This window comes from Pseudomonas putida, from assembly GCF_003228315.1.
In the GTDB taxonomy this organism is placed as follows: Bacteria; Pseudomonadota; Gammaproteobacteria; order Pseudomonadales; family Pseudomonadaceae; genus Aquipseudomonas; species Aquipseudomonas putida_S.
Genome location: NZ_CP029693.1, coordinates 227514 through 342856 on the forward strand (window position 1 = coordinate 227514; position 115343 = coordinate 342856).

Sequence of the window (115343 nt, forward strand, 5' to 3'; positions counted from 1 at the left end):
CGCGCTTCATGGCCAAGTTCTATGACGGCAATCTGCAATACATCGGCCAGGCCGAAGGCTCACGGTCGCAGCAAATGCCTTCGGTGTGGGTGAAAGGCAAGGCCGCGCCGCAGATTGCCGCGCAGATCAATCAGCAGACCGAGTTGCAGGTCAATGCGCTGAAGCAGTTCGATGCGTCGTTGAAAGTGCTGATGACCTCGGGTACGGCCGGCCACGTTGCCAGTAATTGACGCGAATCCTGCCGACGATCAGCTCATTTTCAGCCACAGCGACACACACAACCCGCTGCGTGCCTGTTCATCGCTAAAGCCCAGTTGAACCCGCGCCCCGGTGCGCTCGACGATGGCCTTGACGATCGACAGTCCCAACCCGGAGCCGGACTCCTGCGTACCGAGGCTGCGATAGAACGGGTCGAACACCCGCAACTGCTCCGCCGTGGCAATACCCGGCCCGGTGTCCCTGATCTGCAGCAGCGCCTCGTCCTTGTCCCTGACCAGCGAAAGGTCCACCCGTCCATGGACCGGGGTGTAGCGGATGGCGTTGTCCACCAGGTTTTTCACCACGGCCGTCAGGTCGATTTCACTGATCAAGACCTGCAAGTCCTCCGTGGAGTCGACACCGATGTCCAGGTGCTTGATCTCCGCCAGTGGCAGCAGGTCCTCCAGCACACGACGATAAACACCGAGCACCGAGACCTTCGATACCGCCCGATTTGCCGCCGATTGCGCCCCGGCCAGGGACAGCAACTGGTCAATCAGGTTACGCCCGCGATCGATGCCACGGCGCAGTTGCACCAGGCGCTCGCGGGCAACGGGTGACATGTCGGCGGCGGCCAGGCGCTCGGCTTGCAGGGACAGGGCGGTCAGTGGTGAGCGCAGTTCATGGGCGGCGTCGGCGACGAAGCGGCGCTGGCTTTCCATGGACTGGGCCACGCGCTCGAGCAGGCGGTTGATGGCGACTACGAACGGACGGATCTCCACCGGCAGGTGCTGTTCGTCGACCGGGTGCAGCTCCTGTTGGTCGCGGCGATCGATTTCAGAAGACAGCGTGGCGATCGGACGGAACAGTTTGCGCACCAGATCGCTGACCACCAGCAGCAGCACCGGCAGCAGAATCAGGAACGGCAGCACGCTGCGCAGGGCGCTGGTCCGGGCATCCCTGTCGCGGGCGCCGGTTTCCTGGGCGACAGCAATGCGCTGCCCTTGAGCCGTGGTCTTGACCAAAACGCGAAAGGCTTCGCCGGCAATCGGCACGGTGGACAGGCCGTCGGCCAGGGTGGTGGGGAAGGGCAGAGGTGTGCCGGCGTCATCGTTGCCCTTGGCTTTGCTGCCATCGGCCAGGTACTGAAGAATGATCCGTGATTCGTCATCGTCTTCGGCGGCACTGTCCGGATAGGTGAGGGTCATCTGTTGGCGATCGAACAACTCGGCCATTTGCCGCAGGGTGTCATCCTGCATGTCGTGCGCCTCATCAAAGGCCGACACGTAGGCGAACACCCCGGCTACCACCGCGACGATCAGGATCGCCAGCGACAGCGCCACCGACAACCGAAGCTGGACCGACTCGCTCAGGCGCTTTTTGAAACCATCCATCCCATACCCCTGACGTTCTTGATCACATGGCTACCCAGCTTGCGACGCAGCCCGTGAATCAGGAACTCCACCGCGTTGCTTTCCACTTCATTGCCCCAGCCATAGAGCCGGTCTTCGAGTTCGCTGCGCGAAAGAATCGCCCCCGGCCGGATCAGCAGTGCCTGCAGCAGGGCGAACTCGCGGTGGGAGAGTAGAACACCGGGGTGCTCGTCGGTGCTGGCTTCCTTGGACAGCAAGTCCAGCGAGACGATGCCGTTGTCCAGCCGCGACTGCGCTCTGCCGCCGTGGCGGCGCAGGACGGCGCGGATGCGCGCGAGCAATTCCACGGTCTCGAAGGGTTTGAGCAGGAAATCGTCGGCGCCCCCGTCCAGCCCGCGCAGGCGATCGTCGAGGGTGTCCCGGGCGGTGATGATGAGCAAGGGGACGGGGTTGTTCGCGCCGCGAATGCTGTCGAGCACTTCCAGCCCGTCCTTGCCGGGCAAGCCCAGGTCCAGCAGCACCAGGTCGTAGTGCTGCGCCTGCAAGGCGGCCAGGGCCAGGAGGCCGTTCTTGATCCAGTCGGTGGCGTAGCTCGCATCCTTGAGGGCACCCTCGAGCGCTTCGCCGATCATCGGGTCGTCTTCGACCAGCAGTATCCGCATGTCCTTCTCCGGCAAAAAAAACTGTGGTGAGTATCGCTGCTCATTGAAGATCGAGCAGCTGTACTCACCACAGTTTACGCGTCGCTTGTTCTAACCATGCACTGGCGGCAGGTTACGCCTTGCCTTTCATCGAGTCGAAGGCCTTCAACAGGTCATCCATGGCGGCCTTGCAGTCGGCCTGGACCGGGCTGCCTTTGCGCAGGGCGGACAGGGCATGGTCGATGGCCTTGTCCACCACATGCCAGTCGGCGGCGGCACGGGGCTTGATGCCGGCTTCGGCTTCGTCCCAGGAGGTTTCCAGGTCCTTGATCCGGGTTTTGGCGCCCGCCAGGTCATTCTTGTCGACGAGGCCGGCGACGTCGACAGCGATATTGCGGAACTCGGACAGATCGCCCAGCTTCGATCCCGCGACGTTCTGGCTGGCGGCAGCGCCCGAACCTGCTGCGGCATTGGGTTTGTCCGCAGGTTTCGAGCAGCCGGCGGCGATGCTCAGCAGGGCGATGGAGGTGACGATGGCGACGTGACGCAGGGTGTTCTGGAAGAAACGCATGGTGATGGATTCCCTGAAAATAGAGTTATTGAGCCAAGAGTTACTGTGGGAGCTGTTTGCGGTTGCCGACGCTGATCTGCGCCACGGTGACCAGGATGACGATGACGCACAGGAACAGCGCACTGGTCCAGGTCGCGCCCATGCCGAGCCCGCCGTAGGTCTTGGATTGGGTCAGCAGATCGCCGAGGGAGGCACCGAAAGGCCGGGTGAGGATGTAGGCGATCCAGAAGGTCAGCACCACGTTGGCACCCAGGCGCCAGGCGATCAGGGTCACGGCAAGCAAGGCGGCGAAAATCACCGCGCCCAGGCTGAAGCCCAGACCCAGGGCTTCAGTGGCCAGATCGCCTGCCGCCGTGCCCAGGGCGAAGGTGCAAAGCACGGTGGCCCAATAGAACAGCTCGCGCCGGGGCGTGTTGATCTCGCGGATGGAAAGGTTGTGTTCGATGCGGTACCAGACCAGGAAATTGACCACCAGCAACACCGAAAACACTGCCGTGCTGGTGTAGAGGCTGACGTCCAGTACGTCGGTGAGAATGTCGGTGATCTGCGTGCCGACGATGCTCACCAGCACCACCGTGAGCCAGTATATCCAGGGGGTGTAGGCCCGCGAGCGCAGTTGCATGATCAGGGCGATCGCCAGCAGCACGGCCATGGCGACACTGGTCCCGCCAAGCCCGAGCCCGGCGTCGACCGCGAGAAAGTCCGCACCGGTTTCACCGACGGTGGTGGACATGATCTTGATCACCCAGAAGGACAACGTCACTTCGGGCACTTTATTGAGCCATCCGGCTATGGTCGGGTTCATGTCGGTCGAGTTCCTTTGGCAGCGCGGTTATGTGCGCAATGCAAAGGCTACGGACCGAAACTTAGCTCAGACTGAGGCCGGGAAAATGCAGGGAGATTCGATGCGGCACCGATCAGGTATGCACCAGTGCGATGGTGAACGAGACCACGATCATGCAGGCGAAAGCGAAATTGAGATTCATGAAGTTATCGTCCAGAACAGTTTTGATGGCGCCATTCTGAACAGGGGCAGGGCAAATAAAAAATTCCGCTGCTTGATTTGAAAGATCGAAAGAAATGATACCTGGCGCTCTTTTCCAGCCATGGCGGTTTGTGTTTGGCATGGGCTTTGGCTAACCTCGGCACAAACACGCAGTTACATGCATAAACAGGCATAAAACGGGCGCAACCATGCACGACCAGCATTCCCCGGCGGAGCTACCTCATCTGCGCCGGCAGAAAATCCTCTTGATCCTCGAACGCGACGGCAAGGTCATGGCCTCCGAGTTGAGCCAGCACTTCGCCGTGTCCGAAGACACCATTCGCCGCGACCTCTCGGAGCTGGCCACTGCCGGCCTGGTGCAACGGGTGCACGGCGGGGCACTGCCCAGGCCCAAGGACACCGGCAAGGACTACTTCACCCGCATCAGCGAAACCGACGAGGTGAAGACCCGATTGGCGCAGCTGGCGGCCGGCTGGGTGGAGAACGGCCAGACCGTGATGTTCGACTCCGGCACCACCACATTGCAGATTGCGCGTTCGTTGCCGTCGGACATTTGCATCACGGCGGTCACGGCTTCGCCAATGACCGCGATCACCTTGTCCGAATACAAAGGCATCAAGGTGATCCTGGCGGGCGGGCAACTGAATCCGGCGACCCAGTCCGCTGGCGGTCATGAAACCCTGCGCCTGCTCGAAGGCATCAAGGCCGATCTGCTGTTCACCGGGGTCTGCGCGATCCACCCGCAAGTCGGCATCAGTTCCCTGCACTTTGACGAAGTGCCGGTCAAACAGGCGATGCTCGACAGCGCGTCCCGGGTGATAGCGGTGACCACCGCGGACAAGCTGGGCGCGGTGGAGCCGTTCGTGGTCGCGCCCTGTTCGCGATTGCATGCGCTGATCACCGAACGGCACGTGGCGTCGGGCAATATCGAGGACTACCGTGCGCAGGGGATCGAGGTGGTGCAGATCGATATCTGAGGCAAAAAAAATCCCCCTGTAGGAGCGAGCATGCTCGCGATGCACCCGAGGACACCGCGGGGTATCAGTTGACCCGCGTTATCGTTGACGTGCATCGCGTGCATGCTCGCTCCTACAGGGGGTTGGCGTCGATCACAGGCGACATCGTTATTTGCCCCGCCGCCAGACCTTGACGTAATCGATACTGAACGTCGACGGCAGGTCGGCATCGTCGACCACGCCGAACCAGTCCCACATGGCTTCGCTGTCGAAGACGATCTGCATCGGGAAGAACCAGTGGCTGTTCTTCGCCTCCCTGACCAGCACGCCGTCGACATACCAGCGCAAGGTGTCGGGCTGCCAGTCAAGGCCATAGACGTGAAAGTTGTCGGCAAACCGCCAGGGGCTGATCCAGCTGCTGCCTTCGGCCAGGTGCGCGGTGCTGGTGGGGGTCGCCCAGACATGGGCGTTCATGTTGTACATCCGGTCGAATTTGGCATCTTTGGTTTTCCCGCCGATTTCGAAAACATCGATTTCCGTGGCGTTGTCCGCAAGCCCGGTCCAGGCCAGCCAGAACGCGCTGGACCCCGCCGAATTCATCGGCCTGGCCCGTGCCTCGTAGTAACCGTAGCTGCCGCGTTCAATGGTGCGGACCATGGCGCTGCTGTAGTCCTTGTAGCCCAGGCGCACGTATTTGTCGGGCAGGGTTTGCTTGCGAAAGACGATGTTCAGGTAGCCGTCGCTGACACTGGCGTTCTCGGGCAGGAACAGGGCCGGTTTGCGCCCCAGCGAATCGGTGCCGGTGGCGTCGTTTACATGCCAGCGTCCGGGGTCGAGGGTGTTGCCGTTGAAGTCGTCGCTCAAGCGCGAATCCAGTTGCCATTGGCCGGCATTGGCCTGATCGGACAGCGGAAGGTCGGGATTGGTCCGTTGTGGCAGTGGGCCGAGGGGACCTGTACGGGTCCAGGCATTGGCTTGCGACGGGATGGTGACCTTCCATTTTTGCGCCAGATATTCGAATGCCGCCTGACGCTCGGCCTGGGTGGCAAAGGGGCGGTCGTACACCAGCACTTCGGCGATATCGCCGCGCAGGATTTCCGACGTCCCCACCACGTTGCGGCCCACGGCGAGCGGGCCGATCGGCACGTCGCCGGCTTCAAGGAAGGCCAGGGCCGGCTCGTAGGCAGTGGTCTGTTGCACGCTGATGCCGAAGTTCGGCGCCACGTTGTCGTTATCGGCCAGTTGCGGGCGTGAGCTGAACAGGCGTTGCCAGGCCTTGCCACCGGCCTGTTCCGGCAGTCGCCGCGACACGACCAGCAACGTCACCGGCCCTTTGGCGCTGCGCAGGGCCTTGGCACTGAACGCCGCGGTGCCATTCAAACGCACCACACCATGGCCGTTAATGGCAGCACTCACGTATTCGGGCAAAGCACCTGGCGCGGCATTGTCCGCATTGACGTCATTGCCGTGGCCTGACTTGTCCAGCCAGCTCAGCACACGTCCCTGTTGATTGAGGCTGAGGTTCGAGGCGTCCGCCCCGTCGAGCCACAGCACCAGGCCCTCGGCGGGTGGTCGCGAGGTTGCGGCGGACACCTCGAACATCATGCACATCAGAAAGAAACCCAGTAGACATTCCCTGATCATGGGCAGGCTCCATTTATTTCATGGCCATCGCTAAAGGCACGGGTGGGCGGGATTGGTAACCAAAGGGATTGGCTGACTGCCAGCGCCAGGTATCGATGATCATCTGCTCCAGATTGCGCTGTGCATGCCAGCCCAGGTCGCGCTCGGCCTTGCTCGGGTCGGCCCAGCACTGGGCGATGTCCCCGGCCCGGCGCGGGGCGAAGTGGTAGGGGATGCGGATGCCGGTCACGTCTTCGAAACTGTGGATGATCTGCAACACGCTGTAGCCGGTGCCGGTGCCGAGGTTCCAGATGTTGATGCCCGGGCTGTATTGCAGCATCTGCAATGCCTTCAAATGCCCTTCGGCGACATCGACCACATGGATGTAGTCGCGCACACAGGTGCCATCGACGGTGGGGTAGTCGTTGCCGAACACCGTCAGTTCGGGCAGTCGGCCGATGGCGACTTGGGTCAGGCACGGCAGCAGGTTGTTCGGCAGGCCATGGGGGTCTTCGCCGATCAATCCGCTTTCGTGGGCGCCGATGGGGTTGAAGTAGCGCAGCAGCGCGATGCTCCAGCGCGGTTCGGACTGCGCCAGATCCTGCAGCAGTTCTTCGATCATCAGCTTGCTGCGGCCATAGGGATTAACCGGATGACCGGTGCCCAGGTCTTCGGCGATCGGTATCTGCGCAGGGTCGCCGTAGACCGTGGCCGAGGAACTGAACACCAGTTTGAACACGTGTGCCCGGGCCATGGCCTGGCACAGGTTCAAGGTGCCGGCCACATTGTTGGCGTAGTACTCCAGCGGCTTGCGCACGCTTTCGGCGACGGATTTGAGGCTGGAGAAATGCATCACCGCGTCGATGTCGTAGGTCGCGAAAATTTCGTCGAGCAATGGCGTGTCGCGCACGTCGCCTTCGATGAAATCGACGCTGCTGTGAGTCAGTTGCTCAAGCCGGTGGATGGACTCCCTGCAGCTGTTGCACAGGTTATCGAGCACCACCACCGAGTGGCCGGCGTCCATCAGGGTCAATACGGTATGGGAGCCGATGTAGCCGGCCCCGCCAGTGATCAGCGTGGTTTTGCGCATGGTGGGCATCCTGTCACGAAGATTGCGGGGGAAAGAGATCAGCGGGAGGTGAATACCGATTTGAATTCCTGTGGCCAGCGTGGGTGCAACAGGCTGTAGGCCAGGGCATAAGTCAGCGCACCGATGCCAATGCTGCACGCCAGGTGTACATATCCGTGCACTTGCAGCCGAGGCATCAACCACAGCACTGCTGCGGTCATCACCAGCGAGGCCGCCACGCTGCGGTAGCTGGAGGCGAAAAACGCGTGCCAGTCATAACCGATGGCCGTCTTCAGCCCGCGAATCTGCAGCGGCGTGACCAGCACCATCCGCACCAGCAGCGACAGCGCGGCGGCCATCCCGCCATATAGCGGGCCCAGGGCGTAGACCAGCGCCAGGGCCAGCAGCGTGGTGCCCACTTCCGCCTTGAGGGTCAGGTGCGTGCGGTTGACGGCCACCAGCGCGGTGGTGGCGTACATCGCGGTGTTGCCGATGGCGGCAGTGCAGGCCAGCACCTGGAGCATGGGGATCGCGTCCGCCCACTTGGCGCCGAAAATCAACAGGATGATGTCCTCGGCAGTGACGGCAATGCCGATGAACACCGGTGTCAGCAAAAAACCGCTGACCGCGGTCGAGTCGCAGATAAAACCGATCAGCCGCTCAGGTTCCGCTCTGCGCCGGGCGAACGCCGGCAGGGCGTAGCTCATCAGGCCGTTGTAGAACGCCGTGCGCGGCAGGTCGATGATGCGCATCGCCAGGTTGAACATGCCCACCGCGTGGGTGCCGGCGGTGATGCCCAGCACCACATTGACTCCGCGCTGCAGGGTTTGCGAGCTCAGGGTGTTGATGGCCACCGGCAGGCCGGCCCTGAGCAATTCACGCAAGAACGGCAGGTCGATGATCCATGGGATCCGGCGACGGTCGCCGTTCATCAAGACGATGATGGACACCAACTCCATGACCAGTGCCTGGGCAATCACCGCCCAGGCACCCAAACCCCAGAACGCGACGGCGATGCCGGCGACGCCGCCGAACACCTTGCCCAGCAGCGTGCGCGAAGCCAGCATCCGGAAATTGCTGCTGCGGCGCATTTGCGCGACATACACCCGCGCCATCATGGTGAACAGGATCTTCACCGAGGCCACCGCCGTCATCCATTGCAGGTTGGGGGAGTCCAGCCACAGCACCGCCACGCCGCTGATGAGCGCGATGGACGCGAGGCTCGCCAGTACCGCCGCCCAGAAGGCCGTGGCGATCTGCCGTTCGTCCAGGCGTTCGAGGCGCACCAAAGGATCTTCCAGCACCGAGGAATACAGGATGCCGATCACTTCGACGATGGCGATGATCACCGTACCCACGCCCAGTTCTTCCGGCGACAGCAGCCGCGCGTAGATGACGAAGGTGATCATCGACAGGAAGATCAGGCCGAATTTCTCGGTGAAGATCCAGGTCAATGTGACGAGGCGTTGATTGGCCATGGGGTCATCCGGCGAGTCCTTCGGGAATGAAACGGTCGAATCACGAAGCCTTGAGCAGCGTCCTGAACCGCGCATAGAGGTAGCGCAGGGTCGGTTTGCCATGGAAGAAAATCAGGGTCTGCCAGGAGTGGCCGAGCATCTGCCCGAACACCTTGATCACCTGCGCATGATCGCCACGCCGTGAAAAGGCATTGAGGAATTCGGCATGGTTGGCCAGCACGAAATGAATGCGCTGCTGCCGGGTCAAACGTTCGCCGTAGCGGGCCAGGTACAGCTCGATGAATTTGACTTTGTAGGGGTAGTACTTCTGCGGTTGCGCGGTGATGTTGCCGTCGGCCACGGCGCGCCTGAGCAGAATCTGCGGCACGGTATGGATCTCCCAACTCTCGGCGATCCGGGTCCAGAGCAGACGGTCCTCGGCGAAGCGCAGGGATTGATCGAAACCGCCCAGCGCGCAGACCACCTCGCGCACCACCAGCACGCCGGACGTGCCGTTGATGACGTTCTCGCGGATGAAATCGGCAAAGTGATTGCCATCTTTGCGCCGCTCTTCCAGCTGCTGCCGGCCGTCGCTGAACACACTCATCTGGTAGCAATCGATCAGACCCACCGCGTGGCCCCGGGCGGTCAGGCGGTCATACAGCGCCAGCTGTTTTTCCAGCTTCTGCGGATGCCATTGATCATCGGCATCGAGGAACGCAATGAAGGTTTCCTCGGCGGCAAAGATACCCCGGTTGCGCGCGCAGGCGGGGCCCTGGTTGGCTTGCTGCAACAGGGTCAGTCGAAAGGGCGCGGCAAAGTCCCTGACCCGCTGCGCACAGTCGTCGCTGGAGCCGTCGTCGATCACGATCACCCGATCCGGCTGGCGGGTTTGCAGGGTCAGGGAGGCCAGGGTTTTTTCAATGGTGCTGGCGGCGTTGTACATCGGAATGACCACGCACACCGACGCCGGCGCAGAAGGCTTGTGTCTCAGCATGGGCTTTTCTCCTTGGGTACGACCCTGGCGGTTGCGCCGGTGAAGACATTGCGTTGCGTCGGCGTTTGCGACCCCGCGCGTTGGCTGGCAACACCGACCCTGGCGTGCTGATGCCGGAAGGACAGGGCCAGGATGCAGAACACCAGGAACTCGGCGGAGCGGTAGTTGGGGATCACATACGCCACGTAATTGGTGACGACGAACAGACCGATGATCACCAGGGCACTGGCGCGGTACTGCGCCGACTGGTTCGCCGTCACCGCGCGGTATTGCTTGACCAGCGCTTCGCCCAGCATCAACCCCAGCGCCGTCAGTTGCACCACGCCGCCGTTGAGCAGGGTTTCCATGTAGCCGCTGTGGGCGTTGCCGATGTAGCCCCAACGGGCAATGAACCCGTCGGCATCGGTGCTGGACCAGAAGGCGCCGAAGCCGTAGCCCCGAAGCATCTGGGCATCGATGAAGGGGCTCAGCAGCTCCCAGATCTGCATGCGGTCGGTGAGTGTCGGATCACGCCCCAGCATTTCCAGCAGCAACGTGTAGTTGCCGTAGAGAAACGCGCAGATCAGCCCGTACAGCACCGTGGCGGCAAAGAACGCCAGCACTGAGCGGTTGATGCGCAGGCGGATCATCGTCAGGAAATACCAGTAGCTCGCCGCGCCTGCGCAAATCAGCGCCAGTCCGGTGGCGGACTGCGCCAGCCCGATGGCCACCAGCGAGCACAAGGCGCTGAACATCGCCCAGGGATTGCGCCGGCGGATCATCGGCAGCAACAACACGATGGCGATGGCGTTGATCCGCGCGCCGGCGTTTTTTTCCGGGAAGATGCCCTTGAACGCACCGTCGCGAATGCCCCCGGAAATGAAGGCGATGTCCGGCAGGATCACGGCACAGATCAGCCCGATGAACGCGGCGACGCCGATGGTGCAGCCGAGCACGAAGCTGATTTTTTCCAGGCTGTAGTTGTAGGCGATGTAGCCACCAAAAAACACCACGCTCATCAACGCGACAAAGCGCTTGAGGCTGAGCATCGGGTCCTGGGACCAGCTGATCGACGCGGCGACGCACAGCACGAACAGCAGGAAAAAGGCGTTCTGCCGGTAGAAGGTCTTGCTCAGGAAGACTTTGTGGCGGATGAAGAAAAACAGCGGCACCAGCAAGGTGATCAGCCCGCAGACCTGATTAACCAGGTTGCCCTCCAGGTCACGCTGGGCGTCATCCAGGCTCGATGCGCCGCCCAGTCCGCTGAAAAAAGCGATCACCTGCATGTAAAACAGCACGCCGAACAAGGCGAACAGATCGCGCAGCGTGTTGTACCGGACGGGCAGTGAGTTCATGGCTGCGGACTCCCGAGCAAGGCGTGCAGATAGGTCTTCACTGCCCGCGCATTCATGAAGCGGGCGGCGGCGTCGATGCGTGCCTGGCGCCGTGTATCGATCGGCGCGCCGAGCTGATCACTGATCGCCAGCGCCAGCGCCCCGGGGTCATCCACCGGCACCAGCGGTGCGACTGCGCCATCCTGCAGAATGTCCTGCGGACCATGGGGGCAGCGAGTGGCAACCACCGGGGTGCCGGTGGCCAGGGCTTCGACCAGTGCGTTCGGGCTGCCTTCGAAGCGCGACGAGAGCACAAAACAGTCGGCCGCCGCGACTTGCGCCATAGGATCGCCGGTAAAGCCCGGTAGGTCGACCCGATCGGCGACGGCCAGCGCGCGGGCCTGATCGAGCAAGCGTTCCCTGAGCGTGCCTTCACCGAAGATGATCAAGCGCGTGGTGCGATCCGGCAGCCGGGCGAAGGCATCGATCAGCGTGTCAAAACCCTTCTGCTGGGCCAGGCGTCCCACGGCAACCACCACCGGTGTGGTTTTGTTCTTGAGCCACGGATGCTCGGGCATCGACGGAGGGCGGTCGTGGAAGTCGTTGTCCAGCACCGGGTTGTCGGCCACCGTGACATCGCGCTGGCGGGCGATGGTGGTTTGCACCAGATCCTCGGCCACCCCCCGTGACACGCAGATCACCGGGTTGGGGATCAGCCGGTACAGCAGCGGCGCCAGCTCGTAGGCCAGTCGTACCCGCAGTGACGGGTTGACATGCTTGTCATGGGAAAACGCGTTGCGCTCACTCACATGCAGGCGCGACAGGGTGCCGGACAGCGCGGCGGCGGCAATCGCGATCACGTTGACGTGGGTGAGGGCGGCCAGCTGCGCATCGAAGCGATTGCGCCGCAGAAATCGCGCCAGCGCCGGCACGGCATTCGCGCTGCGCCCGCTTTGCAGTTCGACCTGCCTGACGCGAGGGTCCAGGCTCCCGGCATGCACACCGCCACCGGTGAGCATCAACAGCGTCACCTCGACGCCCGCATCGGCCATGGCACCGGCCAGGCGCGCCATCATCTTCTCGGCACCGCCCGCGCTCAGGTCATGCAGGATGATCAGCAGCTTCTTCATAGGTTCCATACCTGGTAGTAGGCCTGGGCGGCCTGACGACTGCCGTACTGGCGAACCGTTTCTTCGGCGATGCGGCCGGCCGGCATACCCGGACCCTCCGGAGTGAGGCTGTGCAGCAGTCCTTCTGCCAGCGCGGCTACATCATTGACTTTCACCAGCCGCCCGAGCCGGCCGTGGTCGAGCAGCTCCCGGGGGCCGCTGCCACAATCGCAGGCCAGTGTCGGGGTGCCCAGGGCCAGGGCTTCGATCAGCACAGTGGGCAGGCCTTCGTGGAAAGAGCTCAGGATCAGCAGCCGGGCGTGGCGGATCAGCGGGTAGGGATTGCTCAGGAAACCGGTGAAATGCACGCGCCCGGCGATGCCCAGGCGTTGCGCCTGTTCGGTCAGCGCGGCGTGCTCCGGGCCGTCGCCGGCAATCACCAGATCCGGCAACGACTGTTTGCCCGCCAAGGCCATGGCGTAGGCATCGAGCAACAGATGGAAGCCCTTGGGCTGCACCAATCGCCCCACGCCCAGCCAGTAGCTGGCGGGTATCCCTGCGGGCAAGGGCGCCTGGGCGGCACTGAGCATGGCGTCGGTAATCACCGCGTTGGGGCAGTAACGGACACGTTGGCGACCCCAGGGCATCAGTTCGGCCAGGCCCTGACGCAGGCCGTTGGACACCGCCACGACCTTGCCGCTGCCGCACAGGTACAGCGCGTAGAGCAGGCGCAGGCTGGCGGGCCCGGTTTTCTGCTCGGCGCAGTCGAGGGCGGCGTGGCGGGCGTAGATGACCTTGCACTGACAACCCAGGGTGGCGAACCAGGTGCACAGATTGGCCTGTTCCTTGGCGGCGATCAGGTGGGTTACACCTTCGCGACGAATGATCCGGCGCAGCAACAGGATGGACCGCAGCAACCCTGTCAGGCCCTGGCCCGCGCCCCGGTAAACCGTCGCGCCTTCCTGCTGCGGCGTATCGCCGTTCATGACAAAAAAGCCGACCTCGCGACCTTCGCGCAAAAATTGCCCCGCCAGGCGCTGCTGCACGCCTTCGACGCCACCGCCGGGGGTGAAGTCCTTGAGAATGAACAGGATTTTCATGCTCGCTTCCCGGCCCTCGGCGCGCAGCAAGTCAACCGCCACCTTGCGCCGGACGAACAGGGAGCACAGTCGCAAGAAGTTGCTCGGGTAGTTGAACAGGTAGCGCCTGATCGTGTGCGGCTCGCGGTACATGCGGTAGAACGCGCGCAGATGCAGGCGGTTGATGATCTCGGGGTAGTAGTTGAGGGTGGCCGTGGCTTGCTGGCGAATGAAACCGCCGCAGGTGAAGGCCACCCCGGCATATCCCAGATTCATGCCCTGCTCGACGAACTGTTCCTGCAAGCCGGCGCCCAGCCCGGTGATCAGGATGTCCGTCCCGCTGTCGCGGATGTCGGCATGAATATCCCGTGCCTGAACCTCATCGAAGTAGCCGTTGTGCGAGCCGGCGATTTTCAGGTGTGGATAGCGGTGGCGGATCTTCAGCAGGAACAGGTCCAGTTCCACTTGCCGGGCGCCGACGAAGTACACACCCAGGCCCTGTTGTTCGGCGGTGCGCAGCACCGGATCGGCAATCGAGGTGAAGTCGAAACTGACCCGCTGCACCGGCTGCCCGGTCATGCGTGACATGAAGGTCGACAGGAGCATGCCATCGCAGAAGTAGTTGATGCTGTTGTCCTCCGGGGCGTCGAGAAGACTGCCAATCGAGGCGAAATTGATGAAGGAAAACGCCTGGTTGGTCTTGAGCAGGTCGGGGCTGAACTGCTCGACCAGTTTTAGCCTGATCATTGCCTGACTCCTTGATCAAAGTGTCTGTCGGCCTACGGAGTAGTAGGTGAAGCCGCGACTTTTCAGGCGCTGGGGATCGAACAGATTGCGCCCGTCAAAAATCACCGGCTGCTGCAGGCGCTCGGCGAGCAACTCGAAATCCGGGGCGCGGAACGATTGCCATTCGGTGGCGATGATCAGCGCGTCGGCGTTTTTCAAGGCCGCTTCCTTGGTACCGGTCAGCATCAGGTCATCGCGCGCACCGTAGATACGCTGGGCTTCCTCCATGGCCTTGGGGTCAAAGGCCTGGACGCTCGCGCCGGCTTTCCACAGGGCTTCCATCAACACCCGGCTGGGGGCTTCGCGCATGTCGTCGGTATTGGGCTTGAAGCTCAGGCCCCACAGGGCAAAGGTCTTGCCCCGCAGCGCGCCGTCGAAGTGCTCGAACACCTTTTTGAACAGCGTGTGTTTCTGTTCGTTGTTACGCGTCTCGACCGCCTTGAGCACACGGGCATCGAAGTCGACGCCGTCGGCGATGCGGATCAGCGCCTGCACATCCTTGGGAAAGCACGAGCCGCCATAACCGAGCCCCGGATAGATGAACTGGTAGCCGATGCGCGGGTCGGAGCCGATGCCATGGCGCACCATCTCGATGTCGGCCCCGAGTTTTTCCGCGAGGTTGGCCATTTCGTTCATGAAGCTGATCTTGGTCGCCAGCATGCAGTTGGCGGCGTACTTGGTCAGTTCGGCGCTGCGGGCGTCCATGACGACGATTTTTTCCCGGTTGCGATTGAACGGCTCGTACAGCTCGCGCATCACCGCCTCGGCGTCGGGGCTGTCGGTGCCGATGATGATCCGGTCCGGGCGCATGCAGTCTTCGACCGCGCAACCTTCCTTGAGGAATTCCGGGTTGGACACCACATCGAACGTCAGCCCGCTGCGACCGGTATCGGCCAGCACCTGAGAGATATGCGCGCGCACCCGGTCGGCGGTCCCGACCGGCACGGTGGATTTGTCGACGATGATCTGGTGGCGCTGCATGTGCCGGGCGATGGTGTCCGCCACACTCAACACGTATTGCAGGTCAGCCGAGCCGTCTTCATCCGGTGGCGTGCCGACGGCGATCAGCTGCAATTGAGCGTGGTGCACGGCGGCAACCAGGTCGGTGTCGAATTGTAGCCTTCCGCTCTGGTAGTTCTCCCGTACCAGGCTTTTCAGGCCCGGTTCGTAGATCGGCAACGTGCCGTCCCGCAGCGCCTGTACCTTGCCGGCGTCGACATCCACACACAGCACGTTGTGGCCTGCTTCCGCCAGCGCCGCCCCCTGTACCAGGCCGACATAGCCAATTCCGAATACGCTCACATTCATCAGGAAAATCTCCGGGCATCACGGGGTCGATCCACGTCGCCAAGGCGTCAGTAGATGTCTTTGGAAAACAGGGTGAAGGGCGTCTTGACCAGGATCTTGATGTCCAGCCACAGCGACCACTGGTTGATGTAGTTGAGGTCCTGGGCGACGCGCAGCTGCATTTTTTCCACGGTCTCGGTTTCGCCCCGGTGCCCGGTGATTTGCGCCAGGCCCGTGATGCCGGGCTTGAGCCGATGGCGGGCCATGTAGGCGCGGACCTTGCCGGTGTAATAGAGGTTGTGGGTCACCGCGTGAGGGCGCGGTCCGACCAGGGCCATCTGGCCGAAGAGCACGTTGAACAGCTGCGGCAATTCGTCGATCGAGGAGCGGCGCAGGAAGCGCCCGAGCGGGGTGACGCGGTCATCGTCGCGGGTGGCCTGGCGCACCAGCTGGTCGTCGTGCACGCGCATCGAGCGGAATTTCCAGACCTTGATGATCTGCCCGTCGTGACCGTGGCGATTCTGCTTGAACAGCACGGGGCCGGGAGAGGTGACCTTGACGGCAATCGCCACGCCCAGCAGCAGCGGGCTGAGAATCAGCAGGGCCAGCGCCGCCAGGCTGCGTTCGAGCAGGTCCTTGCACAGCAGGCTGCCGGGGTGCGAACTGATCAGGCTTTCGTTGAGGTAGATCGCCGGCATGCGTTCGATTTCGGAGATCGACTGGTTGAGCAGCACCATGCTGCCCAAGTCCGGGATCCACACCACGTCGACGTTCATGTCCAGCAAGTCGATGTACAGGGCTTCGATGAGCTCGGCCTGGGCCATCGGCAGGACGATGTAGACGCGACGCACGTCCTGCTGCGCGATAATGTCGCGGATCTCGGCCACCCGACCGAGCAACGGCAGGACGCTGGGGGCCGGGCCCGTCAGGTCCTGGGTGGCGACAAAACCCAGGACCCGCGCATGTTCCGGCTTGATGAGCTTTCTGGCCAGCTCATCGGCGGTCGGGCAGGTGCCGATGATGATCGAGCGACGCTGGTTGCACAGCTTGCGCGCATGGATTCTGGCCAGATAGTGCAGTGGCAGGAAGCTCGCCGCCTGCACCACGAAACCCATGATTGCCCAGACGATGATCACCTGGCGGGAGAACAGCACGCTGGTCTGGGTGATGAAGGCGATGGCCATCAGTACCGCGAGCAGGATCAGCCAGCCGGCGAGCAAGCGCCCCAGGCCGTTCAACAGGCCATGGCGCTTGTGATAGACCTGCATGGCGCTGTAGATCGGCATTGCACCGAGCACGGTCAGCGTCATCAGCAAGCGATATTCGCTGGTCAGGTTGCCGACCCGCCAATACACCAGCAGCATCAGCAACAGGTTGATCAGCACCATCGCGCACAGCCACTGCCCCCAGAACATCAGCCCTCGGCGGTTTTCCATTTGTTGGGTTATTTGCGGTGTCATGGGCTCAATCTCTAAACAAGAGGGCATGCGCCGGCAGGGGAGTACTGCCGGCGGGTATCGGTTCGAGTGAGGTCAAGCGTTGGCAGACAGTGCCGCTCTCCGGGGATTACCGGGAGGCGAACTCGTAGTTATGGAACGTCTGTGAATGGCTGTAGCCGTATTTGCGCGCCTTGCGCAGGTCGACCTGATTGAGCACCACCCCGAACACCGGCGCGTGGCTTTGTTGCAGCATGGCGAGGTGTTTTTGCACCTGGCCCACCGGCGTGCTGTCGGCCTTGACCACATAGATCACCGCGTCCGAATGCTGGGCCAGCAACAGCGCATCGCTGACCATTTCCGCCGGAGGCGAATCGATGATGATGTGCCGGTAGCGTGCCTTGAGCACGTCGAGCATGCGCGCCAGGCGCGGCGAGCTGAGCAGGTCCTGGGGCGGCGGCTGGCGCAGCGGATCGCTCTGGGCCAGCGGCGATGTCAGGCGCGGTGAGCTGAACAGATCCTGATCGGGGGTAGGGAAGCTGCCGGCGGTCAACATATCGAGGTTGCCCACGGTGCGGATGCAATCTTCCAGGCGCGCGGTGCCGGCAATCACGTTGGCCAGCCCCGGGGTGTCGGGCGGGAAGTCGAAGTTCAGCGAGAGAGTGGGCTGGCGCATGTCGGCATCGATCAGCAGCACGCGCTCCAGCGGCGTGAGCGAACTGGCGAGGTTGTTGGCGATGGTGCTCTTGCCTTCTTCGGGGAGGGTCGAGGTCACCAGCACCACCTGCGACGGTGCCTCGTTTTCCTGCAGCATCAACCAGGTGCGCAGGTTGCGAATGGTCTCGGAGAAGTGCGGGTTGTCGTTGTCGTCGAACAGGCGCGCCAGTTGCCGCCGGCTCTTCTTCGCCACCAGCGGCACCACGCTGAGCAGCGGTATGTTGAGGGTGCTTTCAATGGTTTCGTCGGTCTTGAAGGTGTTGTTCAGGGCGTCGAACAGGAAGGCCAGCGCCACGCCGATCACCGCGGCCACCAGGGCGACAATCGCCACGATCAGGGTTTTGCGCGGCTTGCTCGGATCCACCGGCACGATGGCTGGGTCGACGATCCGCGCCTTGGTCGAGTCCATGTCGGACGTCGCCGCGGTTTCCTTGAGCCGGGTGATCACGGTTTCATACAGCGCCCGGCTGCTGTCGACCTCCCGTTGGTATTCGCGCAGCTGGAATTCCTTGCGCGAGATGTCCTGTATCTGTGCCTTGTTGGTGTTGAAGGATTTGCGCAGCGCGTCTTCGCTGGCCACCGCCAGCTGGTACTGGTGCTCGATCCCGGCAATCACCTGCCGGACCTGAATGCGCAGGCTTTCGGTGGCGGTGCGCAGTTCCGAGCGGGCAGAGATCATGGCCGGGTGCTTGGGACCATAGCGCCCCGAGAGTTCCTCGACCTTGGCCTGGGCCTTGGCCAGTTCGGCCTGGAATTGCTGCACCAGCGGGTTGCTCAACACGGCGGGGACACTGGACAGCCGGCTCAGGTCGCCATTGCCCAAGCCTTGTACCTGACGGTATTGGCTTTCGGCTTCGGCGCGGTCGCGGCGGGCGTCGATCATGCGATTGCCGGTCATTTGCAGTTCGTTGGCGCTGATGGTCGAGACGCCGTCGACGTCCACCAGCCCTTGTTCTTCACGGTAGGCCTGCAGTTTGTCCTCGGCCTTGCGCAGGTTGTCGCGCAGCTCGACCAGGCGGGTGTTCATCCAGCTGGTGGTGGTTTGCGCGGACTTCTGGCTGGTATCGAACTGACTGTCGAGAAAACCCTGGGCCAGCGCATTGGCAGCGGCGGCCGCCAGTTGCGGGTCAGGCAGCTCCACTTCGATCTCGATCAACTGGCTCTTGCCGACGAACTTGACGCTGGTGCGCTTCATGAAGTCCTGGGTGACCAGGTTGAACACGTCCTCTTCCGTGGGCGCGGTCTCGATCGGCGTCAGGAAGCCCAGACCGGGTAACCATTGGCCGGCATTGAGGTCCGCCAGCCACTGGCGCGGTTTGAACCAGGATTGCGGTTGCTGGCGCGGATCGGTCAGCGGGTTGGTGGTCAGCTTGAGCTTGCGCACCGCCCGTTCCGCCAGGTCCCGCGATTGCAGGAGTGCCAGCTGGGTCTGCAGATAGTCGGGCGTTGGCCCGCCCTTGTCGGTCGTCTGCTGAAAGTTCAGCGGCGGCGGGGCGGTGTCCTTGATCAGTATCGTGGTACTGCCGATGTACTGCGGGGTGATGCTCGACACCACGGCTACGGCCAGCGCACTGCACAGCAGCACGCACCAGCCGATGTTCCATTTGGCACGCCAGATCACTCTCCAGAGCTTGAGCAGGTCAATGGTGTCCTTTTCTTCGTTGTGCTGCACGGGTGCAAGCGCTTGAAGCGGACGTTCGACGTAGGTGCTAGGGCTGTTGTCCATGATTAGAAAAAGCCTTGTGCAATGGAAATGGTGTCACCGGGAGAAATCACGGTGCTGCGGGTGACGCTGTCGGTCAGTGTCTGGCCGCCATCGCCGCGCACGATGGTCACGCGCTTGATCGAGGCGCGCTCGGTCAGGCCGCCACCCAGGGCGATGGCCTTGTCCAGGGTGAGCCCCGGCACGAAGGGATAGCTGCCTGGTTTCTGTACTTCGCCGTTGATGTAGAAGGCGCGGTATTCGATCTGGCTCAGGCTGACTTTGGGATCGACCAGGTAACCCTGCTTGAGCCCGTCGACGATGATTTTTTCAACCTGGTTGGGGGTCAGGCCCTTGGCGGAAATTTCCCCGAGAAAGGGATAGGAAAAGGTCCCCGCGTCATTGAGGCGGATCCGTTTCAGACTCAGCTCCGGTTCGCCGAACACGGTGATGCGCAAAACGTCGCCGGCCGCCAGTTTGTATTGGGTACCCGGATCGCCGGCGTGGGAAACAGGGGACAGACACAGCATGAGCAAGAGGCCGGGAATACGCGTATTCATGGAAAATCTCCTCAGAGACTGATGTCGAAGCTGACCTGGAACACGTTGCGTTCGTAGCTTTGGTTATCGGCATCGGAGTTGTTGTCGCGGTAGCGATAACCCACTTCGATGTCCATCCAGCGGCGCATCGCATAAATCACCCCCAGATGGTATTCACGCAGATCGTCAGTGCGGCTCTGGCCCTCGTAGACGTTGCGTCCCGCACCGATTTGCGCAACGGAGGTGATGCGTTCGGTCCAGCCGTGTCGCCAGCCGACCTGGGTAAAGGTGGTCTTGACGGCATCGGAACCATCGTCACCTTCGGCCAGGGCCTGGCGGGCCAGAAAGGTGAAGGTCGAGTAGGTGCGCGGCTTCCATTGCAGGTCCACCTGCCAGGTCGGGTTGTTCAGATCCTTGGATTGGCTTGAATCGAAATTCTTGTGCTCATAACCCACCCGCACCTTGCCGGTGGTGCGCGCGGTGAGGTCCCATTCGGCGCCCGCGAGCACGGCATCGGACTTGCTGCTGCGGGTACTGTTGCTTTGCAGGTAGTCGAAGATCTTGTGGTCGTATTCCACCAGGCCCCGGGTGTTGCTGCCGATGCGGTGGTACCAGGTGGTGTTCAGGGCGGTGGTGTTGCGCTCCTTGTCGTCGTTGACGCCACCGGAGTTGTCGTAGCGAAGTTCCGCATAGTTGGCACCGAACTCAAGCTGGTTGGCGGCACTTCGGGCGCCATAGGTATAGACACCGTTGACCTGACTGTTCTGGATCTTGTCATTCTCGCCGGGAACCGCCGTGTCGGTGGTTCGCTCGTACTTGCGCCATTCCCCTTCGAGTTCCAGACGATGCCGGTCGGTGAACTCCATGATGCTCGCCAGTTGCACACGCTGTGCGGTGTTAGAGGCGTCCGGCTCATCGTGGTAGATGTTTCGGGTCGGTTGCCAGATCAGGCGAGTTGCACTGTTGCGGTCCTCGGCCTTGAGCTCGAAGGAGGGCGCAATACGCGTGACCATCGACGACTGCACATTGTGCTCAAGCTCGCGGAAGTTATCGTCATAGGCTTCCGAGAAAAACAGCGTCGGAGTGAAGTTGAAGCCATAGATATCAATGTTCTGAGGATCAAGGCACCAGGCATATCCAGGGTATAGCGTGGCCATAATAAGCACGAAGGGGTTGCAGGGTTTTATGGCCATATCTTTGCTCCTGGGGAATGGGTGCGCAGGTGCGGCAATCGTCACCTGGTCACGAACAGTGCAAGACTGGAATATAGATATAAGATCGAGTTTTAAGACCTTCGAAAGTCCACGCTTAGAGTGTTCTGGCAGCAAAGTTATTATTGTTTTGTTGAAGCGCAAGATCCCGCAGCGGTACACAGACACACTGTTCCCGGTTCAGGAATTGAAGTAATAACATCACCCGCTCCGCACCCAGTTTGGACAAAAATACCCCTTCCAGAGGCGATAGAGGCCCACGGGTTATTTGCAGAGTCTGGCCCGGTTCAAGCGCCTGGATATCGGTCGACTCGCAGGTGAGACAGCGCAATTGCAGTTGCTCTATCACGTCATCGGCCACGATGGCCGGCCCGCGATTGAATTCAACGAAGCGACTGACTCCGCGGGTCGAGCGTATCGGCCCCCAGTTGTCATCCTGGCTCAAGCGAATGAACAGGTAGCCCGGAAACAGCGATTCGCAAACCCTTTGCGGTTTGCCGCGAATCAGCCGGGTTGTAGCGAGTTGCGGGCGGAAGCTGTCGTAGTTCTGGCGCAACAGGTTGATTTGTGCCCGGTCATCCTGACGCGGTTTGCACTGGAGCAGGTACCAACTAGAGCCATCGGTGCTGTTAGTTAGCATGCTTACAAACTCCGAACTTAGCGAAAGTTAAAGCGCCGTGAACCGCTCTGGTATCCGGACGCCCTCAGGCTTGCTAGGCAGTGTTGGAGATGTGTACCCGGCGTAATTATTTTTATTGGGTAAAGTGTGTATCAATAATGAAGCACTTTACGCCTGGGTCTTGACCGGGACGCCCATCGTCACAAGACGGATTAGTACGCGCCGGCCGTTTTTCAATAAGACTGATATAAGACCTAGGACTGATAGTCGCCGGGCATCTAGCCAAATGAACTAGAGCAGTTGTCGACGTATTTGTTCAGGTCAAAGCTACCGCACGGTCCGTGCATTCGGGCCTTTAACTCGATAGCTACATTAGTGTTTCCCTTGGATCGGCGAACGCCGACTAGTGCTCCGATGGTGACCTGTTTTTGCCAGGCCGGACATAGTTATCTGCCACTCTGCATGGCCTGTCAAACTTTGATAGTCAAATTAGATGCCATTTATCCAGAAGTTACGGCGCGGTCTGGCAAGCGATTGTTTTGATGCATGAAATTTTTTTCATCGATTAAATTAAACTTTTTTCGATCCCAGAAGTCGCCTGGCCAATGTCTGCGAGTAAATGACGTCAATATGCCGTCACTGTATATTTGTACCGATGTAATTAGAATGCAATGTCATTAACTAACAGGATAAGCGGATGTGGCTCTGTTGAATACACAGGGCTATAAGTTATTGCCTCAACCCCAGGCTGAACGATGGAGTTCTCCATGAAGACGACCGTGCAAGGCATCCGAATCACAAGTCGACTGGGTTCAACGGGGGCTGCCCGATGACGGTCCTGGTCACCGGCGCTGCCGGATTCATCGGCTTTCACACCGCCAGACGCTTGTGCGAGGACGGCCATGAAGTGGTCGGCATCGACAACCTCAACGACTACTACGACCCAAGGCTCAAGCAGGCACGGCTTGAGGTGCTGGCGTCCGTGCCCGGCTTTCGCTTCGAGAAAATGGACATCGTCGACAAGCCGGCCTTGATGGACCTGTTCCGCGAGCAGGGCTTCAGTGAGGTAGTTCATTTGGCCGCCCAGGCCGGTGTGCGTTATTCGCTGGACAGCCCCGATGTCTACGGGCAATCGAATCTGGTGGGTTTCCTCAATGTGCTCGAAGCCTGTCGACACTATCGACCCGAACATCTGATCTATGCCTCAAGCAGCTCGGTGTATGGCACCAACAACAAAATGCCATTCAGCACTGAGGATCCAGTCGAGCACCCGGTGTCCCTGTATGCCGCCACCAAGCGCGCCAATGAACTTCTGGCCGACAGCTACTGCCACCTGTACGGCATCAAGGCCAGTGGCTTGCGCTTCTTCACCGTCTACGGGCCCTGGGGCCGACCCGACATGGCGCTGTTCAAATTCACCGACGCGATGCTCAAGGACCTGCCGATCGATCTCTTCAACCAGGGCGAAATGGCGCGGGATTTCACCTACATCGACGACATCGTCGAAAGCATTGCCCGCTTGCGTACACGTGCACCCGATGAAGGTCGCAACCGTCTGTTCAATATCGGTCATGGCCAGCCCGTGGCGCTGATGGATTTCGTCGAGTGCCTGGAGTCGGCATTGGGCCGGCGCGCGCGGCGTAATTTCCTGCCGATGCAGGCGGGGGATGTGGTCAAGACCTGGGCCGACACCCGTGCGTTGCAAGCGTGGATCGACTTCAGCCCCCAGGTCGGTGTCGAGACCGGGGTGAGGCAGTTCGTGGAGTGGTATCGCGGTTTTTATCAGGTCTGAGTTGGTGCTGTGCAGGAGCTGCCGACGACGGCTCCTGCACGGTACTGGCCGCTAACTCAATGCGCTTCCTCCAACTCGTCATGCAGCAGCCCGAAGATGTTGCGCTTCATCTCGATAAACGAACGCTCCATGACCATGTCCAGGCTGCGTGGACGTTCGATCGGCACGTCGAGAATCTGCTTGATCCGGCCCGGCCGCGCACCCATCACGTACACGCGGTCGCCCAGCAGGATGGCCTCGTCGATATCGTGGGTCACGAACAACACGGTCTTCTTGCTGTTGCCCCAGACCCGCAACAGCAACTGTTGCATCTGCAAGCGGGTCTGGCTGTCGAGGGCGCCGAAGGGTTCGTCCATCAACAGGATTTGCGGGTCGTTGGCCAGTGCGCGGGCGATGGCCACGCGCTGCATCATGCCGCCGGACAACTGCTTGGCGTAGTTATCGGCGAAGGCACTGAGGCCGACTTCGTTGACGTAATAGTCGACGATGTCCTTGCGCTGCGGTGCCGACATGCCGCGTCGCTTGAGTCCGAATTCGACGTTCTGGCGCACGGTCAGCCAGGGGAACAGGGTGTAGCTCTGGAACACCATGCCGCGATCCGCGCCCGGCCCTTGCACCTGCTGGCCGCCGACATAGATCTCGCCCGAGGTGGGCTCGGCCAGGCCGGCGGTGAGGTACAAAAGACTCGACTTGCCGCAGCCCGAGGGGCCGACCAGCACCGCGAACTGCTGGTCCGGCACCTCGAAAGACACTTGTTCCAGCGCGGTGAAGGTGCTGCCGTCGGGTTTCTGGTAGCGCAGGCTGACCTTGTCGACTTGCAGCCGTGGCGCAGCCTGTATTGGGGTCACGGCGGCGGTGACGAGTCGATGATTGCTAGCGGTTACTGAGCCCATGCGGTGATCCTCAGGCGTAGGAAGCGGAACAGTTGATCGGTGACCAGGCCCAGCAGGCCGATGATCGCAATGGCCAGGAAAATCACATCCACCTGGAAGCCGCGCATGGCCTTGAGGCTCAGGTAACCCAGGCCGCTGGAGGCTGCCACCAGTTCGGCGACCACCAGGTAAGTCCAGGCCCAGCCCATGGTCACGCGCAGGGTGTCGAGCACACCGGGCAACGAGGCCGGGGCAATCACATGCAGCACCGCGTCGCAACGGCTGGAGCCCAGGGTGTAGGAGGCGTTGACCAGATCCTTGGAAATGCCCTTGGACACGTCGGCGATCATCACCAGTTGCTGGAAGAACACGCCGAAGATAATCACCGACACCCGTTGTTCCAGGCCGATGCCGATCCACAGGATGAACAGTGGCACGAACGAGGTGACCGGCAGGTAGCGGATGAAGTTGACCATCGGTTCGAGGAACGCCTGGACGATGCGGAAGCTGCCCATCAGCAGACCCAGCGGCACCGCCACCAGCGACGACACGACAAAGCCCACCATCACCACTTCCAGGCTGGCCCAAACGTGCGTGCCGAGCGTGCCGTCACGGGCCAGGCGCGCAGCCGCCTCCAGTACGGCACCGGGTGTAGGCAGGAACATCGCCGGTACCAGGCCGCCATAGGACAGGCCGGCCCACAGGCCGACCAACAGGATCCACGCCAGGCCGCTGGCGCTCCAGATCACCGACACCGGCAGCCCGGTCTTGGGCGTGACGCAGCGGCTGACCCACGAATTTCGCTTGAACATGGCGGGTCTCCTAGAGCGGGCTGACGAAGCGGTTGTCGACCAGATCGTCATTGCTGACGTTGTACGGTTTGCCCTGAAGTTCACTGGCGGTCTCGTTGGCCAGTTTGATCAGTTCCGCGCTGTCGCCGGGCTTGCCCACGGAGCCCAGCAACTGCTCGCTCATGGCCTGGTCGTAGAAGCGCACACCCTTGGCCGCGGCCGCCAGCTCCTTGGGATCGGACAGGTATCCGCCCACGCCTTTGGCCATGATTTCGTAGGCCTTTTCCGGATGGTCCTTGGTGTACTGCACCGCCTTGTACAGGCCGGCCACCAGGGCCTTGACGTCCTCTGGCTGTTTTTCGATGACCGTGCAGTTGAGCGCCACCACGTCGACGATCACCGCCGGCGTGCTGCTGCTGTCGATCAGCACCTTGCCTTGTTGCTTGTCGCGCACCATCGACAGATGCGGTTCCCAGGTGACGGCGGCGGGCACGCGACCGGCGATGAACGCGGTGGCGGCGTCGTCGGCCGTCATGTTCTGCACGGTAATGTCGCTCATGCTCATGCCGTTCTTCTTCAGCAGATACGACAGCCAGAACTGCGACGTCGAACCTTCGTTGACCGCAACGGCCTTGCCCTTGAGCTCCTGCAGGCTCTTGACGTCCTTGCCCACCAGCACGCCGTCGCCGCCATGGCTGTCATCCAGTGCCGCGACGGCCTTGAAGCAGAATTGCGGGCGGTATTTGAGCACTTCATCAATGGTCGAGGCCGACCCCGACAGTTGACCCGAAGCCTGGGCCGCCATGTACATCGAGGCCTCTTCGACCACTGGCAATTCGACGGTCAGGCCGTTCTCCTTGAAGTAGCCCAGGTCCTGGGCGAGGTAGAGGGTGCCGTAGCCGACCCACGTGGTATGGCCGATGGACAAGGTGCCGGCCTGGGCACTGCCGGCGACGGTTGCGGCCAGGGCGGTGACCGCCAACGGAAGAGTTAAACGGGTAAGCAAGGACTTGGTCATGTTGCACTCCCAGAACGATGGTTTTTTTTGTTCGTACATGTCGGGGCAGTGGGCAGGGCGCCCGAGAAAGCGGAGGTCGTGGGGTCTCTGCCGGACCCTTTGCCTCTGTCAACGGCAGGGATGTTGGCTGATGTCTCGGGGCAGGAAAACCAGTAAATATGTCGTTACTGACTAGGAAAAAAGTGGCTTGTGCTTTGGCTGGTGGTCCGGGGGCTTTGCAGGAGCTGTCGTGCGCAGCGAGGCTGCGCCTGCAGAGGTGGTGTGGCTTGGTGCTCAACCCTGTAGGAGCGAGCCTGCTCGCGATAGCGGTGTGTCATTCGGCAAAAATGTTGGCTGACATGGCCTCATCGCGAGCAGGCTCGCTCCTACAGTGGGCATAGGGAATCAGCGCAGTCGTTCAAGCATCTGGTAGTACCACATGCCCGCCGCCAGCATCGGGTTGCCGAGCAGGTCGCCCATGGGCACGCGGATGTGCTGGCAGGCGGCGAAGGTGTCGAACTGCTGCAGTTGCCCGGTGATCGCCCGGCCCATGATTTCGCCCATGATGTGGGTGGTGGCGATGCCGTGGCCGGAGTAGCCCTGGCAGTACCAGACGTTGTCCGACAGCTTGCCCAGTTGCGGAATGCGGTTGATGACGATGCCCATCGCGCAGCTCCACTGGTAGTCGATGGCCACGCCCTTGAGTGCCGGGAACGTGCGCTCGATGCACGGGCGCAGTTCGGCGGCGATGTCCCGCGAATCCTTGCCGCTGTAGTTGGCGCCACCGCCGAACAGCAGGCGGCCGTCGGCGGTCAGGCGGTAGTAATCGAGCACGAAGCGGCAGTCATACACCGCCAGGTCTTCGGGGTTGATCTCTTTCGCCAGATCCCCCAGCGGCGCAGTGGTGACGATGCCGCCCATGGCCGGGAAGATCTTGCCCTTGAGCTGGCCGGGTTCGAGCTTGTGGTAGACGTCGCCGGCCAGCAGCACCTGGTTGGCGTCGATGCGGCCGTGGGCAGTGCGCACTCCGGGCGTCGGACCATGAATGATCTCCAGCACTTCGCTGTTTTCAAAAATCAGCGCCCCGAGGCTTTCCGCCGCCCGCGCTTCGCCGATGCACAGGTTCAACGGATGCAGGTGCATGTTGCGGGTGTTCTTGATCGCGCCGTGGTAGAGGTCGCTTTGCAACAGGTCGCGTACCTCACTGCGGTCGAGCAGGCTGACTTCATCGCCCATGCCACGGCGCACCGCTTCCTCGTAATCCTTGCGCAGGCCGTCCATGTGGCTCGGCTTGTAGGCCGCATGCAGATGCCCGTGCTTGAGGTCGCAGGCGATGCCGTATTTTTCCACGCGCTGCTTGATGATCTGGTGCCCGCGCCAGCGCAAGTGCCAGATGAAATCGTCCACCTCATCGCCGAGGGTACGACGCATCTGCTTGCGCATCGCTTCATCGCCCGAGAGGCTGCCGGTGACCTGGCCACCGTTGCGCCCGGTGGCGCCCCAGCCGATCTTGTGGCTTTCGACGATGGCGACCTTCAGGCCTTTTTCCGAAAGCTCCACGGCCGTGGCGACGCCGGTGAAACCGCCGCCGATGATCACCACGTCAACCCGGTGCTGGCCTTGCAGGGTGGGGTAGTCGGTTTCCTGGTTGAGGGTGGCGGTGTAGTAGGAGTTGGTGCGTTGGGTCATGAAAAAATATCCAGGCAAAAAAAGTGGAACCTTGTAGGAGCGAGCCTGCTCGCGATAGCGGTGTGTCATTCACCAAAAATGTTGGCTGATATGACCTCATCGCGAGCAGGCTCGCTCCTACAGGGAATTGCGTGTATCCAACTGGCTTACGCCTCCGTCAGATACCACCGCCAATCCTGCTCACCCACTTCAGCCATGAACTGCCGATACTCGGCGCGCTTGACCGCCAGATACACCCCCAGAAATTCCTGCCCTAACGCATCCCGCGCCCACGCCGAATTCTCCAGCGCCGTCAGCGAAGTCAGCCAGTCGGTTGGCAGCAATTGCTTGGCCTGCGCATAGCCGTTGCCTTGCACCGGTTCACCCGGATCCAGGTCTTCGCGAATGCCGCGATGAATGCCCGCCAGGATCGCCGCTGCCGCCAGATAGGGGTTGGCATCGGCGCCGCAGATGCGGTGTTCGATGTGTCGGGTATGGGCCGGGCCGCCCGGCACGCGCAGGCTGACGGTGCGGTTGTCGACGCCCCAGGTCGGTGCCAGCGGCGCATAGCTGTTGGCCTGGAAGCGCCGGTAGGAGTTGGCATTGGGGCAGAACAGCAGCAGCGAATCGAGCAAGGATTCGAGCATGCCGCCGATGGCCGTGCGCAGCAGCGGGGTGCCCGCCGGGTCCTCGGATGCGAACAGGTTGCGGCCTTCGGCATCGGCGATGCTCACGTGCATGTGCATGCCGGTGCCCGCCAGATGATCGAAAGGTTTGGCCATGAACGTGGCCTGCATGCCGTGCTTGTGAGCGACGGCTTTGACCAGGCGTTTGTAGCGCACCGCCTGGTCCATCGCCTGCAAGGCATCGCCGTGTTCCAGGGTGATTTCCACCTGCCCGGGGGCATATTCGGAGATCGCTGTGCGCGCTGGAATATCGTGGAGTTTGCAGGCGGCATAGAGGTCGGCGAGGAACGGTTCGATCTGTTCCAGCTCGCGCAAACCGTAGACTTGGGTGTGTCGCGGTCGGCCACCGTCGGCATCCAGCGCCGGTTGCGGGCGACCGTTCTGATCACGCTTGGCATCGAGCAGATAGAACTCCAGCTCGCAGGCCATCACCGGGTAATAACCCTCGGCTTTCAGATCGTCGATGACCTTGATCAGCAGGTGGCGCGGGTCGGCAATGCTCGCCGGCATGCCTTCTTGCGGGTGCATGCTGACCTGCACGGCGGCGGTCGGAATCTGCCGCCACGGCATGCGCACCAGGCTGCCTTCCAGCGGGTAGGCACGGCAGTCGATATCGCCCACGTCCCAGACCAGCCCCGAGTTCTCGACGTCTTCGCCTTGTACGGTCAGGCCGAGGATGGTACTGGGCAGCGGCCGCCCGCTTTCGTACACCGCCAGCAGTTCTTCGCGGTGCAGCAGTTTGCCGCGCGGTACGCCGTTGGCATCGAGAATGAACAGCTCGAACATCTCGATGTCCGGGTTGTTGGCGAGAAAGTTTTGCGCATCTTCAAGGGCTGCGAATTTCATGGTTCGTCACTCACGTTGGCGCCCCGCGGGCGCACGGATTCAGGCCAGGACACGACGACGGATACAGGTCCGGTGCGTGCTGACAGCGATAGCGAAAAGGGCAGGGGCTCGCGCCGTTGTAAACGGACTCAGGCGAGCAGGCAGCTATCCGGCGGGCGTGCGGAGTGACGCAGTTTTGAGCGGCTCAGGGCCATGGGCAGGTTGACGATTCGGTTCATGAGGCAATGCCGTCCAAGGCCTGCTGCGAGGCGGCCTGAAGCGAGACGTGATGCTCTGACGGTGCGTTACGCATGACTCATGTTTCCAGAGGCGGAAATCGTCGGAGGCCGTTGGCCGGCCATCCGTGGGTGTCTGGATACTAGGGGTGAAAGGGGGTGCGTGTAAATGTTTGTTTCATCGCACAAGGAACACAGCGAGTCCGATCAGGCCACAACCGATCAGCACCTCGATCACCCCACGCTTGAACCGCAGCAGTGCCACGGCAGCGGCGAGGGCGATCAGCAGGGAAGGCCAGTCCAGCCGGCCGCTGAAGCCTTGGGGCCAGAGCACGTGGTAGGCGAAGAAGCACGCCAGATTGAGAATCACACCAACCACCGCCGCCGTAATGGCGGTCAATGGCGCGGTGAATTTGAGCTCGTTGTGGGTCGATTCCACCAAGGGTCCGCCGGCCAGGATGAACAGAAACGAGGGCAGGAATGTGAACCAGGTCACCAGTGTCGCGGCCACGGCGCCGGCGACAAAGGCCTGGTCCGCGCCGAACACCTGATGCACATAACCACCGATGAAACCGACGAAGGCGACGACCATGATCAAGGGGCCAGGTGTGGTTTCGCCGAGCGCCAGGCCGTCGATCATCTGCGTCGGTGTGAGCCAGCCGTAGTGGCCGACCGCGCCCTGGTACACGTACGGCAACACGGCGTAGGCGCCACCGAAAGTCAGCAAGGCCGCCTTGGTGAAGAACCAGCCCATCTGGGTCAGCGTGCCTTGCCAGTCGAACAGTGCAGTGAGCAGGGCCATGGGCAGCGTCCACAACAGAGCGCCGATCAACATCAGGCGCAGCAACTTTGCGCCACTGAATCGGGCGTGGGCCGGTGTGGGGGTGTCGTCATCGATCAGCGCCGGGCCAAAGCTTTTGTTCGCCGCACTGTGTCCGCCAATGCTGAATTTTTCCGGTGCCAGTCGCCCGCCGAAATAACCGGTCAGCGCCGCGCCCAGCACGATCAGCGGGAAGGGCACGTTGAGTACGAAGATGGCCACGAACGCCGCCCCGGCGATTCCCCATAGCCAGCCATTCTTCAGGGCGCGGGAACCGATCCGGTGCGCGGCCTGCACCACGATGGCCGTCACCGCCGGCTTGATCCCGTAGAAAAGCCCGGCCACCGCCGGCACTTCACCGAAGGCGATGTACACCCACGACAGCGCGATCAGGATGAACAGCGACGGCAACACGAACAGCGCGCCGGCGATCACGCCGCCCCAGGTGCGGTGCATCAGCCAGCCGATGTAGGTGGCCAGTTGCTGGGCCTCGGGACCGGGCAGCAACATGCAGTAGTTGAGGGCGTGGAGGAAGCGCCGCTCGGAAATCCAGCGCCGACGCTCGACCAATTCCTGATGCATGATCGAGATCTGGCCGGCCGGCCCGCCGAAACTGATGAAGCCGAGCTTGAGCCAGAAGCGCAGGGCTTCGCGCAGGCTGATGGGTTGGGGCTTTGCGGGCTCGTCTTTCCGTTTCGGGGCAGGCGTGAGGCTCAAGGGTCGTTTCCCTGTGTCGAGGCGCTTTGAGCCTGTGACTGTAGCTAGGCGGGAGGCGCTTGCACAGGCGATTGTTGATCGGCCACCCGCCAGCGTTCGACGGCGGTCCGATCGCTGTCACGGGCATCGACCCAGCGCGAACCCTGCGCGCCATCCTCGCGCTTCCAGAACGGCGCATCGGTCTTGAGGTAATCCATGATGAACGCGCAGGCGTCGAAAGCCGCTTGCCGATGCTGGCTGCTCACGCCCACGAAGACGATCGGGTCGGTGACCGACAACTGGCCGATTCGGTGCACGATCACGACCTCGTTCAGCGGCCAGCGGGCCTGGGCGTTGTCGATGATTTTTTCCAGCGAGCGCTCGGTCATGCCGGGGTAGTGTTCCAGAAACAGACTGCTCACGAACTCGCCCTGATTGATGTCCCGCACGTAGCCGACAAAACTGACCACGGCACCCACCGCCGGATCATTGGCCCGCAGGCTGTCGATCAACTGCCCGGCATCGAACGCTTTGTATTGCACGCGAACCGTCATGCCTCAACCCCCGGTGACCGGTGGGAAAAAGGCGATCTCGTCGAAGTCCTCGATCGCCCGATCGGTGTGGCACAGCTCCTGGTTCAGCGCGCACATCAGGTTGTTCTCGCCCAGCACCTCGGACCATTTTTCACCACGGGCCATCAGCAGCCGGCGCACGTCTTCGATGGTCCTGAGGTCGTCGTTCAGGGGTAGTCTTTCACCGCCCAGGCTGAGCTGCTCGCGGTAGCGGGCGAAGTAGTTGATCAGGATCATTGGGCGTCCTCGAAGGTGAAGTGGCCCGAGCGACCACCTTGTTTGCTGAGCAGGCGGATGTCGTCGATGACCATGCCGCGGTCCACCGCCTTGCACATGTCATACAGAGTCAGGGCGGCCACGCTGACGGCGGTCAGGGCTTCCAGTTCGACACCGGTCTGGCCTTCGACGCGGCAGGTGGCGACGATTTTCACGCTGTCCGGCGGGCAGGCCTTGAGTTCGACGCGGATCGAACTGAGCAGCAGGGTGTGGCACAGCGGGATCAGCTCGCTGGTTTTCTTCGCCGCCATGATCCCGGCGATGCGCGCCACGGCGAACACATCGCCCTTGGGGTGGCCGTCGCCCTGGATCAGCGCCAGGGTTTGCGGGCGCATGCGCACCCAGGCCTGGGCTTGCGCCTCACGTTGGGTCGCTTGCTTGTCGCTGACATCGACCATGTTGGCGTGACCCTGGCTGTCGAGGTGGGTCAAGCCAGTGGGGGGTATATCCGAAGGGGTTGTCACGGGTTACTCCTGCGCCTGTCAGCGCGGTGATCGTGTGGAGGCATCATGCCGGGCTGAAGTTGCGCAGTGCAGTGCAGCGCTGAATCAAGTTCAGGCTATGGGTAACTTATTAGTGCGTCCAATCACTTGTTCCGATGTGCCGATTGGTGATGTCTATTGCGATGTTCGAAGTTGTCGTTTTTATATTTAATTAATCAACGAACATTATTTCTGAGTAAATAAAAGTTTGGCTTCGGCGAAGCATTTTTCGGCAATCGCCGAACGCGGTTCGGTCTTGCGCATCACCAGGCCCAGGGGCGCGAGCACACTGGCATCCGGCAGGTCGATGAACGCCAGGTGTTCGATGGGCTCTTCCAGGCCGCTGTCCAGCGGCATGATCGCGCAGCAAAAGCCTTCGTGGATGGCCTGGAGCAACTGGTAAGTCGAGTCGCTTTCCATGATCGGCTGCGGGTTCAGCCCACGGCTGCGGAAGCTCAGGTCGATGGATTTGCGGTAGTGCATGCCCGTGCTGAGCATGCCCAGGGGCAGTTCGGCGGCGTCTTCCCAGCTCATTTCAGTGCCGTCGAAATGGAAGTGGCGGGTGTCGTAGAGCAGGCCGACGCGGGTCTCGCCGATCTCGAAGCACTCGAAGTAGTTGGGGTTGACGTGATCCAGGTAGCACACGCCCAGGTCCAGTTGATTGTTGCCCAGGCTTTCGATGATCTGGTCGGAACTCAGGGATGACAGGCTGAACTTGAGTTCGGGGAAGCTGTGGGACAGGCCCTTGATGTAGCTGACCGGGTTGAAGCTGCTCAGCGGCACCAGGCCCAGTCGCAGGTGACCTACCAGTTGACCCCGGCACGCCGCGGCTTCGGCGAACAGCCCGTCATGGGCGGCCAGCAGGGTCTTGGCCCAGGCCAGCACCCGTTCTCCGGCCTGGGTGAACCCTTCGAAACGCTGGCCACGGGTGACCAGTTCCAGGTCCAGTTCATCCTCCAGGTTGCGCAGGCGCATCGACAGGGTCGGCTGGGTAATGTGGCAGCGCGCGGCGGCCTGGCCGAAATGACGGGTCTGCTCGAGGGCGATCAGGAACTTGAGTTGTTTGATGTCCATGACGGCACCTGCTGGGGGATGGAAAGAGAGGTAAGTATTGACTCGGGTGCACAAGACACAAGGTGTGTGGACGATCTCATTGTCACGGGCGAGCGTCCAATCACTGTTATTTAAAGGGTTATCGATCAGCTCTATCGAACCCCTGTAGGAGCGAGCATGCTCGCGATGAACGCACAGGCAACGCGGGCATTCAGAAAGAGTGCGTTATCGTTGACGACCATCGCGAGCAGGCTCGCTCCTACAGGGTATTGGGTGCATCCGTTAGTTGGTGATAGACGGGGTCGATAGTGTGGTTGGTTAGAGTGATTAGACAATATTTGTTCGGCGGACTTAGTCTCTGAAAGTTATTTAACTTATATCTGCCGGAGAGTCTCATGAGCGTTAAACCGGATGCACTGTTTATACCCTTGAATATTGCCGTGCTGACGGTGAGCGATACCCGTGAATACGCCAATGACACCTCCGGGCAGTTGCTGGTCAGTCGCCTGCTGGAAGCCGGTCACACCCTCAGTGAACGCAACCTGCTCAAGGACGACCTGTACAAGATCCGTGCGCAGGTGGCGACCTGGATTGCCGACGACAACATCCAGGTGGTGCTGATCACCGGTGGCACGGGCTTCACCGGACGCGACAGCACGCCGGAAGCGGTGGCCTGCCTGCTGGACAAGCAAATCGATGGTTTCGGCGAGCTGTTCCGGGCCATTTCCATCCTCGACATCGGCACTTCTACCGTGCAGAGCCGGGCCCTGGCCGGCCTGGCCAATGGCACGCTGGTGTGCTGCCTGCCCGGTTCCACCGGCGCCTGCCGCACTGCCTGGGAGGGCATCCTCGCCGAACAGCTGGACGCCCGGCATCGGCCCTGCAATTTCGTCCCGCATCTGAAATCCGTGCAAGCCTGCGGGCCTCGCGGATGAATACAGCCTTGAAGAACGCTTCGCCGCTGATGCCGGTAGAGGAGGCCATCAGCCAATTGCTGGCCATGGCCGAATTGCGGCGACTACAGGACAGCGAATCGATACCGCTGAGTGCCGCCCGGCAACGGGTGTTGGCCAATGATCTGCTGGCGACGCTGGATCTGCCGCCATGGCCCAACAGTGCCATGGACGGTTATGCCCTGAACGTGGAAGGTTGGGACGGCCGGCCGTTGCCGGTGTCGCAGCAGGTGTTTGCCGGGCAGGCGCCCGCAGCGCTGGCAGCGGGCACCTGCGCGCGGATCTTCACGGGGGCGCCGGTGCCAAAGGGCGCCAATGCCGTACAGATGCAGGAGAACACCCGCGTGCTGGAGGACGGGCGCATCCAGTTCATGCAGCTACCGGCCGCCGGCAGCAACATCCGCCCGCAAGGCCAGGAGAACCGCGCCGGTGATGTGTTGCTCAAGGCCGGCAAGCGCCTGGGACCATTCGAGCTGGCGGTCGCGGCGGCGCAGGGCTGCACCCATGTGCAGGTGGTGCGCCGGCCTCGCGTGGCATTGCTGTCCACCGGCAATGAACTGCTCGAACCCGGTACACCGCTCAAGCCAGGCAGCATCTACAACAGCAATCGCACCTTGTTGAACCACTGGCTGGAGGCCTTGGGTTGCGAGGTCATCGATGCCGGGATTCTGCCTGACGAGCTGAAGCAGACGCGGCTGCGGCTCGAACAATTGCAGCACGGGGCGGACCTGATCCTGACCACCGGTGGCGTGTCCGCCGGAGATGCCGACTGCCTCGGCCAGGTGTTGCGCGAATGCGGTAAACCCTTGCTGTGGAAACTCTCGATCAAACCCGGAAAACCCCTGACCGTCGGCCAGTTCGGCGAGGTACCGGTGATTGGTTTGCCGGGCAATCCGACCTCGGCGCTGGTGACCTTTGGCCTGCTGGCGCGGGCCTATCTGTTGCGGATTCAAGGTGTGGAATCGGTCGAGCCGCTGAGCTTTCCGGTCCCAGTGGACTTTGCCTGGCCCAAGCCCGGAAGTCGCCGGGAATACCTGCGCGTCAGACTGGAAAACGGCCGGGCGGTGCTTTATCCGAACCAGAGTTCGGGTGTGTTGTTGGGGGCATCCTGGGCCGATGGGCTGGTGGAAGTGCTGGAAGGCCGGACGCTGAAAGAGGGCGACAGTGTGCAGTTTATCCCGTTCAGTGAACTGTTCTGAATTGATGTTGAATGAATTGTCGCCATCGCGAGCAAGCTTTGCTCCTACAGGTTTTTGTGTCGTTCGCTTGGTTCGAGAACGACACAAAACCCTGTAGGAGCAAAGCTTGCTCGCGATGAGGCCAGTACATTCAACAAAGAAATTTCGCTTATCAGCTCAGAACGAAATCCACCGGCTCAAGCTGCGGCGGCAGTTCGGTGGCGCCCATGGCACTCAGCACATCGCGCTCGATGCCGCGCACGATGGCGTCAGTGGGCAGGTCGTTTTCGTCGCGGCCGAAGGGGTCTTCCAGTTCGTCGGCGATCGCATCCAGGCCGAAGAAGGTGTAGCTGACAATCGCGGTGAAGATCGGTGTCAGCCAGCCCAGCGGCTCGGCCATGGCGAAGGGCAGAAGGATGCAGAACAGGTAAATGGTCCGGTGCAGCAGCAGGGTGTAGGGAAACGGCAGCGGCGTGTTCTTGATTCGCTCGCACACCGCCTGTGCATGGGTCAGGCTGGTCAGGTGGTTGGCCATCAACGTGTAGCGCCAGTCGTTGATAGCGCCGGATTCGCTGAGTGCCGAGCAGTGCTGGCCGACCCGCAGCAGCACCTGTCCGCCGATGTCCTGGGTGCCGGCGTTGGGCAGCGGCTGCAGCCACTCACCGCTGGCGGCCAGTTCGTTCTCCTTGCGCAGCCTGGCGTTGAGCGCGTGGGCGAAGCCGCACAGGTTGCTCAGCAGGGTGCGTCGTTCACCGACATCCTTGATGACCTGGGTTTCGCGAATCATCGAGCGAATCGCCACGATCACATCGCCCCAGGCCTTGCGCGCCTCATACCAGCGGTCGTAGCAGGCGTTGTTGCGAAAGCTCATGAAGATCGACAGCGACAGACCCAACAGGGTGAAAGGCGTGGCACTGACCTTGGAGAAGTAACTGGGGTGCAGGGTTTCGGCCAGGACAATGGCCGAGGCAAGCAGCGTCACCATCAGGCTGCGCAGGGCGATGCGCTTGGCAATCGAACCCTTGAGCGACGTCAGGACGCCGATCAGGTTGGGTTTGGGTCTGACGATCATGGTTTCAGCCGCCTGTCATGTTCATGAAGCGCACGACCTGCACATCGTCGTTCACCTCAAAGTTATGCCGATAGGGCTTGAGCTTCATCGCCTCGATAATAGCCTTCTCCAGGCGTTCGGGCTGGCCTGGGTGGCTGCGCAAAACAGCCTTGAGGTCGGCGGAGTGTTCGTTGCCCAGGCACAGCAGCAGGCGTCCCTCCACAGTCAGCCGCACCCGGTTGCAGGTGCCACAGAAATTGTGGCTGTGGGGCGAGATGAAGCCCAGGCGAATGTGCGGCGCCTCGGCCAGTCGCCAGTAGCGCGACGGACCCTGGGTCGATTCGGCGGAGTCGATCAGGGTGTAGCGTTCGGCAATCCGATCGCGCACCTGGGCGCTTGAGAAGAACGACTCGGCGCGGCTGTGCTCGCTGATAGTGCCCAGGGGCATTTCTTCGATGAACGAGATGTCCAGGTTACGGTCGATGGCGAAGCTCACCAGATCATTGATCTCATGGTCGTTGCGGCCCTTCATCACCACGCAGTTGAGCTTGGTGTTGCGAAAACCGGCCTGGTTGGCGGCATCGATGCCCTTGATCACCTGCGCCAGATCGCCGGTGCGGGTCAGTTCGCGAAAGCGTTGCGGGTCCAGGCAATCGAGGCTGATGTTCAGGCGCTTGACCCCGGCGTCGAACAACGGCCCGGCCAATTTGGCCAGCTGCGAGCCATTGGTGGTCATGCACAGTTCACGCAAGCCGGGCAGGGCGGCGATGTTGCGGCACAGCTCGACCACGCCCGGGCGGATCAGCGGCTCGCCTCCGGTCAGGCGGATCTTGCGAGTGCCCAGGGCGACGAAGCTCTGCGCCACCTGATGGATCTCTTCCAGGGTCAGCACCCGCTGGCGCGGCAGAAACTGCATGTCTTCAGCCATGCAGTACACGCAGCGGAAATCGCAACGGTCAGTCACCGACATCCGCAGATAGTCCACGCGCCTGGCGAACCCATCGATCAAGACTCGTTCCGACATTGCATCCTCACTTGGCACGAAGCGCATTTGAATGAATATCCGTAAACACTGTGGGAGCGAGCCCTGCTCGCGATGGTCGTTAACGATGACGCGTGCTGGCTGGTTGCACGCGGTGTTCTTGAGTCCATCGCGAGCATGCTCGCTCCTACAGGGGTTTCATTGATTTCAGGTTTGTTGAGCGCAGGCTAAGTGCAACTTATGAGGGCGTCCAATCACTATTAATAACTGGCTGATCGACGGCATCTATGATGAATTTATTGGCAGCGAAAAAGGTTGTTAAGCTTTCATAAGTAATTGAAAAATAAACATAAAAATCAATGATAAATATCTTCGATCATGTGGTCGTAAATAGCGATTAGACAGATTTTAATCGCCATTCTTAAGCTTTCTCCGTCAACCGATCAATCACCTGAATCGGGTCCAGGCCCAAGTGCCTTGTCACGGAGAAGCCGCATGTCTCAAGTCGACCGTTATAAACCCTACAAAGGTGCCGCCGCCGGTTGGGGCGCGCTCATTGCCGTCACCAAGAACTGGCTGGGCAGTGAAAACGCGCTGAAGAACATCCGTATGATGCTCAAGACCAACCAGAACGGCGGCTTCGACTGCCCCGGTTGCGCCTGGGGCGAGTCGCCGGAAAACGGCATTGTCAAGTTCTGCGAAAACGGCGCCAAGGCGGTGAACTGGGAGGCGACCGGGCGCCTGGTCAACCCGGCGTTCTTCAACAAATACAGCGTCACGACCCTGTCGGAGCAGAGTGATTACTGGCTGGAATATCAGGGGCGCCTGACTCACCCGATGCGCTATGACGCCGCCACCGATCGCTACGTGGAAACCACCTGGGACGAGGCCTTCGCGCTGATTGCCACACATCTCAATGCCCTGGAGTCACCGAACCAGGCCGAGTTCTATACGTCGGGCCGGGCCAGCAACGAAGCGGCGTTTCTCTATCAACTGTTCGTTCGCGCCTACGGCACCAACAACTTCCCCGATTGCTCGAACATGTGCCACGAAGCCAGCGCTGTCGCCATGATCGAAAGCCTGGGCGTGGGCAAGGGCACCGTGGTGTTCGATGACCTGGAGCATGCCGACGCGATTTTCGTCATCGGCCAGAACCCCGGCACCAACCACCCGCGGATGCTTGAACCGCTGCGCGAAGCGGTCAAACGCGGGGCGCAGGTAATCTGCATCAACCCGCTCAAGGAGCGTGGGCTGGAGCGTTTCCAGCACCCGCAACACCCGCTGGAAATGCTGCTCAATGGCTCTGAGCCGACCAACACCGCCTACTTCCGGCCGGCGCTGGGTGGCGACATGGCGGTCATGCGCGGCATGGCCAAGTTCCTCTTGCAGTGGGAGCGTGAAGCACAGGCCACCGGTGGTGAGCCGGTGTTCGACCATCAATTCATCGCAGAGCACACCTCGGGCATGGACGCTTACCTGGCCGAAGTCGACGCCACGACCTGGGCGCATATCGAGCAACAGTCGGGCATGCCCCTGGCCGACATCGAACTGGCGGCGCGCATGTATGTCCGTTCAAAGCGCGTGATCATGTGCTGGGCAATGGGCCTGACCCAGCACACGCACTCGGTGCCGACGCTGCTGGAAGTCATCAACCTGATGCTGCTGCGCGGCAATGTCGGCCGTCCCGGTGCCGGCCTGTCGCCGGTGCGCGGCCACAGTAACGTGCAGGGCGACCGCACCATGGGGATCAACGAACTGGCACCCACCGAGTTGCTCGATGCCTTGGAAAAACGCTTCGGCTTCAAGCCGCCGCGCGAGCATGGTCACAACACGGTGATGGCGATTTCGGCGATGGAGCAGGGGCAAGCCAAGGTGTTCATCGGCCTGGGTGGCAACTTCGCCCAGGCGACCCCCGACACCCCGCGCACCCATGCCGCGCTGCGCAAGTGCGAGCTGACCGTACACATCTCCACCAAGCTCAACCGCAGCCATCTGGTGACCGGGCGTGAAGCGCTGATCCTGCCGTGCCTGGGCCGCACCGACATCGATATCCAGGCCGAAGGCCCCCAAGGCGTCACCGTGGAAGACACCTTCAGCATGATCCACATCTCCCACGGCCAGCTGAAACCCAAGTCCAAACAGTTGCGTTCGGAACCGGCGATCATCGCCGGCATCGCCGCCGCGACCCTGGGCAACCAGCCGATCGACTGGAACTGGGCCGTCGGCGACTACGGCCGCATCCGCAACCTGATCGCCGACACCATCCCCGGCTTCAAGGATTTCAACACCCGGCTGCTGCACCCCGGTGGTTTCCACCTGGGCAACAACGCGGCGGACCGTATCTGGAAAACCGCGAGCGGCAAGGCGCAATTCGCCGCGAGCGTGCTACCCGAGCACCTGATCAGCGAAGGCGTGCGCAACCTGGCGGTCAAGCCGCATCTGATCCTGCAGACCATGCGTTCCCACGATCAGTACAACACCACGTTGTACGGGCTGGACGATCGTTATCGCGGGGTCTATGGCATGCGCGATGTGGTGTTCGCCAACGAGGCGGACATCCGCCGGCTCGGCTTCGAACCGGGGCAGAAAGTCGACCTGGTGGCGCTGTGGGACGACGACCGTGAGCGTCGGGTCAGCGGTTTTACCCTGATCGCCTATGACATTCCCGCAGGCCAGGCCGCCGCGTATTACCCGGAGACCAACCCGCTGGTGCCGCTGGAAAGTTACGGCGACCGCACCTACACCCCGACCTCCAAGTTCGTTGCCATCCGGCTTGAGCAGGCGAAGGCCAGCGGCCTGATTTCGACCTCGGCGGCGTAGCGCCGATCCCCAAGACTTTGTAGGAGCGAGCCTGCTCGCGATGAGGTCGGCACCTTCAACATTCATGGTGCCTGACACCCTGCAATCGCGAGCAGGCTCGCTCCTACAGTTTCAGATCCGTTCTGAGGATTTCGACATGTTCAACCTGCAGGCACTGGACCTGGCGCGAATTCAGTTCGCGTTCACGGTTTCGTTCCACATCATCTTTCCCGCCATCACCATTGGCCTTGCCAGTTTCCTGGCGGTGCTCGAAGGCTTGTGGCTGAAAACCCGCAACGACACCTACCGTGATCTCTACCATTTCTGGTCGAAAATCTTCGCGGTCAACTTCGGCATGGGCGTGGTCTCGGGGCTGGTCATGGCCTACGAATTCGGCACCAACTGGAGCCGCTTTTCCGACTTCGCCGGCAGCATCACGGGCCCCTTGCTGACCTATGAAGTGCTCACCGCGTTCTTTCTCGAAGCGGGCTTTCTCGGGGTCATGCTGTTCGGCTGGAACCGGGTAGGGCGGGGGCTGCACTTCTTCTCCACAGTGATGGTCGCCATCGGCACGCTGATCTCGACCTTCTGGATTCTCGCGTCCAACAGCTGGATGCAAACGCCCCAGGGCTTCGAAATCGTCGACGGTCGCGTGGTGCCGCTGGACTGGCTGGCCATCGTCTTCAACCCGTCGTTCCCTTACCGCCTGGCACACATGGCCATCGCGGCGTTCGTCGCCACCGCGTTTTTTGTCGGCGCGTCGGCGGCCTGGCATTTGTTGCGGGGCAACGACACACGGCAAGTGCGCAAGATGCTGTCGATGGCGTTGTGGATGGCGCTGATCGTCTGCCCGATCCAGGCGGTGGTCGGTGATGCCCACGGCTTGAACACCCTGGAGCACCAACCGGCGAAAATCGCCGCCATCGAAGGCCACTGGGAGAACAACGGCAGCGAAGCGACGCCGCTGGTGCTGTTCGGTATCCCCGACATGCAGGCCGAAAAGACCCGGTACGCAATTGAGATTCCGTATTTGGGCAGCCTGATCCTGACCCATAGCCTGGACAAGCAGATCCCGGCGCTCAAGAGCTTCCCGAAAGAGGACCGGCCCAACGCGACGATCATTTTCTGGAGCTTCCGGGTCATGGCCGGACTGGGCATGTTGATGGTGCTGGCCGGCGTGCTGGGCCTGGCCCTTCGTCGCAGCGGCGCGATCTACCGCAACCGCTGGTTCCTGCGCCTGATGTTGTGGATGGGCCCCAGCGGCCTGATCGCCATGCTGGCCGGCTGGATCACCACCGAAGTCGGGCGTCAGCCGTGGGTGGTGTATGGCCTGCAACGCACGGCCAATGCCGCGTCCAATCACAGTGTCACGCAGTTGAGCATCTCGCTGGCGCTGTTCGTGTTGATCTACTTCTCGGTGTTCACGGTGGGCATCGGCTACATGATGAAACTGGTCGCCAAGGGCCCGAAACCCCACCACGAACATGCACCTGCAGGGCATTCCGATCAGGTGATCACGCCGCGCCGGCCGCTGTCGGCAGTCGCCGAAGCTCTCGAAGCCGACGCCCGCGTCCATTGAAAAAGGGGAATTGAGAGATGGGTATTCAAGGTATCGACTTATCGTTGATCTGGGGCGTGATCATCGCCTTTGGCGTGATGATGTACGTGATCATGGACGGCTTCGATCTGGGGTTGGGGATCCTGTTCCCGTTGATCCCGGATGCCAGGGAACGGGATGTGATGATGAACACCGTCGCACCGGTGTGGGACGGTAACGAAACCTGGCTGGTGCTGGGTGGCGCGGCGCTGTACGGGGCGTTTCCGCTGGCCTATTCGGTGCTGCTGGAAGCGCTGTACCTGCCGCTGATCCTGATGTTGTGCGGGCTGATTTTTCGCGGTGTCGCCTTCGAGTTTCGCTTCAAGGCCAGCCCGGAAAAACGCCACGTCTGGGACATGGCGTTCATCGGCGGATCCTTGCTGGCGACGTTTGCCCAGGGCGTGACGATCGGCACCTACATCGTGGGAATCCCGGTGGTCGATCGGCAGTTCGCCGGTGGTGCGTTCGACTGGGTGGCGCCGTTTCCGCTGTTCTGCGGCATCGGCCTGATCGTCGCCTACGCCTTGCTCGGCAGCACCTGGTTGCTGGTCAAGACCGAAGGCATGCTGGAATCGCGGATGCGCCTGTTCACCCGGCCCCTGGCCTGGCTGCTGCTGGCGGTGATCGGAGTGATCTGCGTGTGGACACCGATCCTGCATCCGGAAATCGCCACGCGCTGGTTCGGCCATGCGCACCTGGCGGTGTTCGGCGCGTTGGCACTGCTGGCCTTGCTGGCACTGTTCGGTTTGCTCAAGACCTTGCGCCAACGCCACACCCATTGGCCGTTCGCTTTTACCTTGATGCTGATGTTCCTCGGCTATGTGGGGCTGGCCTTCAGTATCTGGCCCAACATCGTGCCGCCGTCGATCAGCCTGTGGGCGGCGGCATCCCCGGCGACCAGCCAGTTGTTCATTCTGATCGGCGCGCTGTTCATCCTGCCGATCATCCTGATGTACACGATCTGGAGCTACTACGTGTTCCGCGGCAAAGTGAGGATTGGCGATGGCTACCATTGACAGGCAACAAGCGGCAGCGGGTCGTTGGTACCAGCGGGTGGGATGGCTGGTGGTGATCTGGATGGGGAGTGTGGTGTCGCTGGGGGTGGTGGCCGAGGCCTTGCGGATGTTGATGCAGGCGGCGGGGATGAGTAGTCACTGACGACGGATCAGCCCCTGTAGGAGCGAGCCTGCTCGCGATGGACGACAACGATAACGCGGGCTGTCTGAATTCCCGCGTTGTCCGAACGTTCATCGCGAGCAGGCTCGCTCCTACAGGGGAAATGCGTTCCTCGCCGGATAATTCGGGTTATTGCGCCCCGAACATCGCCGTCCAGTAGATCCCCGCATCGCTCTTCGGATCGGTCGCGTAGGCCGCGCCCAGTTCCTTGAACTGCGGGTTCATCAGGTTGGCGCAGTGGCCGGGGCTGGTGAGCCAGCCGTCGACCACCTTGCGCACGCTGTCCTGGCCGGCGGCGATGTTTTCGCCGATTTGCTGGAAGTCGTAACCCGCCAGTTCCGCCCGGTCACCGGGTGTACGGCCGTCGCGGTCCTTGTGATCGAAGTAATTGTTGTTGGCCATGCTGCGCGAGTGGGTTTCGGCGGCGGTGGCCAGGGTGGCATTCCACGCCAGTGGCGAGGTGGCGGCAAAGGATTGCGCGCCGCATTGACGTGGCCGGGCGCGGGCGACGTTGACCTCGGCCAGCAGCTTCTGGCCTTCGGCCTGCCAGTCACCCAGGCGTGCGCTCAACAGCGGGCGCGCCACGACGATGCGCCATTCGCGGTCCTGGCGGCTGACGCCGACGTCGACGAACTGCGGGTCGAGCACGATCTGGCAGAAACTTTCCTGAATCGCCTTCATCGCCCCTTGCGCATCACGGGGCCCGGACAGGCTGATCGCTTGCACGTTCTTCATCGGATAGCCGGCGGTGGCCATGGCCTGCTGCAGATTGCCGATGCTGGCAGCCGTCAGCACCAGCCGTGGATCGGCGGCCAGCGGCGGCAGCTCCGAGGAGACCTGACCGGCGCAGCGCTGCAACTGGCTGCGGTAGAGGTTGATCGATTCGATCAGTTGCGATTCGTCGCTGGCCATGGCCGAAGACGCGAACGACAGAGCGAGAGCAACTCCGGCAAGGCGCAGAGCGGATGAGACGACATGCATGGAAAACCCCTTTGGCTGACTGCGCCCATGATGCGCGAAGTGGTTCCTGTTAAGGCAACGGATTCTGCGAAATGTTAGGACGTGTGTGCAATCATTTCACTACTACACTGAAGCGATAATTCCAACTGAGTCATCCCGACCATGCGCCTCGACTGGATTGCTGCCTGTCTTGCCTTGACCCTGCTCGCCGTTCCGGCCTTTGCCGACGAGCAGCAACAGAAACAGAAAGTGGCCGAAGACAAGGCCGAAGTGCTGGAACAAAAGGCCGCCGAGAACACCAACGCACCGCCTGCGCCCAAGGCCGAAGCCATCACCCAATCCGAAGTCCAGGCGGTCGACCCCGCCGGCACTGCGCCGATGGACGACGCCATCACCTGCCTGGCGCGTTCCATCTACTGGGAAGCCAAGGGCAAGGACTCCGCCGACATGGAAGCGGTGGCCAACGTGGTGATGAACCGTCTCGGTCATGAAGGCTTTCCCGATACGGTGTGCAAAGTGGTCAAGCAGGGCTCGGAGACCAAGAGCTGCCAGTTCTCCTGGTGGTGTGACGGCAAATCCGACTCGGTGCAGGAAGAGGTGCCCTACGCGATGGCCAAGGAAATCGCGCGCAAGGCGCTGAACAAGCAACTGCCGGATCGCACCGGAGGCGCGCTGTATTTTCATGACCGCACGGTGAACCCGAGTTGGTCGAAGGAGTACATCAAGACCGTGGACATCGGCCTCTTCCGTTTTTACAAACCCCATGGCGGGGACGCCAAGTAGCGGGAAAAATCCGCGGAAATTCATCTAGACCACCGAAACTGAAATATTTCTGTTTTACAAGCTTCATGACGGAGCAATGAGTCAGACATGTCATGAGCGGGAACAGAAGCATGCAGCAGGTGGTTTTTTTTATTGGGCATTCGGCAGCGCTCGGCGCCTTTTTTGGGGTGAGCGCCTCGTGACTATTCTCGTCACCGGCGCCGCCGGATTCATCGGCTTTCATGTGGCCCGGCGTTTGTGCCGGGACGGCCACGACGTGGTCGGGATCGATAACCTCAACGATTACTACGACGTAACGCTCAAGCAGGCGCGGCTCAGGGAGCTTGAGTGCCTGTCGGGCTTTCGCTTCGTGAAAATGGACATCGTCGACAAGCCGGCGTTGCTGGAGTTGTTCCGCGAGTATCGGTTCAGCGACGTGGTGCACCTGGCCGCCCAGGCCGGTGTGCGTTATTCGCTGGACAATCCGGATGTCTACGCGCAGTCGAACCTGGTGGGTTTCCTCAATGTGCTGGAAGCCTGCCGCCATCATCGTCCCGAGCATTTGGTCTACGCCTCCAGCAGCTCGGTATATGGCAGCAACGGCAAGCTGCCGTTCAGCGTCGAAGACCCTGTCGAACACCCGATTTCACTGTACGCGGCCACCAAGCGCGCCAATGAGCTGCTGGCCGACAGTTACTGCCACCTCTACGGCGTCAAGGCCAGCGGGCTACGCTTCTTTACGGTCTACGGACCCTGGGGCCGACCGGACATGGCGCTGTTCAAGTTCACCGAGGGCATCCTCAAGGGGCAGCCCATCGACATCTATAACCAGGGCGAGATGGCGCGGGACTTTACCTACATCGACGACATCGTCGAAGGCATCGCTCGTCTGCGTACAAAGCCACCCGTGCCGGCCGGGGCAGGCGAGGGCGTGAACCGCCTGTTCAACATCGGTCGCGGACAACCCGTGGCGCTGCTGGATTTTGTCGAGTGCCTGGAGTCGGCTCTGGACCGCCAGGCTGTGCGCAACTACCTGCCGTTGCAGGCCGGCGATGTGGTCAGGACCTGGGCCGATGTCTCGGCGCTGACGCAGTGGATCGATTTCAACCCGCAAGTGCCCGTCGCCACGGGCGTGACGGAGTTTGTGAAGTGGTATCGACAGTTTTATCGGATCTGAAGCATTCGCCTCTAGATAACGAACAACCAGAAGGCGAGGGGGACTCCATGAGCCAGGACATTTTTGTATCCGTATTGATTCCAGCGAAAAACGAAGCGAACAACCTCAGGCCGTTGCTCGAGGAAATTCGCGTGGCCATGGCAGACGAGGTCTACGAGATCATCGTCGTCGATGACGGCAGCACCGATGCGACCCTGCAGGAACTGCGGCAGATCAGAAACAACGGCCTGCATACCTTGCGCATCCTGCACCACGAGCGCTCGCTGGGGCAGAGCACTTCGCTGTACCACGCGGCCCGCGAAGCGCGGGGGCGCTGGCTGGCGACCCTTGATGGCGACGGCCAGAACGATCCGGCGGACATCCCCGGGATGCTGGCGCTGGTGCGGGGAAGCACGGATGTGCAACTGGTGGCCGGGCACCGGGTCAACCGCCGCGATACCGCGAGCAAGCGCTGGGCCTCGCGTTTCGCCAACAACCTGCGCAGTCGTTTACTCAAGGATTCCACCCCGGACACCGGTTGCGGCTTGAAGCTGATCGAACGCGCGGCATTTCTGCGCCTGCCGTACTTCGACCACATGCATCGCTACATTCCGGCGCTGATCCAGCGTCACAACGGCCGCATGATCGTCCATCCGGTCAACCACCGACCGCGCACCGCCGGGGTCTCCAAGTACGGCAATCTCGATCGTGCGCTGGTGGGGATTCTCGACCTTGCCGGCGTGTGGTGGCTGATCAAGCGCACTCGTCTTAACGCTCTGCCTCAAGAGCTTCAAGTCCAGGAGCTGGAAGGATGATCATGACCCGCGAAGCCATGTGGCTGGTGATCGGTTTTGCCGGACAAATCGCCTTTACCGGCCGTTTCGTCCTGCAATGGCTGTACAGCGAATACAAAAAGCGCAGCGTGATTCCGGTGAGCTTCTGGTACCTGAGCATCGTCGGCAGCACCTTGCTGTTCGCCTACGCCATCTACCGCCAGGACCCGGTGTTCATCGCAGGGCAAGCCTTTGGCTCGATCGTGTACCTGCGTAACCTGCAATTGATCGCCAAAAGCCGAAAAGTCGAGGAATAAGCCATGCGCCGCACCTTATCGCCCAGGGTCGAATGCCTGGGTTTGATGCTGCTTGCCCTGCTGTTGATCGGCGCGGGCCTGGGGCTGCGTCAGGCACAGAACGTCGATGAAGAACGTTTCCTCGGCGTGGCCCTGGAGATGCTGCACAACGGTTCCTGGCTGATTCCGCACCGGGCCGGGGAGATCTATGGCGACAAGCCGCCGATTTTCATGTGGACGGTGGCGTTTTTCACCTGGGTGACGGGTAAGCCCAACATCGCGCTGTATATCCCGGGGCTGTTTTCGGCAGTGACGGTCACGGCGATGGTCTATGACCTGGGGCGTCGCCTGTGGAGCCAGCGTATCGGGCGCAACGCCGCGCTGCTGTATCTGGCCACTTATCAGACCTACAGCATCCTGCGCACCGGGCAAATCGACAGTTTCCTGATTCTGTTTACCACCCTGGGCCTGTACGGGCTAGCGCGGCACTTGCTGCTTGGGCCGGCGTGGCGCTGGTTCTATGTCGGCTGTGCGGCCATGGGCATTGGCGTGATCACCAAGGGCGTGGGTTTCTTGCCGGCGTTGCTGCTGATCCCCTATGCCTATGCGGTGCGCAAAGGCTGGTCGGGGGTGGTGGCAATGCCGGGTGAGGCGCGCAAGTGGTGGCTAGGGTTGCTGGTGATGGTGGCAGCCATTTGCATCTGGTTGCTGCCACTGACCTTGTCCATTTTGTTCAATGGCGGCGCTGACGAAATCGCCTACGCGCGAGAAATTCTCCTGCGCCAGACCGCCGGGCGCTACGCCGCTTCGTGGCATCACCGCGAGCCGTTCTGGTACTTCTTCACCAACGTCATCCCGCAGTACTGGCTGCCGCTGGTGCTGGCGTTGCCATGGCTGGTGCCGGCCTGGCGCCGGCAGTTGAAAAAGCGCGACGGCCGCGTGCTGGTGCTGCTCGGCTGGGTGGCGCTGGTACTGCTGTTTTTCTGCATCAGCGCCGGCAAGCGTAAGTTGTACATCTATCCGGCGCTGCCTGCGCTGGTACTGGCGGCGGCCCCCTTGCTGCCATGGTTGCTCAAACGCTGGTTCAAGCAGCGCCCGCGCCTGCGTCGGGCCTTCCCGGCTCTGGTCGCGACCTGGTTTGTGCTGTGGTTTGCCCGTGGCTTCATCGAGCCGGTCAAGGACGGCACCAACCCCAACCAGACCCTCATGGCCCAGGCCGACAAGATGACCCAGGGCGCCGACCTGGTGCTGGTCAACTGGAGCGAAGGCCACTGGTTGTTCGCCCGCCAGCCCATCGTGCACTTCGGCATGCTCGACTCCACCGTGGAGCGGGCGGCGCAGTGGTTGCGCGAGCATCCGAAGGATTACGCGATGGTGCCCAATGACATGTTGAGTCGGTGCTTCAAGCCGGAGGCGACGCGGGCGTTGGGGAAGAGCGACGGGGCCGAGTGGTCGATTGTCGGGGCCGAGGCGGATAACGGCCAGTGCACGGCACCCACCGCCGACAAGGTTTATCGGTTTGCCTGGGACGATCCGCAGCGTAGCGAGAAACCGAAATGGGCCTGGCGCTGAACCGACACAGGCGGTGAACCCCTGTAGGAGCGAGCCTGCTCGCGATGTACTTGAGAACGACGTGGGGTGTCAGGTTCCCCGCGTCATCGTTGACGACCATCGCGAGCAGGCTCGCTCCTACAGGGGGGGCAGGGTCTACGTATCAAAGTGTGTACAGGTCCGCTCCTGACACAACACGCCTTCAAATCCAAGCGCAAGCGACACATCGCCGATACACCGGCCTGATGAAATTCACTCATCGATTGGCCACGCCGATCCTTGCGCCATGCGGGGCACCACGTCCCGATATCCCTGATTTGAAGGAGACCTTTGTCCATGAGCACTTCCATTTCATCGGCCGTCAAAGGCCTGCACCTGAACCTTGACCGCGCCGGCAACTGGATCGCACCGCTGACCCTGCGGGTATTCCTGGCCTGGGAGTTCTTCGAGTCGGGTCTTGAGAAATTCAACGGCGAAAACTGGTTCGCCGACATCCAGGACCGCTTCCTGTTTCCGTTCAACCACCTGCCGGCCACGCTGAACTGGGAGATGTCGATGTGGGTGGAACTGGTCTGCGCCCTGGCGCTGCTGGTGGGGCTGGCCACACGGTTTTCGGCGATCAGCTTGATCGTCGTCACCCTGGTCGCGACCGCCGCCGTGCATTGGCCCGCCGACTGGTCGAGCTTGAGTGAACTGGCGCAGGGCTACTCCATCACCAACAAGGGTTATGGCAACTTCAAGCTGCCGCTGATCTACCTCGCGGCGCTGGTGCCGTTGGTGCTCTCGGGCCCCGGCAAGCTCAGCCTCGATGCGCTGTTGTCGCGGTTCTTCTGGCGCCGCAATCGGTGATGCATCGATCTCCAGGGGAGCCACTGGAGCGCTGTTAATTCGTCCAATTGGCTCTTTTATCCAGCCCGGTTGATTCGTATCTTCCGGGCTTTTGGCGCATTGCGTCCGGGGTGGGGGAGTGGGGATGAATTTCAATTGGCGCAGGAAAACGGCTGGGGACACCCCTGAATCGGCAAAGGTGATGCCGGCCCCGGTGCTCGTCAACACTGTGGACGAGGCTAAGCATGAAGCCCGCAAGGCCGAGCAGCGCGACCGGGATTTTTTTCGCGGCCTGGCCCAGCACCTGCTGACTTGCGGCAACTCCCTGGCGCCGGTCAGCGAGTCGTTCTCGATGCTCAACCAGCGCCTCAAGCTCAATCACCAGCGGGCCGAGACCGTGGCCCGCGCGGCCATCGATAACCGCGAGCAAGTCACTCACCTGCAAGAACAATCACGGGTCATGGCCGCCGGGCTGGATGCCCTGGAAGGGGTGATCACGCATCTGGTCAGCCGCGCCAGCGAGATCGACCGCATCGTCGACCTGATCAGCGATATCGCGCGCAAGACCAACCTGTTGGCCCTCAATGCCGCCATCGAGGCCGCGCGTGCCGGTGACACCGGACGCGGGTTTGCGGTGGTGGCGGGCGAGGTGCGTTTGCTGGCGGAGAAAACCGCCGAGGCGACCCGGGAAATTGTCAAGGAAACCTCGGCGATCCAGCAGGAAATCAGCGAGGCCAAACAATCGATTTCCCAGCAGAACCAGATCTCCAGTGCCTTTGGCGCGGTGATCGACAAGACTGCCGAGGCCATGGCCGGGATGTACGGCGAGGCGCAACAGATGCAGCGGGACATCGATCAATCGCACCTGCTGTCCAACGTCGAACTGGGCAACCTGCAGGAGCTGACGCTCAAGGTGGCGGTCTACGATCGCCTGCTCAATCCCAAACCCCATTCACCCTTGACCTTGCCGGATGAAACCGAATGCCTGTTTGGCCAGTGGTATTACGGCGAGGAAAACCAGAACCAGCAGCGCGATGCAGATTTCCGACGCATGGAAGTCCCCCATCGCCTGGTGCACAGCAGCGGTCAGGCGGCGCTTGAGGCCCATGCTCGTGGCGAACTGGAGGAAGCACTCAAGCAGGTCGGGCAGATGGAAGAGGCGAATGCCGCAGTGATGCGCACGGTGAAGGGGCTGCTGCGTTCTCGTCTGGCCTGACGCCGGCCGTGTCGGGCGGGTGACGCTCCGGGACTTTTGCTATACATTTTCCGCCCGCCCATTACATGGTGTAACCGCTTCATGTCTCTTGCGCTCGAACGTCTAGTCGCTGGCACGCCGATCCCTTTCGCCGGTAATCGTGTCACCGTGGTCAGCCCCGAACTGGCAGCACGCTTCCAGCCCGGAGACCACCTGTTGGTGGAGCAGGTCAGCGGTGAGCTGTTGTTGATTCCGGTGGCCGACCAGCAGGCGGCAGCGGTGGCGATCGAGCGCGCGCAAGCGGCGTTTGCCGCGATGTCGGCGGTGTCCGATCAAGCCATCAGCGACTTCTTCGATCTCTTCGCGCAGCGCCTGGAGAACCCGGATTGCTGGGCATTGATCGAAGCGGCCAACCAGGCCGACATCGAACGAGCCAAGGCTCGCGGTCGCTCGACCACGCGCCTGCTGGCCGATGAGCGCATGCGCCGCGACATGATTGCCGGCCTGCGGGCCTGGCGCGATGCGCCGGCTTCCCGGGGCAAGGTGATCAGTTGCGTCGAGCACGACGGTTGGAAGGTCGAGCAGGTGGTGTCGCCGTTGGGCATCGTCGCGTTCGTCTTCGAAGGTCGGCCGAATGTCTTCGCTGATGCCGCCGGCGTGCTGCGCACCGGCAACACCGCCGTGCTGCGCATTGGCAGCGATGCCTTGGGCACCGCCCAGGCCATCGTCACCCATGCCCTGAATCCGGCGCTGGCCGATGCCGGCTTGCCAAGCGGCGCGGTGTCCTTGGTGGAAAGCGTCAACCATGCCGCCGGCTGGGCGATGTTCGCCGATCGTCGCCTGTCGCTGGCCGTGGCCCGTGGTTCGGGTCGCGCGGTCAGTCAGTTGGGCAGCATCGCGCAACAGGCCGGCACCGCTGTCAGCCTGCACGGCACCGGTGGCGCCTGGCTGATCGCCCATGTGGATGCCGATGCCACGCGCTTTGCCGCCGTGGTGCGCAACTCGCTGGACCGCAAGGTGTGCAACACCCTCAATGTGTGCCTGATCCACCGCGACCGCGCGGCTGAACTGGTGCCGTTGTTTCTCGATGCCTTGCAGCAGGCCGGCAAGGCGCGGGGGCAGGGCTGCAAGCTGCATATCGTCGAAGGTAGCGAGGCGTTTTTGCCGGCGGATTGGCAGAACGCAACCGTCGAAGTCTATCGCGCCGAGGGCTACCAGACCGAAGCACTGGCCGAACCGCTGCCAGAAGATCAACTGGGCCGTGAGTGGGAGTGGGAAGAAACCCCGGAAGTCAGCCTGAAAATCGTCGACGACCTGGACAATGCCATCGCCTTGTTCAATCGCTACAGCCCGCAGTTCACCGTGTCGTTGATCAGCGAAGATGCGGCGAGCCACGAACGCTTCTACAACGCGGTCAACGCGCCTTTTGTCGGCAACGGCATTACCCGTTGGGTCGATGGCCAGTACGCGCTCAACAAGCCGGAACTGGGCCTGTCGAACTGGGAGAGCGGGCGCCTGTTTGCGCGCAGCGCGATTCTCTCGGGGGACGGTGTGTTCACTGTACGCAGCCGCATGACCCAGGTGGATCTGTCGGTCAAGCGTTGAGCCGACACTCCGACCCCGGGCGATGGCCGCACTATACTTTTCATGTGTGTCTGTATTGACTGGCGAGCACTGCAAAACGAATCAGATGTCCCATTCGCTCGCCTGAAAGGCAGAGGGTCGCATCATGAAACTGCAGTCGTTTCAACATTACTCCCACGATCTGGAAAGGGGCGTTCACGACACGTGGATTACCGCCAGGGTGAAGTCGGCCCTGGCACTGGCCAAACCAAGTCTTGGCCTGCAAATCCATGTCAAAACCCAGGGCGGCACGGTGGCGTTGAGCGGTCGCGTCAACACCCATAAACAGTGTGAGCAGGCGGTTGGTCTGGCGCGTTCGGTGCAAGGGGTGGTCGAAGTCGATGCCCGGGAATTGCTGACTCACGTGTTCACGCCAGGCAGCATTCCAGAACCGCCCAGCGCTGAAGAGAGCCCTGAGAATCGGTCGTCATCGTCAACCAGGATGGACGATAAATAACCCTGTCGATCATGGCCGTGCAGCGCTCCCGTTTGCAGGGAGCGCTGCGTCGGCCTTCTCGCTGTCAATGGATTCAATCTTCAGGCGGCTGCATCTGTGGATCGTGCCGGAACGGCGCAGGTGTCCGGGTGCTCGGCCAGCGATACGAACTGGCGGCTGCTGCCATTCAGGGCATCGATCGAGCCGGTCTCGATGTCGTACACCCAGCCATGCAACTTCAGCAGGCCTTTTTCCTGGGCCAGCCGCACGCTCGGGTGAGTCTGGATGTTCGCCAGTTGCGCGATCACGTTTTCCCGCACCATCGAGCTGACTTTTGCCGCTTCATTGGCATGAGGCCGCGACTCGTTGATGACTTTGGCCGACTCGGCGTGTTGCAACCAACTGCCGACAGCGGGCAGGTGGTCCATGCAGGTGCACTTGGCGACAGCGGTCATGGCGCCGCAATCGGAGTGGCCGCAAATCACGATATCGGTGACGCCCAGTACCGCGACCGCGTACTCGACCGTGGCCGACACGCCACCGGGATGGGGGCTATAGGAAGGCACGATGTTGCCGGCGTTACGGATCACGAACAGCTCGCCGGGTTCTTGCTGGGTCAGCAATTCCGGCACGACACGGCTGTCGGAACAGGTGATGAACAGGGTGCCCGGGTGCTGCGTGGTGGCCAGGTGTTTGAACAGGTCGGTGCGTTGTGGAAAGACGTCTTTCTGGAACTTCAAGAAACCTTCGATGAGCGCTTTCATGGTGCCGTCCTCATGGGTACAGGGATTGGCCCGCACCGTTGTGCGGGCCGAATTCGATTCAGAAAGGACGCAGCGGCAGGAACTTGCCGTCGAGGGTGATCACGGCACGGTGGCCGCCTTCCGGGTCTTCGACTTTCTTCATGTCGAGCTTGAAGTTGATCGCGCTGATGATGCCGTCGCCGAACTGCTCGTGAACCAGGGCCTTGAGGGTGGTGCCGTAGATCTGGATCATTTCGTAGAAGCGGTAGATGGTCGGGTCGGTCGGCACGCCGGACAGGCTGCCGCGCAGCGGGATGATTTGCAGGCGGGCCACCGAGTCGGCATCCAGGTCGAGTTTTTCACCGATCACCTTGGCGGCCGCTTCCGGCAGTGGATGCTGACCGAGCAGGGCGGCGGTGACGTAGGCCAGGCCAAGGCCGGTGCCTTCGGTCACTTGCTCGAAGGACAGGTTTTTGCGGGCCTTGGCGTCAAGGATTTTCGCGGTCAGTTCGAGGCTGGTGTCGTTGTAGGCGTGGGACTGTTGCATGGTGGATCTCCTGTTGCAGTGGGATGTGCCTGGGTGTGGGCTCATCTTCTGCCGATCCATTCATAGCGTCCAAGACCGATATCCAATGCGGCGCATAAGCTATGCCTATGAATTGGGGCCGACCATCTCTCTGTAGGAGCGAGCCTGCTCGCGATGAACGTTTCAACAACACGGGTATTCAGACACCCCGCGTCATCGTTCACGACCATCGCGAGCAGGCTCGCTCCTACAGTATTAAAAGCGCGCGATTTGGAGTTGCAGGCAATAAAAAAGGCCTGCTCCCGTGCTTGTTAAAAGCAGGAGCAGGCCCTCTTTATATAAGTCAGTGAAGACTTATTTCAATTAGCAGAACCGGTCAATCACCCGAACTTCATTCTGACCCTGCATCGATCCCCAGGCCTGTTTCAGCGTTTGCAGAACATTACCGATGAAGTCCTTGTCAGCCGCGGCTTTCTTGCCGACATAGCCATGGCCGCGGCGGTACATCTTCAGGCGGGCCAGCAGGTTCTGGTTGTTCTGGTCGAACTCCGCTTCGTGGCTGTGGGGCGACAGGCAGTCGATATGAACGCTGCCCGATTTGCTGATCCAGAGAATATGGCTGTCGAGCGTGTCTTTCTTCGCCGCGAACATACGAGCCAGTTCTTCGATAGTCGGTTGATTGTTCAGATTCATGGTAGAGCCCCCTTGACCATTTGGTGATCTTTCAAAGTTGATTCGCTAAATACATGTAGCCCATCGGTTAGTTGATCCCTGGCACCGAAACCAGGACGTCGGCAGTCGTCCGCTGTAAGTGCGGGGTCCTGCGTCTGTTGCATGTAGTCGTGTTGAATAACTGCTACGCGATTGCGTCACAACGAAGAGAAGCAGCGATTACCTTCAGGCCACTGCCAACCTTTCAAAGGTTGGTCACAAGCTTCATGAGGATGGATCGCCAGCGCTTCTCGCCCTTGTACTGGACGTTCAGGCCAGGTCAGCTTCTTCAATCTGCCTTGTGGGCAGCGTGCATCCGGAAAAAACAGCTCGGCGGTCAGACGAGCTTGCTCAAACGTGTTGCCTGTACTCCCGATCGGGGAGACGTCTGCATCATGCAAGGGCAAATCGAAGGCGTCAACGGTTTTGTAGTGATTTATTTTCGTCACTACATATTGTCGGACAAAGCTGCGTGGAATTAGAAAAAGAGGGGTGAAAAAGCACCCGAACCGGGTGGTGACGGCTAAACCGAAAATCGGTAAAGGGTGCACGGGTGACCCTGGATCGACTGTTGATGCCGGTTGAAACCCGCTGGGCAGAGGCCTGGCATCACCTTGGCCCAGAACGCCCGGGCGCAAGAATTCGCATCGACATGGAAAATCTGCCACTGACCGGGAAACCGGCTCAAGAGGGTGGAAACGACAAATTTTGCGACACCCTGGCCACGGAAACATCGCGCGACGAAGAGGTAGCCGATGTTGTGTTCGGCGTCGGGCAGGTGAATGTCGTTGTCCAGGGTCACAAAACCGGCCAGTTCGCCGTCGACGCGGATCAGCCATGGCTGGGTCGCGGGATCGCGCCAGTAGTCCGTCATCGGTTGCAGGCCGAAAAAACCGTGGGCACCCAGTTTCAGCGGCAACCACTCGCTGAAGTCGTATGTGTAGAACTGCATCAGGTTTTCGATGGTCTGGAGTTCGTCGCGGTGGGCGGGGTGCAGTTCTATCGAGGGCATGCTGATGGGCTCCTGATTGGGTGCACCCTCAGTATGGTCGATAGGCCCTTAAGCCTTGCTTGACGGTTTTGCGCTGCGTTTGTTGCCGGTACCAGTCTTGCGCTTGGCTGGCTTGCGCTTGTTTTTCCAGGGTGTGGCACCGCGCCCGGCAGGGCTGGCCGGACCGCTGATGGTCAGGTTCAGACCGGCGCAGCGAGCCACCTGTTTGCTCATCCACGCCGCCTGTTTGGTGACGAACTCTTCAAGGCTCATTTCCCCGCTCTGCACCATGTCCAGTGCCTGTTCCCAGATCGCCGTGGTGCCCGGATCGGCAATCGCCCTTGGCACGGCATCAATCAGGCTGAAAGCGGCGGGCGTGGCAGACAGCGCCTTGCCGTTCTTGACCAGATAACCTCTATCGAGCAAGCCCTGGATGATCGAAGCGCGTGTCGCCTCGGTGCCGATGCCCGTGGTGTCCTTGAGTTTCTGCTTGAGCAGTGGATCTTCCACCAGTTTGGCGACGTTCTTCATCGCCTTGATCAGGTCACCCTCGGTGAAGGGCTTCGGCGGCTGGGTCCAGAGGTCCTTGAGCTGCACGTTATCTATCGCGCAATCGATGCCTTCCTTGAGGTTGGGCAGGGTTTGCGGGGCGGGGGCTTCACGGCCCTTGGCGGGTGCAAGCGCCTCGGGCAGGGCACGTTTCCAGCCCGGCTCGACGATCTGCTTGCCGACGGCGCGCAAGGCTTCACCCGCACAATCGAAGTCGGCCTGGGTGCGATCGTATTCGTGATTGGGCAGGAATTGCGCCAGATAGCGTGCGCGAATCAGCGTGTAGACCGCGCGGTGCTTGCCGGTCAGGCGCTCCAGGTTTTTTGCCGCCGCGGTGGGAATGATCCCGTGGTGCGCGCTGACCTTGGCATCGTTCCAGGCCCGTGAGCGGCGTTGCTGCTCCAGGTGATCGCGCAGGGCGTCGAGCGCAGGGTCGGCCTGGCGCAACGCCGCCAGGATGGCCGGCGCTTCGCTGTGCTGGCTCAGTGGCAGGTAGCCGCAATCGCTGCGTGGGTAAGTGATGACCTTGTGGGTTTCGTAGAGCGCCTGCGCGATATCCAGGGTTTCCTGGGCGCCCAGCCCGAGCTTCTTCGAGCAAACCTCCTGCAGGGTGCCCAGGTCGAACGGCAGCGGTGCCACTTCGCGCATGCGCTCGGTTCGCAGCTTGATCACCCTTGCGCTCGCCGCCCCCATCATGGCCGTCGCCGCCTGCCGGGCCCTTGCCTGATTCAGGCAACGGTCCTGATCGTCACAAAGATCGGCAGGTGCACGCCATTGCGCAGTGAACGCGGTGCCGTCATGCAGCAGGTGTACGTCGATGGCCCAGTAGGGCACCGGTACGAAATCGGCGATGCTGCGGTCGCGGTCCACCACCAGGCGCAGGGTCGGGGTTTGCACCCGACCGACCGGCAACACCCCTTGATAGCCCGACTGGCGCCCCAGCAGGGTGAACAGCCGGCTCATGTTCATGCCGATCAGCCAGTCGGCCCGACTGCGGCCCAGCGCCGAATGGTAGAGGCTGAAGGTCTCGGCGCCCGGCTTGAGCGCGGCGAGGGCCTTGCGGATCGAGGCATCGTCCAGTGCCGACAGCCACAGGCGGCGGATCGGCCCGCGATAGCGGCAATGTTCCACCAGTTCCCGGGCGATCATCTCGCCCTCGCGGTCGGCGTCGGTGGCGATGACCAATTCGGACGCTTCACCGAGCAGGCGCTTGACCGCCTTGTACTGGCTGGCGGTACGCGGCTTGACGGTCATTTTCCATTTGTCCGGGATGATCGGCAGGTCGGCCAGCACCCAGCGCTTGTAGCGTGCGTCGTACGCGTCCGGCGGCGCGGTTTCCAGCAGATGGCCAATGCACCAGGTCACCGTGACGTCCGTTCCCAGCCAGCAGCCGTCGCCACGGCGCCTGGCGCCCAGCACGGCTGCAATGTCTTTGGCCTGGGAGGGTTTTTCACAGAGGTACAGCCGCATAACCACCATCGTCGATCAGTGTCCGGGAGGTGCACAGAATGGCGGGAGTTGAGCGTTGGGGCAATCTTTATCTGTATGGATGTACAGTTTTTGCCATGACCGGATAAGCAGTCCGTTTGGCTGTGTGGCCGTCGTAGAAGGGGAATTTGGGTTATACCGTATACATCGTGGTCTCAGGTTTTGGGGCCGCTGCGCAGCCCATCGCGAGCAAGCTTTGCTCCCACAACGCGGTCAAACTTCCTCATGAGGAACGAACTCCATGAAAAGCACCGGTCCCAGTCCTGTCATCACTATCGCCGAGCAACCCGGCTGTCTGCTGGTGAAGTTCCACGGTATCCAGGTGGCCGCGTCCTCGCGCGCGCTGGTGCTGCTGGAAGCCAATTACCCGCCGGTGTATTACGTGCCGCGCGAGGACATCGACGAGAAGTATTACGCCCGCACCGACCACACCAGCTACTGCCCGTACAAGGGCGATGCCAGTTATTTCAGCCTGCAGGTGCCGGGGCATGAAGGGGCGAATGCGGTGTGGAGTTACGAGAACCCCAAGGTGTCGGTAGAGCAGATCCGTGAATACATGGCGTTTTATCCGGATCAGGTGAAGTTCGAGGTCGTCGAACTCGATGAGTGAGTCTCACACCACCCAATCACTGTAGGAGCGAGCCTGCTCGCGATAGCGTCAGATCAGTCACCAGTGATGGTGCTGTTCCACCGCTATCGCGAGCATGCTCGCTCCTACAGGTTGTGTATTCAGTTCTTGTTCAGATCCACATTGCGCGTCTCACGCAGGCAAATCATCCCCACCACCAGGCTCACCCCGGTAATCAATACCGGGTACCACAGCCCGTAGAAGATATCCCCGGTATACACCACCAGCGCGAACGACACGGTCGGCAGGAAACCACCGAACCAGCCGTTGCCGATGTGGTAGGGCAGGGACATGGAGGTGTAGCGGATGCGGGTCGGGAACAGTTCGACCATCAGCGCCGCCAGCGGGCCGTAGCACATGGCGGAGATGACGATCAGCGCGACAATCAGCGCCACGATCATCGGTTTGTTGATCTGCTGCATGTCGGCCTGCTGCGGATAGCCGGCCAGGGTCACTGCGCCACGCAGGGCCGCTTCGTCGAAGCCGTCGATCTTCGCGTCACCCACGCTCACTTGCACGCCGCTGCCGGCCGGTGCCGCTTCGCTGTGATACGGCAGGCCCTGCTTGACGAGAAAGGTCTTGACCTTGTCGCACGGGCTGTCGAATTTGGCCTTGCCCACCGGGTCGAACTGGAAGGTGCAGGTGGCAGGGTCCGCGGTCACGGTGATCGGTGCCTGGCGGCTGGCCTGGTCGATGGCCGGGTTGGCGTAGTGGGCCAGGGTCTTGAAGATCGGGAAGTACAGCGCAGTGGCCAGCAACAGGCCGAGCATCAGCACCGGTTTGCGCCCGACCTTGTCCGACAGCCAGCCGAAGAAAATGAAGAACGGCGCGCCAATGGTCACGCTGACGATCAGCAAGCCGTTGGCCACGGCGGGGTCCATTTTCAGGAACTGGGTGAGGAAGAACAGCACGTAGAACTGCGCCGCGTAGAAGGTCACCGCCTGCCCGGCGTTGATGCTGAACAGGGCGATCAGCACCACCTTGAGGTTTTCCCACTTGCCGAAGGAATCGCGGATCGGCGACTTGCAGAGCTTGCCTTCCTCTTTCATTTTCACGAAGGCCGGCGATTCGTGCAGGCTCAGGCGAATCCAGGTCGAGATGCCCAGCAGAATGATCGAGAACAGGAACGGAATGCGCCAGCCCCAGACTTCGAACTGATCGCCGGTGAAGTAACGGCAACCGAGCACCACCAGCAACGACAGCAGCAGGCCGAGGGTGGCGGTGGACTGAATCCAGCTGGTGTGGAAACCGCGTTTGCCAACCGGCGCGTGTTCCGCGACGTAGGTGGCGGCGCCGCCATACTCACCGCCCAGGGCCAGACCCTGAAGCATGCGCAGCACCACGAGGATGATCGGCGCGGCGATGCCAATGCTGGCGTAGGTCGGCAGCAAGCCCACGCAGAAGGTCGCCAGGCCCATGAGAATGATGGTGGCGAGGAAGGTGTATTTACGTCCGATCATGTCCCCCAACCGACCGAACACCAGCGCGCCGAACGGCCTGACGATAAAGCCGGCGGCAAAGGCCATCAGGGCAAAGATGAACGCCGTGGTGTCGTTGACCCCGGCGAAGAACTGCTTGCTGATCACCGCCGCGAGGGCGCCATAGAGGAAGAAGTCATACCACTCGAACACCGTGCCGAGCGACGAGGCGAAGATGACTTTCTGGGTTTCCTGGCTGGTGCCCGCGCTGCGCACGGCGTCCAGGGGCTGAACATGTTCTGACATATCGGTATCCCTCACAGTGATTGTTTTTGTTGTTCCACTGTCGGCGCCTGCCTTGTGGGCGGGTGCCGCTACTTCGATGTATCGGGTGTACTCGTTACTTGTAGGAGCGAGCCTGCTCGCGATGGTCGTCAACGATAACGCTATAAACCTGACACCCACGTACGTGCTCAGGTTCATCGCGAGCAGGCTCGCTCCTACAGGGTGCGTGCAGAATTCAGGGATGTGCGACCAGTTCCATTGTCGGGGTGATGCTCCTTGTGTCGGGATTAAGGATCAGCTCTGCAGCCTTCTCCGCGATCATCAGCGTAGGCGAACAGGTATTGCCCGAGGTGATGTTCGGCATGATCGAGGCATCAGCGATGCGCAGGCCGGGAATGCCATGGACACGCAACTGGGCGTCGACCACCGCATCGGCGTCGTTGCCCATCCGGCAAGTCCCCACCGGATGGAAAATCGTGGTGCCAATCCGGGCGGCGGCTTCGTGCAGTTGTTCTTCACTTTGCAGGCTGTCGCCGGGCAGGTATTCGACGGGCTTGAACGCTTTCAGGGCCGGTGCGGCGACGATGCGCCGGGTCAGGCGAATGGCATCGGCGGCGACGCGCAAGTCCTCTGGGTGGCTCAGGTAATTGGGTTGAATCAGCGGCGCTTGCCGGGGATCGGTGGAGCGGATTTCAACTTTGCCACGGCTGTGCGGGCGCAAATCGCAGACCGACGCGGTAAAGGCCGGGAAGTTGTGCAGCGGCTCACCAAAACGCTCCAGCGACAGCGGTTGCACGTGGTATTCGAGATTGGCCGAAGTCTGTTCCGGCCCCGAGCGGGCAAAGGCGCCTAGCTGACTCGGCGCCATGGACAGCGGGCCACTGCGGTCATACAGATACCGCAGGCCCATGCCCATCTTGCCCCACAGACTGCCCGCGATCTGGTTGAGGGTACGAGCGTTCTCCAGTTTGTAGATCAGCCGCAATTGCAGGTGATCCTGCAAGTTGCCGCCCACGCCCGGCAGTTCATGCACAACACCGATGCCCAGCCGTTGCAACAGCGGGCGAGGGCCTACTCCTGAGCGCTGCAGGATGCTCGGTGAACCCACGGAGCCGGCGCACAGGATGATTTCCTTGCGCGCCTTGAACGTCTGCGCCTGACCTTGCCAGCGCACGCTCACTGCCGAGGCCCGGGCGTTTTCCAGCAATACGCGGTCAACCTCGACCCCGGTCAGCACGGTCAGGTTGGCGCGATGGCGAATCGGTTTGAGAAAGGCCTTGGCCGCGTTCCAGCGCACGCCGGCCTTCTGGTTGACCTGGAAGTAGCCGCAGCCTTCGTTATCGCCCTGGTTGAAGTCATCGATGCTGGCGATACCGCTTTGCTCGGCGGCGTTGCGAAAGGCATCGAGAATCGGCCACGACAGGCGCTGGCGTTCGACACGCCAGTCACCGCTGGCGCCATGGAATTCGGAGTCGCCGGCAAAGTGGTTTTCGCTTTTCTTGAACAGCGGCAACACATCCTGCCAGCGCCAGCCGGGGTTGCCCTCGGCGGCCCAGCGGTCGTAGTCGCCGGCCTGGCCGCGCATGTAGATCATGCCGTTGATGGAAGAACAGCCGCCCAGCACCTTGCCGCGCGGGTAGCTCAGGGTGCGACCTTGCAGGCCGGGTTGCGCTTCGGTCTTGAAGCACCAGTCGGTGCGCGGGTTGCCAATGCAGAACAGGTAGCCGACCGGGATGTGAATCCATGCATAGTTATCGCGGCCACCGGCTTCGAGCAGCAGCACCCGGTGTTGCGGGTTGGCCGACAGCCGATTGGCCAGCAGGCAGCCCGCCGGGCCGGCGCCGACCACGATGTAGTCGTAGGCATCTTGGGTAGCTTGCATCCCTGACCTCGTATTGTTTTTCTTGTTGGGTCCATCCTAGTTGTTAGCTTTCGTTTAAAAAATGTTAGTTTTTGCGCAGCCGCTGTTTGTTTTTAAACAGCGGGATCGATCACCAGGCCCCAAGGAAGATTCATGTTCGACTGGAATGACCTGCGGTTTTTTCTCGAACTACAGCGCAGCGGGCGTTTGCTCACGGCGGCTCGCCGGCTGAACACCACCCACGCGACGGTGGCGCGGCACATTGAGGCCATCGAAAAGAGCCTCGGCACTGCATTGTTCGTGCAGCACGCCCAAGGCTACGAAATGACGCCGGCGGGCGAAGCGCTGCTCAAGCACGCCGAGGCCATGGAAAACGTCGCGCTGCTGGCCCAGGAAGAAATCACCCAGTCCACCGCGCCGCTGGGCAAGATCCGCGTCGGGGTCACGGAGGGCCTGGGCATCATGTTCCTGGCCAGTCGCATGAACGGGCTGTTCGAACGTTATCCGGGGCTGGAGGTGGAACTGGTGGCGGTGCCGCGCTTCGTCAGCATCCTCAACCGCGAGGCGGAAATCAGCATTCACCTGGAACGCCCGGCCGCCGACATGCTGGTCACACGCAAGCTCACGGACTATCGCCTGGCGCTTTATGCCAGCCAGGACTACCTCGACAAGGCACCGCCGCTGCGCAGTCGCGAAGACCTGGGGCGGCATGCCTGGATCGGCTACGTCGACGACCTGCTGTTCAGCCAGGAACTCATGTTCCTCAACAGCTTCTGCCGCAACCCGCAGGTGGTCTTCCACAGCACCAGCGTCATCGCCCAGCAACAGGCCGCCCGCGCCGGCCTGGGGATTGCCGTGCTGCCGTGCTACATGGCCAGCGCCGACCCCGGCCTGGTGCCGCTGTTTGCCGAGGAAAGCATCCTGCGCAGCTACTGGATCAGCACCCGGCGCGAACTGCACAAGTCCGTGCGGCTGCGGGTGATGTGGGATTACGTGGTGGAGTTGTGTGAGCGCGAGCAGGACCTGCTGTTGGGCCACACCCCCCTGTAGGAGCAATGCTTGCTCGCGATGAACGATAACGCCGTGTGCCTGAATTGACGCCATCGCGAGCAAGCTTTGCTCCTACAGGTGTTGGTTGTCGTGCAAGGCGTGTTTCACGGGAGGATCTCGAACGCCGTACTCGCCAGCCGTTCGCCGTTGACCATGATGTGCACCGCATGCCGTCCGGCGTAGTGCTTTCGGGTGGTGAGTTCCTTGATGTGCTGGCCACGGCTGATGGCTTCGCTGGCATGGCCCGGCAGGGTCAGGGCCTTGAGCTTGAAGACCTTGGCCGAGGTGCTGCCGTTGGCTTTCACATAGTCGATGGCGTAGTCGATCACCAGGCGCTGGCTGTCCTTGACCGTGGATTTGACGGCAAAGGACAGGGTGATTTTCTCCCCCAGGCCGATCACCGGCGGGTTGACCTGCACATCGACGATCTCCACTTCCGGTTTGCCACCGGCACCGATGATCGCCAGTGCCCGCGCATTGCCCTGCTTGATCAGACTGCGCAGGGCATGCCGGGCGATCCACGCGGTGTGTTTGTTGTCCAGCGACCAGCCTTCGATCAGGTCCAATACCCAGTCGGGATGATCCTTGGTGATGTCATTGAGGTGATTGGCCACCGACTTGCGCACATAAAGGCTGGGATCGGCCTTGAGGTTGTCGAGGATGCCGGCGGCCAGGCGCGGGTCGGCCTGGATCCGCTCCAGGCGAAATGACCACGGCAGGCGCGGGCGGCAACCTTCGCTGGCCAGGCGCCGGACGTGCTCGTTGGCGTCCAGCGACCAGTCGTGCATTTGCTTGAGCGAACGCTCCAGATCGCTGCGCAGGAAAGGCCGGATCGCAAACTCGGAGGAGCCAAAGGTGGTGAAGTACTTGAGCGCGTCCATCGACAGCTCGAAACGGTCGGCACCATAAGTCGCCACGTAGTGGGGCAGGCACATGCTGACAAAAGCGCTGTTCAGGCGTGGGGCGAGGGCGCGCAAGACCTTGAGCGACGCCTCGAAATCCAGCGGCAGCACGGCATGCAGGGATTCGCTGACCCGGGCCAGGCGCTGCATGATTGACAGTTCGGCCAGGTCTTTTTTGGCCAGTTTGAGGAATGCCTTGCCATCGAACGCCGGATAGACCGCCGTCATCTCGGTGGCGATGTGCTGGAGGCGTTCGGCGTTGAAGATTTCCTTGAGGGCGGGGGCGGGTTGGTCGGCCAATGCAGTGTCCTTGAGTATTCGGGGTTGTCTGAATTACCGCGTTATCGTTCATCGCGGGCAAGCCTTGCTCCCACGGGTCCGAGGTGACCCGAAACCTGTGGGAGCAAGGCTTGCCCGCGATGAGGCCAGTCCAATCACCTCATTTCTCGCCCGCCTGCTCCTCCAACTGATCCGCCTCAAACAGCCGCGCCAGTTCCGCCCGCGCTTCCTGCGCGGTCTGCTTGACCTTCACCGCATCGTCGTAAATCGCGTGCTGGGCTTCGAGCACCTGTTCGTCGTGATGCTTGAAGCGCTTGATCCGCGCATCGGCCTGGGCCGGGGTCAGGCCAAGGCCGAGCAGCGTATGGCGGCTCATCTCCAGGCTCGAATGGAAGGTTTCGCGAACGGCATGGGCGCCGATGTCCATCAAGCGATGCACATGCTGGCGGTTGCGGGCGCGGGCGATGATCTTGATATGCGGGTACAGCTTGCGCACCAGTTCCGCGGTCTTGATGTTGGCATCCGGGTCATTGGTGGCGATCACGAAATACTCGGCTTGCTCGACCTTGGCCGCGCTGAGGATTTCCGGGCGCATCGGGTCGCCGTAGAACACCGGCACACCGCCGAAGCTACGCGACAGTTCGATGGATTCCACCGAGGTGTCGAGGGCGACGAACTTGATGTTCTGGGCCCGCAGGATACGCGCCACGATCTGGCCCATGCGACCCATGCCGGCGATCACCACGCGAGGCTCGTCGGTGTCGATTTCGCGAAATTTCTCCGGCACTTCCACCGGTTGCACTTTCGGGCTGACCAGGCGCGCGCACAGCAGGATCAACAGGGGCGTCATGGCCATCGACAAGGTGATCGCCAGCACCAGCAGGTCATACAGGCGCGGATCGAACAGGCTTTGATCGCGGCCGATCTTGAACACCACGAACGCGAATTCACCACCGGCCGCCAGGACGATGCCCAGGCGAATCGCGCTGACCTTGTTCAAACCTCCAGCGAGACGGCCGAGGACGAACAGCAGGGGAAACTTGACGATGATCAGCAGCACAGTCAGCCCCAGCACCACGATCGGCTCGCGCAGCAGCAGGCTGAGGTTCGCGCCCATGCCGACGCTCATGAAGAACAGCCCCAGCAACAGCCCCTTGAAGGGTTCGATCTGCGCTTCCAATTCATGCCGGTATTCGGAATCGGCCAGCAGCAGGCCGGCAAGAAACGCGCCCAGGGCCATGGAAATACCCGCGATGCCCATCAGCCATGCGGTACCGATCACCACCAGCAGCGCGGTGGCGGTCGAGACCTCGGGCAAATTGCTCTTGGCGACAATCCGGAACACTGGGCGCAGCAGGTAGCGTCCGCCGATCACCACGATGGCGATGCTGGCCAGCACCCGCAATCCCTGGTTCACGTCCTCGGCGGCGCTGACGTTTTCGACGCCGGCCAGCAACGGCACCATGGCGATCAAGGGGATGGCGGCGATGTCCTGGAACAGCAGGATCGCAAAGGCCAGGCGCCCGTGGGGGCTGGTCAGCTCCTTGCGCTCGGCCAGGCTTTGCAGACCGAACGCAGTAGATGACAGGGCCAGGCCCAGGCCGAGCACGATGGAACTGTTCAACGGTTGCCCGAAGACGAACAGCGCCAGCGCACCCAGCACACCTCCGGTCAGGAGTACCTGCGCCAATCCGACGCCGAACACTGACTTGCGCATCACCCAGAGGCGCCGTGGCGACAGCTCAAGGCCGATGATGAACAGTAGCAACACCACGCCCAGTTCCGAGATGTGCGCGACGCTTTCCGGGTTGCCGATCAGGCCCAGTACCGAAGGGCCGATGATCACCCCCGCGAACAGATAACCGAGGACCGCGCCCAGTTGCAGGCGCTTGGCCAGGGGAACGAGGAGGACGGCCGCGAGCAGGAAAACGACAGCGGCTTGTAGCAGAAAGCCTTCTTCGGGCATGGGGGAAACTCCATTAAAGCGGTACGGCGGTGCGACAAGGATAGAGGCTGGGCCCGAGGACGTCAGCCAGGCATCGGGCCAACGCTCGATTTCACAGGTCTTTGCACGAAATGAGCGTTGGCCGGAAGGGCCAAAAGATACCCGATCGACAGGCTGCACGGGGCGAGCCTGAACGATACCGGGCAGGATGGTGGTTTACTGATTGAGAATGAATGTCGCCAGGCTGTGCAGATCGTCCGGGCTCAGCTGCGCAAAAGGCGGCATGGGAATCTCCCCCCATTTACCGCTACCCCCATGCTGGATGCTGGCCGTGACCTTGGCCAGCGCCTGCGGGTCCTTGGCATACCTGGCGGCCACATCGTGATAGGCCGGGCCCACCACCTTGTGATCGATGGCGTGGCAGGACAGGCAACTGTTGCTCTGTAGCAGGGCTGTGGCGTCAGCCTTGGCCACGGTTGCTGAGGGGGCTGGCCCGTCGATGGGTTAGAGGCGGCCTGCACGTCGGCATCGCCCGCCTGGGCGCTGCCGTAAGTCACCGCGAGGTAGGCGCCGATGACGCTGACATCCTGATCACTGATCGGCGCACCGTACACGTGCTGCATCTTGCTCGCCTCGGCCGTCCACTGCGCCAGGCTCATGCCCGGAGGCTGGAAATTGATGTAGTCGGCGGAGTGGCAGGTAGAGCACTTCTGTTGGGCCAGTGCATAGCCCGGCAGCTTGCTGGACTTGAGCACGGCGGTTTCCGGCGGCAAGGTGATCGACAGCGGCGCTGCGCCGGCGGTGGCAACCAAAAGAATCTGAGCCGCGCACAGCAAGGTAGTCACGAGTTTCATGGGGCCTCCTCAGGCAACGGTCACGTGGGTGGTTTCCACCACATGGCGACGGTAGCCACCCGGGTTCCAATCGGCGTTCAGCGGTTGCGTCTCGCCCGCGTTGTTGCTGGCACGAACCATCAACGGGGTGGCGCCTTTGTCGGTAAAGGTCGTCGTCAGCGTCCATTCGCGGAAAGAAAAACGCCCAAGGTCTTGGCCAAGACTGGCCGTGTGCCAGGCTTTTCCACCGTCGATCGACACTTCCACCTTGCTGATCCCGGCGCCGCCGTCGAACGCAATGCCCTTGAGCATCAGGCTTTTATTCAACGGCAACACGTCTCCGTGTTTAACGCTGGTGATGAAACTGCGCACCGGCAATTTGGAGATCGGTTGGGTCTGCGCCGCCGTGGTGCCGGGTGCGATGCAGAAGCAATCGTTGTCCGGCACACGGTAGCCTTTGGCCATGAAGAACCCGTCGTAGGTATGGTCGAGGACTTCGATCTCGCTCAGGTGCTTGACCCAGTAGGTACCGAAGTAGCCGGGCACCACCAGGCGAATGGGGTAGCCGTTGAGAAACGGCAGGTCGCTGCCATTCATTGACCAGGCGATCATGGGCTCGCCATCCATGGCATGGCTGATGTCCAGCGCCTTGATGAACTCCGGCGTGCTCTGCAATACGGGCTTGTCGAGGCCGCGAAAGGTCACTTGCCTAGCCTCGGCCTTGACCCCGGCCTTCTCCAGCACAGCCTTGAGCGGCACCCCCACCCAGCGTGCGTTGCCCATCGAGCCATTGCCCAGCTGTGCACCGAACACGCGAGGCATCGAGAAGGCGCGGCTGTTGCCCGAGCACTGATTGACGGCGACCACTTCCACAGGCTCGGCCAGGGCCTTGAGCTCGGCCAGCGACAGGGACAACGCGGTGTCGACCGCGCCCTTGATCGTCAGGCGGTAAGTGTCCGGATCGATGCTGGTGGGGAAGTTGGCCAGGTGGTAACGCACGAAAAAGGCGTCATTGGGCGTGATGGGCCCTTCGTTGAAGACCGGGAAGGGCGTCTCCAGGTGTGGCGGGCGAGTGGTCACCAGGGTCAGTGGCCGTTTCTGCGGGTATTGCACCAGCGGCCGTGGGCCGGCCGCCAGGGTCACGTCATCGGCGTTTTCGTCGGCCGCTTTGGCCAGGCTGGCCAAAGGAGAAGCCGCCACAGCTAGGGTGAGGGCATCGCGTAGCACGCGCCGGCGGGTCGGGTTGCTGGTATCGACAAAACTGAACTTCATTCTGCGCTCTCCGTGCTTGTTTCAGATGCACCTGACCGCCCCATCAAGGCGAAGAGGTAGCGGGTTTGATCCGACAGTGGGCGTTGGCGGCACTGTCCGGCTTCGCAGCGCGGACCAGTATCGTCACGCTCAGGTGCACCGCTTCACATTGGGCGTCACTGAATTGGCATTTGATGACAGGGGAGGCTGGCGCCGTTGTCATCAAATGTTCCGCGGTTGTCGTCGGATGAGCGGCGCGGGGGTCGCCTGCGGCTTACATTCCATTCAATGTCATCGCCGCAGTGCACCCAGAACGCTCAATGGAGAAAAAAAGCATGGCTCAAGTCGTACGATTTTATGAAACCGGTGGTCCCGAGGTGCTTCGTTTCGAAGAGGTCGAGGTCGGCGATCCCGGTCCAGGCGAGGTCCGGCTGCGTCACGTAGCGGTGGGCCTGAACTATGCCGACACCTATTTCCGCAACGGCACCTATCCGATCCCCATGCCCAATGGCATCGGCGTCGAAGCCGCCGGTGTGGTGTCCGCCGTGGGCGAAGGCGTGAGCAATGTGGTGGTCGGCGACCGGGTGACCTATACCGGTTTCATCAATACCTTGGGCGCCTACAGCACCGAGCGCCTGATCCCGGCCGCGCCGTTGATCAAACTGCCGGAAAACATCTCGTTCGAGACCGCCGCGGCCATGACCATGCGCGGCCTGACCTCGGCGTACCTGATGCGGCGCATCTACGACTTCAAGCGCGGCGACAGCATCCTGTTGCACGCCGCCGCCGGCGGTGTCGGCCTGATCGTTTCGCAGTGGGCCAAGCTGCAGGGCCTGAACGTGATCGGTACCGTCTCCAGCGAAGCCAAGGCCGAACTGGCCCGGGCCCATGGTTGCGATCACGTGATCAACTACAGCCATGAGGACGTCGCCAGCCGCGTGCGCGAATTGACCGACGGCGTGGGGGTCAACGTGGTGTTCGACAGCGTTGGCAAGAACACCTTCGAAGGTTCCCTCGACTCGCTCAAGCGCCGTGGCCTGATGGTCTGCGTGGGCACCGCGTCCGGTCCGATCCCGCCGTTCAATCCGGCGCAACTGGCAATGAAAGGCTCGCTGTTCCTCACACGCCCGGCGCTGGCGGACTACATCGCCGATCCGGCAGAGAAAGCCGATCTGGCCGGCGAAATATTCGGCCTGGTGGGCAGCGGCAAGATCAAGATCGAAATCAACCAGCATTACAACCTGCAGGACGCCGTGCAGGCTCACCGAGACCTGGAAGCGCGGGTCACCACCGGCTCGTCGATCTTCGTCATTTAAGGGGATCCGCCGCCATGCAAGTCGAACAACTTACCTGCAGCATTGGCGCCGAGCTGATCGGCGTCAATCTGGCCGACGCGGTGCACGATGACGGTCTGTTTGCCGAGATTCGCGCGCAATTGCTCAAGTATCGAGTGGTATTCCTGCGCGATCAGGACATCAGTCGCGCCGAGCATGTGGCCTTTGCCCGGCGCTTTGGCGAACTGGAAGACCATCCGGTGGTGGGCAGTCACCCGGACTTTCCCGGGCTGGTGCAGGTCTACAAGAACCCGGACAGTCCGGTCGACCGCTACGAGAACTCCTGGCACACCGATGCCACCTGGCGCGAGGCGCCGCCGCTGGGCTGCGTGCTGCGCTGCCTGGAGTGTCCGCCGGTGGGTGGCGACACCATGTGGGCCAACATGGTGGAGGCTTACAAGCACCTGCCGGACGACGTGAAGGCAACAATCGAAGGCCTGCGAGCCCGTCACAGCATCGAGGCGACCTTCGGCGCGGCGATGCCGATCGAAAAGCGCCTGGCGCTCAAGGCCCGGTACCCGGACGCCGAACACCCGGTGGTACGCACCCATCCGGAGACCGGTGAAAAGGTGCTGTTCGTCAACTCGTTCACCACCCATTTCACCAACTTCCACACCCCCGAGCGGGTGCGCTACGGCCAGGATTACGTCCAGGGCTCTTCCGAGCTGCTGCGCTACCTGACCAGTCAGGCCTGCATTCCCGAGTATCAGGTGCGCTGGCGCTGGAAGCCCAACAGCATTGCCATCTGGGACAACCGCAGCACCCAGCATTACGCCGTGATGGATTACCCGGCCTGCCATCGCAAGATGGAGCGCGCCGGAATCATTGGCGAAAAGACCTACTGAGCAATCTCACCCTTTGCACCCTGCAAATGCCTGCTCCGTACAGCCTGTCGGGCAGGCAAAAACAAAAAAAGGAGATGACCATGCAGTTTTTCGACGATTCCCTGCACCCGGAAAACATGGAAAAGGTAGTGATTACCGTCGCCCCGTACGCACCGCAATGGATGCCCGGCGACTTCCCGGAAGACATTCCGCTGACCATGGATGAGCACGTGCAAGCGGCCGTCGACTGCTACGAAGCAGGCGCCACCGTGCTGCATTTGCATGTGCGCGAACTGGACGGCAAAGGGTCCAAGCGCCTGTCCAAGTTCAACGAGTTGATCGCCGGTGTGCGTGAAGCCGTGCCGGACATGATCATCCAGGTCGGCGGCTCGATTTCCTTCGCCCCGGAAGGCGAAGGCGCCGAAGCCCTGTGGCTGTCCGACGATACCCGGCACATGCTGGCGGAGCTGACGCCCAAGCCGGATCAGGTCACGGTCGCGATCAACACCATTCAAATGACCATCACCGAGTTGCTGTTCCCGGAAGGCATTGAAGACACCTCGCTGTTTGATCCCGCCACCCACGCGGCCTACAGCGAAATGACCGTGCCGGCAGGTCCTGCCTGGGTGGCCGAGCACCTCAAGCGCCTGCAGGCCAGCAACATCCAGCCGCACTTCCAGTTGACCGGTATCCATGCCTACGAAACCCTCGAGCGCCTGGTGCGCAAGGGCATCTATAAAGGACCGATGAACCTGACCTGGATCGGTATCGGCGGTGGCTTCGACGGCCCGAACCCGATGAACCTGATGAACTTCATCAACCGTGTGCCGGACGGCTGCACCCTGACGGCCGAGTCGCTGCTCAAGAACGTGCTGCCACTCAACACCATCGCCCTGGCCATGGGCCTGCACCCACGCCTCGGCAACGAAGACACCATCATCGACCAGCACGGCAAGCGCTTCTCTTCGGTGGAGCAGGTCAAGCAAACGGTGCGCATTGCCCATGAACTGGGGCGTGAGATCGCCTCCGGCAAAGAGGCGCGGGACATCTACCGCATCGGCGTGCAGTACGACACCGTCGAGCAAACCCTGTTGGCCAACGGCCTGGCGCCGAACCGCACGGCCGGGCAGAAGGGCGTACCACAGCGCGCTTGATCCAGCAGCCGGGGCAGGTATTCTGCCCCGGCGTTTTTGTGCGTGAGCAAGACCCCCAAAACAATAACAACACAGGTGCCAGACACCGAGGAGACAGCATGGCGTTTCATCACAGCACTGTGGCCGATGAAATCGATACTTCGATAGGCATTCCACGCCGCTACGCCTGGATCGTGTTTGTGCTGACGTTTGGTTTGTTGATTTCCGATTACATGTCACGGCAAGTCCTCAATGCCGTGTTCCCGATTCTCAAGGGCGAGTGGGCGTTGAGTGACGGCCAGCTCGGCCTGCTCAGCGGCATTGTCGCCCTGATGGTGGGCCTGCTGACCATTCCCCTGTCGCTGCTCGCCGACCGCTTTGGCCGGGTCAAGAGCCTGGCGCTGATGGCGCTGCTCTGGAGCCTGGCTACCCTGGGCTGCGCCCTGGCGCAGAACTACCAGGAAATGCTGATTGCGCGCTTCATGGTGGGCGTTGGCGAGGCAGCCTACGGCAGCGTCGGCATCGCCGTGGTGGTGTCGGTGTTTCCCAAGAGCATGCGGGCGACCCTCGCCAGTGCCTTCATGGCCGGCGCCATGTTCGGCTCGGTGTTGGGCATCTCCATTGGCGGGGCGGTGGCGGTCAAGCTGGGCTGGCGCTGGTCATTCGCGACCATGGCGCTGTTCGGCCTGGCGTTGGCGGTGCTTTACCCGATCATCGTCAAGGAAGCCCGGATCGCTCCGCAGCGATTGGCTGAAGCCGTCGGCAAAGCGGCGGTCAAGCGCCAGTTGCGGACCTTGTACGGCACCCGCTCGGTGATCGCCACCTACATCGCCAGCGGCCTGCAGACCTTCGTGGCCGGCAGCATGATTGTGTGGCTGCCGAGCTACTTCAACCGCTATTACGGGCTGGGCGAGGGCAAGGCCGGCGCACTCTCGGGGATCATGGTGCTGTGCTGCGGCGCCGGGGCCATTCTGTGCGGCATGCTCAGTGATCGGCTGTCGCGCCAATCGCCGTTGCGCAAGGTCGAAATGTGCATGGCGTTCTGCCTCGCCAGTTGCCTGCTGATGTCGCTGGCGCTGGTGCAGTCGGCCGGTCCCGTCCAGCTGGGGCTGATCGGCCTCGCCATGCTGTTCGTCACGGGCGCCAACGGCCCGATCATCGCCACCATCGCCAACCTGACCCACTACAAGGTCCACGGCACCGCGTTTGCGGTCCTGACCCTGGTCAACAATATCCTTGGCCTGGCACCGGGCCCATTCCTGACCGGCAGGGTCTCCGATCTCATCGGCCTGCATGGAGCCTTCCAGTTGATACCGCTGATGAGCATCGCGGCCGTGGCGGTGTTTTTCTATGTGCGCTGCCACTATCTCGACGACCTCGCGCGGGCGCACAGCGATGAGGCCGAACAAGCCCCTGGCAACACCTTGATGCAGGCGCAGTCGTCACGTTGATGGGGATAAAGCGCGCGGGCTGAAGGCTGGCGTTGCCCCGGATGTGCTCCTTTTTACGGTCGCCTGTGCAAGCAGGCGCCGTTTTTTTCGTGAGCGGCCAAAGGCCGGCGGCTTGGTGTCTCAGCTGTCCTTGCGCGCCACGATCTTGTGCTCGGCGCGCCAGGTGGCGGGCGGCATGTTGAATTGCGAGATGAACCATCGCGTGAAGGAGTTGGGCATGGAGTAGCCGAGCATGTCGGCGATCCGCCCCAGCGAGTAGGCGGGGTTCTCCAGGTAGCGAATCACCAGGTCGCGACGCACGCAACTGATCACCTCACTGAAACTGGAACCTTCTTCGCCCAGGCGACGCTGCAGGGTGCGTACGTTCATGCCCAGGCTCTGGGCAATTTGCGCGATGGTCGCGCGCCCCATCGGCAACAGCAGGTAGATGGCCTTGCGCACATCGAACGCCACCGAGCTGCCGTACTTGCCCAGCAGGGAATCCAGGTAGCGCTGCGCGTGTCGTGCCATCGCTTCGTTGGCCAGCGGGTTGGCGGCGTCGAGGTTGGAAGCAGGGCAGACGATGCCGTTGAACTCGCAACCGAACTCGATCTTGCAGCCGAAGATCCGCCGATGCACCGAGAGATCCGCCGGTGCGTCATGGGTGAAGCAGACGTTGATCGGGTTCCAGTGCGCGCCGAGCAGGGCCGCGCAAAAGCGATGCATCACCGCGATGGCCAGTTCAATGGACTGGCGATTGTTGGTGCCCATGTCGGTCACCAGTTCTTCGCGAATGATCACCGTCTTGTCCGATTCCTCGACAAAAATCGCCAGCGAATCGTTGATCAGTTGCCGGTAGTGCACGATCACTTTCAGCGCGTCGCGCAGGTTGTTCTGGTGACTGAGCAGCAGGCTCACTTCGCCGAAATCCGCCAGTTGACGCAGCTCGGCCATGCGCAGGCCGAGGGTCTCGCAGCCACTCAAGGCCGCTGATTTTTCCAGCAGGATGATGCCGGTCGTGGCCGGGATGCGCTGGCTTTGGTCGGCCAGCATGGCGGGGCTCAAGCCCACTTCGGCCAGCAGGACGTTAGCGTTCAGACGCAGATGGCGAGCCACCTCCAGGTAGTTGGTCAGTACGGCGGTGCGTGCTTGTACGGGCATGGCGTAAATACATTCCACGTAGTGACAAATGAGATCTCGCTGTCGCAAGGGCCAGCCAGTTATAGAGACTTGGTCATGAAATGAAAAGCGTCAGCTGCGCCGATCACTCCGGGCGCGACAGGGTTGCTGTCACCAAAAGGGAAGTCACTGACGCTAAATGTAACCCGTTGCGGGGAGGCGAATCCTACTGTGCTGCAGGCAGGGTTCGAGAGTTTTGCGAACCGTTCGATGGAGTGTGTGAGGGGTGAACAAGGCGATGAGTGATACCACGATTTTGATCGTTCCAGGCTTGCGTGATCATGTGCCGGAACATTGGCAAACGCTGCTGCAAGCCAGGCTGGAAAAGGTCCGCTGCGTACCGCCCCTGGAAGAGAACAAACTGAGCCTGGCGGCGCGGGTCGACGCGATCCAGCGTGAGCTGCAGATGATTTCCGGCCCGGTCATTCTGGTGGCCCACAGTGCCGGTGTGCTGATGGTCGCGCACTGGGCCGCTCGCCATGATCGCCCGATCAAGGGCGCCTTGCTCGCCGCGCCACCGGACCTTGAAGCCACCTGGCCAGCCGGCTATCCAACCCCCCAGAGCCTGCGGGCCAATGGCTGGAGCCCGCTGCCGACCGCGCCTCTGCCATTCCCCTCGATCGTCGCGGCCAGTACCAACGACCACCTGGCGAGCCTTGAGTCGGTGACTCGAATGGCCGGGCAGTGGGGCAGCCAACTGGTCAACCTCGGTGCCGTGGGCCATCTCAATCCGGCCGCCGGATTTGGCGAGTGGCCCCAGGCCCAGGCCTTCATCGACACCCTGGATCGCTAAACGCAATCACCTGAAAAAACAGCCACCCGATCAGACACTCACACCGCCTTCAGGACCGGATGTGAGCCGTTGTTGATACCCAAAACAAAAACAAAAAACGGAGACAACGCAATGCCTACCTCTACGGGTCACAGCGCCTTGCTGCGCAGCCTGCTGCCCACAGCCATTTCACTCGCCGTCATGCCGGCCGCCCATGCCTTCGAGCTCAACGATGCCAGCGGCGACTGGACCATGCGTTTCGACAACACCCTCAAGGCCAGTTACGGCCAGCGGGTCGAAGGGCAGAACGCGAAGATCGCCAACACCTCCAACCTCAACGATGGCGACAAGAATTTCAGCGTCGGCAGCGCGGTCACCCAGCGGGTCGACCTGCTGACCGAGCTGGATGTGGTTTACCAGCGCAAGATGGGTTTCCGGGTCAGTGGCGCCAGTTGGTACGACCATGCCTATGACGACGTCGGCTCCAACTCCAACCCCTTTCCGGGGCAGGCGGGCAACGCCGGTAACCTGGTTGCGGCGCGCCAGGCCGGTGCGATTGCGCCCGGCACGTCGCTCAACGGCCACACCGCCAGCCGGCACGGGTTGAGCAACTACACCGATCGTTACTACAACGGTCCGTCCGGGGAAATCCTCGATGCCTTCGTGTTCTACAGCACCGAAGTTGGCGAGGAGTCGATGCTCAGCGCCAAGCTCGGCAAGCACAACGTGTACTGGGGGGAAACCCTGTTCAACGCGGCCAACGGCATCAACTACGGGCAAGCGGCGCTGGACATCGCCAAGCTGTACAACGTGCCGGGCACCGAAACCAAGGAGCTGTTCCTGCCGCGTAACCAGTTGTCGATGTCGTTCACCGTCAACCCGGAGCTGACCTTGGGCGCGCAGTACTTCCTGGAGTTCCAGAACTCCCGGCTGCCCGAGGGCGGGACCTACATGGGCGGCTACGACATGCTGGGCGAGGGTGCCGATGTTTTCTGGCTGCCCTTGCCATCACTGCTGGGCGGGGCCGGCGCGTTTTACGGCGCGCCCCGTGGCCACGACGTCAAGCCGCACAACTCGGGTGACTTCGGGCTGATGGCCAAGTGGAGCCCGGATTGGCTCGATGGCACCTTGGGTTTCTACTACCGCAACACCTCGGACACGCTGCCGTCGGTGTTGATCAATGCGCCCAACCTGCACAAGCCGGGTCTCGCCGGTCTGGAAGGCATCGAGTACCTGACCGCCTACGCCGATGACATCGACATCTACGGCATCAGCCTGTCCAAGAGTGTTGGTCCGGTCAGCGTCGGTCTCGACTTGAACTACCGCGAGAACATGCCGCTGGTGAGCAACTTCAGCACCATCAACCCGACCCTGAATACCCTGGCCGGCGAAGGGCTGGTCAACGGCGCGAACCTGATCGGCGCGGTGCCGGGCAAAGGGGAAACCGGGCTCGCTCGCGGCAAGACGTTTCACGTCGTGCTCAACGGCCTGGTGACCTTTGGCAACACCGCCGTGTGGGATGCCTCATCCCTGGCGGTGGAGGGCACGCTGACCCATCTGGTCAGTGTCGACAAGGGCAAGCAGACCTTCAAGGGCGACTCCAGCTACCGGGGCGTCGACAAGGTCGATACCAATGCCTACACCATCGCGACGAACTTCACCCCGACCTGGTTCCAGGTATTCCCGGGGGTCGATCTGTCCATGCCGGTCTCCTACAACGTTGGCCTCAAGGGCAACTCGGCGGTGCAACTGGGCGGCAACGAAGACGCCGGCAGCTACTCGGTCGGCATCGCCGCGGACGTTTATTCCAAATACAAGTTCGACCTCAAGTACGTCGATGCCTTCGGCCCGTTCGATACCTGCGAAACCGGGCTCGATAACAACACCCCTGGTGCCAACGGTCGCTATGAGTGCATCCCCGGCCAGATCACTTCACAGGCAGGCCTGTCGCCGCTGCTCAAGGATCGCGGAATGGTCACGGCCTCCTTCAAAACCACCTTCTGACTGACCCTCGGATTACAACAACAAGTGGAGAGAATTCAGATGAAATTTCTTGAAAGCGTGCTGGCGATTTCCCTGGCGGGCGTCATCGCCGCCCAGGCTCAAGCCGGTGTTTCGACTGAAGAAGCGGCGAAGCTGGGCACCAGCCTGACCGGTGTCGGCGCCGAAATGGCGGGCAATGCCGATGGCTCGATCCCGGCGTACAAGGGCGGACTGACCACACCACCGGCCAGCTTCAAGGCCGGCGACAGCATGCGTCCGGACCCGTTTGCCGACGAGAAGCCGCTGTTGGTGATCGATGGCAAGAACGTCGAGCAATACAAGGGCCAGTTGACGGCCACGGCGGTGGAACTGGCCAAGCGTTATCCCAGTTATCACATCAACGTGTACCCGACGCACCGCACCGTGGCCCTGCCGCAGGCGGTGCTGGACAACAGCCGCAAGAACGCCACGGGCGCCAAATCCCTGGAAGGCGGGCTGTCGATCGATAACGTCCTGCCCGGCGTGCCGTTCCCGATCCCGCAATCGGGCAGCGAAGCGATGTGGAACCACTTGCTGCGCTATCTGGGGGTCAACCTCACGTCCAAGTATGACTCCTGGACCGTCGACGCCGCCGGTGTGCCGACGCTGGCCACCACCGGCCTGTCGTTCATGAACTATCCGGTCTACGAAGACATGTCGAAGCTGATCAGCAGCACGGACATTTTTTATCAGATGAAGCTGTATTACACCGGCCCCGCGCGCCGTGCCGGTGAGGCGATCATGCTCAAGGATTCGGCCAACCCGCTGGTGCAGCCGCGCAAGGCCTGGCAGTACCTGCCGGGGCAGCGACGGGTGAAACTGGCGCCGGACCTGGCCTACGACACACCCAACCCCGGTACCGCCGGGACCAACACCTACGACGACACCTTCGTGTTCAACGGTGCGCTGGATCGCTTCGACTGGAAGCTGGTGGGCAAGCAGGAAATGTTCGTGCCCTACAACACCTACAAGCTGACCTACGCCCAGGACCCCAAGGTCCTGACCACGCCCAACCATCTCGCCTCTGATTATGTGCGCTGGGAAAAACACCGGGTGTGGGTGGTGGAGGGCACTCTCAAGTCCGGCTCGCGCCACGTCTACCACAAGCGCCGCTTCTACCTGGATGAAGACAGCTGGATCGCTCTGGCCTCGGACCAGTACGACGCCCGTGGTCAGCTCTACCGGGGTTCCTTCGCCTTCCTCAGCCAGAGCTACGACAAGCTGACCCCCGATACCTCGCCTTTTATGATCTACGACCTGGTCGGCGGCAACTACAACATCAACGGCATCGTCGGCCCGTACGGTGGCGTGAAGTACATCGATCCTCTGTCGAAGGCGCAGTGGGTGCCGGATGCCCTGGCGGGCAGCGGCATTCGCTGAACCCGCAGCCCTGTTGTTGTAGGAGCGAGCCTGCTCGCGATAGCGAACTGTCAGTCGACATCCATGTTGAATGCCAGTCAGTCATCGCGAGCAAGCTCGCTCCCACAAGGGCAGATGTGTGTGCTCCGACGCGATTTTCCGATGAGGACGCGGTATGTGTTCGTATAAAAATAATTATTTGCAGCTGGCCTGTGGTGTGGTGTTGAGCGTGTTGCAAGGCGTCAGCTTCGCAGCCGATTACGTCGATGTACTGGACTTGCCCGCCCGGGTCAGTGCCTTGTCCGTCAACAGCCCGTTGTCCGGCATGACCCGCGCAGGTTCGCGGGTGATCAGCGTCGGCCAGCGCGGCCATATTCTGTTTTCCGATGATTCAGGGTTGCACTGGCAACAGGCCTCGGTGCCGGTCAGTGCCGACCTTACTGCCGTGAATTTCCCGACCGCGAGCCAAGGCTGGGCGGTGGGCAATGACGGCGTGGTGCTGCACAGCAGCGATGCCGGCGCGACCTGGCAAAAACAACTCGACGGTCGCCAGATCGGCAGCTTGCTGATCGAACATTACTCGGCTCTGGCCAAGGCAGAGCCGAACAACGAGCAATGGCCCCAGTTGGCCACGGAAGGCCAACGTTTAATGGATCAAGGCGCGGACAAACCGCTGCTGGACGTCTGGTTCGCCAATGAAAAAACCGGCTATGTGGTCGGCGTGTTCAATCTGATCCTGCGCACCGACGATGGCGGCCAGACCTGGACGCCGTTCCAGGACCGCACCGATAACCCGCAGGGTTTCCACCTCAATGCCATCGCCTCAACGGGTGATGCGCTGTACATCGCCGGCGAGCAGGGTCTGTTGCTCAAGTGGGACGACAGTGCGCAACGCTTCACTGCCGTAGAGACGCCGTATCAGGGCAGCTTCTTCGGTGTGCTCGGCAAGCCCGGCGAAGTGCTGGTCTACGGCCTGCGCGGCAACGTGCTGCGCAGCAGCGATGGCGGCCAGAGCTGGGCCGCCCTGGACAGCGGCCTGCACCTGAGCATCACCGCGGGGCTGATCGATGCCGCTGGTCACTACCGCCTGTTCACCCAGGGCGGGCAGATGCTGGTCAGCCAGGGGCAGGGCGCGCAGATGCACCTGGTGCAGCAGTCGGCTCCAGCGCCGGTCGCCGGTGCCACCCAGGCCGCCGACGGCCAGCTGGTGCTGGCGGGCAGCCGTGGCGCCCGCACACTGCCAGTCGCACCTGTCCCCAAAGCCGCCGCCATCGAACCCTAAGAGCGAGAACCCAGACATGGGCAATATCAAACAAGACGCCATGCCGGTGATCCGCGACCTGCGCGATTTCGACCAGCGCTCCGGCAACCTTCTGGAACGCCTGGTGTTCAACTTCCGCCCGCTGTTCATGCTGCTGATGGCGCTGACCACGGTGCTGCTGGGCTACATGGCGATCACCCGCCTGGAGCTGCGCCCCAGCTTCGAAAAAATGATTCCGCAGAGCCAGCCCTACATCCAGAACTTCCTGGAAAACCGCGCCTCGTTGCGCGGCCTGGGCAACTCGGTGCGGGTGGTGGTGGAGAACACCCATGGCGATATTTTCGACCCCGAATACCTGGACGTGCTCAAGCAGGTCAACGATCAACTATTCCTCACCGACGGCGTCGACCGCGCCTGGATGAAGTCGCTGTGGAGCCCGGGCGTGCGCTGGACCGAAGTCACCGAGGACGGCTTCCAGGGCGGGCCGGTGATGCCCGACACCTATTCGGGCAAGCCGGAGCAGATCGAACAGCTGCGCCAGAACATCGCCCGCGCGGGTCTTGTGGGCAGTCTGGTGGCCAGCGATTTCAAGTCGAGCATGCTGGTGGTGCCGCTGCTGGACAAGGCCGCCGCTGGTGGCCAACGCATCAACTACCACGCCTTTTCGCAGATGCTCGAGGAGCAGCTGCGCGACAAGATCGAATTCGCCGGTGACGCTTCGGCGCGCAAGGCGGGGAAGGAAGGCCGCTCCAAGAAACATGAGCCGCATTACAAGGTACGCGTGATCGGCTTCGCCAAGCTGATGGGCGACCTGATCGACGGCCTGATCCAGGTGATGATGTTCTTCGGTTTGGCGGTGGTCACCTCGCTGGTGATCATCTATGCCTACACCCGGTGCGTGCGCAGTACCTTGCTGGTGGTCGGCTGCTCGCTGATCGCGGTGGTCTGGCAACTGGGCATCGTCGCCTGGCTGGGCTACGCCATCGACCCGTACTCGGTGCTGGTGCCATTCCTGATCTTCGCCATCGGCGTGTCCCACGCGGCGCAGAAGATGAATGGCATCATGCAGGACATCGCCCGGGGCACCCACAAACTGATCGCCGCGCGCTACACCTTCCGCCGCCTGTTCATTGCCGGGGTCACGGCGCTACTGGCCGATGCCGTGGGCTTTGCGGTGCTGATGCTGATCGACATCCCGGTGATCCAGGACCTGGCGATCACCGCCAGCATCGGCGTCGCGGTGTTGATCTTCACCTCGCTGCTGCTGATGCCAGTGGCGCTGTCCTACATCGGCGTCGGTGCCAAGGCTGCCGAGCGCGCGCTGAAAATCGACACCCGTGCCGAGAAGAGCAAAGGCTTCGGCCGACTCTGGGATTTGCTCGACCGCTTCACCACTGCCAAGTGGGCGACCGCCGCCGTGCTGGTGGCGACGCTGATGGGCGTCGGTGGTTTCGTGGTCAGCCAGCAGCTGAAAATCGGCGACCTGGAAAGCGGGGCGCCGGAGCTGCGCGTCGACTCGCGCTACAACCGCGACAACGCCTACATTACCAGCCACTACGCGCTGTCCAGCGACCTGTTCGCGGTGATGATCAAGACCGCGCCCGAAGGCTGCCTGAACTACAAGACCCTGATCCTCGCCGACCGCCTGGCCTGGGAGCTGCAGCAGTATCCGGGGGTGCAGGCCACGGCTTCGCTGGTCAACGCGGTACGGCAGATCACCGCCGGCACCTACGAAGGCAACCCCAAGCTCAACAGCATCCAGCGCAACCAGGACGTGCTCAACTATGCCGCGCAGCAGGCCTCGGTGAACTCGCCGGAGCTCTTCAATACCGACTGCTCGCTGATGCCGGTGATCACTTTCCTCAAGGACCACAAGGCCGAAACCCTGGACGCCGTGGTGGCGATCGCCGACAAGTTCGCCCGCGAGAACAGCACCCCGGATCGGCAGTTCCTGCTGGCCGCCGGCAGTGCCGGGATCGAGGCGGCGACCAACATCGTGGTGCGCGAAGCCAACCACACCATGCTGCTGTACGTGTACGCGGCAGTGACGCTGTTCTGCCTGATCACCTTCCGCAGCTGGCGGGCCACGCTGGTGGCGCTGTTGCCACTGGTGCTGACTTCGATCCTCTGCGAGGCGCTGATGGTGGCCATGGGCATCGGCGTGAAGGTCGCGACCCTGCCGGTGATCGCCCTCGGGGTGGGCATCGGCGTGGACTACGCCTTGTACCTGCTCAGCGTGCAATTGCACTTCCAGCGTCAGGGCCTGCCGCTGTCCCAGGCCTACCGCAACGCGGTGTCCTTCACCGGCCGCGTGGTCGGGCTGGTGGGCATCACCCTGGCCGCTGGCGTGGTGTGCTGGGTGTGGTCGCCGATCAAGTTCCAGGCCGACATGGGCATCCTGCTGACCTTCATGTTCCTGTGGAACATGCTCGGGGCGCTGATTCTGATCCCGGCGCTGTCGTATTTCCTGCTGCGCAGGCCCTCGCTTATCGAACAGGTGAATCCGGCTCAGCCGGTGGCCCGTGTCGATGGTTGCGCCCCTTCCGAAAAACCGGGGGCGCGTCATGCCCTCACATTGTCTGAGTAGTTCAATCATGTCCGAATACAAAGCCCCCCTGCGCGACATGCGCTTCGTGCTCAATGAAGTTTTCGAGGTGTCCCGGCTATGGGCCAACATGCCCGGCCTGGCCGAGGTCGTTGACGAAGAGACCGCTGCGGCGATCCTCGAAGAGGCTGGCAAGATCAGCGCCGGCAGCATCGCGCCCCTGCGTCGCAGCGGTGACGAACAAGGCTGTGCCTGGGACAACGGTTCGGTGACGGTCCCGCACGGTTTTGCCGAGGCGTATCAGGCCTTCGCCGCAGGCGGTTGGGTCGGTGTCGGTGGCGAACCACGGTTCGGCGGCATGGGCATGCCCAAGGCGATCTCCGCGCAGGTAGAGGAAATGGTCGCCTCGGCCAACCTGTCGTTCGGTACCTACCCGATGCTCACGGCGGGCGCCTGCCTGTCGCTCAACGCTCACGCCAGTGAAGAACTCAAGGCCGCGTATCTGCCGAACCTGTATGCCGGCATCTGGAGCGGCTCGATGTGCCTGACCGAAGCCCACGCCGGCACCGACCTGGGCATGATCCGCACCCGCGCCGAACCCCAGGACGATGGCAGCTACAAGGTCAGCGGCAGCAAGATTTTCATCACCGGCGGCGAGCACGACCTGACCGAAAACATCATCCATCTGGTGCTCGCGCGCCTGCCGGATGCACCGCCAGGGCCCAAGGGCATCTCGCTGTTCCTGGTGCCCAAGGTGCTGGTCAATGCCGATGGATCCCTGGGAGAGCGCAATTCGCTGTCCTGCGGATCCATCGAGCACAAGATGGGCATCAAGGGCTCGGCCACCTGCGTGATGAACTTCGACGGTGCCACCGGCTGGATCGTCGACGCGCCGAACAAGGGCCTGGCGGCGATGTTCACCATGATGAACTACGAGCGTCTGGGTGTCGGTATTCAGGGCCTGGCCCAGGGCGAACGCTCCTATCAAAGCGCCGTCGCCTACGCCCGCGACCGCCTGCAAAGCCGTGCGCCCACCGGTGCGCAGAACAAGGACAAAGCCGCCGACCCGATCATCGTGCACCCCGACGTGCGTCGCATGCTGCTGACCATGAAGGCCTTGAACGAAGGTGGTCGCGCGTTCTCCAGCTACGTCGCGCTGCAACTGGACACCGCCAAGTACAGCGAAGACCCGGCGACCCGCCAGCGCGCCCAGGAGCTGGTGGCCTTGCTGACCCCGGTGGCCAAGTCATTTCTCACCGACATGGCGCTGGAAAGCACCCTGCACGGGCAGATGATTTTTGGCGGCCACGGCTACATTCGCGAGTGGGGCCAGGAGCAGCTGGTGCGCGATGTGCGCATCACCCAGATCTACGAAGGCACCAACGGCATCCAGTCCCTGGACCTGGCCGGACGCAAGATCGTCGGTAGCGGCGGGGCGCTTTACCGTTTGTTCGCTTCGGAGGTTCGCCACTTCACCGCCAATGCCGGCGCCGATCTGGGCGAGTTCACCCAGCCGCTGAACGCCGCGGTCGACACCCTCGATGAATTGACTGAGTGGTTGCTCGACCGCGCCCAACACAACCCGAATGAAGTCGGCGCGGCCTCGGTCGAGTACCTGCAGGTGTTTGGCTACACCGCTTACGCCTACATGTGGGCCTTGATGGCCAAAGCGGCCCGGGGCAAACAGGGCGAGGACGATTTCTATGCCAGCAAGCTCGGTACGGCGCGCTTCTACTTTACCCGCCTGCTGCCGCGTATCCACTCGCTGAGCGCTTCGGTCAAGGCCGGCAGTGAAAGCCTTTATTTGCTGGACGCGGTGCAGTTTTGAATCAGGAAAGCCCAACCATGCTGAAGACCAAAATCATGCCGCCGGCAGCCGGTGCCTACAGCTACCCGCTGTTGATCAAGAGCCTGCTGCTGTCGGGGGTGCGATACGCACCCGACAACGAAATCGTTTACGCCGACAAGCTGCGCTACAGCTACCGGACTCTCATCGAGCGGATCCATCGCCTGGCCAATGCGCTGACCGCCGCCGGGGTCAAGGCCGGGGATACCGTGGCCATGCTCGACTGGGACAGTCACCGCTATCTGGAGTGCTTCTTCGCGGTGCCGATGATCGGCGCGGTGTTGCACACGGTGAACATTCGCCTGTCGCCGGAGCAGGTGCTGTTCACCATGAACCACGCCGAGGACGACCTGGTGCTGGTGCATGATGATTTTTTGCCGATGATCGAGCAGATTCATCAGGGCCTGGACACCGTCAAGGGCTATATCCGCCTGACCGACGACGTCGCACCCGACACCGTGCTTCCCGTGTTGGGCGAGTATGAAAACCTGCTGTCCCAGGCAGCCAGCCACCATGACTTTGCCGATTTCGACGAGAACTCGGTGGCGACCCTGTTCTACACCACCGGCACCACGGGCGAGCCCAAAGGCGTGTACTTCAGCCATCGACAACTGGTGCTGCACACCCTCAATGCCGTGGGCACCCTGGGCGCTCACCAAAGCCTGCCATTGCTGCGCTCCAACGACGTGTACATGCCGATCACGCCGATGTTCCACGTGCATGCCTGGGGGGTGCCGTATGTGGCGACCCTGATGGGCATCAAGCAGGTCTATCCCGGCCGTTACGAGCCCAACAGCCTGGTCCGGCTGTTTCGCGAAGAGAAGGTCACGTTCTCCCATTGCGTGCCGACGATTCTGCAAATGATCCTTGGCTGCGAAGAAGCCCGGAACATCCGTTTTGATGGCTGGAAAATGCTCCTGGGCGGTAGCGCGCTGACGCTGGGCATTGCCAGTTCGGCCAGTGAGAAGGGCATTCAGGTCCACAGCGGCTACGGCATGTCCGAGACTTGCCCGATGCTGTGCCTGAGCTTCTTGCGGGGCGAGGAACTTGATCAGACGACGTCGGCGCAATTGCCCACACGCATCAAGACCGGCATGCCGATCCCGATGGTCGACCTGAAAATCATCGATGCCAGCGGCAACGACGTGGCCCATGACGGCGAATCCCTGGGCGAAATCGTGGTGCGCGCACCGTGGTTGACCCAGGGCTATCTGAAGTCAGCACAAAAAGGCGCCGAACTGTGGGAAGGCGGCTGGCTGCACACCGGCGACCTGGCTTCCATCGACAGCATTGGCCGGGTGGAAATCAAGGACCGGATCAAGGACGTGATCAAGACCGGTGGCGAGTGGATCAGCTCCCTGGACCTGGAGAACCTGATCAGCGAGCACGTGTCGGTCACCTCGGTCGCCGTGGTGGGCATCGCCGACGAGCAATGGGGTGAACGGCCGATGGCGCTGGTGGTGTGCGAGCCGGGGCAGTTCGTCGACAAACAGATGCTCGAAGCCCACCTGCAACAGTTCGTGGCCTGCGGGCGCATCAACAAATGGGCGATCCCCAAGCAGTTCAAGTTCGTCGCCGAGATCCCCAAAACCAGCGTCGGCAAAATCAACAAGAAGCTGATTCGGGAAAGCGAGTTGGGCTGAGCGCTCCAGTGATTGCTCGGTACCCACGCCTTTATCCGAACGAGAAAATACCCATGAATGAATTGATCCAATACCAGAACGAAGGCCCTCTGGCCCTGATCGGCCTTGCCCGTGCCCCCGTCAACGCCCTCGGCCAGGCATTGCGCGAACAGTTGCTCGCGGCCTGTGAGCGCGCCGCCGCCGACGCCAGCGTGAAAGCGATTGTGCTGTACGGCGAAGGTTTGCCGTTCAGCGCTGGCGCAGACATTTCCGAGTTCGGCAGCCGGGCATCGTTCGCCCGGCCGGACTTGCCGGGCCTGTTGAACCGCCTGACCGAACTGGACAAACCCCTGATCGCCGCCATCGGTGGCCTGGCGTTCGGCGGGGGGCTGGAACTGGCCCTGGCCTGCGGCTACCGGGTGGCGGAGGCGGGGGCCCGGCTTGGCCTGCCGGAAATCAAGCTCGGCTTGCTGCCCGGTGCCGGCGGTACCCAGCGCCTGACGCGCCTGATCGGAGCCTCGGCGGCATTGGAGATGATTGCGTCCGGACTGCCGATCGAGGCCAATCGGGCACTGGCGTTGGGGCTGCTGGACCGCGTGGCACCCAACGCTGAAAGCCTGCTCGACACGGCCAGGGCGCTGGCCTCCGAGCTGATTGCCGAGCAGGCACCAGCGCGTCCGGCGTGGCCGCAAGCGAACCCGGGCGCAGCCCTGCCCGCGAACTACTTCGCCGAGTATCGCGCCGCCCAACAGGCGCGCTGGAAAGGCCAGAACGCGCCGCAACGGGTGGTGACGGCCATTGAAGCCGCCTGCAACCTGTCCTTGGCCGAAGGGCTGATCAAAGAGGGCGAGCTGTTCAAGGAGGCCGAAGCCTCCCGCGAGTCCGAGGCGCTGCGCCATGTGTTCTTCGCCGAACGGGAAGTCGGCAAGCTGCCGGGGCTGTATGCCGATACACCGATCCGACCGGTTAATCGTGTCGCGGTGATCGGCGCCGGCACCATGGGCGGTGGCATTGCGATGAACTTCGCCAACGCGGGCATGGCGGTGACGCTGCTGGAACTCAAGGTCGAGGCGCTGGAACGCGGCCTGGCGCTGATCCGCAAGAACTACGACAGCAGTGTCCGGCGCGGCAAGCTCACGCCCGAACAGGTCGAGCAGCGAATGGCGCTGATCCACGGCACCCTGGACTACGCCGATATCGCCGACGCCGATCTGGTGATCGAAGCGGTATTCGAGAGTCTGCCGGTCAAGCAGCAGGTGTTCCGGACCCTGGACGAGGTGTGCAAGGCCGGGGCGATTCTGGCCAGCAACACCTCCACCCTGGATGTCGACGCCATTGCCGCCGTGACGCACCGGCCACAGGACGTCGTCGGCCTGCATTTCTTCAGCCCGGCCAACATCATGCGCCTGCTGGAGGTGGTGCGCGGCACGGCCACGGCCGCCGAGGTGCTGGCCACCACACTGAAAGTCGCCCGGCGTATCGGCAAGATCCCGGTGGTGTCCGGGGTGTGTTTCGGCTTCATCGGCAACCGCATGCTCGAACCCTATTCCCGCGAGGCGCACCGCCTGCTGCTGGAAGGCGCCACGCCGGCGCAGATCGACAACGTACTGAGCGGACTTGGCCTGGCCATGGGGGTCATCGCCATGCACGACCTGGCGGGCATCGATGTCAGCTTCCTGGTGCGCGAATCGCGCCGTGAGGTGATTGCCCATGATCCCGGCTACTGCAAGCTGGCCGATGAGCTGTACGCACTGGGCCGCTTCGGCCAGAAGACCGGCCGTGGCTATTACCTCTACGAAGGCCGCGAACGCAAGGATGACCCGCAGGTGATCGAGCTGGCCGAGCGCATTGCTGGTGAGTTGGGTATCCAGCGTCGGGTCATCAGCGATCAGGAAATCCACGACCGCTGCCTGTTGATGCTGATCAACGAAGGCATCCAGTTGCTCGATGAAGGCATCGCCCAGCGCAGCAGCGACATCGATCTGGTGTGGATCAATGGCTACGGTTTCCCGGCCTGGCGCGGGGGACCGATGCATTACGCCGAAGGGCTGGGCCTGGCCCAGGTGTTTGAACGCATCGGTCATTACCGCCAGGCACTGGGCGCCTATGGCGCGATGTGGTTCCAGCCGGCCGCGCTGCTCGAACGCCTGGTGGCCAGCGGCAAGTCGCGCATCGAACGTATCTGATCATCCGGCGGTCACCACCACGGTGGCCGCCGCACTCTGTCTCCCAAGGATTTGCACAATGAAAGAAGCCGTCATTCTGTCCACCGCCCGTACGCCCATCGCCAAGGCCTTCCGGGGCGCGTTCAACACCCTCAAGTCGCCGACCATGGCCAGCCACGCGATCCGTGCGGCGGTGGAGCGTGCCGGTATCGAAGCCGCGGAAATCGAAGACCTGGTCATGGGCAGCGCATTGACCAGCGGCACCGCTGGCCTGAACCTGGCCCGCATGGCGGCGCTGGCCTCGGGTTTGCCGTTGTCGGTCAGCGGCCAGACCCTGGACCGCCAGTGTGCCTCGGGCCTGATGGCCATCGCCACGGCGGCCAAGCAGATCATCGTCGACGGCATGCCGGTCACGATCGGTGCCGGCCAGGAAAATATCAGCGCGGTGCAGAACCGTAACATGGAGTGGGCCTACACCGAACGCGACCCGCAGGTGGAGCGCAACGCCATCCATGCCTACATGCCGATGCTGAAGACAGCGGAGCTGGTGGCGCAACGTTATGGCATCAGTCGTGAGGCGCAGGACGCCTACGCCCTGCAATCGCAACTACGCACAGCAACGGCGCAGCAGGCCGGGCTGTTCGACAGCGAGATCGTACCGGTCAGCAGCCTGCGTCAGGTGACCGATAAAGCCACCGGCGAGACGCGCCTGGAGCCGGTGACCCTGACCCGGGACGAAGGCAATCGCCCGCAGACCCGCCTGGAGGATCTGGTCAACCTCAAGCCGGTGATCGAGGGTGGCTGCATCACCGCCGGCAATGCCAGCCAACTGTCCGACGGTGCCAGTGCCTGCGTATTGATGGAGGCGCGCCTGGCCGAGCAGCGCAACCTCAAGCCGCTGGGGCTGTACCGTGGCATGGCGGTCGCGGGCCTCCCGCCAGAAGAAATGGGCATCGGCCCGGTGCTGGCGGTGCCCAAATTGCTCAAGCAGCACGGCCTGAAGGTCGACGACATCGGTTTGTGGGAGCTCAACGAGGCCTTCGCCTGCCAGGTGCTTTACTGCCGCGACACCCTGGGCATCGACGACGCCCGCCTGAACGTCAATGGCGGCGCCATCGCCATCGGCCACCCGTACGGCATGAGCGGTGCACGGATGGTCGGACATGCCTTGCTCGAAGGCCGGCGACGCGGCGTGAAGTATGTGGTGGTGACCATGTGCGTGGGTGGCGGCATGGGCGCGGCGGGGCTATTCGAAGTGTTCCAGTAAGCCCCCTATCACCTGAACGCGCGGGATTCAAACGCTGCGCGTTCGGGTCGATGCCGCTCTATTGCAGGCGCCGCCACAGCGTGGAGCGGCTGATACCCAGTTGAATGGCCGTCTGCGCCAGATTGCCGTTACAGGCCAGCAGTGTTTCGCGTACGTACTGCTTTTCCTTTTCCCGGGCGAGGTGTTTCAAGTCGCTGACGGCCGGTGCCACTTGAGCGGGTGCCTGGGCCGTGCCCTGGCTTTTCAGCAGCTCGGGGATCACCAGGGCCAGGGCCTGCTCATCGATCACGCTGCCGTGCAGCAGGTCCTGCGCCGAAATCGCGGCACGTTCAATGATGTTCTCCAGTTCACGGATATTGCCTGGCCAGGCATACGCCATGAGCTTGGGCAACAAGGCCTCCATCAGCCGCTCCTGCAATCGCGAGGGGCGTTTGTCGGCATTGAGGCGCAGCAAAATGTCGCGGGCGATATCGGCGATGTCTTCACGGCGTTCGCGCAGCGGTACCGTCTGCAAGCGCAGGATGTTCAGGCGATAGTAGAGGTCGCTGCGAAACTCCCCAGCCGCGATGGCCTGGGACAGGTCCTGGTGGGTGGCGGCGATGATCCGGATGTCGATGCTGATCGGCTCACTGGCGCCCAGGCGCAACACCTCGCGCTCCTGCAGCACCCGCAGCAGGCGCGTCTGCAACGACACCGGCATGTCGCCGATTTCGTCGAGGAACAACGTGCCGCGATGGGCGGCCTCGATCAACCCGGGTTTGCCACCTTTGCGCGAGCCACTGAAGGCGCCTTCCTGATAGCCGAACAGTTCGCTTTCCAGCAGCGATTCGGGAAAGGCCGCGCAGTTGATCGCCACGAACGGGCCACGCTGGCGACTGCTGACGTTGTGCATGCCTTGCGCCAGTAGTTCCTTGCCAGTGCCGCTTTCGCCAGTAATCAGCACGGTAGAGGAGGTGGCCGCATAACGTTCGGCCAGTGTCAGTAACTGGCGGGTGGCCAGGCTTTCGCCGCTGATTTGCTCCAGCCGGTACTTGGCCGAGAAACCCACCGGGCGGTGCGTCGAGCGAATGCGCTGGTCGGCGCGTTGTACCGCGGAGGTGTCCTGGCAGGTCAACACCAGGCCGGTGCGCTGGCCGTCTTCGAGAATAGGCAGGATATTGCTGACCACCAGATGCTGGCCCAGGCGGATGACGGTGTTCTCTTCGCCGACACCGCCTTGCAGCACGTCGTCCAGCGCCAGTTCCGGGCAAAACTCCTGCAAGGGACGGCCCAGCACCCGACGTGCCGGGATGCCCAGCAACGCTTCCAGCGCAGGGTTCAGCGATTGCACGATACCCAGATTGTCGACCGCCGCCACCCCGGTGGGGATGTGCTGCAAGACGCCGTCCAGGTGCCGGCGCTTGGCCAGTTCAATGCGCTGGCTGTGCAGGACGCCCAAGGCTTCTTCCAGCGCTTTGCGCACGGTGGCCTGACTCAATGAAAGCACGCCATGCAAGCCGATACGCTCGGCCAGTTCCACCACGGCCGATGAGCCGATCACGGTCTGGTAACCGAGGCTGCGGGCGTGCTCCACCGCCTGCCGGGCTTCTTCGAGCGTGAGGTAGGAGGCCTGATGGATCTGCACCGTGAACAGCGCGGCCATCGACTCGAGATCGGCATTGGTCCGCGCGTAACTGATGACGGCGATCTGCGGTGAGCGCAGTCGCGCCTGCTCCAGGGCCCGAAGCAGATCGACACCGCCCACGCGCATCGACAGCACCGGACGGCTCAGGTGCCGGCGCAGGTAGGCCGCAGTGGCGCCTGCGCACACAAAGACCTCGACTTCGTCGTTCTGCTCAAGCTCGCGGGCCAGTGGCAACGCTTCGGCGACCGTGGTGTCCAGCACGCGGATGCTGGTTTGTGCCGAATAGTCGGCCATCACGCCATTGACCACCCGGGCCAGATGGCTTTGTTGCAGCGGGCGTTCCAGATGGCTGATGAGCACGACGACGCGGGGTTGGCGGGGCTGCATGGCGTGGGCGATTCCGTGAGTGTTTCAACAAGGTTTCATAGTTGAATGCAGTTGTTTCAACAATGCAATGCCAGTGATTCAAATCCACATTTCCCGGAGCCGGGTGAAAGGGCTGTAGGCCTTGATTCATATGGCGTTCAGCAGTATCTCGAAGGGTCCTGGCAAAGCTGGCCCGGCAATTGCTCAAGCCCTGACTGAAGTGAAGCCAAGCTCTTCAACAATAATTCCAACAGGTCAGGTGCGGCGTCTAATGAGTGGTCCGAACGTAGCAGCGGCGAGAGTGTCGCGACCCGAAGTACAAGTGAAAAAAACCAGGCTTGAAATGTTCCTCTGCGCCCAGGCCGGCGCGCGACGGGTGACCGTCGACAATCAACAGCTGCTGTCTGGCGGCGCGATCCAGGAAAACTGGTTGCTCGACGTCAGCGTGGAGGGCGGCGCCCATGCCGGCAGCCAGCGCTGGGTCCTGCGCAGCGACGCTCAATCGGCGGTGCAGGGCAGTCTCAGCCGCGCTCAGGAATTCGCGGTGCTCAGCACCGTTCACCGTGCCGGGGTCAAGGTGCCGCGACCGCTCTGGTTGTGCGAAGACGCCTCGATCCACGGCCGGGCGTTTTTCATCATGCAGTGGGTGCCCGGTATCACCAGCGGCCATCGGCTCACCAGCCAGCTGGGTACGGAGGGCGACCTGCAACTGGTGGCCGAACTGGGGGCCAACCTGGCGCGTATCCATCGCATCGCCCCCGGCGAGCCGGGCCTGGAATTCCTCGGCGACCCGCAGCAGGTCTCGCTGCAAACCTCGATTGATGTCCTGCGGGCCATGCTCGATCGCCTGGGTTCGGCCCAGCCCGTGCTGGAGTGGGGCTTGCGCTGGTGTGAGGCCAATGCGCCGCAGAGCACCGCCCGCTGTTTGCTCCATGGTGACTTCCGCACCGGCAATTACCTGGCCGAGTCCGGCCGGTTGCAGGCGGTGCTGGATTGGGAGTTCACCGGCTGGGGCGACCCGCGCGAAGACATCGGCTGGTTCACCGCCCGCTGCTGGCGTTTCGCCCGGCCGGACCTGGAGGCGGGTGGCATCGGCCCGCTGGAGCATTTCATGCGTGGCTACAGCGAAGTGTCGGCCCTCGACATCGAGCCCGCAGAGCTGAATTTCTGGCAGGTCATGGCGACCTTGCGCTGGGCGGTCATCGCTCAGCAGCAGGCCCAGCGGCATTTGTCCGGTGAGGAGCCATCGCTGGAACTGGCCCTGACCGGCACGCTGGTCCCGGAACTTGAGCTGGACATCTTGCGAATGACCGGAGGGCTGCGCTGATGAACATTCGTCCCGACGCGAAGGACCTGTTGGCGATTGCCCGCCAGACCTTGCTTGACCAGTTGCTGCCGCAGCTGCCGGACAACCTGCGCTACCAGGCGCTGATGGTGGCCAATGCCATGGCCATTGCCGGCCGCGAGTGCGCTGCCGGCGCGCAGGCGCAGGCTCTTGAGATGGCGCAGCTGTCGGCGCTGCTCGAGGAGGTTCCGGCAGTATCGGCGGATGTCCCTCGAACCCTGTGCCGGGCCATTCGCCAGGGCCGTTTCGATACCCCGGGCGCCGAGCAGGAACACCTGCTGTCGGCGCTCTCGGCGATCACTCGGGCGCGGCTGTCCATCAGCAACCCGAAGGCGTTGGTTCAATGAGTGCCGCAGCCATCATGCGCCGTCGTTGCTACCTGGTGCGCCATGGCCATGTGAATTACTTCTCTGCCGACGGCCAGCCGCTGGATCCGCGCAGCGTGCCGCTCTCCGACTTGGGCGTCGAGCAGGTGCGGCAGCTGGCACAGGTGATCGAGCCCATCGGTTTCGACCGTGCGCTGTGCTCCGATTACCCACGCGCCCGGCAGACCGCCGAGGGGCTCTTGGGTGATCGGCAAATCGAACTCCAGGCGTGCGACCAGCTGCGGGAGGTGCGCGCCGGTCGGTTGCGGGACATTGCCCCGCAGCAGCTGCAACAGCAGGTCGGCTATGCCTATGACAGCTTTGCCGATCCCGAAGGCCGCTTCATGGGCGGGGAACGCTGGAGCGATTTCGCCCAGCGCGTCCTGACGCGCTTCGACGCAGTGCTGGCCGAGCCCGACTGGCAAAGCTTGCTGCTGGTCAGCCACGACGCCGTCAATCGCCTGTTGCTGGGCTGGGCGCTCGGTGGTGCAAGTGGTTGCGCCGCCGCCCTGGAGCAGGACAACGCCTGCCTGAACATCATCGATATCGACATGCAGGCCGGTCGCGTTCTGCGCTGCCATGTGCGTGTCGTCAACCTGACGCCCTACGACCTGGCCAAGACAGGCCAGCGCCAAACCGTGATGGAGCGCATTTACGCGCAGCTCGCACCGCTCGCCGAACGGCCTTAGCCAACCAACGACTTCAACCGAACAGACACCAGGACTTCCATGAACTTCACGATTCCCCCCGAGTTGCTGGAACTGCGCGAAAAGACCCGCGCCTTTATCGCCGAACAAGTGATCCCGATGGAAAGCGACCCGCGCCTGACGGCACACGGTCCAGACGAAACCTTGCGTCAGGAACTGCTGGCCAAGGCCCGTGACGCCGGCCTGCTGTGCCCCCATGCCAGTCGCGAAATGGGCGGTGCAGGCTTGAGCCACTTCGCCAAGGCGATCGTCTTCGAAGAGGCCGGTTATTCGCCGCTGGGTCCGATTGCCCTGAATATCCACGCGCCGGACGAAGGCAACATTCACCTGATGGACGAGGTGGCCACCGCCGCGCAGAAAGATCGCTGGCTGCGGCCTCTGGTCAGTGGGCGCATCCGCTCCTGCTTTGCCATGACCGAACCTGCGCCGGGTGCCGGCTCCGATCCGTCGATGCTGCAGACCGTCGCGGTACGCGACGGCGACCACTACGTGATCAATGGCCGTAAATGGCTGATCACCGGTGCCGACGGCGCCGGGTTCGCCATCATCATGGCGCGCATGGAGGACGGCTCGGCCACCATGTTCCTGACGGACATGAATGCGCCGGGGATTATCCACGAACGCCAGCTCAAGACCCTCGACAGCTGTTTCTCGGGCGGCCACTCGGTCCTGCGTTTTGAAAACCTGCGGATCCCGGCCAGCGATGTGCTGGGGGAAATCGGCAAGGGCTTCCGTTATGCGCAAGTGCGCCTGGCGCCCGCGCGGCTGACCCACTGCATGCGCTGGCTGGGCGCCGCCCGGCGGGCCCACGACATCGCCTGCGACTACGCCAGAACCCGTGATTCGTTCGGCAAGACCCTGGGCGAGCATCAGGGCGTGGGCTTCATGCTGGCCGACAACCAGATGGCGCTGCACGGCACGCGCTTGGCCATCTGGCACTGCGCCTGGGTGCTGGACGAAGGCGGTCGTGGCAACGTCGAGTCGAGCATGACCAAGGTGCTGAGCGCCGAGGCCCTGTGGAACGTGGTCGACCGTTGCGTGCAGATCCTGGGTGGTCGTGGGGTGACCGGGGAAACCGTGGTCGAGCGCATCTTCCGTGACATCCGCCCGTTCCGCATCTACGACGGCCCGAGCGAGGTGCACCGCATGAGCCTGGCGAAAAAAATCCTCGACGGACACAAGGAGTTTTCCTGATGAAACCTGCAATCACCGCGTTGTTTGATCTGACGGGCCGTCGTGCCCTGGTCACGGGTGCCTCCAGCGGGCTTGGCCGGCATTTCGCCCGCACGCTGGCGGCGGCGGGTGCCGAAGTGGCGGTGGCGGCGCGCCGGGTCGAACAGTTGCAGACTTTGGTCGACGAGATCGAAGGTGAGGGCGGACGCGCCCGCGCGTTCAGCCTGGACGTGACCGACCGTAGTTCGGTCAACGCTTGCCTGGCGCGGATAGGTGAGGAAATGGGGGCGCTGGATATTCTGGTCAACAACGCCGGCGTCAGCGACAGCCTGCACGTGCTGGCGTACACCGATGAGGATTGGGACCGCGTGGTCGACACCAACCTCAAGGGCGCCTGGATCGTCGCGCAGGAAGTGGCGCGCCGGATGGTCGAGGCACAACGCGGCGGCAGTCTGATCAACGTGACATCGGTGCTGGCCAGTCGCGTTGCCGGCACCTTGAGCCCGTATGTCGCGGCGAAGGCGGGCTTGAGCCATTTGACCCGTTCCCTGGCCCTGGAACTGGCGCGTCATCAGATCCGGGTCAACTCCATCGCTCCCGGCTACGTGATGACTGAACTCAACAGCGACTTCCTGCGTGGCGAGGCCGGGGAAAAGCTGCGCGCGCGAATTCCCACGCGGCGTTTTTGCACCCCGGACGATCTCGACGGCGCCTTGTTGCTGCTGGCTTCCGATGCCGGCCGTGGCATGACCGGCAGTGAAATCGTCGTGGACGCCGGGCACTTGTGCAGCACGTTGTGATGCGACCTTCAGCGTGCGTCGCACACTTCGAATCGACCGAACAGGACTGAAAGACCCACATGAATTCACTACACGACAAAGTCGCGGTGATCACCGGAGCCGCCAGCGGCTTCGGGCGTGAACTGGCGATCGCCTGCGCCCGGGAAGGCATGCGCCTGGTGCTGACTGATATCGATGAGACAAACCTGCAAGGCACCGTGCGGTTGCTGCCGGCCGGCACTCAGGTGCTGACGATGACCTGCGATGTCGCCCGTGCCGAGCAGGTCGAGCAACTGGCGGTGGCGACCTACGCGCGCTTCGACGCAGCGCACCTGCTGTTCAATAACGCCGGGGTACTGGTGGGCGGTCCGCTGTGGACTACCACTGAACAGGATTGGGCGTGGATGTTCGGCATCAATGTGATGGGCGTCGCCCATGGCATCCGCAGCTTTGTGCCGCGGATGCTGGCGCAAAAGGATCAATGCCACATCGTCAATACCGCCTCGGTCGCCGGTTTGCTCTCGGTGCCGGGCAACGGCATCTACTGTGCGACCAAGCATGCGGTGGTGACGATGTCCGAGTGCCTGCAACTTGAATTGCAGGAAGAAAACGCAGCGATCGGTGTCTCGGTGTTGTGCCCGGCCTTCGTTCCGACGGGCATCGCCGATGCCGGACGCAATCGACCGGCCGAACTGGCGGCGGCCAATCCCTTGAAGGACAAGTACGAGGAGCAGACGCGCAAGGCGACTCAGGCCGGAAAGCTCAGTGCGGCGGACATCGCACGGATCACCCTGGATGCCGTGAAGGAAAACCGCTTCTACATTTTGCCGCACCAGAGGATCAAGAGCCTGATCGAGGTGCGCATGGGCGACATCCTGGATGAGCGCACCCCGCGCAAAACCTCACGCTGAGGTGCAACTGCAGGAGCGAGCCTGCTCGCGATGGGCTTCAACGATAGCGCGTGCTGACGGGTAGAACGCGGCGTTCTTGAATCCATCGCGAGCAGGCTCGCTCCTACAGGTTTATTTAGTAGTGCAGGCAGATCTTGCCGAAATGCCCGGCGGTCTGCTGATGGGCAAAGGCCTCGGCGATTCGTTCCAGCGGATAGCGGCTGTCGATCACCGGGCGCCAGTTGAAGGTTTCCAGGGCCCGTACCATGTCCTGCTGTTGCTCGCGGCTGCCGACGATCAGCCCGCGCAGGGTCTGCTGTTTACGCATCAGTTCCAGGGTCGGCACGCTGCCGGCGAACCCGGTGAGGACCCCGATCAGCGCAATGTGGCCACCGGCTGCGCAAGCGCGGATGGATTGCGGCAAGGTACCAGGGCCACCCACTTCCACCACGATATCGGCGCCTTGGCCATTGGTCGCGGCGAGTACGGCATCGCCCCAGTCCGGCTGGTCCTTGTAATTGATGACGTGGTCGGCACCCAGCGCCAGCAGGCGCGCCTTCTTGGCCTCGGACGAGGTGGTAGCGATCACCCGGGCGCCCATGGACTTGGCCATCTGCAGGGCAAAGATCGAGACGCCACCGGTGCCCAGCACCAGCACGGTATCCCCCGACTTGATACGACCGTCGACCACCAGTGCACGCCAGGCGGTCAGGCCGGCGGTGGTCAGGGTGGCGGCCTCTTCGAAGCTGTAGCCCTTGGGCGCCAGGGTGAAGGCCTCGACGGGCAGGTTGATCAGCTCGCGGGCAAACCCGTCCACGCCGTCGCCAGGGACTGTCTGGAAGGTGGTCGGCACCACGCGGCCCGATTGCCAATGCGGGAAGAAGCACGACACCACGCTATCGCCGACGGCGAATTCGCTCACACCTTCGCCCACGGCAGTGACGACACCGGCGCCATCGGCCATGGGGATGCGACCGTTCGCTGCACCGGCGTGGCCGGTGACGACACCGAGGTCGTGATAGTTGAGCGAGCTGGCGTGGATGCGTACCTGGATCTCGCCGGCGGCGGGCGCGCCGGGGGCGGCCATGTCGACCAGACGCAGGTTGTCCAGGCCGGCGGGATGTTGCAGTTGGATGGCTTTCATGGGAGTCCTTGAGTCAGTGCGTACGGCGGGAGGATGGGAAATTGCCTGACTGCGAGCACTGCGTCCTGAAGAGCAGGCTGCGGTGATGCGCACCGCAGCCTGAGCATGATCACTGCTTCATGTCACGTCACGCAGGCTGCTCATGTCGATCACGAAGCGGTACTTCACGTCATTGCGTTGCAGGCGGTCGAAGGCGGTGTTGATGTCCTTGATACCAATCATTTCGCAGCTGGGCAACACCTGGTGTTCGGCGCAGAAATCCAGCAGTTCCTGGATCGCCTGAATGCCGCCGATCAGCGAGCCGGCCAGGGTGCGATTGTTGCGAATCAACAAGCCACCATGAATCGGCTCAAGGGGTTCGATGGCGCCGACCAGCACCAGCACGCCATTGCGCCCCAGCAGCATCAGGTAGGGGTTGACGTTGTGCCGGCTGGGGATGGTGTCGATGATGAATTCGAAGCCGTTGGCTGCCGCTGTCATCGCCGGTGTGTTGCTGGACAGCAGCACATGATGGGCGCCGAGGGCGATCGCGTCATCGACCTTGCCCGCCGAGGTGGTGATGACCGTGACGTCGGCGCCCAGCGCCACCGCCAGTTTCACCGCCATGTGCCCCAGGCCGCCAAGGCCGACCACGGCGACTTTCGTACCCTTGCCGACGCCGTAGCGGCGCATCGGATTCCAGACGGTGATACCGGCGCACAGCAGGGGCGCGGCGAACCGTGGATCGAGACTGTCCGGCATGCGCAGCACGAATTGCTCGCGAACCACGATGTGTTCGGCGTACCCGCCATAAGTGATCTCGCCGCTCTGCCGGTCCTTGCCGTTGTAGGTCGGCGTGGGACCGTGCAGGCACAGTTGTTCCTGATGCTCGGCGCAGGGGGCGCATTGCAGGCAGCTGTCGACCTGGCAACCGACGGCGACCCGGTCGCCGACCTTGAAGCGCCTGACGTTGCTGCCGACGGCGGTGACGTGCCCGACGATCTCGTGGCCGGGCACGATGGGGTAAACCGTGTTGTTCCAGTCGTTGTGCACTTGATGGGCATCGGAGTGACAGACGCCGCAATAAGCGATATCGATGGCGACGTCATCGGCGCGCAAGGCACGGCGCTCGAAGCGAAACGGGGTGAGCGCGGAGTGGGCATCGTGTGCCGCAAATCCCAGGCATGTGGTCATGGGTCAGTCCTGTGAAAATCAGTGCGTGCCCCCGGCAGTCCGGAGGCACAAGGGAGGTCAGATCGAGGGGCGCAACCACGGTGCCGGGGTCATTTCCGGCGAAGCGATCTGGTTGACGATCCACTTGCCCATGCGGCGCAACGGTTCGATGGAGTCTTGCGGCCCGGCCCATTTCAGCCCCGCCGCGTAACCCAGCGAGACAATGCGCTGGGCGCCGTACAGCGGCAGGATGTCCTTGAGCTGGTCCTTCACGCTTTCCGGATAGACCCCCACGGTCTGGGTGTAGGCATCCACCGCATCCATCATTTCGTTCAGATCATCGACCGGGACCAGGTTCGCAGTGCGGTCGTCCAGGCGGGTGGCGAATGACACCGCTTCCGGAAGCTGCGAACAGATCACGGCGCCTTCGCCATCCTGTCCGCCGATCACCTGATACCACTCGTCATCCAGGCGCAGCGCGTCGACTTCGGCCTTGAGTTGCTGGTCGTAGCGCTTGGGCACGGTGCTCAGGGTATTGGGCAATGTCTGCATGGCGTCGTAGACATAGCGGCCGAAGGTGTTGAGCTGCGTCAGGCCGGCCTCGTCGGTGCCGCTTTGCACATAGACCACTCGGGCGCATACGCAGGCCTTCTGGTTCAGTGCGCCGATATCGCTGGCCAGGCGCACGGCGGCCTCGCGCATGGTCGCCTCGCTGTCGAAAGTGGCCTTGCCGATGATGCTGGCGCTGCGCTTGGGGTCCAGGGAGATCAGTTCCAGCCCCGGCTGGATGTAGCGGGTGACGTGCTTCATCGAGGCGTAGCCGCCCCATGCCACGATCTTCTCCAGGTTCTGCGGCTGGTACAGGCGTTCTTCGAAGGCCTGATCGCCGCCTTTCCAGTAGGCGACGCTGAGGTGTTTGGTCAGTGGATGGTCCGGGGCCATATCGACCATGGTGCGGGCGATGGCCAGCGCGGTGAACGGGTCGTTGGACGGCGCCTTGATAATCGCGTCGCTGCGCAGGACCATGTTGCGCAGAATGGTCAGCAGTGACAGCCCGGTGGCGTTGCCGGCGACGATGTGCAGGGTCCGCGCGCCGAAGCAGCGCACCTCCAGTTCGGTGCCGTCAAGCAGGCGCTGCTTGACCCAGCTCTCCAGGTATTTGACGCCTACCGAGTTTTCCACCTGCTCGGTGACGGACGCGCGGGTGAGCATATGGCGCAGGCCCATGTAGCTGCCCTTGACCATGCTCGGAGTGACCGGCGCGGTCAGATAGGACAGCTCGCAGGCTTCCTGCAAAAACGGGTTCTTGTCGAACTCCAGGCGCTCGCCGAGGGCTTCGGCGTAGTCGAGGATGTCATTGAAGCTGAGGGTGTACAGGTCGGCGAGTTTCGCCGGATTGCCCAGTGGCAACTGGTCCAGGTACTGGTGCGCATCCGGGGTCTGGAAGATCAGGTCGCCGCCACGGCCGCCGACGTCGATCAGGTTGTCGGTGATGACGTTGCCGCGGATGATCATCGGCGCGATGGGTTTGCTCATGGGGTCAGCCCTCCAGGGTGTTGAGGAAGTCCATCGCCTGGCGATGGGAGTCTTCGGTGGCGGCGCAGGTGATCTTGTCGTCACCGCCATTGAGTTCGCTGTAGCGTTGAATCGGTCCGACCACGTAGCAGCTCGGCCGGCCACAGGTGCAGGGTTCATCCCATTCGACGGTGATTTCGTCGCCGGTGATAAAGCCGCCCCAACGAATCTCGGCACCCAGGTCGAAGAACGCGGCGCGACCGGTCACCCGACCGGTGCGCGGCAGCGGCTGGCTGGTTTGCGGGTCGAGCAGGTAGGGGATGACGGTCGGGGCGAAATGGAAGTGGCCGGCTTCACAGCGCGCATGGGCACCGCCGACGATTTCCGACATGGCATAGGATTCGTTGAGTGTTTTGGCCCCGGTGAAGCGCAGCACATCCTCGCGCCAACCCTCGGGCTGCACGACGCCCTTGCCACCGCCGGAGGTGTGCACGAACGAGTCGGGGTGAAACACGCCTTCCAGCCCACGTTCAAGGCCGGCCTTGGCCATGCTGTGCAACAGGTTCCAGGTGGCGCCGACGTACACGCGCTGGCCCTTGAGTTGGGTGGACATGTGGTCGAAGAAGGTCGCCAGGTGTTGGGGCATGTCGGCCTGCAACCGGTCGAAGGCCTTTTTCTTTTCCAGCAGTTCCGGACTGATCACCAGCCGATCCAGGGTGCCCTTGGATTGTGCCGCGCGCAGCTTGGCGCCCAGGTGCAGCACGTCGGTGCTGAGGGTGCTCGGGTAGGCCGCGTGGAAGTGCGATTCGTTGGGCAGCAGCGCCGGGATCATCGCCGCGTGGACGCGCACGTGGCTCAGGTAGCCCTTGCGGTAGTAGGGGTAGATCGTGTGCAGGTTGGACGAGGGCGTGTCCGGTCCCTCCATGTTCCACACCATCATCTTGCGCAGCTGGGCGAATTTGTCCCACTCATGCACACCTTGCGGCAGGAACGACAGGGTGCCGGACGTGCCCGAGGTGTGGCTGATGCGCAGTTGCGGCACACCCTCGTCCATGGTTTCGAACCACTCATCCAGGCCCTGGCAATCGCTGACGTTGACGGCGGCGATGGCCTCGGCCACCTCCGGGGTCACCAGCTTGCCCAGCCATTTGTTGATCTGGGCGAAGCTGCGCTTTTCCAGCAGCGAGGGCGGGTAGGACTTGTAGACCGTGTGTTCGAACAGCAGCGGTACGACGTCGTCGAGCTGGTCGATGTGGTCGATGCCCTGGGCGTCGGCGAGTTTCTTCAGCACCGGTATGCGCTGGCGCAGTTCGGCGAAACGCAGCTTGAGACCATTGAGTTGCAGCGCATCGATTTCGGCGCGTGGCAAATGGTTCCAGGCGTGCTGGGAGTAATTGACCAAGGCTGCCGGGTTGTTCAGCAGTTGCCGGGTTTTTTGTTCTATCGACAGTGGTGATGTGGGCATTGTCTGGCTCGCTACTCGTGTAATGGGAACCGGCGAGGCCGGGGAGGAGTGCGGCTCAAGTATGGGCAGGCCAATCCGGGTTTTATTCCGGATTCCGGATTTTGGCTTGGTGATTCAAGTCATTGATAAATAACGACTAAAAATGATTTTTCGACGACCTTTTCAGAGCATTCCGGATTCGTCGTGCAGACGTGTTTTTCAGGCGAAAACAGGCAGTTTGCTGACATACACTCGACCGGGAACACGCTGAAAAAACTCAGCGCAACACACCTGTTCTCGTGAGGTTTGCATGTTGAAAATGGTATTTCGGACCACGCCATCAATGATCATTGAACGCGGTGCCGCGACCCGTCTCGGTGAGCACGTTCGCGCCATGAATTGCAGGTCGGTGCTGGTGGTGACCGATGCCGGGGTTATTGCGGCAGGGCTGCTGGAAGCGGTACTTGCCGGGCTTGAGGAGCAAGGGCTCGACGTCAGGGTTTTTTCCGAGGTTCAGGCCGATCCTCCGGAGTCCGTCATCCTGGCGGCCGTGAATGCGGCGAAAGCCTGTGACGCCGACTGCGTGGTGGGCCTGGGCGGTGGCAGTTCGCTGGATGCCGCCAAGCTGGCCGCGCTGCTGGCGCGCAGTGGCGAGACCCTGGATCAGGTGTATGGCATCAACCGGACTCAAGGCCCGCGCCTGCCATTGATTCTGGTGCCGACCACCGCAGGGACGGGTTCGGAGGTAACGTCGGTTTCGGTGGTGACGACAGGGGCGGGCGAGAAGAACGTGGTGTATTCGCCCATGTTGTTGCCCGACCTGGCCGTGCTGGACGCGCAATTGACCCTCGGTTTACCCGCGCACGTGACGGCTGCCACCGGTATCGATGCGATGGTCCATGCCGTCGAGGCCTACACCACCAAAAACCTCAAGAACCCGATTTCCGATTGCCTGGCACGCGAGGCCCTGCGCCTGTTGTCCGGCAGCCTGTTCAAGGCCTGCCTGGATGGCGCCGACCTGCAAGCGCGGGAGAACATGTTGCTCGGTGCCTGCCTGGCGGGGATGGCGTTCGCCAACGCGCCGGTGGCCGCGGTGCATGCCTTGGCCTATCCCCTGGGTGCGCGCTTCCATATCCCCCACGGCCTGTCCAACGCCCTGGTGCTGGGTCCGGTGATGCGCTTCAATCTTGAGGCCGTGGCGCCGCTGTATGCCGAACTGGCCGACATTGTCCTGCCTGGCATCCAGGGCACTCCTGTGGAAAAAGCCTCGGCCCTGGCCAATTACCTCGGCACCCTGGCCGGTGAGTTGGGGCTGGCGACCCGTCTGCGTGACCTGGGCATCGTCGAATCCGACATCGAAGCGCTGGCCATCGATGGGATGAAACAACAGCGCCTGCTCGGCAATAACCCCCGGGAGCTGACCCTGGCCGATGTGCGCTCGATCTACCGGGAGATTCTATGAGCAGCAAACCGCAGCGCCCGAGCCGGGACGCGTTTCGCTACTTCACCCAAGTGCCGACGCGCTTTGGTGACAATGACGCCTTCGGGCACGTGAACAACGTGGTCTATTACTCGTACTGCGAGTCGGCGATCACCGCGTTCCTGGTCGAGCAGGGGACCCTGGACATTGCCAGCAGCCCGGTGATCGGGTTGATTGTCAACTCCGGTTGCAGCTACTTTTCGCCCATCGTCTTCCCCGACGTGATCACGGTCGCCATGAAAATTTCCCGGCTGGGCAACAGCAGCGCACGGTACGAGCTGGCACTGTTTCGCAACGACGAACACGAAGCGGCCGCGATGGCCCATGTGGTTTATGTGTACGTCGACCGGGCCAGCAATAGCTCGGTGCCCATCCCGCCCACCGTTCGCCGCGCACTGGCGAGCCTCGCTGACTAAGCGGCAGTCCTGGGTCATACTCCGGCGTGCTGCCCGGCCCATCCACAATGACAACGGGCAGCCATCCGGGGGAATGCTCAGCATGATCAAAGCGAACCGTGACAAGAACGGCGTGCACGTCGAAGTGCCCGCCGAGCCTCGCAAGGCGCCACGCCAGGCGCGCTCGGTCGCGTTGGTCACGGCCGTCAAGCAAACCGCGCTGAAGATCATCGACAGCGAAGGCCGCGAAGCCTTGAGTGCGGTGCGCCTGGCCGAAGACTCGGGCGTGGCGATCAGCTCGATCTACGAGTACTTCCCGACGATGGAAGCGCTGATCGCGGCGATCTTCGATGACTACCGCACGCAAGCCCATGCCGAACTGTTCGCCAGCATCATTGCCTTGCCGCCTGACACCACGCTTTACGAGGGGATCTTGTTGGCCTTGCGCGTGGTGCTGGCCAGCCACTACAAGAAAACCCTGCTCGATCCGCAGTTCAGCGTGCGTTCCACCCACTATGACGAGCTGGTACGGCTGGATGTGGTCAAGGCCAAGCAACTGTGGCCCGCCACGGCAAGCTCAGCGCTGATGCAGCGCTTCGCCAGCGAAATCACGGTGAAGAACCGGGACAAAGCCGAGTTTCTGGTGTACCAGACCCTGTCGGCGATCACCCGGGCGCTGCTGCTGGAAAAACCGGCCTACCTGACTGATGCGGACACCCCGAAAATGATGGCGCGGATGCTCCACGCGATGTTGACGGATGCCAGTGACTGAGCGCTGAACACTGCTTCGCCAGAGAACGTTCAGCGAGATGCCCGGGGCGCTTGGGTGCCCCGGGTGTCGATTTGGCCGGTCGTTACTTTTCCCACTCGGCCTTGGGGATCAGCAGGCCGTGGTTGCCGTTGTAGGCGGCGCGCTCGGGTTGTTTCCAGCCCTCCAGCAGCGACTCGTCGAGGCGGTAGATTTCCACCCCCAGGGGGCGGCAGACCTTCAGCGGATCCTCGGCATCCGGACCCCACATCGGCAGCGACAGGTCACCGCCCGGGCACGTGGAGAGCGCACACAGCAGATCGATTTCGGCGAAGAACTCCAGGTAGTCACCCTGTTTCGCCGGGCAGGCTTTCATGAAGTACATGTCGTCGTGATTGAGGCCGGTGCACTGGAAGATGTTCAACACGTCGTGCACGTCGAACTCGGTCAGGCCATGGGGCAGCACGGCACGCGTCAGGTTCGAGTGGCAGTGGTGGTGGAAGTCCTCGCCGGTGAGCATCTTGTTCACGTAAGGGTCGCACCGGGTACCCAGCAAGTCGTGCAGACGACCACCGTGTTCGTCGATGCCGTAGCCCGCCAGGCTGTCGTCGGTGATGGTGACCATCGGCCTGAGGAAAGGCAGGTTCGACCACAGGCGGTCGTAGGTGGTGACGTGGGCGCCTTGAAGTTGGCGAGTACGGGATGCCCACATGCGTTCACGGGGGTCGTTGGCGCTCCATACGTTGAAGTCCCCGACCTGCGGGCCGACCGGTGTGGTCACGCGAAACACATGGCCTGCCGGCACTTTCCAGGCGCGGCCGGTGCGGATCGGCACTTCGAATTGCTCGATCAGGGTGCGGCCATCTTTTGACTCGCGCACGCGGTCATAGAAGGTTTTGTCGACCTGCAAGGCGGCGCCTTTGCTGACTTGGTAGGCCGCTGGATAGTCTTTGTACATGGGGGATCCTCTTCTCAGTGTTTTGGGATGCTGCTCAGAATGTCCAGCAGCACCAGTTCGGAGTCGTTGAGGTAGCTGCTCATGGCTTCCTCGGCCTCTTTCTTGCGACCGTCACCCAGCAGATCGTGGATATGCCGGTCGCGTTCGAGCCAGGGTTTCTGGAAGGTTTCCTCGCTGGGCGCGTTGGAAAACACCAGGCGCATCTGGGCAGCCACGTGGGTGAAGAATTCGTCGAACAGCGGGCTGCGCAACAGGCCGACGATGTGCTGGTGAAAGCGCAGGCTGTGGGTGCCGAAGGCTTGCCAGTTCTCGCGATCCTGGGCCAGTTGCGCGGCCTCGATGGCTTCGAGCATTCGGTCGGACTGGTATTCGCGCAGCGGCTTGCTGGCGGCAATCGCCTGCAATTCGAGGGTGCGGCGGACCTTGAAGATATCGCGCACGTCGTCGATACCCATCCTGCGCACCATCACGCCCTTGTTGCGCACGTAGCTGGTCAAGCCTTCACGACCCAGCTGGTGCAAGGCTTCGCGCACGGTATTGCGCGAGGCGTTGTAGGCATTGACCAGTTCGCTTTCCACCAGCGGCATGCCCGGCAGCAGGCGCCCGCCAATGATGTCTTCGCGCAGTTCGATGGCCACCTGATCGACCAGCGACAGGCTTTTTTCCTTGGGTTGACTCAACGTAGTGCCCCCTCGGCTCACGCCAGTTGTACATCTTTGAGGAACCGGGTCATGCGCTCGCTGCGCTGTTCCAGCATCTCTTTTGGCGCGGCGTTCTGGATAATTTCGCCGCCTTCCATGAACACCACCCGATCGGAGAGCTTGAAGGCGAAGTTCATTTCGTGGGTGACGATCACCATGGTCATGCCTTCGCGTGCCAGCTCCTCGATGACCGCCAGTACATCACCGACCAGCTCCGGGTCGAGGGCCGAGGTCGGCTCGTCGAACAACATCACCGAAGGCCTCATTGCCAGTGCCCGGGCAATCGCCACGCGCTGCTGCTGGCCGCCCGAGAGCTGGTGCGGGTATTTGCCGGCATGCTCGAGCATGCCGACCTTGCGCAGCAGCGCCAGGCTCAGCAAACGCAGCTCTTCACCACCGCTGTGGGCGTGATGGACCGGTGCGAGCATGACGTTTTCCAGGGCGGTTTTGTGCGGGAACAAATTGAAGCCCTGGAAGACCATCCCGACATGCACGATGCCCTGCATGTGTACTTTGCTGCCCAGAGGGCCCTGCGGTGTTTTGCTGCCGCGCAGGAAGGGTTGGCCTTGCAGGGTGATCTCGCCGTGATCCAGGCTTTCCAGGCCATTCATGGTGCGAATCAGCGTGGTTTTACCCGAGCCCGATGGGCCGATGATCGACACCACCTCGCCCCAACGCACATTCAAGTCGACGCCTTTGAGGACTTCCAGTTCGCCATAGGACTTGCGTACACCCCGCGCCTGCAGGGCGAACTCGCCTGGCGAGGTCTGGCCGCCGGCACGCCGGGTCGTCACCTGCCCGAGTTCGACGGGGGCGATGCGCTTGGGTTTGCGACGGGTCACGTCCAGGTGGTTCTCCAGCAGGCGCAACAGGCGGCTGAACACGGTGACGATAAACACGTAGTAGAAGGCCACCGCGAACATGGTCTCCATGACCAGGAAGTTCTGGGTGTAGAGCTGCTGGCCTACCAGAAGGATTTCCGACAGCGAAATCACCGACACCAAAGAGGTGAGTTTGACAATGGTGATGTACTCATTGGCCAGGGTCGGCAGGGCGACGCGTAGCGCCTGGGGCACCACGATCAGTCGCTGAACGCCGCGATAGCCGATGCCCAGGGCCTTGCCCGCTTCCAGTTGACCCTTGGCCACCGCCAGCAGGCCGCCGCGGTGAATCTCGGCGATATAGGCCGCTTCACTCATCACCAGGGCGATCAGGCCGGCCGAGTAGGGGTTGGACAGCAGTGCACTGGTGGAGGGAAACACCTGGGGCAGGTTGTAGACGAAAATCAGCAGCACCAGCAGCGGCAGGCTGCGGAAAAACCAGATATAGAGGCCGGCCGCATCCCGCAGGAAACGCCGCTGCGACTGTCGCGCCAGGGCCAGAAAAAAGCCGAAGACGATACCCAGCAGCCAGGTTTCCAGGCTCAGTTCGACCACGGTTGCCACGGCTCGCCAGAAGTCGCCGTTCCACAACAAGCCCAAGGTGTAATGCCAATCGAATTGCATGTACTTACTCCGCGTTACTGTGATTTTTCCGCGCAGCGGAAAGAACCCATTGATTCACTACCGGGTGCGCCCGGTGCCGGGCGTCAGGGTGTGGTGATGCCCAGCGCCGTGTTGATTTCCTGGGCATTGGGTTCATCCAGGTTGTAGCGGGCGAGCAGTTCGCCGTAGCTGCCGTTCTGTTTGATCTGGTCGAGCGCGGTGGTCAGTTCTTCCCGTAGCGCCTGGTTGCCCCTGCGCAGCGCCAGCCCGATGACCACGGGATAGATCAGCTCGCTGGAGCTGATAACGGTTTTGCCCTGGAGTTTTTCCACGGTGATTTTCGCGACGGCGGGGTCTTCCATCTGCACATCCACGGCCTGGGCCAACAGGGCCTGTGCCACTTCGGGCGAAGTCGGGAATTCACGCGACTGGATCGGCGGTTTGCCGGAGGGCAGGCAATATTCGGTGGAAACCTTGTTGAGCTTGGGAATCCATGAGGCGCCCTTGATCGAGCCCACGCGCTTGCCGCAAAGGTCTTCGGGCTGCTGTGGCCTGAAGTCGCTGGCACTGAGCACCATCAACGAAGAGCCGGTCTTCAGGTAGCTGATGAAGTCCACCTGTTTGGCGCGTTCCGGGGTGACATACAGCGCCGAGGCAATCACGTCGAAACGCTGGGCATTGACGCCCATGATCAGGTTGGCAAAACGCGTGTCGAGAAAGCGCGGTTCCAGGTGCAATTGTTTGCCCATCAACTGCATGAACTCGGGGTCGAAGCCGCTGGGCTGCTTTTGTTCCAGATAGGTGTAGGGCGGATAGGTCAGGTCGGATCCGACCGACAGTTCGCCCTGTTTGAGCGTGCCCTTGATCTCTGCCGCAGACAGCAGCGGCGTCACGCAAGCCAGGGAGATCGTCAGCGCCAGGTGGCGCATGGTGTTTTTGCCCGTCAGACCTTTTTGCATGTTCGTTTCCTCAGTTTCTGAACGCAGTCAATTGGCAGGATTGTTCAACAATCCAATAACTGTGAGTATGCGGATAACGTGCCAATAGCTGGAGTGATGGTCTTTTTGAATGCTTTTTTTGTGAGGGACGCGTTTCAAGAGCAGGCGGGCGAGCCAAAACGGTGCGATCCGTTACCGAACGCAACATCGTGGGATGCCGGAAGGTATTTGGGGCGAGGGTGAGGTTTGCTGCTGTTACCGAGGGCGCGCGATGTGCGCATGGCTTGTAGCTGATGGAAGGCAGTCGCGATTGCCTTTACCGGGAGGGCGGGGATGGAGCACTCGCTGCCATGAGCTTGTTACATTTTGCATTAATTGGTTACATTTATAGGGTAAGCGTATTAATCCGCGTCATCCCCTCGAGTGTGCACCATGGCCATCAACTTCGACCTCAACGACCTGCAAGCCTTTCGCGCCGTGGTCGAGCAGGGCAGCTTTCGCAAGGCCGCCGATACCGTGCGCATCTCCCAGCCGGCCCTGAGCCGGCGCATCGAAAAGCTCGAGGACGCTCTCGGTGTGAAGCTGTTCGAACGCACCACGCGCAAGGTCAGCCTGACCCAGGCCGGGCGCGGTTTCATGCCCAGTGTCGAGCGCTTGCTGGATGACCTGGACGTGGCGTTGCTGGGCATCAGCGAAGTCGCTTCGAATCGCCTCGGCCATGTCACCGTCGCCTGCGTCCCCTCGGCGGCCTACTACTTCATGCCGAGTGTGATTGCCCGCTATCACCGCCAGTTTCCCAAGATCAAGGTCAAGGTGCTCGACTCCAGCGCCCATGAAGTGCTGAGCGCGGTGGTCAATGGCGAGGCGGATTTCGGCTTGAGCTTCATGGGCACCCTGGAGGCCGAAGTGGATTTCGAGCCGCTGGTGCAGGAAAGCTATGTGGTGGCCTGCCGGCGCGATCACCCGTTGGCCGCGCGCAGCAGCGTGACCTGGGACGAGTTCTATCAGCAGGATTACATCTCGCTGGACAAGACGTCCGGCAACCGCTTTTTGCTGGATCAGGCCCTGACGTCCGTGGTGCCCAAGCGGCCGAGTATCTGCGAGACCCTGCATGTGACGACCATGATCGGTCTGGTAGAGGCGGGATTGGGGGTGGCGGCGGTGCCGTTGATGGCGATGCCGGCGGCGGATCACCCGATTCTGACGCGGGTGCCGCTCACCGACCCGCAGGTGATGCGCAGCGTCGGCCTGATCAAGCGCCGGGGTCGGACCCTGACCCCGGCGGCGCTGGAACTGGAGCGCCTGGTGGTGGAGATGAAAGTTTTGCCGCCGTCGATTAGCGACTGACTGAGTCCAGGCCGGTGGCCTTCACATCCGCCTGGGCTTGCGCCGAGGCCATGTACTCGAGCAATGCCCTGGCTTCGGCCGGGTGTTGCGCGCCCACCGGAATGCCGGCGGCGAAACGGGTCACCGACTGCACGGACTCCGGTATCTTCGCCACAAAACTCACCCCCGGCACCGGCAGCAGTTCGCTGACCTGCTGAAAGCCCAGTTGATAGTCGCCGGTGGCAACCACCGAGGCCACGGGGATTTTCGGCACCATGGTCGATTTGGCCTTGAGCGTGTCTTCTATCCCTAAGCGTTTGAACAGCTGCTGCTCGATGTAGACGCCACTGGCGCTATCGGAATAGGCCACGGATTTGGCGTCGAGCAATGTCTTCTTCAGGCCGTCGACCGAGCTGATGTCCGGTTTCGGCGCACCTTCACGCACCACCAGGCCGATCCGCGAGTCCGCCAGTTCGACCCGCGACGCCGGGTCGACCTTGCCTTGTTTGATCAGCTCATCCAGGGCGTAGCCGACCATGATCACCACATCGGCTTGCTCGCCCCGAGCCAGGCGATTGGGGATTGCTTCCGGGGCCTTGCCCATCGATGGCCCCAAGGCAGTATCGAGAGTGTTGCCGGTGTTGGCGGCGAATTTCGGGCCGAGGACTTTGTAGGCAGCGGTGAAGCCGCCGGACGTCATCACACGGATTTCTGCGGCCTGGGCGAAGGTGCTCGCACACAGGCCGGCCAGCAGCGCCAGGGCCGTGACATTGAACAGTTTTTTCATGGACAGTTTCTCAATCAGGGCACGTTTCAAGACACGGCGGGTTGCAGGCGACCGCCAGCGCGGCGATAGAGGTACAGCGTCGCGCACAGGGCGCAGAGCGCGGCCACGCTCATCCAGTAGCCGGGCGCTGCCTTGTCGCCGGTGTACTGGATCAGGAACGTCGACATCGCCGGGGTGAAACCGCCAAAAATCGCGGTGGCCAGGCTATAGGCCAGGGAGAAACCGGCGACCCGCACCTCGACCGGCATGATTTCCGTCAGCGCCGGGATCATCGCGCCATTGTACAAACCGTAAATGAACGACAGCCACAGCAGCACCAGCAGCATGTGGAGGAAGCTCGGCGCCTGCACCAGCCAGGACAGGGCAGGGTAGGTTGATACCAACGCCAGCAGGGCCATGGCGATCAGCACCGGGCGACGGCCGATGCGGTCCGACAGCGCGCCACCGATGGGCAGCCAGAAGAAGTTCGACACACCCACCAGCAAGGTCACCAGCAGCGCATCGGACGTGCTCAGGTGCAGCACGGTCTTGCCGAAGGTCGGCGCATACACGGTGATCAGGTAGAACGCGGTGGTGGTCAGGGCGACCATCAGCATGCCGGCGAACACAATGGTCCAGTTCTGCGCCAGGGTACGGAACACCTCGCCCATGCTCGGGCGATGCTTGCGGGTGGCGAATTCTTCGGTTTCTTCCAGATTGCGGCGCAGCAGGAAGATGAACGGCACGATCATGCAGCCGACGAAAAACGGAATCCGCCAGCCCCAGTCGGCAATCATCGACGGCGCCATCCATTGGTTCAGGGCATAACCCAGAGCGGCGGCGACAATGATCGCCACTTGCTGGCTGCCCGATTGCCAACTGGTGAAAAAGCCCTTGTGGCCGGGCGTGGCGATCTCCGAGAGATACACCGAGACACCGCCCAGTTCCGCGCCGGCCGAGAAGCCTTGCAGCAGGCGGCCGATCAGCACCAGGGCCGGGGCGAACAGGCCAATGGTTTCATAGCCGGGCACCAGCACGATCAGGATCGTGCCGCTGGCCATGATCGACAGGGTAACGATCAGGCCTTTGCGCCGACCGACGTCATCGATGTACGCACCCAGCACCACCGCGCCCAGTGGACGCATCAGGAAGCCTGCGCCGAACACGGCGAAGGTCATCATCAGCGAGGCGAACTCGCTGCTGGCGGGGAAGAACACGGCAGCGATCTGCGTGGCGTAGAAGCCGAAGAGAAAGAAATCGAACTGTTCGAGGAAGTTGCCCGAGGTGACCCGGAAAATGGCGCTGGCCCGGGAGCGTCCGCGGGCGATTGTGGCTGTCATAGGTAAGTACTCCACCGCTTTTATGACGTGCGCCGACGGGTTGCGGTGCACGGTTCTTATTGGGGCGGATAGTGGCGCAGAGGGATCGATATGTTAATTGCATAGTTGGCATGCATTGATGCGTGGGGCTGATCAATACATCTGTATCGAGACCCTGTGGGAGCGAGCCTGCTCGCGATGGTCGTGAACGATAACGCGTGCAACCAGATGCCCAGCGGCGCCTGTTGGTTTTTCGCGAGCAGGCTCGCTCCTACAGGGGGCCGGCAGTCAACATCATGTCGGATGAAACACCACCTGTTCCCCCAACCGATACTGATTGTTCCCGCTGCGCTTGGCCTCATACATCGCCAGATCGGCAATGTGAATCAGGCGGTCCATGCTCGGCGCATGGTCGGGGAACATGGCGACGCCCAGGCTGCTGCCAATGTGGCGCTGGTCGTTGCCGATGGTCACGGGCGGGGCGAGTTCGACGAAGATTTTCTGGCAGATGCTGCGGGCTTCGTCCGGCAGGCTGATGCCTTGGGGCAGGTCGCGCAGAATGACCACGAACTCGTCGCCGCCGATGCGCGCGACCGTGTCGCTGGTACTGAGGATGCGCTTGAGGCGGGTCGCAGTGGCAATCAGCACGCGGTCTCCCGCTGCGTGCCCGTAGTGATCGTTGATCGCCTTGAAACCATTGAGGTCGACGAACACCAGCGCCACCCGGGTCGCACTGGCCCGCGCCTGTTCCAATGCCTCGGACAGTCGTTCCTCCAGCACCAGGCGATTGGGCAGGCCGGTCAGTGGATCGAAATGCGCCAGGTGCTGCAGGTAACTGGCCGAGGCCTTTTCCTCGGTGATGTCGCGCACCACGCCCATCATCTTCACGGTTTGATCACGCTCGTTCTTGACCACGTTGCCGGTTTCCCGCAGCCAGCGAATGGTGCCGTCGGGCCAGACGACCCGGTATTCCTCGTCATGGTTTTCGCCGGTGGCCAGGCAGCGCAGTTCGCCGGCGCGCACCCTGGCGCGGTCATCGGGGTGCACGCAGGCGCAAAACAGCGCGTAGGAGGGCGTCACCTCGCCGATCTTGAACCCGAACATGCCGTAGATCGCTTCCGACCAGTAGAGCTTGTCGGTGTCGACATCCCAATCCCAGGTGCCGATGCGGGCGAAGTACTGGCTGCGCTTGAAGCGCTCGGCGTCGCCGTCCTGGTGGATGTTGTGACCCTCGGCCAGGTCATTGATGATCGCGCGGTATTCGGCCAGTTGCCGTTGCAGCCGGCGCTCGCGCAGGCCCCATGCGACGATCACGATGAGCATCGCCGTGCCGAGGGCTGCGCAGGTCCATGACAGCATCATGCGGGAATGGCATCCATGGCGTGGTAAACCGGCGTTGGGGTTCTGTTCATGTTAGTTCACTGCGTTATGGCGTTGCAGTCGCGTTCTCTTGCGCGGGCGCTAGACTTGTCTGGCAGCCCATCCGCTTCGTGATCATCCGCCCGGCAGGAGGTCATCAACATGACAACCGGTTCTGCCACCCCGGCGCCCGCGCCTGAGAACGCGCAACTGTCGGCGCATTACGGGGGACCCGCCCTGTTGTTTGGTGCCTACCTGTTTTTCTACTCCTGGCTGCATCTGTTTTATTACTTCAAGACCTTCGGCATTGCGCTGGTTTCGCTGGATATCTCGCTGTATTTCTATCTTGCCTTTGCCTGGACAGTGGCCAAACAGTTGGGTGTCCATACGTTGTTGGTACTGGGCGTTGGTGCGCTCTTCTTTGTCGCGCTGAACGGCGCGTGGTCCTCGGACAGCAAGGGTTTTTGGTACTTTGTGCACAAGGCCCTGTTTGCGATTTTCCTGATCCTCGGCCTCTGGGGGACATCGGTGCTGGCCGAGCACTACGGCACGCTTCAGGCCCAGCAAGTGCGTGACGGCGGGGTGTTGCGCCCGATCCGCCTGCACTTCGACGACAAGCACGCCAAGGACTATCCGCCGCAGCTGACCTCGGCCACAACCAGCAAGGATGGCGGCATCACAGAGCCGGTGTTGCTGTTCGAAACCAAAGAGACCTACTACGTGCTGGTGCAGAAAGTGCTGATGAAAACCGACAGGCAGGCGCAGCGTTACGACTCGTTCGGCACGGTCTATCAAGTGCCGAAGAAGCAGGTGACTTACGTTGAAGTCGATGTGCCCAACCTGTCGCGCAAGAGCGGGGCCCTGACGTACGACGATTTTCTATAGGTACTTGATCCGGACCGGACCTTTGGCAGGTGCGCCATGACCAGATCCCTGATTGCCCTGACACTGCTGATGAGTGTCGGCGCTGCGCAAGGCGAACAGATATTGATCATGCCCAGTGGTGAGCAGTACCTGGGCAACCAGACAGTGGATCACTCGGGCATCTTCGTCGATTGCGACAAGCGCCCGCACAGCTCGGCGGACGGCAGGATTCAGCCGACCAGCCAACGTTGTACCGATAGCGTGGATATCCACGCATCCGCCCAACCGCTCATTACCCGTTCACCGATGGAAGTGGTGAGCGTGGACCCCAAGGACAAGAAAATCGAAGTCATGGAGGGCAGTACGATCAAGATCCTCGACATGACGCAGTTCCCGGATTTTCATTGGTTCGATTACAACAAGGGCGACCAGATCGGCATCGTCACCGAGAAGAAAGCCAGCGTGGGTGAAAGGCTTTTGCCTGAGGCTGTTTTCGGCAAGGACTTTGCCGTCGATGCCAAGAAGAAGGAGGACCAGCGCGTTCAAGAGGCGCTGTCTCATCCCGATAAAGGCACCTGAGTGTTGCCAGCGGGATGATTTTCTGGGAAAAACACGCCCCTCGAACACTGCCGACAGACAAACCATCGCCATGAATGAAGAACTGCACATCATCGATCTTGAAAAAGGCGACGGCAAAGCCGCCGTCAAGGGTGCGCTGATCACCACCCAATACCGTGGCTGGCTGGAGGACGGCACCGAATTCGACTCGTCTTACAGTCGGGGCAAACCCTTCCAGTGCGTAATCGGCACCGGCCGCGTGATCAAGGGCTGGGATCAGGGCCTGATGGGGATGCAGGTGGGCGGCAAGCGCAAGCTGCTGGTGCCGGCGCACCTGGCCTACGGTGAGCGCAGCATGGGCAAGATCACGCCGAACTCGAACCTGATTTTCGAGATTGAACTGCTGGAAGTGCTGACCCGGGACGACTGACCGGACGCCATCGCGAGCAGGCTCGCTCCTACAGGTGATCGCCTTCCAATGTGGGAGCGAGCCTGCTCGCGATGAACGATAACGTGGACTTTCAGGTCTGTGGCAAATCGACAAACACCGGAATCCGCCCATTCAGCGAAGGCCGGTAGTGCCACCTCAAGCCATCCAGCTGGGGATTCACCGCCAGAATCCGCGCAAGGCTGGCGCTGGCGATGCTCAAGGCCAGCTTCTGTCCCGGACATTGGTGGTGGCCCGCGCCAAAGGTGAAGCTGCGCCGGTTCGGGCGCTTGAGCAGAAAGCTATCGGGGTCGTCATTGAGTTGCGGGTCGCGGTTGGCCGAGGCCAGCAGCACCAGGATGGCATCGCCGGGATTCAGGCGGACACCCTCGATTTCACAGGCCGCACTGACGAAACGGCGGGTGTTCTGCACCGAGGGGTCGAAGCGCTGCACTTCGTCCAGCAGGTCGTCGATAGATATTGATTTCTTGCGCAGTGCCGGCTGCCGCTTCAGGGCCAGCAGGCT

Annotated in this window: 102 protein-coding genes and 2 pseudogenes (2 of these 104 cut by a window edge); 47 read left to right on the forward strand and 57 right to left on the reverse strand. The window is 62.1% G+C overall.

All coding sequences use genetic code 11. From position 1 onward, the window contains the following. A protein-coding gene (locus tag DKY63_RS01090) for an ATPase (RefSeq protein ID WP_110962391.1) crosses the window boundary here: on the forward strand, positions 1-230 show its 3' portion. The gene continues 439 nt to the left of window position 1, outside the view; only the last 230 of its 669 coding nucleotides appear in the window; its start codon lies off the left edge, out of view; the stop codon is at positions 228-230. 18 nt (positions 231-248) lie between these two features. On the opposite strand, the gene DKY63_RS01095 is transcribed toward DKY63_RS01090, so the two are convergent. The 5 genes from DKY63_RS01095 to DKY63_RS01115 form a co-directional block, all read right to left on the reverse strand. After that, the gene (locus DKY63_RS01095; protein ID WP_110962392.1) at positions 249-1592 is read right to left on the reverse strand and encodes an ATP-binding protein; all 1344 of its coding nucleotides are present in this window, start codon (positions 1590-1592) and stop codon (positions 249-251) included. Beyond that, a complete protein-coding gene (locus tag DKY63_RS01100; RefSeq protein ID WP_110962393.1) occupies positions 1568-2233 on the reverse strand; it encodes a response regulator in 666 nt (221 codons plus the stop codon). The genes DKY63_RS01095 and DKY63_RS01100 overlap by 25 nt, the downstream gene beginning before the upstream one ends. A gap of 112 nt (positions 2234-2345) precedes the next feature. Next, the gene (locus DKY63_RS01105; RefSeq protein ID WP_110962394.1) at positions 2346-2783 is read right to left on the reverse strand and encodes a hypothetical protein; all 438 of its coding nucleotides are present in this window, start codon (positions 2781-2783) and stop codon (positions 2346-2348) included. A gap of 40 nt (positions 2784-2823) precedes the next feature. Continuing rightward, entirely contained in the window at positions 2824-3588 is a 765-nt protein-coding gene (locus DKY63_RS01110) for a COG4705 family protein (RefSeq protein ID WP_110962395.1), read from the reverse strand. 112 nt (positions 3589-3700) lie between these two features. After that, a complete protein-coding gene (locus tag DKY63_RS01115; RefSeq protein WP_239499361.1) occupies positions 3701-3910 on the reverse strand; it encodes a hypothetical protein in 210 nt (69 codons plus the stop codon). Between the two features lie 67 nt (positions 3911-3977). Here DKY63_RS01115 and DKY63_RS01120 point away from each other — a divergent pair, with 67 nt between their 5' ends. Beyond that, entirely contained in the window at positions 3978-4766 is a 789-nt protein-coding gene (locus DKY63_RS01120; protein ID WP_110962396.1) for a DeoR/GlpR family DNA-binding transcription regulator, read from the forward strand. 147 nt (positions 4767-4913) lie between these two features. On the opposite strand, the gene DKY63_RS01125 is transcribed toward DKY63_RS01120, so the two are convergent. From DKY63_RS01125 to rfaH, 13 genes are all read right to left on the reverse strand, one after another. Beyond that, positions 4914-6389, reverse strand: coding sequence for a family 16 glycosylhydrolase (locus tag DKY63_RS01125; RefSeq protein ID WP_110962397.1), 1476 nt, complete (start codon positions 6387-6389; stop codon positions 4914-4916). A gap of 13 nt (positions 6390-6402) precedes the next feature. Then, positions 6403-7458, reverse strand: a complete 1056-nt coding sequence (gene galE, locus DKY63_RS01130; protein ID WP_110962398.1) for a UDP-glucose 4-epimerase GalE — start codon at positions 7456-7458, stop codon at positions 6403-6405. 38 nt (positions 7459-7496) lie between these two features. Beyond that, positions 7497-8915, reverse strand: coding sequence for an oligosaccharide flippase family protein (locus DKY63_RS01135; RefSeq protein ID WP_110962399.1), 1419 nt, complete (start codon positions 8913-8915; stop codon positions 7497-7499). Between the two features lie 40 nt (positions 8916-8955). Further along, positions 8956-9891 (reverse strand): glycosyltransferase family 2 protein, encoded by a 936-nt coding sequence (locus tag DKY63_RS01140; protein ID WP_110962400.1) that lies wholly within the window; start codon positions 9889-9891, stop codon positions 8956-8958. Continuing rightward, positions 9885-11225 (reverse strand): O-antigen ligase family protein, encoded by a 1341-nt coding sequence (locus DKY63_RS01145; protein WP_110962401.1) that lies wholly within the window; start codon positions 11223-11225, stop codon positions 9885-9887. The genes DKY63_RS01140 and DKY63_RS01145 overlap by 7 nt, the downstream gene beginning before the upstream one ends. Continuing rightward, positions 11222-12334, reverse strand: a complete 1113-nt coding sequence (locus DKY63_RS01150; protein WP_110962402.1) for a glycosyltransferase — start codon at positions 12332-12334, stop codon at positions 11222-11224. Before DKY63_RS01150 ends, DKY63_RS01145 begins: the two co-directional genes overlap by 4 nt. After that, the gene (locus DKY63_RS32485; protein ID WP_239499362.1) at positions 12331-14139 is read right to left on the reverse strand and encodes a WecB/TagA/CpsF family glycosyltransferase; all 1809 of its coding nucleotides are present in this window, start codon (positions 14137-14139) and stop codon (positions 12331-12333) included. Before DKY63_RS32485 ends, DKY63_RS01150 begins: the two co-directional genes overlap by 4 nt. A gap of 15 nt (positions 14140-14154) precedes the next feature. Continuing rightward, positions 14155-15486 (reverse strand): UDP-glucose dehydrogenase family protein, encoded by a 1332-nt coding sequence (locus DKY63_RS01165; RefSeq protein WP_110962403.1) that lies wholly within the window; start codon positions 15484-15486, stop codon positions 14155-14157. Between the two features lie 47 nt (positions 15487-15533). Next, positions 15534-16925, reverse strand: coding sequence for an undecaprenyl-phosphate glucose phosphotransferase (locus DKY63_RS01170; RefSeq protein ID WP_239499363.1), 1392 nt, complete (start codon positions 16923-16925; stop codon positions 15534-15536). 106 nt (positions 16926-17031) lie between these two features. After that, positions 17032-19344 carry a GumC family protein gene (locus DKY63_RS01175; protein WP_110962405.1) on the reverse strand — a complete coding sequence of 771 codons (2313 nt, stop codon included), beginning with the start codon at positions 19342-19344 and terminating at the stop codon, positions 17032-17034. A 2-nt stretch (positions 19345-19346) separates the two neighbouring features. Next, positions 19347-19880, reverse strand: a complete 534-nt coding sequence (locus tag DKY63_RS01180; protein WP_110962406.1) for a polysaccharide biosynthesis/export family protein — start codon at positions 19878-19880, stop codon at positions 19347-19349. Positions 19881-19891: 11 nt separating this feature from the next. Further along, the gene (locus DKY63_RS01185; protein ID WP_239499364.1) at positions 19892-21016 is read right to left on the reverse strand and encodes an outer membrane beta-barrel protein; all 1125 of its coding nucleotides are present in this window, start codon (positions 21014-21016) and stop codon (positions 19892-19894) included. Between the two features lie 151 nt (positions 21017-21167). Continuing rightward, a complete protein-coding gene (gene rfaH, locus DKY63_RS01190; RefSeq protein ID WP_110962408.1) occupies positions 21168-21710 on the reverse strand; it encodes a transcription/translation regulatory transformer protein RfaH in 543 nt (180 codons plus the stop codon). Between the two features lie 808 nt (positions 21711-22518). Here rfaH and DKY63_RS01195 point away from each other — a divergent pair. Next, positions 22519-23481 (forward strand): NAD-dependent epimerase, encoded by a 963-nt coding sequence (locus DKY63_RS01195; RefSeq protein ID WP_110962409.1) that lies wholly within the window; start codon positions 22519-22521, stop codon positions 23479-23481. A gap of 56 nt (positions 23482-23537) precedes the next feature. Here DKY63_RS01195 and DKY63_RS01200 read toward each other — a convergent pair whose 3' ends face one another. The 10 genes from DKY63_RS01200 to DKY63_RS01250 form a co-directional block, all read right to left on the reverse strand. After that, on the reverse strand, positions 23538-24374 hold the full coding sequence (locus DKY63_RS01200; RefSeq protein ID WP_110962410.1) for an ABC transporter ATP-binding protein: 837 nt from the start codon (positions 24372-24374) through the stop codon (positions 23538-23540). Beyond that, positions 24362-25165, reverse strand: coding sequence for an ABC transporter permease (locus DKY63_RS01205; protein WP_110962411.1), 804 nt, complete (start codon positions 25163-25165; stop codon positions 24362-24364). The genes DKY63_RS01200 and DKY63_RS01205 overlap by 13 nt, the downstream gene beginning before the upstream one ends. Positions 25166-25175: 10 nt before the next feature. Beyond that, the gene (locus tag DKY63_RS01210; RefSeq protein WP_110962412.1) at positions 25176-26162 is read right to left on the reverse strand and encodes an ABC transporter substrate-binding protein; all 987 of its coding nucleotides are present in this window, start codon (positions 26160-26162) and stop codon (positions 25176-25178) included. Between the two features lie 384 nt (positions 26163-26546). After that, complete coding sequence (locus DKY63_RS01215; protein WP_110962413.1) at positions 26547-27830, reverse strand: NAD(P)/FAD-dependent oxidoreductase; 1284 nt, start codon at positions 27828-27830, stop codon at positions 26547-26549. Positions 27831-27976: 146 nt separating this feature from the next. Continuing rightward, positions 27977-29341, reverse strand: a complete 1365-nt coding sequence (locus DKY63_RS01225; RefSeq protein WP_110962415.1) for a glutamine synthetase family protein — start codon at positions 29339-29341, stop codon at positions 27977-27979. A 393-nt stretch (positions 29342-29734) separates the two neighbouring features. Next, positions 29735-31093 carry a chromate efflux transporter gene (chrA, locus tag DKY63_RS01230; RefSeq protein WP_110962416.1) on the reverse strand — a complete coding sequence of 453 codons (1359 nt, stop codon included), beginning with the start codon at positions 31091-31093 and terminating at the stop codon, positions 29735-29737. A 44-nt stretch (positions 31094-31137) separates the two neighbouring features. Further along, positions 31138-31626 (reverse strand): molybdopterin synthase catalytic subunit MoaE, encoded by a 489-nt coding sequence (gene moaE, locus DKY63_RS01235; protein ID WP_110962417.1) that lies wholly within the window; start codon positions 31624-31626, stop codon positions 31138-31140. Positions 31627-31629: 3 nt separating this feature from the next. After that, a complete protein-coding gene (locus DKY63_RS01240) occupies positions 31630-31881 on the reverse strand; it encodes a MoaD/ThiS family protein (protein ID WP_110962418.1) in 252 nt (83 codons plus the stop codon). Beyond that, entirely contained in the window at positions 31878-32384 is a 507-nt protein-coding gene (gene moaC / locus DKY63_RS01245; RefSeq protein ID WP_110962419.1) for a cyclic pyranopterin monophosphate synthase MoaC, read from the reverse strand. Before moaC ends, DKY63_RS01240 begins: the two co-directional genes overlap by 4 nt. Positions 32385-32588: 204 nt before the next feature. Continuing rightward, positions 32589-33476 carry a LysR family transcriptional regulator gene (locus DKY63_RS01250; RefSeq protein WP_110962420.1) on the reverse strand — a complete coding sequence of 296 codons (888 nt, stop codon included), beginning with the start codon at positions 33474-33476 and terminating at the stop codon, positions 32589-32591. A gap of 374 nt (positions 33477-33850) precedes the next feature. On the opposite strand from DKY63_RS01250, the gene moaB reads away from it, so the two are divergent. Both moaB and DKY63_RS01260 read left to right on the forward strand, forming a co-directional pair. Next, complete coding sequence (gene moaB, locus DKY63_RS01255; protein WP_110962421.1) at positions 33851-34390, forward strand: molybdenum cofactor biosynthesis protein B; 540 nt, start codon at positions 33851-33853, stop codon at positions 34388-34390. Continuing rightward, a complete protein-coding gene (locus DKY63_RS01260; protein WP_110962422.1) occupies positions 34387-35607 on the forward strand; it encodes a molybdopterin molybdotransferase MoeA in 1221 nt (406 codons plus the stop codon). Before moaB ends, DKY63_RS01260 begins: the two co-directional genes overlap by 4 nt. A 151-nt stretch (positions 35608-35758) precedes the next feature. Here DKY63_RS01260 and DKY63_RS01265 read toward each other — a convergent pair whose 3' ends face one another. Beyond that, on the reverse strand, positions 35759-36658 hold the full coding sequence (locus tag DKY63_RS01265) for a bestrophin family protein (RefSeq protein ID WP_110962423.1): 900 nt from the start codon (positions 36656-36658) through the stop codon (positions 35759-35761). A 4-nt stretch (positions 36659-36662) separates the two neighbouring features. After that, positions 36663-37661, reverse strand: a complete 999-nt coding sequence (gene moaA, locus DKY63_RS01270) for a GTP 3',8-cyclase MoaA (RefSeq protein WP_110962424.1) — start codon at positions 37659-37661, stop codon at positions 36663-36665. Between the two features lie 453 nt (positions 37662-38114). Here moaA and DKY63_RS01275 point away from each other — a divergent pair, with 453 nt between their 5' ends. The 4 genes from DKY63_RS01275 to DKY63_RS01290 all read left to right on the forward strand — a co-directional run bounded on the left by DKY63_RS01275 (position 38115) and on the right by DKY63_RS01290 (position 43173). Beyond that, on the forward strand, positions 38115-40439 hold the full coding sequence (locus tag DKY63_RS01275) for an FdhF/YdeP family oxidoreductase (RefSeq protein WP_110962425.1): 2325 nt from the start codon (positions 38115-38117) through the stop codon (positions 40437-40439). Positions 40440-40575: 136 nt separating this feature from the next. Continuing rightward, complete coding sequence (locus tag DKY63_RS01280; RefSeq protein WP_110962426.1) at positions 40576-41997, forward strand: cytochrome ubiquinol oxidase subunit I; 1422 nt, start codon at positions 40576-40578, stop codon at positions 41995-41997. Between the two features lie 17 nt (positions 41998-42014). Continuing rightward, the gene (gene cydB, locus DKY63_RS01285; RefSeq protein ID WP_110962427.1) at positions 42015-43031 is read left to right on the forward strand and encodes a cytochrome d ubiquinol oxidase subunit II; all 1017 of its coding nucleotides are present in this window, start codon (positions 42015-42017) and stop codon (positions 43029-43031) included. Continuing rightward, positions 43018-43173, forward strand: coding sequence for a DUF2474 domain-containing protein (locus DKY63_RS01290; protein WP_110962428.1), 156 nt, complete (start codon positions 43018-43020; stop codon positions 43171-43173). The genes cydB and DKY63_RS01290 overlap by 14 nt, the downstream gene beginning before the upstream one ends. Positions 43174-43320: 147 nt before the next feature. On the opposite strand, the gene DKY63_RS01295 is transcribed toward DKY63_RS01290, so the two are convergent. After that, a complete protein-coding gene (locus tag DKY63_RS01295) occupies positions 43321-44172 on the reverse strand; it encodes a CAP domain-containing protein (RefSeq protein WP_110962429.1) in 852 nt (283 codons plus the stop codon). A 141-nt stretch (positions 44173-44313) separates the two neighbouring features. On the opposite strand from DKY63_RS01295, the gene DKY63_RS01300 reads away from it, so the two are divergent. The 10 genes and pseudogenes from DKY63_RS01300 to DKY63_RS01340 all read left to right on the forward strand — a co-directional run bounded on the left by DKY63_RS01300 (position 44314) and on the right by DKY63_RS01340 (position 52792). Then, entirely contained in the window at positions 44314-44934 is a 621-nt protein-coding gene (locus DKY63_RS01300) for a cell wall hydrolase (protein ID WP_110962430.1), read from the forward strand. 178 nt (positions 44935-45112) lie between these two features. Next, on the forward strand, positions 45113-46090 hold the full coding sequence (locus DKY63_RS01305; RefSeq protein ID WP_110967813.1) for an NAD-dependent epimerase: 978 nt from the start codon (positions 45113-45115) through the stop codon (positions 46088-46090). A gap of 47 nt (positions 46091-46137) precedes the next feature. Further along, positions 46138-46884, forward strand: coding sequence for a glycosyltransferase family 2 protein (locus tag DKY63_RS01310; protein ID WP_110962431.1), 747 nt, complete (start codon positions 46138-46140; stop codon positions 46882-46884). Next, complete coding sequence (locus DKY63_RS01315; RefSeq protein ID WP_110962432.1) at positions 46881-47159, forward strand: lipid-A-disaccharide synthase N-terminal domain-containing protein; 279 nt, start codon at positions 46881-46883, stop codon at positions 47157-47159. Before DKY63_RS01310 ends, DKY63_RS01315 begins: the two co-directional genes overlap by 4 nt. A 3-nt stretch (positions 47160-47162) precedes the next feature. After that, positions 47163-48710: an ArnT family glycosyltransferase gene (locus DKY63_RS01320; protein WP_110962433.1), complete on the forward strand. Its 1548-nt coding sequence runs from the start codon at positions 47163-47165 to the stop codon at positions 48708-48710. A gap of 315 nt (positions 48711-49025) precedes the next feature. Then, complete coding sequence (locus DKY63_RS01325) at positions 49026-49538, forward strand: HvfX family Cu-binding RiPP maturation protein (protein WP_110962434.1); 513 nt, start codon at positions 49026-49028, stop codon at positions 49536-49538. Between the two features lie 499 nt (positions 49539-50037). Further along, positions 50038-50313: pseudogene (locus DKY63_RS32990) on the forward strand (methyl-accepting chemotaxis protein); the annotation flags it as partial. A 42-nt stretch (positions 50314-50355) separates the two neighbouring features. Beyond that, a complete protein-coding gene (locus DKY63_RS32995) occupies positions 50356-50733 on the forward strand; it encodes a CZB domain-containing protein (protein ID WP_239499439.1) in 378 nt (125 codons plus the stop codon). A gap of 81 nt (positions 50734-50814) precedes the next feature. Then, the gene (locus DKY63_RS01335) at positions 50815-52317 is read left to right on the forward strand and encodes an aldehyde dehydrogenase family protein (RefSeq protein ID WP_110962436.1); all 1503 of its coding nucleotides are present in this window, start codon (positions 50815-50817) and stop codon (positions 52315-52317) included. A gap of 124 nt (positions 52318-52441) precedes the next feature. Further along, positions 52442-52792: a BON domain-containing protein gene (locus DKY63_RS01340; protein WP_110962437.1), complete on the forward strand. Its 351-nt coding sequence runs from the start codon at positions 52442-52444 to the stop codon at positions 52790-52792. A gap of 80 nt (positions 52793-52872) precedes the next feature. Here the strand turns inward: DKY63_RS01340 and DKY63_RS01345 are convergent, their stop codons facing one another. From DKY63_RS01345 to DKY63_RS01370, 6 genes are all read right to left on the reverse strand, one after another. Next, positions 52873-53535 carry a carbonic anhydrase gene (locus DKY63_RS01345; protein WP_110962438.1) on the reverse strand — a complete coding sequence of 221 codons (663 nt, stop codon included), beginning with the start codon at positions 53533-53535 and terminating at the stop codon, positions 52873-52875. A gap of 58 nt (positions 53536-53593) precedes the next feature. After that, positions 53594-54061, reverse strand: coding sequence for a cyanase (cynS, locus tag DKY63_RS01350; protein WP_110962439.1), 468 nt, complete (start codon positions 54059-54061; stop codon positions 53594-53596). Positions 54062-54403: 342 nt separating this feature from the next. Continuing rightward, positions 54404-54733 carry a hypothetical protein gene (locus DKY63_RS01355; RefSeq protein ID WP_110962440.1) on the reverse strand — a complete coding sequence of 110 codons (330 nt, stop codon included), beginning with the start codon at positions 54731-54733 and terminating at the stop codon, positions 54404-54406. A 176-nt stretch (positions 54734-54909) separates the two neighbouring features. Further along, positions 54910-55302 carry a hypothetical protein gene (locus DKY63_RS32060; RefSeq protein ID WP_162634800.1) on the reverse strand — a complete coding sequence of 131 codons (393 nt, stop codon included), beginning with the start codon at positions 55300-55302 and terminating at the stop codon, positions 54910-54912. Next, complete coding sequence (locus DKY63_RS01365; protein ID WP_110962442.1) at positions 55275-55763, reverse strand: GNAT family N-acetyltransferase; 489 nt, start codon at positions 55761-55763, stop codon at positions 55275-55277. The genes DKY63_RS32060 and DKY63_RS01365 overlap by 28 nt, the downstream gene beginning before the upstream one ends. Positions 55764-55811: 48 nt before the next feature. Continuing rightward, positions 55812-57761: a DNA topoisomerase III gene (locus DKY63_RS01370; protein WP_110967814.1), complete on the reverse strand. Its 1950-nt coding sequence runs from the start codon at positions 57759-57761 to the stop codon at positions 55812-55814. Between the two features lie 259 nt (positions 57762-58020). Between DKY63_RS01370 and DKY63_RS01375 the strand changes: the two genes are divergently transcribed. After that, a complete protein-coding gene (locus DKY63_RS01375) occupies positions 58021-58389 on the forward strand; it encodes a DUF427 domain-containing protein (RefSeq protein WP_110962443.1) in 369 nt (122 codons plus the stop codon). 119 nt (positions 58390-58508) lie between these two features. Here DKY63_RS01375 and DKY63_RS01380 read toward each other — a convergent pair whose 3' ends face one another. Together DKY63_RS01380 and DKY63_RS01385 are read right to left on the reverse strand one after the other, a co-directional pair. Continuing rightward, positions 58509-60131 (reverse strand): MFS transporter, encoded by a 1623-nt coding sequence (locus DKY63_RS01380; RefSeq protein WP_110962444.1) that lies wholly within the window; start codon positions 60129-60131, stop codon positions 58509-58511. A 214-nt stretch (positions 60132-60345) separates the two neighbouring features. Further along, positions 60346-61992 carry a GMC family oxidoreductase gene (locus DKY63_RS01385; RefSeq protein WP_110962445.1) on the reverse strand — a complete coding sequence of 549 codons (1647 nt, stop codon included), beginning with the start codon at positions 61990-61992 and terminating at the stop codon, positions 60346-60348. 132 nt (positions 61993-62124) lie between these two features. On the opposite strand from DKY63_RS01385, the gene DKY63_RS01390 reads away from it, so the two are divergent. Next, entirely contained in the window at positions 62125-63021 is an 897-nt protein-coding gene (locus tag DKY63_RS01390) for a LysR family transcriptional regulator (RefSeq protein ID WP_110962446.1), read from the forward strand. Between the two features lie 104 nt (positions 63022-63125). Here DKY63_RS01390 and DKY63_RS01395 read toward each other — a convergent pair whose 3' ends face one another. The 4 genes and pseudogenes from DKY63_RS01395 to DKY63_RS01410 all read right to left on the reverse strand — a co-directional run bounded on the left by DKY63_RS01395 (position 63126) and on the right by DKY63_RS01410 (position 68252). Next, complete coding sequence (locus DKY63_RS01395; RefSeq protein WP_110962447.1) at positions 63126-64223, reverse strand: DNA alkylation repair protein; 1098 nt, start codon at positions 64221-64223, stop codon at positions 63126-63128. 139 nt (positions 64224-64362) lie between these two features. Beyond that, entirely contained in the window at positions 64363-66168 is a 1806-nt protein-coding gene (locus DKY63_RS01400; protein WP_110962448.1) for a monovalent cation:proton antiporter-2 (CPA2) family protein, read from the reverse strand. Between the two features lie 195 nt (positions 66169-66363). Further along, positions 66364-67001 (reverse strand): annotated as a pseudogene (locus tag DKY63_RS01405) (c-type cytochrome). A 9-nt stretch (positions 67002-67010) separates the two neighbouring features. Beyond that, the gene (locus DKY63_RS01410; protein ID WP_110962449.1) at positions 67011-68252 is read right to left on the reverse strand and encodes a molybdopterin-dependent oxidoreductase; all 1242 of its coding nucleotides are present in this window, start codon (positions 68250-68252) and stop codon (positions 67011-67013) included. A 314-nt stretch (positions 68253-68566) separates the two neighbouring features. On the opposite strand from DKY63_RS01410, the gene DKY63_RS01415 reads away from it, so the two are divergent. The 4 genes from DKY63_RS01415 (at position 68567) to DKY63_RS01430 (ending at position 72973) form a co-directional block, all read left to right on the forward strand. Further along, complete coding sequence (locus DKY63_RS01415; RefSeq protein WP_110962450.1) at positions 68567-69547, forward strand: quinone oxidoreductase family protein; 981 nt, start codon at positions 68567-68569, stop codon at positions 69545-69547. Positions 69548-69561: 14 nt separating this feature from the next. Further along, a complete protein-coding gene (locus DKY63_RS01420; RefSeq protein ID WP_110962451.1) occupies positions 69562-70410 on the forward strand; it encodes a TauD/TfdA dioxygenase family protein in 849 nt (282 codons plus the stop codon). Positions 70411-70490: 80 nt separating this feature from the next. Further along, the gene (locus DKY63_RS01425) at positions 70491-71543 is read left to right on the forward strand and encodes a 3-keto-5-aminohexanoate cleavage protein (protein ID WP_110962452.1); all 1053 of its coding nucleotides are present in this window, start codon (positions 70491-70493) and stop codon (positions 71541-71543) included. 98 nt (positions 71544-71641) lie between these two features. Then, entirely contained in the window at positions 71642-72973 is a 1332-nt protein-coding gene (locus tag DKY63_RS01430; RefSeq protein WP_110962453.1) for an MFS transporter, read from the forward strand. Positions 72974-73093: 120 nt separating this feature from the next. Here the strand turns inward: DKY63_RS01430 and DKY63_RS01435 are convergent, their stop codons facing one another. Then, the gene (locus DKY63_RS01435) at positions 73094-74113 is read right to left on the reverse strand and encodes an AraC family transcriptional regulator (RefSeq protein ID WP_110962454.1); all 1020 of its coding nucleotides are present in this window, start codon (positions 74111-74113) and stop codon (positions 73094-73096) included. A 256-nt stretch (positions 74114-74369) separates the two neighbouring features. Between DKY63_RS01435 and DKY63_RS01440 the strand changes: the two genes are divergently transcribed. From DKY63_RS01440 to DKY63_RS01480, 9 genes are all read left to right on the forward strand, one after another. Then, complete coding sequence (locus DKY63_RS01440; protein WP_110967815.1) at positions 74370-74924, forward strand: RBBP9/YdeN family alpha/beta hydrolase; 555 nt, start codon at positions 74370-74372, stop codon at positions 74922-74924. Between the two features lie 111 nt (positions 74925-75035). Beyond that, positions 75036-76907 carry a DUF1302 domain-containing protein gene (locus DKY63_RS01445; RefSeq protein ID WP_110962455.1) on the forward strand — a complete coding sequence of 624 codons (1872 nt, stop codon included), beginning with the start codon at positions 75036-75038 and terminating at the stop codon, positions 76905-76907. A gap of 39 nt (positions 76908-76946) precedes the next feature. Further along, positions 76947-78305 (forward strand): DUF1329 domain-containing protein, encoded by a 1359-nt coding sequence (locus tag DKY63_RS01450; RefSeq protein ID WP_110962456.1) that lies wholly within the window; start codon positions 76947-76949, stop codon positions 78303-78305. 154 nt (positions 78306-78459) lie between these two features. Beyond that, positions 78460-79566 carry a WD40/YVTN/BNR-like repeat-containing protein gene (locus DKY63_RS01455; protein ID WP_110962457.1) on the forward strand — a complete coding sequence of 369 codons (1107 nt, stop codon included), beginning with the start codon at positions 78460-78462 and terminating at the stop codon, positions 79564-79566. Positions 79567-79582: 16 nt separating this feature from the next. Beyond that, positions 79583-82132, forward strand: coding sequence for an efflux RND transporter permease subunit (locus tag DKY63_RS01460; protein WP_110962458.1), 2550 nt, complete (start codon positions 79583-79585; stop codon positions 82130-82132). Between the two features lie 7 nt (positions 82133-82139). Further along, complete coding sequence (locus DKY63_RS01465; protein ID WP_110962459.1) at positions 82140-83918, forward strand: acyl-CoA dehydrogenase C-terminal domain-containing protein; 1779 nt, start codon at positions 82140-82142, stop codon at positions 83916-83918. 17 nt (positions 83919-83935) lie between these two features. After that, positions 83936-85579: a fatty acid--CoA ligase gene (locus DKY63_RS01470; protein WP_110962460.1), complete on the forward strand. Its 1644-nt coding sequence runs from the start codon at positions 83936-83938 to the stop codon at positions 85577-85579. A 53-nt stretch (positions 85580-85632) separates the two neighbouring features. After that, complete coding sequence (locus DKY63_RS01475; protein WP_110962461.1) at positions 85633-87744, forward strand: 3-hydroxyacyl-CoA dehydrogenase NAD-binding domain-containing protein; 2112 nt, start codon at positions 85633-85635, stop codon at positions 87742-87744. Positions 87745-87802: 58 nt separating this feature from the next. Further along, positions 87803-88990 carry an acetyl-CoA C-acyltransferase gene (locus tag DKY63_RS01480; RefSeq protein ID WP_110962462.1) on the forward strand — a complete coding sequence of 396 codons (1188 nt, stop codon included), beginning with the start codon at positions 87803-87805 and terminating at the stop codon, positions 88988-88990. A 58-nt stretch (positions 88991-89048) separates the two neighbouring features. On the opposite strand, the gene prpR is transcribed toward DKY63_RS01480, so the two are convergent. Beyond that, positions 89049-91001: a propionate catabolism operon regulatory protein PrpR gene (gene prpR / locus DKY63_RS01485; protein ID WP_110962463.1), complete on the reverse strand. Its 1953-nt coding sequence runs from the start codon at positions 90999-91001 to the stop codon at positions 89049-89051. A 322-nt stretch (positions 91002-91323) separates the two neighbouring features. Between prpR and DKY63_RS01490 the strand changes: the two genes are divergently transcribed. The 6 genes from DKY63_RS01490 to DKY63_RS01515 are packed head-to-tail and all read left to right on the forward strand — an operon-like array spanning position 91324 to position 96260. Continuing rightward, a complete protein-coding gene (locus tag DKY63_RS01490; RefSeq protein ID WP_239499440.1) occupies positions 91324-92307 on the forward strand; it encodes a phosphotransferase family protein in 984 nt (327 codons plus the stop codon). Beyond that, positions 92307-92672, forward strand: coding sequence for a DUF6285 domain-containing protein (locus DKY63_RS01495; RefSeq protein ID WP_110962465.1), 366 nt, complete (start codon positions 92307-92309; stop codon positions 92670-92672). Before DKY63_RS01490 ends, DKY63_RS01495 begins: the two co-directional genes overlap by 1 nt. Further along, entirely contained in the window at positions 92669-93379 is a 711-nt protein-coding gene (locus DKY63_RS01500; protein WP_110962466.1) for a histidine phosphatase family protein, read from the forward strand. Before DKY63_RS01495 ends, DKY63_RS01500 begins: the two co-directional genes overlap by 4 nt. A 39-nt stretch (positions 93380-93418) precedes the next feature. Then, positions 93419-94591, forward strand: a complete 1173-nt coding sequence (locus DKY63_RS01505) for an acyl-CoA dehydrogenase family protein (protein ID WP_110962467.1) — start codon at positions 93419-93421, stop codon at positions 94589-94591. Then, positions 94591-95370 carry an SDR family NAD(P)-dependent oxidoreductase gene (locus DKY63_RS01510; RefSeq protein ID WP_110962468.1) on the forward strand — a complete coding sequence of 260 codons (780 nt, stop codon included), beginning with the start codon at positions 94591-94593 and terminating at the stop codon, positions 95368-95370. The genes DKY63_RS01505 and DKY63_RS01510 overlap by 1 nt, the downstream gene beginning before the upstream one ends. Before the next feature lie 59 nt (positions 95371-95429). After that, positions 95430-96260: an SDR family NAD(P)-dependent oxidoreductase gene (locus tag DKY63_RS01515; RefSeq protein WP_110962469.1), complete on the forward strand. Its 831-nt coding sequence runs from the start codon at positions 95430-95432 to the stop codon at positions 96258-96260. 115 nt (positions 96261-96375) lie between these two features. Here DKY63_RS01515 and DKY63_RS01520 read toward each other — a convergent pair whose 3' ends face one another. The 4 genes from DKY63_RS01520 to DKY63_RS01535 form a co-directional block, all read right to left on the reverse strand. After that, positions 96376-97383 carry a zinc-dependent alcohol dehydrogenase family protein gene (locus tag DKY63_RS01520; RefSeq protein WP_110962470.1) on the reverse strand — a complete coding sequence of 336 codons (1008 nt, stop codon included), beginning with the start codon at positions 97381-97383 and terminating at the stop codon, positions 96376-96378. Between the two features lie 117 nt (positions 97384-97500). Continuing rightward, positions 97501-98556: an NAD(P)-dependent alcohol dehydrogenase gene (locus DKY63_RS01525; protein ID WP_110962471.1), complete on the reverse strand. Its 1056-nt coding sequence runs from the start codon at positions 98554-98556 to the stop codon at positions 97501-97503. A 57-nt stretch (positions 98557-98613) separates the two neighbouring features. After that, positions 98614-100071, reverse strand: coding sequence for an acyl-CoA reductase (locus DKY63_RS01530; RefSeq protein WP_110962472.1), 1458 nt, complete (start codon positions 100069-100071; stop codon positions 98614-98616). Positions 100072-100075: 4 nt separating this feature from the next. Further along, on the reverse strand, positions 100076-101515 hold the full coding sequence (locus DKY63_RS01535) for a hypothetical protein (protein ID WP_110962473.1): 1440 nt from the start codon (positions 101513-101515) through the stop codon (positions 100076-100078). A gap of 289 nt (positions 101516-101804) precedes the next feature. Here DKY63_RS01535 and DKY63_RS01540 point away from each other — a divergent pair, with 289 nt between their 5' ends. The 3 genes from DKY63_RS01540 to DKY63_RS01550 all read left to right on the forward strand — a co-directional run bounded on the left by DKY63_RS01540 (position 101805) and on the right by DKY63_RS01550 (position 104141). Then, a complete protein-coding gene (locus DKY63_RS01540; RefSeq protein ID WP_110962474.1) occupies positions 101805-102956 on the forward strand; it encodes an iron-containing alcohol dehydrogenase in 1152 nt (383 codons plus the stop codon). Continuing rightward, a complete protein-coding gene (locus DKY63_RS01545; protein WP_110962475.1) occupies positions 102953-103390 on the forward strand; it encodes an acyl-CoA thioesterase in 438 nt (145 codons plus the stop codon). Before DKY63_RS01540 ends, DKY63_RS01545 begins: the two co-directional genes overlap by 4 nt. 82 nt (positions 103391-103472) lie before the next feature. Next, positions 103473-104141 carry a TetR/AcrR family transcriptional regulator gene (locus tag DKY63_RS01550; RefSeq protein ID WP_110967816.1) on the forward strand — a complete coding sequence of 223 codons (669 nt, stop codon included), beginning with the start codon at positions 103473-103475 and terminating at the stop codon, positions 104139-104141. 82 nt (positions 104142-104223) lie between these two features. Here the strand turns inward: DKY63_RS01550 and DKY63_RS01555 are convergent, their stop codons facing one another. The 4 genes from DKY63_RS01555 to DKY63_RS01570 form a co-directional block, all read right to left on the reverse strand. Then, positions 104224-105075, reverse strand: a complete 852-nt coding sequence (locus DKY63_RS01555; protein ID WP_110962476.1) for an urea carboxylase-associated family protein — start codon at positions 105073-105075, stop codon at positions 104224-104226. 14 nt (positions 105076-105089) lie between these two features. Further along, positions 105090-105755: a GntR family transcriptional regulator gene (locus DKY63_RS01560; RefSeq protein WP_110962477.1), complete on the reverse strand. Its 666-nt coding sequence runs from the start codon at positions 105753-105755 to the stop codon at positions 105090-105092. 17 nt (positions 105756-105772) lie between these two features. After that, on the reverse strand, positions 105773-107281 hold the full coding sequence (locus DKY63_RS32845; RefSeq protein ID WP_110962478.1) for an amino acid ABC transporter permease/ATP-binding protein: 1509 nt from the start codon (positions 107279-107281) through the stop codon (positions 105773-105775). 83 nt (positions 107282-107364) lie between these two features. Then, the gene (locus DKY63_RS01570; protein WP_110962479.1) at positions 107365-108219 is read right to left on the reverse strand and encodes an ABC transporter substrate-binding protein; all 855 of its coding nucleotides are present in this window, start codon (positions 108217-108219) and stop codon (positions 107365-107367) included. 411 nt (positions 108220-108630) lie between these two features. On the opposite strand from DKY63_RS01570, the gene DKY63_RS01575 reads away from it, so the two are divergent. Continuing rightward, on the forward strand, positions 108631-109545 hold the full coding sequence (locus tag DKY63_RS01575; protein ID WP_110962480.1) for a LysR family transcriptional regulator: 915 nt from the start codon (positions 108631-108633) through the stop codon (positions 109543-109545). Here DKY63_RS01575 and DKY63_RS01580 read toward each other — a convergent pair. The 3 genes from DKY63_RS01580 to DKY63_RS01590 form a co-directional block, all read right to left on the reverse strand. After that, complete coding sequence (locus tag DKY63_RS01580) at positions 109535-110311, reverse strand: substrate-binding domain-containing protein (protein WP_110962481.1); 777 nt, start codon at positions 110309-110311, stop codon at positions 109535-109537. The two genes, DKY63_RS01575 and DKY63_RS01580, sit on opposite strands and share 11 nt — an antisense overlap. Positions 110312-110337: 26 nt before the next feature. Then, on the reverse strand, positions 110338-111630 hold the full coding sequence (locus DKY63_RS01585; RefSeq protein WP_110962482.1) for an MFS transporter: 1293 nt from the start codon (positions 111628-111630) through the stop codon (positions 110338-110340). Between the two features lie 273 nt (positions 111631-111903). After that, entirely contained in the window at positions 111904-112971 is a 1068-nt protein-coding gene (locus DKY63_RS01590) for a sensor domain-containing diguanylate cyclase (RefSeq protein ID WP_110962483.1), read from the reverse strand. A gap of 159 nt (positions 112972-113130) precedes the next feature. On the opposite strand from DKY63_RS01590, the gene DKY63_RS01595 reads away from it, so the two are divergent. The 3 genes from DKY63_RS01595 (at position 113131) to DKY63_RS01605 (ending at position 114820) form a co-directional block, all read left to right on the forward strand. Beyond that, positions 113131-113853 carry a hypothetical protein gene (locus DKY63_RS01595; protein WP_110962484.1) on the forward strand — a complete coding sequence of 241 codons (723 nt, stop codon included), beginning with the start codon at positions 113131-113133 and terminating at the stop codon, positions 113851-113853. A gap of 36 nt (positions 113854-113889) precedes the next feature. Further along, positions 113890-114411 carry a hypothetical protein gene (locus DKY63_RS01600; RefSeq protein WP_110962485.1) on the forward strand — a complete coding sequence of 174 codons (522 nt, stop codon included), beginning with the start codon at positions 113890-113892 and terminating at the stop codon, positions 114409-114411. Between the two features lie 70 nt (positions 114412-114481). Beyond that, on the forward strand, positions 114482-114820 hold the full coding sequence (locus DKY63_RS01605; protein WP_110962486.1) for an FKBP-type peptidyl-prolyl cis-trans isomerase: 339 nt from the start codon (positions 114482-114484) through the stop codon (positions 114818-114820). A gap of 91 nt (positions 114821-114911) precedes the next feature. Here the strand turns inward: DKY63_RS01605 and DKY63_RS01610 are convergent, their stop codons facing one another. After that, positions 114912-115343, reverse strand: the final stretch of a protein-coding gene (locus DKY63_RS01610; RefSeq protein WP_110962487.1) for a cytochrome P450. Its footprint extends 696 nt past the window's final position; only the last 432 of its 1128 coding nucleotides appear in the window; its start codon lies off the right edge, out of view; its stop codon occupies positions 114912-114914.

Bases quoted from the DNA above. Each gene is read 5' to 3' on its own strand.
- DKY63_RS01345 (WP_110962438.1), bottom strand. From the start codon at position 53,535: ATGAAAGCGCTCATCGAAGGTTTCTTGAAGTTCCAGAAAGACGTCTTT.
- DKY63_RS01510 (WP_110962468.1), top strand. From the start codon at position 94,591: ATGAAACCTGCAATCACCGCGTTGTTTGATCTGACGGGCCGTCGTGCC.
- DKY63_RS01125 (WP_110962397.1), bottom strand. From the start codon at position 6,389: ATGATCAGGGAATGTCTACTGGGTTTCTTTCTGATGTGCATGATGTTC.
- DKY63_RS01325 (WP_110962434.1), top strand. From the start codon at position 49,026: ATGAGCACTTCCATTTCATCGGCCGTCAAAGGCCTGCACCTGAACCTT.
- DKY63_RS01490 (WP_239499440.1), top strand. From the start codon at position 91,324: ATGTTCCTCTGCGCCCAGGCCGGCGCGCGACGGGTGACCGTCGACAAT.
- DKY63_RS01145 (WP_110962401.1), bottom strand. From the start codon at position 11,225: ATGAACTCACTGCCCGTCCGGTACAACACGCTGCGCGATCTGTTCGCC.
- DKY63_RS01355 (WP_110962440.1), bottom strand. From the start codon at position 54,733: ATGAATCTGAACAATCAACCGACTATCGAAGAACTGGCTCGTATGTTC.
- DKY63_RS01240 (WP_110962418.1), bottom strand. From the start codon at position 31,881: ATGATCCTGATCAACTACTTCGCCCGCTACCGCGAGCAGCTCAGCCTG.
- DKY63_RS01135 (WP_110962399.1), bottom strand. From the start codon at position 8,915: ATGGCCAATCAACGCCTCGTCACATTGACCTGGATCTTCACCGAGAAA.
- DKY63_RS01400 (WP_110962448.1), bottom strand. From the start codon at position 66,168: ATGCCCGAAGAAGGCTTTCTGCTACAAGCCGCTGTCGTTTTCCTGCTC.
- DKY63_RS01595 (WP_110962484.1), top strand. From the start codon at position 113,131: ATGACAACCGGTTCTGCCACCCCGGCGCCCGCGCCTGAGAACGCGCAA.
- DKY63_RS01200 (WP_110962410.1), bottom strand. From the start codon at position 24,374: ATGGGCTCAGTAACCGCTAGCAATCATCGACTCGTCACCGCCGCCGTG.
- DKY63_RS01525 (WP_110962471.1), bottom strand. From the start codon at position 98,556: ATGACCACATGCCTGGGATTTGCGGCACACGATGCCCACTCCGCGCTC.
- DKY63_RS01320 (WP_110962433.1), top strand. From the start codon at position 47,163: ATGCGCCGCACCTTATCGCCCAGGGTCGAATGCCTGGGTTTGATGCTG.
- DKY63_RS01185 (WP_239499364.1), bottom strand. From the start codon at position 21,016: ATGGCCACGCTATACCCTGGATATGCCTGGTGCCTTGATCCTCAGAAC.
- DKY63_RS01545 (WP_110962475.1), top strand. From the start codon at position 102,953: ATGAGCAGCAAACCGCAGCGCCCGAGCCGGGACGCGTTTCGCTACTTC.
- DKY63_RS01425 (WP_110962452.1), top strand. From the start codon at position 70,491: ATGCAGTTTTTCGACGATTCCCTGCACCCGGAAAACATGGAAAAGGTA.
- DKY63_RS01600 (WP_110962485.1), top strand. From the start codon at position 113,890: ATGACCAGATCCCTGATTGCCCTGACACTGCTGATGAGTGTCGGCGCT.
- DKY63_RS01550 (WP_110967816.1), top strand. From the start codon at position 103,473: ATGATCAAAGCGAACCGTGACAAGAACGGCGTGCACGTCGAAGTGCCC.
- DKY63_RS01290 (WP_110962428.1), top strand. From the start codon at position 43,018: ATGGCTACCATTGACAGGCAACAAGCGGCAGCGGGTCGTTGGTACCAG.
- DKY63_RS01365 (WP_110962442.1), bottom strand. From the start codon at position 55,763: ATGCCCTCGATAGAACTGCACCCCGCCCACCGCGACGAACTCCAGACC.
- DKY63_RS01590 (WP_110962483.1), bottom strand. From the start codon at position 112,971: ATGATGCTGTCATGGACCTGCGCAGCCCTCGGCACGGCGATGCTCATC.
- cydB (WP_110962427.1), top strand. From the start codon at position 42,015: ATGGGTATTCAAGGTATCGACTTATCGTTGATCTGGGGCGTGATCATC.
- DKY63_RS01535 (WP_110962473.1), bottom strand. From the start codon at position 101,515: ATGCCCACATCACCACTGTCGATAGAACAAAAAACCCGGCAACTGCTG.
- DKY63_RS32485 (WP_239499362.1), bottom strand. From the start codon at position 14,139: ATGATCAGGCTAAAACTGGTCGAGCAGTTCAGCCCCGACCTGCTCAAG.
- DKY63_RS01520 (WP_110962470.1), bottom strand. From the start codon at position 97,383: ATGAAAGCCATCCAACTGCAACATCCCGCCGGCCTGGACAACCTGCGT.
- DKY63_RS01340 (WP_110962437.1), top strand. From the start codon at position 52,442: ATGAAACTGCAGTCGTTTCAACATTACTCCCACGATCTGGAAAGGGGC.
- DKY63_RS01435 (WP_110962454.1), bottom strand. From the start codon at position 74,113: ATGCCCGTACAAGCACGCACCGCCGTACTGACCAACTACCTGGAGGTG.
- DKY63_RS01455 (WP_110962457.1), top strand. From the start codon at position 78,460: ATGTGTTCGTATAAAAATAATTATTTGCAGCTGGCCTGTGGTGTGGTG.
- DKY63_RS01375 (WP_110962443.1), top strand. From the start codon at position 58,021: ATGAAAAGCACCGGTCCCAGTCCTGTCATCACTATCGCCGAGCAACCC.
- DKY63_RS01515 (WP_110962469.1), top strand. From the start codon at position 95,430: ATGAATTCACTACACGACAAAGTCGCGGTGATCACCGGAGCCGCCAGC.
- DKY63_RS01115 (WP_239499361.1), bottom strand. From the start codon at position 3,910: ATGCCAAACACAAACCGCCATGGCTGGAAAAGAGCGCCAGGTATCATT.
- DKY63_RS01530 (WP_110962472.1), bottom strand. From the start codon at position 100,071: ATGAGCAAACCCATCGCGCCGATGATCATCCGCGGCAACGTCATCACC.
- DKY63_RS01210 (WP_110962412.1), bottom strand. From the start codon at position 26,162: ATGACCAAGTCCTTGCTTACCCGTTTAACTCTTCCGTTGGCGGTCACC.
- DKY63_RS01100 (WP_110962393.1), bottom strand. From the start codon at position 2,233: ATGCGGATACTGCTGGTCGAAGACGACCCGATGATCGGCGAAGCGCTC.
- DKY63_RS01275 (WP_110962425.1), top strand. From the start codon at position 38,115: ATGTCTCAAGTCGACCGTTATAAACCCTACAAAGGTGCCGCCGCCGGT.
- DKY63_RS01440 (WP_110967815.1), top strand. From the start codon at position 74,370: ATGAGTGATACCACGATTTTGATCGTTCCAGGCTTGCGTGATCATGTG.
- DKY63_RS01225 (WP_110962415.1), bottom strand. From the start codon at position 29,341: ATGAAATTCGCAGCCCTTGAAGATGCGCAAAACTTTCTCGCCAACAAC.
- DKY63_RS01095 (WP_110962392.1), bottom strand. From the start codon at position 1,592: ATGGATGGTTTCAAAAAGCGCCTGAGCGAGTCGGTCCAGCTTCGGTTG.
- DKY63_RS01475 (WP_110962461.1), top strand. From the start codon at position 85,633: ATGAATGAATTGATCCAATACCAGAACGAAGGCCCTCTGGCCCTGATC.
- DKY63_RS01170 (WP_239499363.1), bottom strand. From the start codon at position 16,925: ATGACACCGCAAATAACCCAACAAATGGAAAACCGCCGAGGGCTGATG.
- DKY63_RS01265 (WP_110962423.1), bottom strand. From the start codon at position 36,658: ATGATCGTCAGACCCAAACCCAACCTGATCGGCGTCCTGACGTCGCTC.
- DKY63_RS01480 (WP_110962462.1), top strand. From the start codon at position 87,803: ATGAAAGAAGCCGTCATTCTGTCCACCGCCCGTACGCCCATCGCCAAG.
- cynS (WP_110962439.1), bottom strand. From the start codon at position 54,061: ATGCAACAGTCCCACGCCTACAACGACACCAGCCTCGAACTGACCGCG.
- DKY63_RS01605 (WP_110962486.1), top strand. From the start codon at position 114,482: ATGAATGAAGAACTGCACATCATCGATCTTGAAAAAGGCGACGGCAAA.
- DKY63_RS01300 (WP_110962430.1), top strand. From the start codon at position 44,314: ATGCGCCTCGACTGGATTGCTGCCTGTCTTGCCTTGACCCTGCTCGCC.
- DKY63_RS01180 (WP_110962406.1), bottom strand. From the start codon at position 19,880: ATGAATACGCGTATTCCCGGCCTCTTGCTCATGCTGTGTCTGTCCCCT.
- DKY63_RS01420 (WP_110962451.1), top strand. From the start codon at position 69,562: ATGCAAGTCGAACAACTTACCTGCAGCATTGGCGCCGAGCTGATCGGC.
- prpR (WP_110962463.1), bottom strand. From the start codon at position 91,001: ATGCAGCCCCGCCAACCCCGCGTCGTCGTGCTCATCAGCCATCTGGAA.
- DKY63_RS01415 (WP_110962450.1), top strand. From the start codon at position 68,567: ATGGCTCAAGTCGTACGATTTTATGAAACCGGTGGTCCCGAGGTGCTT.
- DKY63_RS01500 (WP_110962466.1), top strand. From the start codon at position 92,669: ATGAGTGCCGCAGCCATCATGCGCCGTCGTTGCTACCTGGTGCGCCAT.
- DKY63_RS01570 (WP_110962479.1), bottom strand. From the start codon at position 108,219: ATGCAAAAAGGTCTGACGGGCAAAAACACCATGCGCCACCTGGCGCTG.
- DKY63_RS01585 (WP_110962482.1), bottom strand. From the start codon at position 111,630: ATGACAGCCACAATCGCCCGCGGACGCTCCCGGGCCAGCGCCATTTTC.
- DKY63_RS01445 (WP_110962455.1), top strand. From the start codon at position 75,036: ATGCCTACCTCTACGGGTCACAGCGCCTTGCTGCGCAGCCTGCTGCCC.
- DKY63_RS01380 (WP_110962444.1), bottom strand. From the start codon at position 60,131: ATGTCAGAACATGTTCAGCCCCTGGACGCCGTGCGCAGCGCGGGCACC.
- DKY63_RS01310 (WP_110962431.1), top strand. From the start codon at position 46,138: ATGAGCCAGGACATTTTTGTATCCGTATTGATTCCAGCGAAAAACGAA.
- DKY63_RS01110 (WP_110962395.1), bottom strand. From the start codon at position 3,588: ATGAACCCGACCATAGCCGGATGGCTCAATAAAGTGCCCGAAGTGACG.
- moaE (WP_110962417.1), bottom strand. From the start codon at position 31,626: ATGACGGTTCGCGTGCAATACAAAGCGTTCGATGCCGGGCAGTTGATC.
- rfaH (WP_110962408.1), bottom strand. From the start codon at position 21,710: ATGCTAACTAACAGCACCGATGGCTCTAGTTGGTACCTGCTCCAGTGC.
- DKY63_RS01295 (WP_110962429.1), bottom strand. From the start codon at position 44,172: ATGCATGTCGTCTCATCCGCTCTGCGCCTTGCCGGAGTTGCTCTCGCT.
- DKY63_RS01465 (WP_110962459.1), top strand. From the start codon at position 82,140: ATGTCCGAATACAAAGCCCCCCTGCGCGACATGCGCTTCGTGCTCAAT.
- DKY63_RS32995 (WP_239499439.1), top strand. From the start codon at position 50,356: ATGCAGCGGGACATCGATCAATCGCACCTGCTGTCCAACGTCGAACTG.
- DKY63_RS01540 (WP_110962474.1), top strand. From the start codon at position 101,805: ATGTTGAAAATGGTATTTCGGACCACGCCATCAATGATCATTGAACGC.
- DKY63_RS01150 (WP_110962402.1), bottom strand. From the start codon at position 12,334: ATGAAGAAGCTGCTGATCATCCTGCATGACCTGAGCGCGGGCGGTGCC.
- DKY63_RS01260 (WP_110962422.1), top strand. From the start codon at position 34,387: ATGAATACAGCCTTGAAGAACGCTTCGCCGCTGATGCCGGTAGAGGAG.
- DKY63_RS01205 (WP_110962411.1), bottom strand. From the start codon at position 25,165: ATGTTCAAGCGAAATTCGTGGGTCAGCCGCTGCGTCACGCCCAAGACC.
- DKY63_RS32845 (WP_110962478.1), bottom strand. From the start codon at position 107,281: ATGCAATTCGATTGGCATTACACCTTGGGCTTGTTGTGGAACGGCGAC.
- DKY63_RS01385 (WP_110962445.1), bottom strand. From the start codon at position 61,992: ATGCAAGCTACCCAAGATGCCTACGACTACATCGTGGTCGGCGCCGGC.
- DKY63_RS01370 (WP_110967814.1), bottom strand. From the start codon at position 57,761: ATGCGGCTGTACCTCTGTGAAAAACCCTCCCAGGCCAAAGACATTGCA.
- DKY63_RS01280 (WP_110962426.1), top strand. From the start codon at position 40,576: ATGTTCAACCTGCAGGCACTGGACCTGGCGCGAATTCAGTTCGCGTTC.
- DKY63_RS01390 (WP_110962446.1), top strand. From the start codon at position 62,125: ATGTTCGACTGGAATGACCTGCGGTTTTTTCTCGAACTACAGCGCAGC.
- DKY63_RS01450 (WP_110962456.1), top strand. From the start codon at position 76,947: ATGAAATTTCTTGAAAGCGTGCTGGCGATTTCCCTGGCGGGCGTCATC.
- galE (WP_110962398.1), bottom strand. From the start codon at position 7,458: ATGCGCAAAACCACGCTGATCACTGGCGGGGCCGGCTACATCGGCTCC.
- DKY63_RS01175 (WP_110962405.1), bottom strand. From the start codon at position 19,344: ATGGACAACAGCCCTAGCACCTACGTCGAACGTCCGCTTCAAGCGCTT.
- DKY63_RS01105 (WP_110962394.1), bottom strand. From the start codon at position 2,783: ATGCGTTTCTTCCAGAACACCCTGCGTCACGTCGCCATCGTCACCTCC.
- DKY63_RS01120 (WP_110962396.1), top strand. From the start codon at position 3,978: ATGCACGACCAGCATTCCCCGGCGGAGCTACCTCATCTGCGCCGGCAG.
- DKY63_RS01580 (WP_110962481.1), bottom strand. From the start codon at position 110,311: ATGAAAAAACTGTTCAATGTCACGGCCCTGGCGCTGCTGGCCGGCCTG.
- DKY63_RS01460 (WP_110962458.1), top strand. From the start codon at position 79,583: ATGGGCAATATCAAACAAGACGCCATGCCGGTGATCCGCGACCTGCGC.
- DKY63_RS01165 (WP_110962403.1), bottom strand. From the start codon at position 15,486: ATGAATGTGAGCGTATTCGGAATTGGCTATGTCGGCCTGGTACAGGGG.
- moaA (WP_110962424.1), bottom strand. From the start codon at position 37,661: ATGTCGGAACGAGTCTTGATCGATGGGTTCGCCAGGCGCGTGGACTAT.
- DKY63_RS01315 (WP_110962432.1), top strand. From the start codon at position 46,881: ATGATCATGACCCGCGAAGCCATGTGGCTGGTGATCGGTTTTGCCGGA.
- DKY63_RS01215 (WP_110962413.1), bottom strand. From the start codon at position 27,830: ATGACCCAACGCACCAACTCCTACTACACCGCCACCCTCAACCAGGAA.
- DKY63_RS01250 (WP_110962420.1), bottom strand. From the start codon at position 33,476: ATGGACATCAAACAACTCAAGTTCCTGATCGCCCTCGAGCAGACCCGT.
- DKY63_RS01470 (WP_110962460.1), top strand. From the start codon at position 83,936: ATGCTGAAGACCAAAATCATGCCGCCGGCAGCCGGTGCCTACAGCTAC.
- DKY63_RS01505 (WP_110962467.1), top strand. From the start codon at position 93,419: ATGAACTTCACGATTCCCCCCGAGTTGCTGGAACTGCGCGAAAAGACC.
- DKY63_RS01430 (WP_110962453.1), top strand. From the start codon at position 71,642: ATGGCGTTTCATCACAGCACTGTGGCCGATGAAATCGATACTTCGATA.
- DKY63_RS01195 (WP_110962409.1), top strand. From the start codon at position 22,519: ATGACGGTCCTGGTCACCGGCGCTGCCGGATTCATCGGCTTTCACACC.
- DKY63_RS01555 (WP_110962476.1), bottom strand. From the start codon at position 105,075: ATGTACAAAGACTATCCAGCGGCCTACCAAGTCAGCAAAGGCGCCGCC.
- DKY63_RS01335 (WP_110962436.1), top strand. From the start codon at position 50,815: ATGTCTCTTGCGCTCGAACGTCTAGTCGCTGGCACGCCGATCCCTTTC.
- DKY63_RS01140 (WP_110962400.1), bottom strand. From the start codon at position 9,891: ATGCTGAGACACAAGCCTTCTGCGCCGGCGTCGGTGTGCGTGGTCATT.
- DKY63_RS01495 (WP_110962465.1), top strand. From the start codon at position 92,307: ATGAACATTCGTCCCGACGCGAAGGACCTGTTGGCGATTGCCCGCCAG.
- DKY63_RS01410 (WP_110962449.1), bottom strand. From the start codon at position 68,252: ATGAAGTTCAGTTTTGTCGATACCAGCAACCCGACCCGCCGGCGCGTG.
- DKY63_RS01575 (WP_110962480.1), top strand. From the start codon at position 108,631: ATGGCCATCAACTTCGACCTCAACGACCTGCAAGCCTTTCGCGCCGTG.
- moaB (WP_110962421.1), top strand. From the start codon at position 33,851: ATGAGCGTTAAACCGGATGCACTGTTTATACCCTTGAATATTGCCGTG.